Here is a 115343-nt window from a genome sequence, read left to right on the forward strand (position 1 = left end):
TTGCACCCGAACACGAAAAGGATAACGGAACAAAGCGGTGTCCAACGGAATTGTCTCGCCTCGCAGTTCCAGTGTTTCCGGAAAATCGGCATAAAACATTCCTTTTTGCACTGGCGCAGATGTGCATGCTGCCAGCAAAAGAAATAGGGACAATATTTTAATAAAGTTCTTCAAGGCTATAACCTACTACTACGTACTGAACTTTAATTTGTGTTCCGGGACAATCCACACTTCCCGTCCCGGCACATCTTATTGGGACATCACTTTCGTCATACGCCAATGCTTCTACATTCATAAGAAGCAGGTCATTCACCTTCTTTTCTGATTTAAACCCATGAAATGCAGTAAATGCACAAACTGCAAACAGACCGATTACAATAACTCTCTTTTTCATCTTCAATATTCGTATTAGATATTTCACACACAATACTTCTGTTCTGGTTTTCGACGGACAAACTTACGCATAAAATAATATACGCTCAAAATTTAATGACTGACCATTAGTGACCAAGTGTATTTTCGGGGAATGTCAGTAATGGTCAGTCTTGCTTTTCAGGCTCCGAGACGGTTTTTTCTTCGATGAAATGGGGATTTTTAGCTAATGATACCTTTAGAGCAGGCACAATAGAAAGCCAGGTTCACAATCCCATTCAGCCACTTCGGCATCTGTTTCAGCTTCTTCGTCATAGGGTTTCCTTACTTATTTTGCATTTCCACTTAACAAATTATTTCATCAATGGGCAGATTGCTAAAATAGGATTAGAATCAAACTGTATATCGGTGGACAGTTGCTTACTCAGTTCAACAAAGCTGTCTTCTGAAAATATAGACGGATAAACGGGATAAACCAGTATGGTGTCCGTGGCATACAATAAGTTTGTGGAGATGGGATATTTAGCCGGCTGCATAAAAGGATTGCTGAACACGTTTCTTTCCCCCGAGTTCAGGTCATAGTAACAGTTGTAACTGTTTGATGTGCCCAATCCTACACCGGAAAATGAGAAGAAAAGCCTATCACGATTCACAAAACATCGGTTGATGTTTCCCAAGTAATCTGTTGCGGAAAGCAGCTTGTCATAATCCTCCATATTCCTTGTCTTGACAATCCTGTCATAGGGTAATGTAGCATCTCCAAAATCGACTTGCAGAAAAGGCTCAACATCCGTACCGATAATCTCATGGATGATGTTGCTCGACGGATAGTAGAAAAATACCCTTCCGTGCCCATCGCATACAAATGTAGAAGAGAATGTTACATTTACAAATTCACTTTGTGGAAAATATTGTTTTTCTATATTCTGCAAATCAGCACTTAAGAGGGTCAGATTATAATGTTCCGGATTATCCTTGCTAAAACAACTATATACCCAAACGCCCTCTTTGCTCTTGAAGAAGGAGTTGAAGTGGACCACTGCTTTCTGACTTCTATCCAGCAAATTTCCTTCCAAATCATAAGTATAGATACAATTTTGGAATCTCTCATGCGCAAATATCAACATCTGTTCTTTGTCAAACTGAATATCATTTATAAACAGATATTCATCCGGTCCTTCATCTTTCTCGCCAATCTTCCTGATGAACTTGCCATCGGCACCAAACAGAAAAACAGCCATTGATTTCTGATCGAAAACAACGATATATCCATCCGTCAGATATATTTTGGTAAACTCGCCGATAAGTGCGTCTGTAGTGGTTTCCAATGCTACATACCTAATCTTGTCAAAATACTTTTCGGCATCCAGATCTTCACATTTGCTTATATCTATGTCTACGACATTGGCAGGAGAGACCTCTTTCTGCAAGGAAGGGGAACAGGAACAAGTGAGCAGAACAAATATTGCTATTATAAAATTAAACTTTTTCATAGTCTAAATAAATTAAGATTATCTACTTAGTAAACATAACGGCATGTTACAGTTTCTTTCCCATTTTTTCCTTGTTTTTATGGGTTAATATAAAAGTTATTCTTTCCGTGATGAAAAACATGTTGAATCAGGTATTATGATAATTTTACCCATCCACCCATTCAATACGGACTTGACAAGCCGTTCTTTATCTAACTGTTTACATGAAGCAAGACACAACAAGAAAAGAGCTAAATACAATCTATTCTTCATACACGCCAAACTTTACAAGAATAGGAACTAATTTTTCTTTATCTATATACTTCTGAACAGTAGCATAAAAAGAAGATTCCTCTGAAAGATACTCCGGATATATTATTCCCCAAAAAGAATTGCCTTCTATAGTGACAATACTTAAGCCTAACTTCATATCTGCAGGGCCGGCCCACAATGCTCCGTTTTTTTTATTACTATATATGTCATAATAAACTTGTGACGGACCAACGACTTTAGCATAAAGCCAATCTACACTCTCTTTCACATCCACTATTGATTTAAAATATTCTTCTATCCGATCAATTCTTTCAAATTGTCTACTCGTTATCGGCAGCTCTCTCTCAGGCAATTCTTCACTACCAAAATCAAGATAGTATTTAGGGGTAAGCAGCCCATCTGTAAACTCATCAATAACAAACCGACCATAATCAGGTGCAACCAAACTAGTCATTCCATAAGTACAGAAACGATTGGTTATAAGTTGATATCCTTCCCTTTTTCTTAAGCCGTGCAATTTTGTGCCATCCCAATTATAGATGGAATACTCTCCCACATCCGTGAAAAACAAATAATCATCATCCTGAAGATGAATAAATTTATAATACATAGTTATATCAGACATGCCAAGTTTGCTTTTCTTAATAAAACTACAATTTTCAGTGTCATACATAAGAATTCCTGTTACATCAAGCAGTTCTATCCTTTCATTTTGTCTACCAGAAAATATAATATCACGTAAGTCTACACATTCAAAATCTGCACCTCCTTGACGGCCTATTGTACATAAAAACTTTCCTTGGCGATTGTACACATACACACATTTCATTTTATAATCCCAAAACAAAATACGTTTATCACTTATCAAACATTTATTTGCTATAGTGAGTAAGGAGTCCTCATTCTCATCCAAACAGATCACTTCTTCCAAATGAATTAAAGATGCCCAATTCTCAAAATTAGGTTTCTCTAGATGAAGTACTTTTTCAGTATCTAATACCTTCTCACGATTAGAACAAGAGAATGTTGTGAAGAGCAATAAACTTATAACAAGATAATATTTTCCCATAATATTAAAATTTCAGCTAACTAGAGATTCAAATTATGAGTCAAAAACGAGCTCATAATTCGAATCTCACAAATTAATCATACATTAGCAATCACTAGAAGAGCAGTCATCGTATTTAAACCCATGAAATGCAGTAAATGCACAAACTGCAAACAGACCGACTACAATAACTCTCTTTTTCATCTTCAATATTCGTATTAGATATTTCACACACAATACTTCTGTGCTGATTTTCGACGGACAAACTTACGCATAAAGTAATATACGCTCAAAATTTAATGACTGACCATTAGTGACCAAAGTGTATTTTCGGGGAATATCAGTAATGGTTAGTCGCGTCTTTCAGGCTCCGAGACGGCTTTTTCCTCGATGAAATGGGGATTTTTAGTTGATAACTCCCATCACCCTCAAAAGCTACAACATAAGAAGAAATTCCTTTCAAGGTTTTCCGCAAACGGTACATCAACGTATGCAATTTTTCAGCATCCCCGGTTCCGTTCCATATTTCCCTATCTATTTCTTCCACTGTCAGACGATATCCTTCTGCATTAAGAAACAACTTCAAGAGAATAGATATTTGGGGAGCCACATTTTTCGTTATTCCGCCTTCTTCTTTGAATAAGGTCATATTCTCCGAATCAAAAAATACGCCATCTTCCAACTCATAAAGCCTCACATTCTTCGCATCCACCTCCACAGAGCGAACTTTCTTCTCCACAATGACTTCTTTTTCAACTATAATCTCCTTTTCCTTGACTACTATTTCTTTCTTCCGAAACTTACACCGCAAATAAGATAACAAACGCTCGTATATCAGAATAAAAAAGAAAAAAACACACCAAAGGAGGAACAATATAATCCACTGTCGCCAACCAAACATTTCCCACCGATTATAAGAGATGAAACCGGTTGCTTCCACTTCACAACGAGTCCCCATATAGCAGGATAATAAACTATCTGCATGTACGTGCTTTTCTTCTTTTCTTGAATAAACAGCAATGGTCTGCTCCAACAAATCGGTCACAGAATATCGGATACGAGTGTCCGCAATAATACCCTTTTCGAGCAACAAACTATCCCAATGCAGATTCAATGTATCCACTGAAATGGGATATTTTTCGAGCAATATACTAAGCAGCATTCTCTTAATTCCTTCTTTAACAAGACTATGCTCAAACTTCTCTCTCGGAATTTTGTAGATCCGTGTCCCATACTCACTGGTCAAGGTTACAGACTCAGGAACCGGTGCCTCCAACATTTGCTTATTAGGAGAATTGACAGATATCACTTGTATAGGGACATCTCCTCTTTTCTTCACTTCCAGACTCAACGCTTCCACAAACGTTTCCTTTGCCAATGCATCCCACTTTGGCCGTTTTTGAGAAAAATCATCCCACAGCAGATGTAAATACACTGCCGTAATTATCACACAAAGAGTTCCACTCCCTAATAATACCCATCTTTTCACAGTCATCGATGCCACCTATGCTTTATTTTTACAAAGATACCAAGCAAAAAACACCAATGCAAAATTATGAATACTTCAAAAACACATCAACAGCAAACCTTGTGTACTGAAATCCTGCTGAAGGTTTAATATCTATCATAAAACGTTTAAAATTCGACACAGACAGTTCCTTTGTCAGGACAATCTGTTTCATCGCCTCAAACCTGTCCAGCTGCTCAAAACCCGGTTCTGTATAAAGTTTCGCCAACAGATAATATGAATTCACTTTTTCCCCTCCCATCCTTGTAACAAAGCAGCAACTCCTTTCCTCTTGGAATCTTCACAAGAAAAAAGTATTAATGCTGAAAAAGTATTACTATAAAACTTCTCATAATCACAACTTGTTATGTAATACACGAGTGGCTTGTCGGCATGCACCGACAAGAAGTGACATACTCCCCAACACTATACCAACCAATATTCTACAATTCATACTTTACCAACACAAAATCAGGGTTCACCCCTATAGCATACAACGTGTTATCTTTGCTTTCTGCAGCAATACGCATTACGGGAATACCTAAATCAACAATCTTCACTAAATTTCCATCATAATCATACAAGAAAACTGTACGAGGACATTTGCTTGCATCTCTTCCCACTGTAGATTCATCCGTATCATCCGTTCTACGGTCTCGTTGTAATGTAATAATAAAATCCTTACTCATACAAAGTCCCCGAACGCCTTTTACCCTGCGGTCAAAAAGTATCTCATTGTTCCGAATCTCGTATTCGTCATCATCTGTTCTCCATTCCCACACCAATGAAAATTCATCTTCATCCTGCTGATACAATGCTAAATAAGGGAAATCATAACAAGAATAGACAAATACCCCACGAGATGCATTATATTCTCTCTCTCCCCCTAAATATTGTTTCACTTGCGGAATGGGATAATTGCCAAACGAAGAAGCCTGACCATGTAATAGGGCTTCAAAACAATGTTCCGCATCGTCATCTGTAATACCTATATACAAATCCTTTGCAAATTCCGGCATAGGCGGCCGGGATGCTTTTTCCTGATCGGTCAACGGCACAAATGGATCCTTCCCCTGCACCAAACTATCAATAGACAAGAATCCCCTTGTTTTACCATTTATATCCATAGCAAAATAACGATTGTCTATACATGCTCCATTAATACCTCCCGTTACAAACTCCCGAGGTCCCTCTCCTACTTTTCCCATCGCTCCTACTTGACGCCCGGTTGCTTTTTCGTGCACACGTACAAAATAATCACGCGCAAAGGGATCTTCCCAAACCAAAAAATCACCTGCAACACGCAAAGTCCCCGGCATAGTTGTCGCTATTTCATCATCCAGCAACTTATATGTTGCATCGGCATATTCTACACTCTGTTTCTTCTCTCCTGCACACCCCCACAAGAATAAGGAGATGAATAAGTAATAACATCCTTTCATATTTATCAAATTTAGTAGTTTTAAATCCTCTCTCTTTATTTCCATAATGTGTTTACTATTATAGAAGTCTCAAAGATAATAAAAAATGTATTACTCTATCCACCAGACACTATTTTGACAGAACAAAAGTTTTCCCTGATACAGGCATCCGGAATGTAAAGGAAAAACAAAGGAACAGAACGTCCTAAATACAGTTTTCCCCTATCTGTTTTGCGTCTCAGCCTTATCTGTTTCTTCGTCCTTCGGATTCGGGCCGAACGGTTCTTGTACGAGGGCTATACAGCCCACGACCGTCCCCCGAACAGCCCCAAGCTGAAGGACGAAGAAGCAGATAGGCCAAAAAGGAATTATACACAAGGCAAAAGCACAAAGCAAACGAAGCAAATGCGCATTCTCCTACCTCATTTCGGCCCAAAAGCGCAAAGAAAAGGCTGAAAAGCCCTATTTTTCGTGTTAATAGAAGTTATTTTGGCACAGTTCAGGAAGAGTTACAAAAATAGAGTATAATAGCTGTATATAAGAAAGTTACAACAACAATCAGCTAAATATTCACCTCAAAAAGCGTGACGGTAACCATTTACCGTCACGCTACCTACACGCATCCTACACGGTCTGAAACGCCGATGAATAAATGGATAGAGAGAAATCGTGCTGGAGTGCTGGTAATATCATAGAAAAACTACAGTCAGCTTTTAAAATAACAAAAAGGCACATTGCTTGCCCGACTTGAAAGTCTTGCAGACAATGTGCCTTTTGTTCACCAGTATATCTGCTTATTTCAGCAAGCCTTCCGGATCAAGATGATCTGCTTCAATATCCTTGAAGTAACGGTAAGTACCTACCTTCAATTCATAAGTAGCGGCGTCATCGCAAACGATGATACCCTTTTCGTGCATCTGCAGAGCACTGATAGTCCACATCTGCATTACGGGACCTTCTACTGCGTGATAAAGGGCACGGGCTTTGTTATGTCCGTTTACAATAATCATCACTTCTTTGGCACTGAGCACGGTGCCTACACCTACCGTCAAAGCAGTCTTGGGAACCTTGTTCACGTCGTTGTCGAAGAAGCGGGAGTTGGCAATGATCGTATCGGTAGTCAACGTCTTCTGGCGGGTACGTGATGATAAAGAAGAACCCGGTTCGTTGAAAGCGATGTGTCCGTCGGGACCGATACCGCCCATGAAGAGGTCGATGCCACCATAGGAACGGATTTTCTCTTCATAACGCGCACATTCCGCATCCAGGTCGGCAGCATTGCCGTTCAGGATATTGGTATTCTCCGGCTTGATATCGATATGGCTGAAGAAGTTGTTCCACATGAAAGAGTAGTAGCTTTCGGGATGCTCCTTAGGCAAGCCTACGTACTCGTCCATATTGAAAGTTACCACATGTTGGAAAGACACGATGCCTTTCTTGTTCAGGTCGATCAGTTCTTTGTACATGCCCAGAGGAGAAGATCCGGTGGGGCATCCCAGTACAAACGGTTTTTCAGATGTCGGATTAGCGGCCTTGATTCTTGCGGCAACATAATGTGCTGCCCACTTTGATACGGATTGATAATCCGGCTGAATGATTAGTCTCATTGTGATTGTTTTATTAGGTTAATAAATTAGGGGTAATTTCTATTTCAACTTTTAATTTTTAATTCTTAATTTTCAATTATCCTCTGTCCTTCTTCAAACGCTCCGCCATAGCACGTGCCAGGTTTTCGCATTGTTCGTAGGTGATGTCTTTCATGGCCTGTTTCATTTCAACCGGGTCGCCTACGATCTCGAACTTGCTCTTTTCAGCAAACTCTCCCATACGCTTCACGGCAGCACCTGCCCAACAGAAGGAACCGAAATAACCAAGGTAACGGCCTTTCACCTCACGCACCAGTATCTTGGAAAGCAAGGATTCCACTTCCGGGAAAATCTGGTTACTGTAAGTAGGACTACCGATAATCAGGCCGCGATACTTGAAGATATCCATCAAGATATAAGAAGGATTACTCTTGCTCACATTGTGCATCACGATATTCTTGATGCCCTGCGCAGAAAGTTCGGCAGCAATAGCTTCCGCCATCTGCTCCGTGTTGCCATACATGCTGCCATAGGCTATTACTACACCTTCATCGGCAGCATAACGGCTCAACTTATCGTATATGCCGATAACCTTGGCAATATTCTCCGTCCACACCGGTCCGTGAGTGGAGCAGATGGTAGAGATAGGCAGACCGCCCAACTTTGCCAACGCCTTCTGTACCGGAGAACCGTATTTGCCTACGATATTGGAGTAATAGCGCACCATCTCGTCCCAGCATCTGTCCAGATTGATGCGGGTATCGAGGAAACCACCGTCCAACGTACCGAAACAGCCGAAGCCGTCGCCGGAGAAAAGGACGCCTTCCGTTTCGTCGAAAGTCATCATCGTTTCGGGCCAGTGCACCATCGGCGTCATGTAGAAGCGGAGCTTATGGTGTCCCAAAGCCAGGAAGTCTTCATCTTTCACCATATATTGCTCACCCGTCACGCCGTAGAAGCCTTCGATCATGCCGAAAGTCTGCTTGTTGCCCACAATAATGATATCGGGATAATGCTGCTTGATAAGACGGATAGAGCCGGAATGATCCGGTTCCATGTGGTTGATGATAAGATATTGGATGGGGCGATCGCCTATGATACTTTTTATTTTACGAAGATACACCTCGAAATAGCAGATGTCCACCGTATCTACCAATGCTACGGTTTCATCGTCTATCAGATAGGAGTTGTAAGAAACTCCGTAAGGTAAAGGCCACATTCCTTCAAACAAATGTTTATTGCGATCATTCACTCCCACGTAGTGGATTTTTCCTTTTATCACTGTTTTTGGGTTCATTGTTATTCTTTATTTAGATTGATTCCATATTCTAACGGTGGCAAAAATAATTCTTTTTTCTCACATTTCATATTTCTTTCCTTGATATGCATCAAGTTCTTTCATTCTTTTTTGTACCCGGTGGTTAAATTCATAATTTTTTAGCCCCCAGTCGGGTGCAATGAGCAGTTCTTTGGGTGATTGGGAGACAAAGCGCTCCAATATCAGGTCGGGACGGAGATGCTCGATATAGTCTATCACAAGAGCGATGTATTCTTCCACATCAAACAAATGGAAGTCTTCCGGATGCTGCTCATATTCCAAAGCCATGCGGGTGCCGCGTATCAGTTGCAACTGATGCATTTTCAAGGTAGTAAGGGGGAGACGGGACAAGGCACCGGCTTGTGCCACAATACGTTCGTGCGTCTCGCCCGGCAGTCCGAGGATGACATGTCCGCCGGTCAGGATGCCACAAGCAGCAGTCCGCTCCACAGCATCAATGGTAGTCTGGAAGGTATGCCCGCGATTGATACGCTTGAGGGTTTCGTCGCAGGTGCTTTCTATACCGTACTCTACCAGCAGAAAAGTATGTTTATTAACCTCTTCCAGATAGCGGAGCAAATCATCGGGCATGCAGTCGGGACGGGTACCGATCACCAGCCCCACTACTTCATCTACCGACAAGGCTTCTTCGTACTTCCGCTTCAACGTTTCCAGTTCGCCGTAGGTATTGGTATATGCCTGGAAATAGGCAAGATACTTCATCTCGGGATATTTATGGGAAAAGAACTGCTTGCCTTCCTCCAATTGCCGGGTAATCGGTTTCTCCGTGCGGCAGTAATCGGGGTTGAAGGTCTGATTGTTACAGTAGGTGCAACCGCCATAACCTTTATTCCCGTCACGATTGGGACAGGTAAAGCCGGCATTCAACGATATTTTCTGTACTTTGTAAGGAAAATAACGCTTCAGAAACAAAGGAAATTCGTTGTAAAGAGGTCTTATAGCCATACATAAATCTATTTAGTGACAAATATAAGGATTTTAACTGAAACAGGTTCTGTACACATTGATAAATTACCACTAATACATCGGCAGCCCTCATCTGTTAACAAACACAAACTATCGCAAATTAAGCTGCACTAAAAAATGTTTCATTATTTGATTTTAAAGCATTTATAATACCGGTAATACACATCAGCATTATTTCATTAAATATATTTTAGTGATCGGTTACATGTTTTACACACAAATTCCCTGATCCGCATGCATGAAGATTGAAATAAATTCATAGCTTTGCATACAACCTTAGTGAATCAACCTGATAAATACTACAACACCATGGCAACAATTGCATTGGACATAGGCGGCACCAAAATAGCCAGCGCCATTTTCCTACCCGACGGGAGCATGATGTTCAACCGTAAACGGCTTCTGAAAGGAAGAACCGGGCACGAAGTAGGAAAACTCGCCGCAGATATCCTCGCCAAACTCCTCACCGTAGCACGCAGAAGCCGCATACACATCGACGGTATAGGAATCTGCATCCCCGGCATCGTCTATTCGCAGACCAACCGGGTATGGGCGCCCAATATTCCCGGATGGGAAAATTATCCTCTTTACGAAGAGCTGCGCAGCGTCACTCCTCCCGGAATAGAAATATACATCGACAGTGACCGTACCTGCTATATGTATGGAGAAATGTGGCAGGGTGCGGCAAAAGATTGCCACAGCGCAGTGTTCGTTGCCGTAGGAACCGGTATCGGTGCCGGCATCATCATTGACGGACATGTGCTGCACGGTGCCAACGACATTATCGGCGCCACCGGCTGGATGGCACTGCAACCTCCTTACAAAGAAGAATATGACACTTGCGGATGCTTTGAATACTACGCCTCGGGCAACGGAATCGGAGCCAGGGTGCGCGATGCCGTCCGCGCCAATAAAGCCTACAAAGGAAAGTTGCGCCAGAAGCCTATCTGCCGCATTTCGGCTTACGATGTGTTCAGCGCTTACAATGAAGGTGATCCGATTGCCGTCTCCGTACTGCACAAAGCGGTGGAGATGTGGGGCATGGCTTCGGCCAATTTCGTCAGCCTGCTCAACCCGCAGAAGATTATCTGGGGCGGAGGTGTATTCGGTCCCGCCTCTATCTTTATAGATGACATTTACAAAGAAGCCTGCAAATGGGCACAACCGCTCAGCATCAAGCAGGTGGAATTTGTACCTTCTCAGTTGTCCGGCAATGCCGGGCTGATAGGAGCAGCATTCCTTGCCATCAAAAACCATTTGTATGAGTAACAGTTATCACAAGAATCTCGTATTCACCGCAGCGTGCATCGGGATGTGTTTTTTCGGAGTTTCAATGATTACACTGGGAGCGGTACTACCCTCCCTTATCACAAAATTGGACCTGAGCGGGCTGCAGACGACTTCGCTCGTCACGTTCCTGCCTTTAGGCATGCTCGTCGGTTCACTGATTTTCGGACCTATCGTCGACCGTTTCGGGCATAAGGCGCTGTTGGTACCCAGCTGTATCATCGTACTGCTGGGTATGGAAGGGCTTGCTTTCTTCGAGAACATCCCGTTGCTGCAAGCCTCCATTGTCGGCATCGGTTTAGGAGGCGGTATCTTAAATGGTGAAACCAACGCATTAGTGGCCGATATATCCGGCGAAGCAGAGAAAGGCTCGAAGCTCAGTTTCCTGGGTATGTTCTACGGACTGGGAGCACTGGGCATCCCGATGCTGCTGGGAGCACTGGCCAAGTACTACACTTTCGAAACGATATTGCAAGGTATCGGCGTACTGATGCTGGCAGGAATCCTGTTCTGTATTCCCGTACGCTTCCCGGCGCCGAAGCAGGCACAAGGCTTCCCGATAAAGGAAGGATTGGGACTGCTGAAAGAAAGCAGCCTGTTACTGCTCAGTTTCATCCTCTTTTTCCAGAGCGGCATTGAAGGAGTGTGCAACAACTGGTCCACAAGCTACTTCGGCCAAATGACCGACATCCCTGCCGACCGGGCACTGATTGCACTGACCTGCATGGTGGCAGGACTGACCGTAGCCCGTATGCTGCAAGTGGTAGTCTTCAAAAAAGTAAAACCGGAAACGGTGTTGCCTTACAGTCTCACCCTGACTGCCATAGGCTTCTGCCTGCTGGCTTTCTCGCCGGACTTTATACGCGCAGCCATCGGCATGGCAATAGTAGGCGCAGGATTATCGGCCACCTATCCCGTGATACTGAGCGTGCTGGGTAATCGCTATCCCTCCTTGTCGGGCACAGCATTCAGCGTGGCACTCGCCATAGCCCTGGTGGGACAGACGACCATGAACGGACTGATGGGAGTCGTTTCTCAACGTCCCGACGGCATCGGACTTTATCCTTATCTGATGATTGCTTCGCTTGTCATCATGTTCTTCTTGTTCAAACGTTCACAAAAATAAATTATTCACCCTTTTAAAAAAGACATTATGTTAGCACTCGAATGGTTAAAGAATGCCCATGGCATCATGGAAAAGCTGGAGGATACCCAGTTGGAGAACATTAAAAAAGCAGCTACAGTTATGGCGGACTCTATCGAAGCCGGCCGCTGGGTTCACACATTTGGTTGCGGTCACGCAACGATTCCCGTAGAAGAAATGTATCCGCGTATCGGCAGTTTTGTAGGTTTCCATCCGCTCTGCGAACTTCCGCTGACGTTCTTCACTCAGATCATCGGACAGATGGGTATCCACCAGTTCCTTTTCCTGGAGAGAGCCGAAGGCTACGGACAAGAAATCATGAAGAACTACGACTTCGACCCGAAAGACTGTATGTGGATTTTCTCTCACACGGGCATCAATGCCGTCAATATAGACATGGCACTGGAAGCCAAAAAACGTGGCATGAAGGTGATTGTCTACGGTTCGGCTAGCGAAACGGGCGACAAGCCAAGCCGCCATTCCAGTGGGAAGAACCTCTTCCAGATAGCAGATATCGTGGTTGACTCTTGCGTGCCGCTGGTAGATGCTTCCGTACCCTTGAAGAATCACTTCGACAAAGTAGGCCCGCTGTCTACACTGAGCTTTGTCACAATGGTATGGATGACCATCACCACCGTTGCCGAAATCCTGGCCGACCGCGGTGTGAAACTGTACATCCATCCGTCTCACAACGTTCCGGGCGATACTACTGCCCACGAACGCCTCGATGCTGCCATTGCGGAGTATCAACGCAAGGTGAAGACATTATAAAAATATTCCCTGTAAAATCAATCACTAAAGGGTTTATCACATTTATTGAATTGCAGCAAAGTCTTTGCTGCAATTCGTTTATAATGCATACATCTTTCATATTTTCAATATAGATTAGCATAGCATTTGCAACATACTAAAAGATTAGTATCTTTGCCGTAGAAAATCAGAACAAATAATCCTATAAAATATGAAACGAATCAGCATTGCATTCCTCCTCTGCCTCTGCACCCTGGCAAGCTTTGCCCAAGGCGGACAGGCACTCGATTTGAAAGAAATCGTAACCGGAAAGTTCACACCGCAAACAATCTCCGGCGTTATCCCTATCCCGGGAGACGGCGAACACTACTCGCAGATGAACGCCGACCAGACACAGATTATCAAGTATTCTTTCAAAACGGGAAAGCAGGTGGAGGTTTTGTTTGATGCCGCCACTGCACGCGAGTGCCCGTTTAAGACATTCGACAGCTACAGTTTCGCCCCCGACGGCAGCAAATTGCTCATCGCCACGGAGAAGACCCCCATCTACCGCCATTCCTATACCGCTGTGCACTATTTGTATAGCCTGAAACGAAACCTCGACGGGAAAATAAACAACGTAGTGGAGAAGCTTTCGGACGGCGGCCCGCAACAAGTACCCGTATTCTCGCCCGACGGTAATCAGGTTGCCTTTGTACGCGACAACAATATCTTCCTCGTGAAGCTGCTCTTCGGAAACAGCGAAAGCCAGGTGACCGAAGACGGCAAGCGCAACGAAGTGCTGAACGGCATCCCCGACTGGGTATATGAGGAAGAATTTTCTTTCGACCGTGCACTCGAGTTCAGCGCCGACGGCCAGATGCTCGCCTTTATCCGCTGGGACGAAAGAGAAGTGCCCTCCTACTCTTTCCCACTCTTTGCCGGAGAAGCTCCCCACCTTGCTCCTCTTGAAAAATATCCGGGAGAGTATACCTACAAATATCCTAAGACGGGCGAACAGAATTCCAAAGTATCTGTGCATACCTTCGACATCAAGTCTAAAGTAACCCGTAAGATCAATGTGCCACTGGATGCAGACGGCTACATCCCCCGCATCCGCTTCACCAAAGACCCGAACAAACTTGCCGTAATGACGCTGAACCGCCATCAAAACCGGTTCGACCTCTACTTTGCCGACCCTCGCAGCACAGTCTGCAAACTGGCACTGCGCGATGAGAGCGATACATACATCAGCGGGCAAGTGTTCGACAATATCATCTTCTATCCCGAAAACTTCAGCTTCGTCAGCGAAAAGAGCGGTTACAGCCATCTATACTGGTACAGCATCGGCGGCAACCTGCTGAAGCAACTCACCGCAGGCAATTACGAAGTAAAAGAGTTCTTAGGCTACGACCCGGCAGAAGGCAGTTTCTACTACAGCAGCAACGAAGAAAGCCCGATGCGTAGCGCCATCTACAAGATAGACCGCAAAGGGAAAAAGACGAAACTGTCATCGCAGACAGGTACAAATACCGCCCAGTTCAGCACCGACATGAAATACTTCATGAATCGCTACTCCAACCTGGACACGCCGACCGTCATTACTCTGAACGATAATACCGGCAAAACACTTGCTACCCTGGTAGACAATGCGGAACTGAGACAACAGATAGCCGGCTACAACATGCCCCGCAAAGAATTCTTCTCCTTCCAGACCACCGACGGCACTACGCTGAACGGTTGGATGATGAAGCCGGTAGATTTCTCGGCCAGCAAGAAGTATCCCGTACTGATGTTCCAATACAGCGGTCCCGGTTCGCAGCAGGTACTCGATAAGTTCAGTGTAAGCTGGGAGACGTATATGGCATCGCAAGGCTACATCGTTGTCTGTGTAGACGGACGCGGCACAGGTGGACGCGGTGCGGAATTTGCCAAATGCACCTACCTCAACCTCGGCGTCAAGGAATCCAAAGACCAGGTAGAGACAGCTCTCTACATGGGACGCCAGCCCTATGTGGACAAAGACCGTATCGGTATTTGGGGATGGAGCTATGGCGGCTACATGACTCTTATGAGCATGAGTGAGGGAACCCCGGTATTCAAAGCCGGTGTAGCCGTAGCTGCCGTTACCGACTGGAATTACTATGATACCGTCTATGGCGAACGCTTCATGCGCACTCCGAAAGAGAATGCGGAAGGCTACAGAGCCGGTTCTACCTTCACCCGTGCCGACAAGCTACACGGCAACCTGTTGCTGGTGCACGGCATGGCCGATGACAACGTACACTTCCAGAATTGTGCCGAATATGCCGAACATTTGGTACAACTTGGCAAGCAATTCGAAATGCAAGTCTATACCAACCGCAACCACGGCATTATCGGAGGTAATACCCGCCTGCATTTGTATACACGATTAACTAATTTCTTTAACCGGGAGTTGAAAAACGGAAAATGAAAGACAGAGTCCGCAAGCCGGAATGGCTGAAAATAAGTATCGGCGCCAACGAGCGCTACACCGAGACAAAACGTATCGTCGAATCGCATTGCCTTCACACCATCTGTAGCAGCGGACGTTGCCCCAACATGGGCGAGTGTTGGGGAAAAGGCACCGCCACCTTCATGATTGGCGGTGACATCTGTACCCGTTGCTGCAAGTTTTGCAATACACAGACCGGCAAGCCTCTCCCCCTCGACCCCAACGAGCCGACGCACGTAGCAGAGTCCATCGCCCTGATGAAGCTCTCCCACGCCGTCATCACCTCCGTAGACCGTGATGATCTGCCCGACCTGGGTGCCGCACACTGGGCCCATACCATCCGCGAAATCAAGCGCCTCAACCCGGAAACTACCGTCGAGGTGCTGATTCCGGACTTCCAGGGAAGAAAAGAACTCGTAGCCCAAGTCATCGAAGCACAACCGGAAATCATTTCCCACAACATGGAAACCGTCCGCCGCATCAGCCCCCTGGTGCGCAGCGCCGCCCGTTATGAAACCAGCCTTGAAGTATTACGACAGATAGCCGAAAGCGGAACCACCGCCAAATCGGGCATCATGGTAGGTCTGGGTGAAACTCCGGCAGAAGTGGAGGAACTCATGGACGACCTGCGCCGGGCCGGCTGCCACATACTCACTATCGGCCAATACCTGCAACCTACACACAAGCACTATCCGGTGGCGGAATACGTCACCCCCGAACAATTCGCCCTCTATAAAAAGACCGGATTAGGGAAAGGATTCGAACAAGTGGAAAGTGCCCCATTGGTACGTTCTTCCTATCATGCGGAAAAACAAGTCCACCTTATACAAAAAAAGACTAAGATAGGAAACATTTGATTCTTTTATTTGTTATGATATAAACGACAAAATCATAATTTGGATAATGAATCAACAAGGAATTCTATCATCAAAATTTAATATGTCATTGGGTTTTATCCCCGTTGTAATCTCCATTCTATTATGTGAATTCATGACGCAGGACATATCCATCTACATTGGTGCAGGTGCAGGACTCTTATTTAGCATGTATTCAGTACGGCACAGGGGAGCCTATATTCCACAATTCATCCTTTATTGTACGACTGGAATGCTTGTGTTACTGTCGATAACATCTCTGTTCATGGACAATTATTGTCCTTCCTACATGTTTCCATTCACACTGGAAATCAGCGCCGTCATACCTCCACTTATCATTTTCCTCAACCGGAGGAACTTCCTGGACTATTACGTTTCCCAGACACAGAAATGCTGCAAACAACTCCACGCCCAAGGGGCAGAGGCAACCATTGTGTCCGCACGTGTCATACTTATCATCAGCGTCTTGCACTTTCTGGCCGTCTCTTGTGCCGTTCTTATCAGCCACCCATTGGGACGTACCACCTGCTATATTTTATTCAGAATATTCCCCCCTGCCGTATTCATATTAAGTATACTGTTCAACCAATTCGGCATCCGATACTTTAACACCGTGATGGAGCATACTCTTTTTATGCCGATAGTCAATACCAAAGGAGACGTGCTGGGAAAAGTGATGGCGGCAGAAGCCCTCAACCGGAAGAACGACTATATCAACCCGGTTGTACGGATTGCCGTTGCCTCGCACGGTATGCTATTCTTGTTGCCCCGCCCTCAGTGCGCAGCACTCGACAGGGGGAAAATGGACATTCTCATTGAAGGATTCCTGATATACGGGGAGACCCTGGAACAAGGCGTACACAGAATACTGCGGCAGACACTTCCTACCGCTCCTCTGGAAAACCTGCACTTCAACTTTACCTATCACTTTGAAAACGAAGCGGCAAACCGGTTGGTCTATCTGTTCATACTCGATCTGGAAGATGATTCCATCCTATGCAACAAGAACTTCAAAGGTGGGAAGCTCTGGACGTTCCAGCAAATAGAGCATAACCTGCAACAAAACTTCTTCAGCTGTTGCCTGGAATATGAATATGAGCACCTGGAGGCGATTATTTATACAAGAGAAAAATACAAGGAATCTTAGAAAGATCGGGCGTCTTGCCTTGCCACTCTTTTATGGTCTTGGTCTTGATGTATTCTCCTTCGCATGTGATGTTTGCCGCGATGCAGAGTCTGGTCTGCGGGCGACAGGTCTGAAGAATATCCTCTATCATCTTATTGTTGCGGTACGGCGTCTCGATGAATAGTTGGGTTTGAGATTCGTTGTAGACGCGCTGTTCCAGCATCTTCAACTTTTTGGCGCGCTCTGCCGGATCAATGGGAAGGTAGCCGTGAAAAGCAAAGCTTTGTCCGTTGAAGCCGGAGCCCATGACGGACATGATAATGGAAGAGGGTCCCACCAAGGGGACCACTCTTAGATTTTTCCGCTGGGCAATAGCCACTACGTCTGCTCCCGGGTCGGCCACTGCCGGACAACCTGCCTCGGAGATTACCCCCATCGACTGGCCTTCCATCAACGGCTTCAGATATCCGGAGATGTCTTCGGGCGACGTATGCTTGTTCAGCGTATAGAATGTCAGCGCATCGATATCAATTTCCCTATCCACCTTTTTCAGGAAGCGACGTGCAGAACGCACGTCTTCTACAATGAAATGACGGATGCCCAGTATCACCTCCTTATTATAAGAAGGCAGTACGGTTTCAATGGGTGTGTCGCCCAAAGTGACGGGTAAAAGATAAAGCGCTGTTTCCATTCATTCTTTATTTAACCATATATGATGTTTCCATTCTCGTCCATGTACTCATCCAAGCCTTTCTCGTAGGTGGCCATGGCGCGGAGACTCATGCCGACGCTGGAGAAACCTCCGTCGTGGAACAAGTTCTGCATGGTAACTTTGCGGGTGAGGTCGGAGAACATCACGATACAGTAGTCGGCACATTCATCGGCCGAAGCATTGCCGAGCGGGGACATGCGGTTGGCGAAGTCGAACAGCTTATCCATACCTTTCACACCGGAACCGGCCGTGGTCATTGTGGGCGACTGCGAAATGGTATTGACACGTACATGATGTTCGCGTCCGTAGATGTAACCGAAGCTGCGGGCAATAGATTCCAGCAAAGCTTTGGCATCTGCCATGTCGTTGTAACCGTAGAATGTACGCTGTGCAGCCACATAGCTCAATGCAAGGATAGAACCATATTCTGCAATGGCATCCATCTTCTTGGCAGCCTGTATCATCTTATGGAAAGAGACTGCCGAAATGTCCAGCGTCTTGCCCAGCATATCATAATCCAGATCATCGTAAGTACGTTTCTTACGTACGTTGGGGGACATGCCGATAGAGTGAAGTACGAAATCTATCTTTCCGCCCAATACTTCCATGGAACGTTTGAATACATTTTCCAAATCTTCTACACTTGTAGCATCTGCGGCGATAACCTCGCAATTCAGTTTTTCGGCAAGTGCGGACACTTCACCCATACGCACGGCAACCGGCGTGTTGGACAAGGTGATTGTCGCACCTTCTTCTACTGCTTTCTCTGCTACTTTCCAGGCAATGGACTGCTCGTTCAGAGCACCGAAAATAATGCCTCTTTTTCCTTTCAACAAATTGTAACTCATACCTATATTTAGTAAAATTCGGTTGCAAAGATAGGAAGAATCTGTATAAAATGCCCGAAAGAGAGCAAAGAAAAGGGCAAAACGACAAAAAATACACCAAAACCAACAAATAGTACACACCGTTTCGGGTAAAGCCGGGTACATTTGCAAACAGTAATACATAACTAAATTATAATATCACGAATGAACACATTTATCAAAAAGCTATTAGTGCTTACCGCCTTGTTCCTTCCGATGCTGCCTGCACAGAATGCTGTACAAGCACAATGTGGAAACCATATAGATAATAGTATCTATGAGAACCTGCCATTCGACATGCCCAAAGTGGCACAACCCGTTTTTCCCGATTACTCGGTAAACATCCTGCAATACGGGGCCAAGAACGATGGCATTACTCTCAACACCAAGGCCATCAACGACGCTATAAAAGCGGTAAATGCCAAGGGGGGCGGCAAAGTCATCATCCCCGAAGGGCTGTGGCTGACTGGCCCCATCGAATTGCTGAGTAACGTAAATCTTTATACGGAGAAGAATGCATTGGTGGTATTCACCGACGATTTCAACGCTTATCCCATCATCAAGACTTCCTTTGAAGGGCTGGAAACACGTCGTTGCCAGTCTCCCATCTCGGCACGCGAGGCCGAAAACATCGCCATCACCGGCCATGGGGTCTTCGACGGTTCGGGTGACAGCTGGCGTCCGGTGAAGAAAGGCAAACTGACTGCTTCGCAATGGGATAACCTCGTGAAATCGGGCGGCGTAGTAGATAAATCAATCTGGTATCCTACTGCCGGAGCCTTGAAAGGCGCTTTGGCATGCAAGGACTTCAACAACCCCGAAGGCATCGAGACGGATGAAGAATGGGCTGAAATCCGCCCGTGGCTGCGCCCGGTACTGCTGAATATCGTCAAGAGCAAGAAGGTGCTGCTGGAAGGCGTTACATTCAAGAACTCGCCCAGCTGGTGCCTGCACCCGCTGTCCTGCGAACATATCACCATCCACAATGTGAAAGTTTTCAACCCGTGGTATTCACAGAACGGCGATGCGCTGGACCTGGAGTCTTGCAAGAACGCCTTGATCATCAACAATATATTCGATGCCGGAGACGATGCCATCTGCATCAAGTCCGGTAAGGACGAGGATGGACGCAGACGCGGAGAGCCTTGCCAGAACGTCATCGTAAAGAACAATACGGTGCTGCACGGACACGGCGGTTTCGTAGTAGGCAGTGAAATGTCCGGCGGTGTAAAGAACATCTATGTTTCCGACTGTACTTTTCTGGGCACCGACGTCGGTCTGCGCTTCAAGAGTACCCGTGGCCGTGGCGGAGTTGTAGAGGGCATTTACATCAATAACATCCAGATGATTGATATTCCCTACGAAGCACTGCTGTTCGACTTGTTCTATGGCGGCAAAGGCGCCGGCGAAGAAACCGAAGCCGACCTGGAAGGCCGCATGCAAGCAAGCATTCCGCCGGTGACCGTCGAAACACCTGCTTTCCGCGACATACATATCTCGAATATCACCTGCAAAGGTTCCGGACGTGCCATGTTCTTCAATGGATTGCCTGAAATGCCGATTGACAACGTCAGCGTGAAGCATGTCGTTGTGAGCGATGCGAAAGAAGGAATCGTTATCAGCCAGGCAAAAGGGGTGGTTCTGGAGAATATCCGCATCGAAACCAAAGGCGATGTACTGCAGATTAAAAATGCCGAAGACGTAAAGGTCAACGGAAAGAGTTACGAGAACAAGACATCCAAGGCACAAGCCATCAAGTTGTAACTCCCGGAGATATTTGGTGAAAAGAGAGGGCAGCCTTTCGAAGAATTCCGCTACATTTGCGGATAAAAACCAGACAAGCAAAAAATATGAAGAAGAATATTCTGACTCTTTTCAGTCTCTTTTGTGCTCTTCCGTTGAGTGCATTTGCACAACAAGCCGAGACAACGCAGTTTACCGTAGAAGTAAGCAATCAATGGAACAAAGCCAAGACTGACGAACCGGTTGTGATCCGTCTCAACGAGATAAACCCTTCTTTCCGTGTACGCTCCGCCGTGGTAATGAACGGCAGCGAGGAAATACCCTCACAACTGGACGACCTGAACGGAGATTTGAAAGCCGATGAACTGGCGTTCGTCATCGACGTGCCGGCACAGGGCAAGAAGACGCTGACCGTTACGCTGTCTTCGGACAAGACAGACAAGACCTATCCCGCACGTGTGTTTGCCGAAATGCTGGTGCGCGATGCCAAGAAGCAGAAACATGCCCCGGTGCAATCCATTACCGTACCGGGTACTACCAACTTCTACAACATGGTGCAGCACCACGGACCTGCTTTCGAATCCGAACTCGTGGGCTACCGCATCTACTTCAACAATAAGCAGACCGTGGACCCATACGGCAAGTTCAACAAAGGGCTGGAAATTGAAGAAAGCCAGTTCTACCCTACGGATGAGCAGTTGGCACGTGGTTTTGGAGACGATGTGCTGATGGTAGGAAACAGTTGCGGCATCGGTGCGCTGAAGGGTTGGGACGGCAGCAAGGCTACTCACATAGAGCCGGTGGCATTCCGCACGGAGCGCATCCTGGCCTATGGACCGATACGCACCGTGACCGATGTGGAGGCAAAGGGCTGGGAATACCAGGGGAAAGAACTGACCATGACCAACCGATACATCCTTTATGCCGGACACCGCGACTTGCGGGTGGAGACGTTCTTCAGCGAGCTGTTGCAGGATGAGGTATTCTGTACGGGTGTGCAAAACATCATGGGGAATGAAACGCTTTCCCAATCCGACCACAAGGGACTGGTTGGCAGTTGGGGCAGGCACTGGCCCGTGACTGATACCGTGAAATATGCCAAGGAGACTGTAGGCATTGCGACTTATATTCCACAGAAATACGTCCGCAAGGAAGTGAAGGACAAAGATAACTTCCTCTATACGGTTTCCGCTCCGGGCAGCGATCGCTTCCACTACTACACCATGTTCACGTCGTGCAAGGAGACCTTCGGTTATCCCACTCCGGAAGCCTGGTTTGCATATATGCAGGAATGGAAGGAAGAGTTGCAGCATCCGGTGAAGATAAAGATTAAAAGATAAATGGGAATCATCCAAATAACAACATTTTATTAAAACACCATGAAAATCAAGAATGCCTTTTTAGGCCTCAGTCTGCTCCTTGCCCTCCCGTTGGCAGCGCAGCAACCGAATTACGTTTCCGAAGTATGGGTAGCCGACCAGGGAAACGGAAAATACAAGAACCCGATACTCTACGCCGACTACTCCGACCCGGATGCCTGCCGCGTAGGAGACGATTTCTACATGACCTCTTCCAGCTTCAACTGCCTGCCCGGCTTGCAGATACTGCATTCCAAGGATCTGGTGAACTGGACCATCATAGGCGCCGCCGTTCCCCATGCACTGACCCCGATAGAAACTCCCGAACGCCCCGAACACGGCAACCGCGTATGGGCCCCTGCCATCCGCCACCACAACGGAGAATTCTACATCTTCTGGGGTGACCCCGACCAAGGCGCCTTCATGGTAAAAGCCCGAGACCCGAAAGGCCCGTGGACCGAGCCCGTACTCGTGAAGCCCGGCAAAGGAATCATCGACACCTGCCCCCTTTGGGACGAAGACGGCAAAGTCTACATGGTACATGCCTACGCCGGTAGCCGTGCCGGACTGAAAAGTGTCATCGCCATCTGCGAACTCAGCGCCGATGCCTCGAAAGCCATCACCCCGTCGCGCATCGTCTTCGACGGTCACGAAGCCCATCAGACTTGCGAAGGCCCGAAGTTCTATAAAAGAGGAGATTACTACTACATCTTCCACCCCGCAGGCGGCGTACCCACGGGCTGGCAGGTAGTGCAACGCTCCAAGAACCCGTACGGTCCCTACGAATGGAAAACCGTTCTTGCCCAAGGCAACAGCCCCATCAACGGCCCTCACCAAGGTGCATGGGTGGATACCCCTACCGGAGAAGACTGGTTCCTGCACTTCCAGGACGTAGGCGCCTACGGACGCCTGGTGCATCTGCAACCCATGAAGTGGATAGACGGCTGGCCCGTCATCGGCATCGACAAAGACGGCGACGGCTGCGGCGAACCGGTATTGACCTACCAAAAGCCCGATGTAGGCAAGACTTACCCCATCTGCACCCCGCAGGAAAGCGACGAGTTCGACGGCTACGTCCTCTCCCCGCAATGGCAATGGCATGCCAACATCAACGAGAAGTGGGCTTACTATGCCGGCGACCAAAGCATCGTACGCCTCTACTCCTACCCCGTTGTCGGCGAATACAAGAATCTGTGGGATGTTGCCAACCTGCTGTTACAGAAGACTCCTTCGGACAACTTCACCGCCACCATGAAGCTGACCTTCAGACCTACGGAAAAGTACAAAGGCGAACGCACCGGACTGGTAGTGATGGGTCTTGACTACGCCGGACTGATTCTGGAAAACACGGACAACGGTCTGGTACTCTCGCAAGTTGCCTGCCCCAAAGCAGACAAAGGAACTCCCGAGGAAGTGAACGGAACGGTCGATTTGAAGGATAATACCGTCTATCTCCGTGTCAAGTTCAGCTGCGACGGAAAGAAGATTTCGAAAAGCGAAGGCGGACACGACCTCCTGGCGATGTGCAACTTCAGCTACAGCCTCGACGGAAAGAAATACCAGCCACTCGGCCGGCCGTTCCAGGCCAAAGAAGGCAAATGGATTGGCGCCAAAGTAGGTATGTTCTGCACACGTCCCGCCATTGTGACCAATGACGGCGGCTGGGCCGACGTAGACTGGTTCCGCATCACCCGGAAGTAAGGCTTCATTCTCTACGCCACCCGCTACAAAATTACCGTATGCTTGCTGCAGATTTACTGCAAAGCAGTTGCAGCGTTGCTGCAAATAAGTTGCATGGCTACTGCAAAGCAGTTGCAGGAGTACTGCACACTTGTTTGCAGTAGCCTTGCAGCATGTATGCAGTAGTTCTGCAGCAAGTATACAGCAACTCCGCAGTAAGCATGCAGCAAGTCAAAGGTCATAGAAACAGACATCAGCATTTGAACATAACCGCAAAAAGTCCTATATTTGCAGCGGACTAAAAGATAGAGAAGACAATGAAAAAGCTGATAATATTTGACCTGGACGGAACCTTACTGAACACCATCGCCGACTTGGCACAAAGTACGAACCATGCTTTGCAGACCCTGGGCTACCCTACACACCCGGAATCGGCCTACCACTTCATGGTGGGCAACGGCATCAACAAGCTGTTTGAACGTGCCCTCCCCGAAGGAGAAAAGACAGAAGAAAACGTACTGCGCGTCCGCCGCGAATTCATCCCCTACTACGACGTGCACAATGCAGACAAAAGCCGCCCCTACCCCGGCATACCGGAACTTCTGGACCAATTGCAGGAAAAGGGCATGCAACTTGCAGTAGCCTCCAACAAATACCAGTCCGCCACCACCAAGCTGATAGCCCATTATTTCCCAACCATCCGTTTTACGGCCGTATTCGGGCAACGCGAAGGCGTCAACGTGAAACCGGACCCGACCATTGTGCACGATATCCTGGACATAGCCAAAGTCTCGAAAGAAGAAGTGCTCTATGTAGGAGATTCCGGCGTAGACATGCAGACGGCTGCCAACGCAGGAGTCACCGCATGCGGAGTAACCTGGGGATTCCGCCCACGCGCCGAACTCGAAACGTTCCATCCGGACCATATCGTGGATGCTGCCAATGAGATAGCCGCCATAGCAATGGCCCACTAATCAACCCGATTCTTCCTTTTTCCATAGAAAATACTCCTTTTCTGTGAAAAAGTCCCCTCGAAAGTGCCGGAAAGCGCCTAATATTGCAACCGGAATGCCAAATATGAAAAACAATGATAAGAAAATGGACTTTAGCAATCCTTGCAATCTGCTGCCTGGCAGGTAAGGTACAAGCGCAACAACAAGAGAGCAATTTAAAGTTATGGTACAACAAGCCTGCCACCCAGTGGGTGGAAGCTTTGCCATTGGGTAACGGACGTTTAGGAGCAATGGTCTTCGGCGACCCGGAGCACGAACAGTTTCAGCTGAACGAAGAAACCGTTTGGGGCGGCTCCCCCCACAACAACACCAATCCCAAAGCGAAAGAGGCATTGCCCCGCATCCGCCAACTAATCTTTGAAGGCCGGAATGTAGAAGCGCAAGCACTCTGCGGCCCTGCCATCTGCTCGCAATCGGCCAATGGAATGCCCTATCAGACGGTAGGTTCGCTACACCTCGACTTCCACGGAATCGGCGAATACAGCAACTACTATCGCGACCTGGACATCAGGAAGGCAATAGCCACCACCCGCTTCACAGCCGGAGGCGTGACCTATACCCGCGAAGCCTACACCTCCTTCCCCGAGCAGTTGCTCGTCATCCGGCTGACAGCTTCGAAGAAGAAAAGCATCTCTTTTACAGCCCGATACACCACTCCTTATACAGAGAATATAGTACGCAGCATCTCGCCCCGCAAGGAACTGCAACTCAGCGGCAAAGCCAACGACCACGAAGGCATTGAAGGTAAAGTACACTTCACCGCCCTTACCCGCATCGAGAACAACGGAGGGCGCCTGGAAGTTTTATCCGACAGCACCCTGCAAGTCAAGGATGCCAACAGCGTCATCCTGTACGTTTCCATCGGCACCAACTTTGTGAACTACAAAGATGTATCGGGGAATGCAACTGCCACCGCACAACAATATCTGAAACAAGCCTCTCCAAACTACGCAAAGGGGAAAGCGGCACATATCGACGCATACCGAAAGTATTTCGACCGCGTATCTCTCGACCTGGGCAGCAACGCACAAGCCGACAAGCCGACCGATGTGCGTGTCAAAGAGTTCGGTTCAACCTTCGACCCGCAAATGGCCGCCCTCTATTTCCAGTTCGGGCGCTACCTGCTCATCTGCTGTTCGCAACCCGGCGGACAAGCTGCCAACCTGCAAGGCATCTGGAACTATCAGCTGCGTGCCCCCTGGGACGGCAAATACACCACCGACATCAACGTCGAAATGAACTATTGGCCGGCCGAGAGCACCGCCCTGCCCGAAATGCACGAACCTTTCCTGCAACTGGTCAAGGAGGTAGCCCTGCAAGGACGCGAAAGCGCTGCCATGTACGGTTGCCGCGGATGGACTTTGCATCACAATACCGACATCTGGCGCAGCACCGGTGCCGTAGACGGTCCGGGATATGGCATCTGGCCTACCTGCAACGCCTGGTTCTGCCAGCATCTGTGGGACCGCTACCTCTTCTCCGGCAACAAGAACTACCTGGCCGAAGTCTATCCGCTGATGCGTGGTGCCTGTGAGTTCTACCTGGATTTTCTGGTACGCGAACCCAAGAACAACTGGCTGGTAGTGGCTCCCTCCTACTCTCCCGAAAACAGACCCGTAGTAAACGGCAAGCGCGACTTTGTTGTGGTTGCAGGCACTACGATGGACAACCAGATGGTGTACGACCTGTTCCATAATACCATCCAGGCAGCCCGATTGATGAACGAAACCACCGACTTCACCGACAGCCTGCAAACGGTAGCCGCTCATCTGGCCCCTATGCAAGTGGGACGCTGGGGACAACTGCAAGAGTGGATGGAGGACTGGGATAACCCGGACGACCACCACCGCCACGTCTCCCACCTATGGGGGCTCTATCCCGGGCGACAAATCAGTGCCTACCACTCTCCCGTCTTGTTCGAAGCCGCCAAGAAATCACTGATCAGCCGCGGCGACCATTCCACCGGCTGGTCCATGGGCTGGAAAGTTTGTCTGTGGGCGCGTCTGCTCGACGGCAACCATGCCTACAAGCTGATTACCGAACAACTCTACCCCACCACCGATGAAAAGGGGCAAAATGGAGGTACCTACCCCAATCTGTTCGATGCCCACCCACCTTTCCAGATAGATGGAAATTTTGGTTGCGCCGCCGGTATTGCCGAAATGCTTGTCCAGAGTCACGACGGAGCCGTCCATCTTCTTCCCGCCCTGCCCGACGCCTGGCAGCAAGGAACCTTGAAAGGAATCCGTTGCAGAGGCGGATTTACCTTGAACGAAATGGTTTGGGAGAAAGGGAAACTGCAAAAAGCGATCCTCACCTCGAACATCGGAGGCACACTGCGTATACGCAGCGCATTCCCCCTCTACCTGGATGGGGAAAAATTGGAGCCTGCCGCAGAAAATATGTGTAAAAATCAACTTTTGCAACCGCAAGATATACGCAAACCGCTGATTGCTGCCAATGCACCCCTGACAGTTCCCCAATATGCCGCTACCTATGTGTACGACATTGAAACAACTGCCGGAAACCAGTATGTACTGACAGTACAAAACCCATAGAAAACAAAAATTACCAACCTAAAAACAAATTTTACACATTTACCTTTGCATATCCTCCTACATTTGCATCGTTTAGATTAACAGTGTGTCCGAACACACCTATGAGGAAAAATCACTATTTTAATTATAAACATGCAAAGAATGTCTAACCAAATGAAAAACATGCGCAATGCGCTACTATTTATATTAGTAGCCATGATATCGCTCAGCGTATCGGCGCAAAATGTAACCGTAAAAGGTACTGTGACAGACAAGACGGGAGAAACCGTAATCGGTGCTTCCGTAGTAGAAAAGGGGAATACCAGCAATGGTACCATTACCGACATCGACGGTAATTTCACACTCAGTGTTCCGGCCAACGCAACACTGATATTCTCGTATGTAGGTATGACTACGCAGGAAGCTGCCGTCAAAGGGCAGAAAGTTATCAACGTAGTATTGGCTGATGATGCACAAGCTCTGGAGGAGGTTGTGGTTATCGGGTATGGTGCGGTAAAGCGTAAAGATTTGACAGGTTCTGTGGCAACTGTAAACTCCGAAACACTGGCAGCTGTGCCGGTAGCTAACGCCACGGAAGCACTGACCGGTAAAATGGCAGGTGTACAGATTACGACAACCGAAGGTTCACCTGATGCTGAAATGAAAATCCGTGTACGTGGTGGAGGTTCCATCACTGGAGACAACACCCCGTTGTTCATCGTAGACGGTTTCCCCGTTGAGTCAATCTCCGATATCCCGGCTTCCGACATTGAAGATATGACTGTATTGAAAGATGCATCTTCTACAGCCATCTATGGTTCCCGTGGTGCGAACGGTGTAATTCTTGTTACAACAAAATCCGGTAAGGAAGGCAAGGTCAACGTAAACTACAATGCTTACTATAGCTGGAAGAAGATTGCAAAAACACTGGATGTTCTTTCTCCTAAAGATTATGCAAAGTGGCAATACGAGTTGGCCCTTCTGAAAGATGCCAATGATTTGAGTTCATACGAGAAATTCTTCGGCAAATACCAGGATATGGACATGTACGACAATATTCCATACAACGACTGGCAAGATTTGACATTCGGACGTACAGGCGAAACATTCAACCATAACCTAAGCATTACGGGCGGTAGCGAAAAAATCAGATATGCTTTCAGCTATAGCCACATGAATGACAAGGCCATTATGGAGAACTCTACATTCAAGCGCGACAACTTCAGCCTGAAACTGAATACGAAACCCGTAAAGAATGTGACCGTAGATTTTTCTGCACGCTATTCTGATACAGATATCATCGGTGGTGGTGCAACAGACGCAACCGGAGGTACTTACGATACAGACCGCCGTCTGAAATATTCTGTTATCTATACGCCAATACCTTTGTCCAACCTGGACTCTTCTGCCGGTAGCGATGACGATGATTTGGGTAACTTGTACCATCCGTTGACTTCTCTTTATGATAACGACCGTAAGCAAGAGCGTAAAACTCTGAACATGGCTGGTAGCTTCGGCTGGGAAATCTTTAAGAACTTCAAAATTAAAACAGAAGTGGGTTACGATGACTATCGTAATAATGACCAGCGCTTCTGGGGTCTGACTACTTATTACATCAAGAACGTGCCGTCGGCTACCAATCAAGGCAAACCGGCTATCCAGCTTGCCAATACAAGCCGCCATAAGTTCCGCAATACAAATACTATCAGCTACGATTTCAGCAAGCTGTTCAAAGGTGACAAGCATCACTTGAATGCAATGATCGGCCACGAATGGATTATCACGAAATCTTCCAAACTGACCAATATCGTACATGGTTTCCCTGAAGGATTTACTTCCGAACAAGCATGGAAGTTAACATCGATGGGTACTCCCTACTCCGTTGACAATTATCTGGACCCGGACGATAAACTGTTGTCATACTTCGGTCGTGTAAACTATGACTTCGAAAGCAAGTATCTGTTAAGTGCAACATTCCGTGCCGATGGTTCTTCCAAGTTTGCATCGGGCAACCAATGGGGCTACTTCCCCTCTGCCGCCGTGGCATGGCGTGTTTCTTCAGAACCGTTCATGGAAGGTACCAAGAACTGGCTGGATGACTTGAAACTACGTCTCAGCTATGGTACAGCAGGTAACAACAACATTCCTTCGGGACAGATGGTACAGACTTACCAGAACTCGACCACTTCCTGGATCAATGGCTTTACCAACTACTGGGCACCTTCTAAAACGATGGCCAACCCAGACTTGAAATGGGAGACAACCATCACACGTAACATCGGTTTGGATTTCACGGTTTTAGGTGGCAAATTGAACGGTACAGTCGAAGCGTATCTGAATACAACAAAAGACTTGTTGATTCAATTCCCCGTAGGAGGTACCGGTTACGACAACCAATACCGCAACATGGGTAAGACCGAGAATAAAGGTCTCGAAGCAACCATCAACTGGACTGCCATCGACAAAAAAGATTTTGGATTGAGCTTCAGTGCCAATATTGGCTTCAACAAGAATAAGATCAAAGACCTGGGTATCATGAACGACTTTGGTCAAGCTACAGAATGGGCTTCTACAGAAATCGGTTATGACTACTGGATTGCCAAGGGCGGTTCTGTAGGCAAAATGTATGGTTACCGTTCCGACGGCCGCTACGAAGTTAGTGATTTCACCGGTTATGACGAAGCAAGCAAAAGTTGGATTCTGAAAGAAGGGGTAGCCGATGCCAGTTCAGTAGTTGGCAAGCTCCGTCCGGGTTCTATGAAACTGAAAAACCTCAATGGTAGCGAAGACAATATTGTAGATGCCAACGACCGTGAGATTATCGGTGATGCCAACCCTGTACATACCGGTGGTTTCAGCATCAATGCACGTGCCTATGGTTTCGATTTAAGTGCCAATTTCAATTGGAGCGTAGGCAATGACGTTTACAATGCCAATAAGATTGAATTTACCCAAACCGGTAAGTACCAATACCGCAACATGATTTCGGATATGGCTGACGGCAAACGTTGGACTAACTTGAATGAAGACGGAACCCTCTGCAATGATCCTGCTAAATTAGCAGCCATGAATGCCAACACCACTATGTGGTCACCTATGACAGACCGCATGGTCTTCAGTGACTGGGCCGTAGAAGATGGTTCTTTCCTCCGTCTGAACACTTTGACGTTGGGTTATACCATCCCGAAAGCCATTACAAACAAAGCCAGAATACAAAACCTGCGTTTCTACGTAACAGCCTATAACGTATTCTGCCTTACCAGCTACTCCGGCTATGACCCTGAAGTATCGGCTATGCGTAAAACCAATCTGACTCCGGGTGTCGACTACTCAGCTTATCCAAAGAGCCGCCAGTTTGTAGTAGGTGTAAACTTGAATTTCTAAACCCAGTAAAAAGTAAAAGAAATGAAAAAATTAATCTATATATCCCTTTTAACCTTGTCGCTTACCGGCCTGACCACCTCTTGCGACCTGGAATCACCAAGTAAGTCCGCCCTGGATGCATCCGTCATCTTCTCTACTCCGTCTCTGGCCGAAGCTGCCGTAATGAGTATTCACCAATCATTCAGTGAAACCAACTCTTATCGCGGACGTTTCCTCCCCTTCTACGGAATAAACTCCGACGTAGAATGGATCAACGGTATGGACCTGTCTAAAATGCCGGATGGCGGCAAGTATGACCTGGCATCGTATAACACGAAAGCTAACAACAGCCAGATGAATACGGACAACAATGCATACGCTAAATTTTATGAAGGCATTGAACGTGCCAATCAAGCCATTGCCGGTTTAAATACTTATGGCAACATATCATCCAATGCGGAACTGAGACAGCTGCTGGGCGAGGCTTTGACTTTGAGAGCTGTCATCTATCTGGATTTGGTAAAAGCCTGGGGAGATGTTCCTGCACGTTTTGAGCCGATTACGTCCGAAACAATGTATTTGGGCAGATCTGACAGGGATGTCATCTACAAACAGTTACTGTCGGACCTGCAAACGGCAGAAGACTATGTGGCATGGCCCAACGCAACATCTGTAACCAGAAGTACCGAACGCGTAAATAAAGCATTCGTAAAAGGACTTCGTGCCCGTATAGCACTCTATGCCGGAGGTTATAGCCAGCGTGCAGACGGAATCCGTCTGAGCAATGATCCCGAACTGGACAGAACAGCCATGTATACCCTTGCACGTAAGGAATGTCTGGACATTATCAATCAAGGCTGCAACAAGCTCGGTGCGTTCAAAGATAACTTTACCAGACTCTGTAAGGACATTGTAACAGCCGGTGAAGAATCCATTTGGGAAATTCCATTCTCCGATGGCCGCGGACGTGTACTTTACACCTTCGGCGTACAGCACAATGCTGCCGACCAGTATACCAAACAGGCACAAGGTGGTATAAACGGCCCTCTTCCTCATTTATTCTATGATTACGATATAGACGACGTAAGACGTGACATAACTTGCGTACCCTACGAGTGGTCCAAGGAACTGGTTGACGGAAAATCCAAGCAAGAATTGCGCAGCCTGAAGAAATGGTGCTTCGGTAAGTTACGTTACGAGTGGATGGACCGCATGGTCACTTCTACGAATGACGATGGTATAAACTGGCAATATATGCGTTTGGCCGATATTTACCTGATGGCTGCCGAAGCTATCAACGAGTTGGAAGGTCCTTCTGCAGCAGCGGCTTATTTGAAACCGATCCTGGACCGCGCATTGCCCGCAGCTAAAGTTACTGCTTATATGAATAAAGCAACAGCCAGCAAAGATGCCTTCTTCAATGCTATCGTTGATCAACGTGCACTTGAATTTGCCGGTGAATCATTGAGAAAAGCCGACCTGATCCGTTGGAACTTACTGAAGACCAAACTGGATGAGGCTAAAACCAAGATGGCACAGCTGGCACGCCGTGAAGGTGCTTATGCCGACCTGCCGGAGAAATTGTATTACCAGACTGACAAAAAAGACGGTGAAACATTGATAATTTATGGTTTGAATCATGGCGATACTGACGAGATCGGTAAGTCAATGGGATATGAAAGCAATACGACTTGGATTTCTACCGAAAAACTGACGGATGATCAAATCAATACACTCTACATACAAAATCCGGATGAAAACCAGTACTGGCCCATCTGGCAGACATTCATCGATAAGAGTAACGGCACGTTGACCAACGATTAACTTAGTGATTAACACACATAACAAAAAAGATTATGAAATTAAAGAAATATGCATATCTGTTAGGGCTGGCTACAGCAGCCCTGACAACTGCTTGCAGTGATCAGAGCGATGAAATTACAAGCATCGATTACGATCGCCTTTTCGCTCCGATCAATGTGGAAGCAAGAGTTGTAAATCAAGTCAATGCCCGCTTGTCGTGGGCAGCTGTTAATGGAGCAACAAGCTATACCATCGAAATATTCGAAAATGACAGCTTGACTTTTAGCGGCAGTCCGGTTAAAACAATACCGGGAATTATAGCAGAAGATTTGCCCTATATAGTCACAGGCTTAGAAGGTGAAATGAAGTATTCAGCACGCGTTCAAGCTATTGGCGAGAATATTTCCGAGTCCAAGTGGAGTGGAGTTTACTTTAAGACTGATGCCGAACAAATCTTCAAGTCTGTCACAGAAGAAGACTTGAGTGCATTCAGTGTAACGCTCCATTGGACGGCCGGAGAGACAGCTACCGAAATAGTTCTGACCCCAGGCAACATCAAGCATACTGTTACTTCTGCCGAAATTGCTGCAGGTGTCGCAACCATCGAGGGTTTAACCTCCGAAACTGAATATACGGCAAAGCTGATGAATGGTACCAAAACACGTGGAACTGTCAAATTCACTACTTTGGTTGATTTAGGTGGTGCTATCCCTGTTACACCGGAAGATGACTTTGCAGCATTACTTGCTGCCGCAAATGATGGTGATGCTTTTGCATTCTATCCGGGCACTTACCGTATTGCCGGAAGTGACGCGACAACCCCGGGAAAAATAGCCATAAACAAGAGCGTAGAATTCAAAGCTGTACGTCCAAGTGACAAACCCGTTTTAAATGGTTGTATTACCCTAAACAACGGTGCATCACTTACTTTGAAGCAAATTATATTGGACGGTAAAGATACGGATGGCAGCCAAACCGTTGAGTTTAAAACAGCAACAGCTTATAAGAATTTGATTATTGATGATTGCGAAATCAGAAACTATACGAAGGGTCTATACTACATCAACGTAGCTGCGACCATTGATGAAATCACAATCAAGAACTCCTTGATCTATAACATTGAATGCAATGGAGGAGATATGCTTGACTGTCGTAAAGGTGCTATAAAATCCTTGAATATCACCAATTGTACTGTTTATAATAGTTGTGCAGCTCGTGATTTTGTACGCTACGATGATGCTTCAGGAGACTTTGCCGGCATTACTCCGGTTATCACAATCGACCATTGTACCCTCAATGGTGTCAGCAATAATGAGAAACGTCTCTTCTACGTACGTTTCATCGGTAACAAAATTACTTTCACCAACAATCTTGTTACAAACACCGGAGGCTATTTCTCTGACCAAGACAAGACTGGGATACCGACATTTAAGAACAACAACTATTTCAAGGCACCCAGCTTTATCTCTGATTACGAAAAAGCCAAATTCTTTGATTCCAATTCGACTTCACTTGACCCAGGCTTTAAAGATGCCGCTAACGGTGATTTTACGATTACCAATGAAACATTGATTGAAAAGAATATCGGAAACATCCGATAAACAAACAAAATATCCTCGGAGAAAATAAACATTCTCCGAGGATATATATATTTACTGAAGCTTATTACACTACTGCATTTTCTGATTATTCCTTCATCCTTTCCATCAAATACCTCACATTCTGATAATGGCAGTTCAGTGTACCTAACAATTGCTTTATGAATCCCATATTTCCTGCCAACTGCGTAATGAATTGCATGTGCCGACCTATTTCCCGATTTGTTTGCAGAAGAAGTTTCCGTTCAATATTGCTCTGTAGCATGTACGTTCCACAAGCGTTTTGTATTTCTGCAATACCACTCCCCCATTCATGAACGCTCAATTGCTGCAATGCTCCGATAAATTGCTTCAATTTGCGGCGTAATCCTTTCAGGGATATATACTCCGAGCATTTTTCAAAAGGAAGATTCGCAGCCATGGTATCGGCCATTTGCAGATAATACGCTTTCATTGCTTCTTCTGATTGGAAGCTACTGGATACCAAGTTAAGTTGTTTGTAGGAAGGCTCTTGAATTACCTCCGGCTGGTTGTTGTTTTCCATAAATCTTCAAGTTTTAAAGGTGAATAATCCGATTTACGGGAGACGGGAAAGGGTATAAGAAAAGCGATCCCCGCCTGACCCATTGTCGAACACTAAACTTACAGCCAGTATTGAGGGTGCATTAACACTCCTCATGGGGGTGCAGGAACCGCCATATAGGAGTGTCGTGAACGGGCATAAAAATGCCCGCCACGATGATTTGGCAGGTTTCCCTGCTGTAAGTTTAAATATGTTCGACATTGCAAATGTACAATAAAAAATAGATTATCTACCCTAAAAGTAGAGAAATGTTACAACTCATTTCTTTATTCACCATAAGATCACCGAATAGTACAAATCAACCTTTCCGAAACAGTATTAAAACAGCTTTCGCATTATCCCCTTATCTCCGACCACAAAATAAGTATTCCGGTCAATCAGCAAAGCACGTCCACGTTTCTTCTTACGGTTTTCCTCATTATCTACATTGACACCTATCACCTTCCCATCATAAAAAGAAGAAATATCTTTGAAGATGGTGTGACCTACGAGGATGTGTTCGGCATTGTAGCGCTTCATTATCATTTGCAAGGAATCTTGTGGCAGCGGGTTGTACTTCGGGTCTGTCCTTACCAATCCGCGATACCAGATAGGACCGGGATTGCCATAAAGAAATGCCGTAAGAGGTGACAAAGCTTTGCGCTCAGCACGGCTCATAAACAATGCACGACTCATTTCCTTATTAACAGTAGGAATACTCAGATTACGGTCATAAAATTCTTTTCCCAAACCGGCATGCACGTATAAATCGCGACCGATAGTCTGCATGGTATTACGCGTACCCAGCCATCTGCCCAGTTCCGTATTCTCACCAAATAATTGGGGATAACGCATATTCAGCCTCTTTGCCAACTCTTTGTACTTGCCTTTGGTGTAACGCAAGTCATTAGCCAAAACCATCGGTTCGTGATTGCCCAACAGGAAAGAGACACGTCCGCCTGCATCGGCAGCTTCTTTCTCCAGCTTGTAAATCAACCAAAAGATTTGCGGCACATCTTTACCCCGGTCGAATATATCTCCGATAATCACCAAATGATTCCTGCCGAAGCTCCATTGGAACTGCTTATCAATAATCCCGTTGCCTTGCAGCAGGCTGATAACGCAATCCAGCTTACCGTGAGGGTCGGACATTACAAACACTTTTTCCGGTTGGCTGTATTTCCATTCAGGACGCTTTACGGGATGCAACTTCACATCAAACGGATATCTGCCTTTGTGGTCCACTACATGCAGAGTGAAATCCTTGGGCAACGACACATACGTAGTGTCTATAATTTGCCTTTTTGTGTTCACACTCACCACGCGTGTTCTACCGTCCGGTTCGTAAATCACATAAGGACCGTCTGCCGACAGTTCTTCTTTCTTCTCTTTCTTCTTCTTGCCCTCCGAATCAAAAGTTCCGGCACTAAGGCCGGAACTGATGAATGTTAGAATAAGAGTGACAAGGAGAGATTTCGTAATGCTTGTCTTTATCATTATCTATTTAGTTATTATTTAATCACCATAAGTAGGATTCTGTACCATATTCGGGTTAGAGTTCATTTCTGCCTTAGGAATAGGCAATACTACGCGGTAGTAGTTCCAGTCGAAAGACATGCTCTCATCCACCATCTTCAAGTGTTCGGTTTCCGCTATTTCGGGGAATTTCTTGGTAGACTCCTTACGCACGATGGTCTTGTGGTTACGGATGGCATCGAAGAAGCGATGTCCTTCGCCGAAGAGTTCTTTGCGGCGTTCCAGCAATACATCGTCCAGTGTGATAGTCTTGCCTACGACTGTCTTTTCCGGGTTGGCACGGTTGACGATGGCATCCAGATATTTCACAGCTTTCGCATTATCACCCACTTTCACGGCAGCCTCGGCAGCAATCAGATAAAGTTCGGACAGACGAAGAACGGGGATGTTGGAGTCTTCGACCGCCTTACCATTCTGCGGCTGATATTTGGCTATATAGGCCCGCTTAGTCTTGGAGACTACGGTATAAGCCTGGTTACGGACGTCGTCCGGATCTTCCTGCATCAGTTCATAAAAAGAGCTGGTCAAACAATAGTCATCATATCCGGTTTGCAAGCAGAGATAGGCAAGACTTTCCTTACCTACTCCGTCTACCGTGAGGTTCACCAGTTCGAACAGTACTTCGCCCGGGTCGGAAGATGCAAAATCAGTACCCCAGATGGTGCCGTACTCGTCGTTCGTCCACAGGCGGTATTTGTTCTTCTCTGCTCCGGCAATGGCAGCTTCGGCTGTTGTCAGTGCATTCTGGTTATCTTCCATGTACAGATAAGCCCGGCTCAGCAGCAACATACCCGCCCACTTATTGATCTTTCCTTTGTTGAACTTCTCGCTCATCAGCTCACTACCCTCTTTCAGGTCTTTGATGATGGCAGTATAGCACTGCGCCACCGTGCTACGTGCCGGTTTGTTCTCCGTATTGGAAACTTCGGTAACGATAGGCACACCCAGGGAAGCACCGTTATCCTTGGCATAAGGATAGCCGAAGAAGCGGGTAAGATCGAACAAAGCAAATCCGCGGAGAGTCAGCGCCTGACCTTTCAGGTCATTGTAAATATCTCTATCGTCCTCAAGGATTTCTATTTCATCAATCTGCGACAGGATGATGTTACAGTTCTGAATAATCTTATAAGCGTATGACCAATGGCTGCTGGGACCGGAATCTTTGGTATAGTCCAGCATATAATAGCTCGTAGTACGCTTTCCGGTTTTAATGGACTGCGCATCATCACCAGTCACGTCTCCATAATAAACCATACGCCCGGAATAATAATTAGTACTGCGCATCACATCGTAGATACCGTTCAAACTATATTCCACATCATCCAGGTTCTGAATGGCAGAAGCAGTTGGAATCTTTGTGCTCGATTCTACGTCGAGCCAGTCGTTACCGCAGGAAGTGGTCAGGCTGACCAACATTCCCATTACTATATATTTTAATGCTTTCATAATGTTTCTCTTTTTAGTGGGTTAGAAGTTCAAGTTAAGACCAAATGTAACCGTTTTCAAAGGAGGAGTTCCCCAACTTGCCGTACCGGCATTTACCGATTCGGGATCGTAGAAGTCGTAGGCAGCCCAAGTCCACAAGTTGTTGGCAGAGGCGTAGAGACGCAAGCTGTTTATACCCAACGTCTTCGTCCATGCCTTAGGAGCAGTGACACCGAAGGTCAGTGTCTTCAGACGGATGAAGTCCGTGCTGTGCAGGCGGCGGGTAGTGGTAACACCTGTCATGGCTACGGCAGGCTTTTCAATAAATACCTCGTACTTGCTAATGTCTCCCGGTTTCTTCCAGTTGTCGCGATAGTAAGCAGGAATATTCAGGGTAAAGTCCTTTCCGCCATGCTCGGTCTTCTGTGCCCAGTTATCATAGCCAAAGGCACCGAACTGATAAGAGAACATAAAGCTCAGGTCGAACCACTTGTAACGCAATGTATTGGAGAGTCCGCCGGTCACATTCGGTTCGGCATGTTTCTTCAAAGGAATGGCGTGGGCATCTTTATTGTTTTCCGTAACCTCTTTCACATAGTTTCCATTAGCATCCTGAGTGTTGGTATAGAACTGCGGTGCACCGGTTTCGGGGTTGATTCCCGCAAACTCTATCATATAGAAGGTACGATAAGAACTGCCGATCTTATGAATCTGTGTACCGCTGATAATCTGTGTCTGTTCGCCGTCCAGTTTCACAATCTTGTTCTTGTTGTGGGACAGGGTGAAGGTAGTACTCCAGTCGAAGTCCTTCTTTACAATGTTCTTTGAGTTGATTTCCAGTTCCACACCCTGGTTCTTCACTTCACCGATATTCATCAGGTAGGAGCTGAAGCCGGTAGTCATGGATACAGGACAGTCCATCAAAAGGTTCTTCGTGGTACGGGTGTAGTATTCCAGTGTGAAGTTCACACGATCGAAGATGCCGAAGTCCAGACCGATGTTCAGGTTATAGTTTGTTTCCCATTGCAGGTCGCGGTTCTCTATCTGCGACTGGATAAGTGCCGGGTTCTCCATATATCCGCCACTCAGGCTGGTCAGCCCCATGTAGCCGTACAAGTCCGAAGGCAGAGTTCCGTTCACACCGTATGATGCACGAAGCTTCAGATCACTCAGCCAGTTGCTGGTAGGCTTCATGAAGTCTTCCTCGATTACGCGCCATGCGCCGGATACCGACCAGAAGCTACCCCAACGATTATCGCGGTGCAAACGTGAGCTACCATCCATACGATAGCTTCCGCCCAAATAGTACTTGTGCTTATAGTCGTAGTTCAGACGGCTGATGTAAGACACCATGCGGGTACGGCTGGAAGAACCGCCGAGGCTCTCCAAAGTCTGTCCGTTAGTAATGTCATTTTTAAGCGGGGTCAGGAAGTTGGTAGCATAGCCTGACAAGCCGTCGTTGTATTTAGAATCAATTTCATATCCCACAAGAGCGTCCAGGTGATGGTCTCTCTGAATATCCATCTTATAGCTCAATTGGTTAGACCATACCATCTTATTATATTCGCTGTATGCCTTGCTCATACCGCCGTTGTTCTTCTCACCGTCGGAAGTACGGGAATCTCTCCATTCCTTACCTTTACTGATGTTGTAGTCGTAACTCAAAGTAGACTTCAGCTTCAAGTCTTTGATAAATTCGTATTCGGCATACAGGGTATTGAATGCACGAGTCACGTATTCGCGCTGAAAGTTGTAAGCCTGAGCCAGTACGGGATTTCTTCTTGCCAGAGAAATCAAATCTTGATTGTAAGTACCGTCTTCATTATATACAGGATCGGAAGGAGTCAGCTTGCTCACGCTGGAATAGAAAGGAGCGGTATAACCGGTTCCTTCGCTGTATACATTCTGTGTAAGGCTGGTGAACATGGAGTTGACGCCCATCTTCAACTTATCCGTAGCCTGGAAGTCTACGTTCAAACGGCCGGTGACACGTTCCAAACTGGATGTCCGTACGATACCCTCTTGTTTGAGGTAAGCCAGTGAGGAGTAGTACTTGAACCGGTCAGTACCGCCGGACAGAGAAGCCTCATAATTGGAATGGCTTCCTTTGCGGAACAAGTAATCGCCCCAATCGGTATAGCCACACCAGGGCACGGGAGCATACTTATCAATATTCTTGTCGGCATAAGCTATGGCATCTTCCGCAGATTTTCCACTTCTTTCCTGACCGAGCTTCAACCCGTTATAAATGTACTCACGACGTTCTGCTCCGCTCAATGTGGGACGATAATCCATAGCGAAGTCACTGAAACCCCAGTCGGCTTTCAGGTTAACGACAGCCTTACCGGTCTTACCTTTCTTGGTAGTAATCAATACCACACCGTTGGCAGCACGCGAACCATAGAGTGAGGCAGCGGCGGCATCCTTAATAATGGTAATGTTCTCGATATCCGAAGTATTAATGGTAGACATGGCATCCAATCCGCCATCCGAATCGATAGAGTTAATGGAACCGGAAGTTACCGGCACACCGTCGATAACATACAACGGAGAGTTAGATGCATTGAACGAACCCATACCGCGGATGCGCAGAGAAGAAGAAGACCCCGGCTGACCGGATGCGGCAGTGAACTGTACCCCTGTTGCATTACCTTGCAGCAAGTCCTGGAAAGATACGGAAGGCACATCGGCTATCTTCTCGTTCTTGACACTGGAAGCAGAACCGGCATAAGCTGATTTCTTGAAAGTACCGTAACCGGTGACAATGACTTCTTCCGTCAAGTTAGCGTCGGGTACCAGTACCACTTTCACCATTTTGCCTGCTGTGGCTTTCACTTCCTGACGGGTATAGCCTACATACGACACCACGAGCGTAACGGCTGCTTGCTCCGTCTGAATGGAGAAGTGTCCGTCGAGGTCGGTTGTCTGACCGTTTGTAGTACCTTTCACCAAAACATTAGCACCGATAACAGATTCACCCGTCTCGTCTATTACCGTTCCCGAAACAGTATATTTCTGTTGTTCCACGGCAGCTACTCCGCGTACTTCGTTCACCGGACGAATGGCGATGGCACCGTCCTTTACCGTATAAGCCAGTCCGCTATTCTTCAGACATTCGTCCAGCACAGCAGCAATCTTCTCATTCTTCACGTTCAGATTATGAACCTTTACTTTCTTTACATCATTCGTGCTATAGATAAAGGTGAAATCCGTTTGCCGCTGAATTTCCCATAGCACATCGCTTAGCGTAGCGTCTTTTAAATTCACAGTAACCGTTGTCTGAGCAAACACCGTATTGGAGGCTTGCACAAAACCAATCATCATGAAACTGAAAAACAGGAATGTAATCCACATACGTTTACTACCTTCCCAAGACCTGGTGTAGTTCTGTTTCTTAGTCATACTTACTTTAATTATTAATGGTTAGTTATAGAATGTAATTGTCTTACCGTTGATTTTGAAGTGTATGTTCTCCGTAGCTTCCAGCAGCTCCAGAAAAGGAGTAATGCTTTCGTAACGGTTCACGTTGCAACCGAAGCGCTTATTCTTGAGGCTTTCATCAGCATATTTCACTTCGATATCGTACCACCGCGAAAGGGTTTTCATGATATCTTCCAGACGCTGGTCTTTGAAATTGATTTTTCCTCTCACCCACGAAGTGTAAAAGGCAGTATCTACCGTGCGTACTTGCAGGTCGCTGCTTCCGGGTGCCAATGAGGCTTGTTGCGAAGGTTTCAACACCAGACTGTTGCCCTGTCCGGCATCTACCCGTACCGAACCGCTTACGAGGGTAGCCTGGTATTCTTCATCGGGATAAGCAGAAATATTGAAGATGGTTCCCAGCACTTCTATCTGCATGCCTTTGGTCTGCACAATAAATGGCTGTCCGGTTTTGCTTACTTCAAAATAAGCTTCCCCCACCAGTTCCACTTCCCGCTTTCCGGCACCGAAAGTAACCGGGAAACGCAAACTACTCATTGAATTCAGATGTACTTTGGTTCCGTCATTCAAGACAAGGGCGTATTCTCCGCCTTGGGGTATCTCTACCTTATTATATACAGGCGCTTTTTGCTCAGCTATTTTTTGCGCCGAACGATAATTCAGGGTCGTTGAGTCTACCTGAATTTGCTTATCCACCAACTGTGCCTGTTCTCCGGTAACTTCCGCATCCAGATACACAGTTTCGCCATTATCTAATGTAAGGATGGCTTTGGCTCCACCCGGTAGGATTTGTTGTTCCGTCAATAGTCTGCTATCGCCTGCAAGTTGTGTTTCAGGAGCATTCAGGAGGGCGAACATCAGTATCAGACCGGGCAAAGCAATTGTAGCGGCATATTGCAACACCTTCAGATACCTCTTTCGGAGAGTCATTTTCCTGATACGCTTCTCCACACCTTCCCAACCTGTATTCAAATCATAATCCGTTTTACGGATTTCATGCTGCACGAAATTCTCCTCATTGCAAATCTTCTGAAAAAGCTGCTCGTGCTTCTTGTTCTCTTTTCGCCAGGTATCCAGATATAAACTTTCATCCGGAGTAATCTCGCCGGATAGAAACCTGGATATAAGATGAGCTACATGGAAATCTTTTCTTATCATATTTTGACTTGTTTTTATCTATCTTCAATAATAATACAGGTCAAAATTAAAACATGGTGAGTCTTTAAGAATATTTTTTTGAAAAAGAATAAATAAATGTCTTTTTTCAGAGAAGCAAGAGAATGCAATAATAGTAATCGGTGAGATATTTGCGCAGTTTTTTATAGGCGGTTTTCTTGAGTGTATGTACTGTTTCGGTAGAGATATTAAGATGCTCGGCTATTTCAGGATTCTTTTTTCCTTCCAATGCAAGTCGCATGATGGCCCTCATCTGCCCGGGAAGTTTTTCGATGGCGTCCGATAGTATCCGGAAAGTCTCTTCCTCTACAACAGCATCATGAAAGAAAGCATCCGCTTTCTTTGCCATAACCTTCTGTTCATACTCATAAGCCACTTTCGAGTGTTCGAGTTCATTCAAAGCCCGGTTGCGTACAGCGGTATAGAGAAAGGCCTTTACCTGGTGCAAATAGAAGAAATCGTCTTTGATTTGCCATAACTTGGCAAATACATCCTGCACAATATCTGCCGACATTTCCCTATCTGCCATGTATTGGAAGGCAAACGAACAAAGCGCCGCATAATATTTACTGAAAATATTATGGAACTCCTGCTCATCCAACCGAATACTCACGAGCGAATGGGATTCATCTTTTATCAGGCTTAGCGTCATACATTGCAATTATATGTACCAGATCTCATTGTTATTCATTTCTTCACTCCTTTATCTCTGTATTCCGTCGGCGTCATACCCATCTTCTGCTTGAAACACTTGCTGAAATAACGCGGGTCATTGATTCCTACCATATAAGAAATCTGCGTCATGGAATATTCTCCGGTTTCTATCAGTTGCACAGCACGATTTATACGCATTTCCTTGATAAATTCGATGGGTGCCAATCCAGTCAGCGTCTTCAGTTTTTTAAAGAAAACAGAACGGCTGACGGCCAGTTCGCCCACCAGATCATCGACTACCAAATCGCCGTTATCCATATTCTTCTCCATCAGTTCCACCAGTTTATCCATAAACTTACGGTCGTTTGTAGACATTTCCGGAGCCTTCGTTTCTTCCGCTTCCTCGGATGCAGCCGGAGCAACTGTTCCTGCAGACAACAGATCGGCCCGGTACAAATCCTGAAGTTTACGGCGTTGCATCAGCAGGTTCTTCACACGCGCCTTCAGATACGTGGCACTGAAAGGCTTCGTGATATAATCGTCCGCACCATACTCCAAACCTTCCAACTTGCTTTCGATGGACGATTTGGCGGTCAGCAGTACAATAGGTATGTGGCTCGTTGTCATATCTGCGCGCAACTCACGGGTCATCGAAATGCCATCTTTCTCCGGCATCATCACATCACTGATAATAACATCGGGAAGAAACTTCAATGCCTTGCTCCAGCCTTGCATACCGTCTACGGCTTCTACAATACGATATTCAGCCGCAAAGATGCTACGCAAGAACAAACGCAGTTCCGAGTTATCTTCTACCAGCAACATGGTACCCTTGGAGTTTTCCGCCTCTTCACCTTCCGGCAGAAGCTCGTCATCAGCAACCGGCAACTGAACCGCACTGCCTGCATCAGCAACACGCTCCGCCACTTCCACACCTGCAGCCGCATCATCCTGAAGGAACTCCACAGCATCGTCATAGTGCTCCCGCCCTTTCAGGAATTCGACCTTGAAACAACTCCCGGTCCCCAACTTACTGTCCACAGATATCACAGCTTTATGCATCTCCACCAGCTCCTTCACCAACGACAAGCCGATTCCGGTGCTCGGGTTGAATAAGTTCCGGTCTACCAGATTCTCAAAACGTTCAAAAATCGACTTCTTCTTATTCTCCGCAATGCCGATGCCCTGGTCCTGCACGCCTACGGACACGGACTTCTCGTCTTCACGAACAAAGACAGTTATCATCTTGTCATTCGGAGTATATTTAAAGGCATTGGAAAGCAGGTTGAAGATAATCTTCTCATATTTGTCAACGTCCACCCACAAGCAGAGTTCCTCCTTTTCCGTCTCGAACAAGAAGTCTATATGATGTTCCTCTGCCACGGCATCGAAGTTCTCCATAATCTTACGGGTGAATGCCACGACATCAATGCGCTGCACCTGCATCTTCATCTTCTTGTTCTGTATTTTGCGGAAATCCAGAATCTGGTTAATCAGGCGCAACATGCGGTTCGTATTACGCTCCACGACCTGCAGCTGCTCGCGGGCATCGTCAGGCAACGGGGTATTCTCCAGCACATATTCCACCGGACCCGAAATGAGCGTCAGCGGAGTACGCAGTTCGTGGGAAATATCTGTAAAGAAGCGCAGTTTCATATCCGTCATCTGCTGCTCCATAGACACTTTATGCTTCAAGCGGTAGATGGTGAACAGAATATAGACAGCCGTCACAATAATCAGCAGCACAAACAGGAAGTAGAGAAAATAAGCAAAAGGCGTCTCCCAAAATGAAGGGAGGACCTCTATGTCGAGTGCACGGGTATTCTCGGTCCATATCCCGTCTGCATTGGTAGAACGTACCTTGAATACGTAATTTCCTTTGGGCAAGTTGGTATACGTGGCCGTCCGCTGCTTGCCCACGTAGTTCCATGCTTTCTCAAAGCCTTCAAGGATATAGGCATATTGAATTTCGGACGGAGCCGAATAATCGAGCGCAGCATACTGAATGGTAAAGATATTCTCCCGGTGAGACAGCACCAACTTATGCGTATCGTCCAAGCTCTGCTTCAGGACAGACTTTCCATCCGGCACCACCTCTTCATTGGAAACCAGCAAGTTGGACAACACAACCGGCGGCACATAGCTACTCTTACGAATGGAATCCGGATTGAACATAAAGATGCCGTTGCTTGCCCCAAACAGGATATTGCCCAGAGACGTCCGAGCCGATGCCGCCTCACTGAAACGCACCTGGAAGGAAATACCTTTATCGTCATAGTTCTCAAACTTCTCTTCCGAAGGAATGAACTTGCTGATACCGTTCTCCGTACTTATCCAAAGATTGTCTTTGCCATCCTCGCGTATCGAAAGAAGCACATCCGAAGGCAGACCATCCTGTACGGAATAAGACTTGAACCGGGCATTTCCGGCCTCATCCAGCGAGAGCAGTTTATTCAGTCCGCCGCCAAAGGTAGCCAGATAGAGCTCCTTCTGCCGGGTGGATATTATCCAGTGTACATCGTTGTTGCTCAAGCTGTGTATATCCTTCGGAATGCGCACGAAGTGATGGAACACGGCCTCTTCCGGAGTCTTGAAGTCATCCTTCACCACCAGGGCACCGACGGTAGTTCCAATCCATACATGCCCCGCAGCGTCGCCGGTAATGAAGCGCGCCTTATAGCAATTATCGATAGGATATCCTTTCAGGTTATTGCGATGATTGACGAAGACTTCTTTACCTTCCTTATCAAGCATCATATAGTTTACACCACCTGCAAAGGTGGCCACCCAGATCCGTCCATGGGCATCTTCATACACGCAATAGACATTATCGTCACTCAGACTGTAGATGTCGTTCTTTTCATACTGATAACGGGTCAATTTATAGCGTGCATTGCCTTGCGGCTCAGCTTTCACCAGTCCGTCTCCCTTCGTGGCAATCCAAAGATTGTTCTTACTGTCCTCCAGAATGAAGTATACATTACCGCGCATCGGAGTGCCGGTATGAGATATCGTGCCGGCTTCCGTCAGATACCCCCGTTCCACGCGGTTCTTATCATACACCCGCAGTTTTCCATCTTTCAGCCCTACCCAAAGGTTATGCTCATGGTCTTCGCACAATCCCCGCACCTCGTTGCTCAACGATTCGTAATGATGGGGCATGGGGGTTATTATTTTAAATTGCGACGGACGGAAAGTCACTTTCTCCAAACCCTTGGAGTGGGTACACATCCACAAGTTGCCCTGTCGGTCAGAAAAAGCTGTATGTATTTTGTTGGAAAAGCGCCAGTCTCCACTCGCCAGACTGTTATAGAAAGGATGCAGGCTATTATGCTCCCGGTCAAAATAAGAAAAGCCGCCACCGTATGGATGCACCCACACAGTGCCGTAAATATCTTCGTGCACATGGAATGCAGGGCGCGAACGGTCTGTACTGGTAGGTTCCACCGCTATCTTTTCTGTTTTCAGCACGCGCGTCGCCGGATTGAAGTGTACCACACTACCCGATATGTGTTGCTCGAACCAGACCTCGGAATGCCTGTCTACATAGGCAGAATAAACAGGTGCATCGGGGAAACGGGATGCATCATAATGTTCCGTAGTCTTCGCCTGGTATTGATACACAAAAAAGCCATCCGTAGCAGTAACAATCAGCATTTCACGCTCATCGAGCTCCTTGATGGACACAATTTTTGAAGTGGCAGGCAATTGTAGCAGACGGAACTCACCGGTCTTCTTCTGATAGCACCACACGCGTCCGTTCTCCGAACCGAAGAAGATTTCGTCTCCATGCTCCTGGCAGGTATAGAATATCTGTCCGGCACCACTACCTTCCTTCCCGGCTGCTTCCATAAAGAAAGAGACAGGTGTTCCCTCATCGGGCGAAAGCACTCCCAGACCATTATTGGTCAGCATCCATTCATGGCCCGAAAGATCCTCGTAGACTTTGTATACATGGACTGCCGGAAACGGACCGGTCTTGGCAGAATACCATTTGGTGGTGAGCCGATATGTATCCGGTGCCGTCGCTACACGAATAGCCCCTTCGCTTTCGGTAAACAGCCATACGGAACCGCCGGGCAAGATATGAATGGAAGTGACCGCAGCCGAACTGCCTTCTTCGCCCTCAGCCGGTACTTGCTCGAACATCTCTGTGCGGGGATCGAAACGATAGACGTGGTTATCATAAGTCAGCAGCCACAAAAAGCCGAACTTGTCTTCGTACATCTGGTCCACACGATTATTGGTCAATGCAATCTGGTTATCGAGCCTTGCCTTATAAGTCTTGAAGGTATATCCGTCGAACCGATTGATACCATCCCACGTAGAGAACCACATATTTCCCTTGGTATCCTGCAGTATGCCCATGACGGTATTCTGAGACAGTCCGTCCTCGGATGAATAATGGGTAAAAAAGCAGTCCGGCTGTGCCTTTATTGCCAAAGCACATAGCAATCCTGCTATCAGATATAAGATTCTTTTCGCCATAATTAGTCCATTCTGTGCGGTAAAGATAAGTATTTCAGCGAAAATTCTTGTATATTTGCTTCTAATTTAATACTCACAGATAAACTACTGAACCATGAAACATATTATTCTTTCTTGTCTGGTTTTGCTTTTCACATGTTCCATTGTCATGGCACAGACTGACACCCTTTCCTATGGAGTTGTCAAGAATATGCCCACCTTTTACGAACAACTTAAACAACAACTGACTTATCCCATGGCATGGGGAAACTCTCCTGCCAAAGACTTCGGCGAATGGCGCATGCAGGCACGGGAAGTATTGATGGAATGTATGCAGAACCTGGCTCCCGCCCCACAAAGTTACAATATGGAAATAGTCGATACGGAACGCCGCGACGGATACGAAGCCCGCAAGATTTGGTTCAACGTTTCGGAATGGTGCCGCATTCCCGCCTATCTGCTGGTGCCCGAAGGCAAAGGGCCTTTTCCCGCCATCGTCATGCTGCACGACCACGGTGCACACTTCTCCATCGGCAAGGAGAAAATGGTACGTCCTTTCCACGTAAAACCGGAAGTGCTGGCTGATGCCGATGACTGGGCATCGCGCTGCTACGACGGCCAGTACACGGGTGATTATTTTGCCGCCCACGGCTACGTTGTTTTGTCCGTCGATGCTTTGTTCTGGGGCGAACGCGGTCGTAAAGAGGGTATCGACTACGACGGGCAGCAAGCGCTGGCCTCCAATTTCCTGCAGATGGGCAGTTCATGGGGAGCTTTCATCAATATGGACGATGCCCGCAGTGCTGAGTTCCTTGCCTCCCTTCCTTTTGTCGATAAAGAAAAAGTAGGCTGCCTGGGCTTCTCCATGGGTGCCTACCGCTCATGGATGCTTTCCGCCATTACCGATTGCATAAAAGCATCGGCATCCGTATGCTGGATGAACACCACCGAACACCTCATGACCTTGACCAACAATCAGAACAAAGGAGGTTCCGCCTACTCCATGCTCACCCCCAACCTGCGCCGCTACCTGGACTATCCGCATACTGCCAGCATCGCCTGCCCCAAACCAACCCTTTTCTTCAATGGTACGCAGGACAAGCTGTTTCCGGTAGAAGGAGTCGAAGATGCATACGCCACCATGCACACCGTCTGGGAGAGCCAGCACGCGGCAGACCGGCTTGTGACCAAGCTTTGGGAAGAAAAGCACTTCTTCAGCAAGAACATGCAGAAAGAGACATTGGAATTCTTCGACAAATGGTTGAAATAACTCGTTAAGCATCCAAAAGGCCATCATGAAAAAGGTTTGTTTCATTTTTATTTCATTCATATTGGGCATGGGTATATGCAGTGCACAGCCTCCCCATACCTTCACCCAATATACCTCAGAGAACGGATTGTCCCAAAAAACAGTGCAGAGCATTATCCAAGACCACAAAGGACTCATGTGGTTTGCCACATGGGACGGGCTTTATAAATTCGACGGATATACTTTCAAGAATTACAAAGCTCATCCGGGAGATAATATCAGCTTGAGCAACAACCGTATGGACAACATCAAAGAAGACCCATACGGATATATCTGGGTACAAAGCTACGATCACTGCATTTTCCGCTTCGACCCCAGAACCGAAAAATTCCAGCCTATCCCCTATGATAATTATTTATCGCAGGATTTCTACGTATTACCCACCGGCGATGTATGGATTACTACGGCACAAAAGGAACTGATCCACATCACCACCCATCCCGACACCCACGAAATGACCGCCGAGAGTTTCTTTAAAGTCCATCAAATCCCCTATCAGGAACAAGTTCACCAGGTTTTCCTGGATAATCAGCAGCACCAGTGGCTGTTGACCGCAAACGGACTGTACAAGTTGAGCCGCGACGAAAAGGGAGAAGAAGAACTCTCCTCCTTCTTTGTAGCCCCTCCCGGCAAAGAAAAGCAGCCTTTCTACGAAGCATTGGAAAGCGGAGCTACCCTTTACTTCACCTCCAATAAAGGATGTATTTGGGAATGTAACGACGAGCAATTCATCCTGAGAGAGCTTCCTACCCCCTCTTCCCTCAAATTTATCCGTCAGTTGAAAGAAGACAAATTATTTGTCGGTACGGCCAGCGACGGGTTCTTTGTGTACAATCCCCGGAAAGACCAATCCGTCCATTACAACACAACTGTATGCAAAGCGCTGAAAGACAACTGCATCAGGGAAGTGTATATCGACTCCCACCACGAAGCCTGGCTCAGGCATAACATTATGGGAGTAACCCACTTCAATCCGGAGAGCGGAAACATAGACCACTTTATACTACAAGATAAATATGGGAAAGACATTGTAGACTCACGCCCGGAAATGTATATCTACGAAGACGTCAACGGCTCTTTGTGGCTCCACCCCTCCGGTGGAGGACTTGCATGGTATGACCGGAAAGAAAACCGGATACATTCCTTCTATAACCCTGCGTTGCAGTCCGGATGGAGCTCCGACAACAAAGTGACCGGACTCTTCACCGACCGGCAAGGAAATCTATGGCTTTGCTCTTACGGAAATGGATTAGAGAAAATAACATTCAATACAAGCCATTTCCACCTGCTTACTGCCCACCCGGACGATTCCGAATTTCCGGGAAACAACACCCGTGCCATCTTTCAAGACCGTGACGGCTATATATGGGCAGGAAACAAGGACAAGATTATACGCATCTACAACAAAGAGATGCAATATATCGGCAACCTCACTTTCCAGGGTAAGATTGTTCCCAACAGTACGGACGAACTGGGCATAGCCTACGCCTTCACCCAAGACCATGCCGGAGCCATCTGGATAGGGACTAAAGGCAACGGCCTGATAGCTGCCCTCCCTGCAGGACAGCCGCAGACCTTCCGGTTGCAACAATACACAACGAATACCGACAATATATACAGCCTGAGCGGAAACAGCGTTTACAGCCTGCACGAAGACCCGCAACACCGGTTGTGGATTGCTACCTTTGAAGGAGGCGTCAACTATCTGGACCTGCAGGCAACAGAGCAAACACCTCTGTTCATCAACTACAGAAACCGCCTCAAAAACTATCCGATCGGCCAATGCTACCGCACACGTTTTGTCACTTCCGATGCCGAAGGCAATATCTGGATAGGAAGCACTACCGGGCTTCTGATGTGCAACGGGCACTTCAAAGAGCCGGAAAGAATCAACTTCAGGCATTTCAGCCGCATCCCCTCGGATGTGCACAGCCTCAGCAATAACGATGTACACAACATATTCTTCACCCGGAACAAGGAAATGTACGTATCGACTTTCGGAGGCGGTTTCAACAAGTTAATCTCTTTGGACGGCCGGCAAGCCAAGTTCCAATCTTACACAATGGCAGACGGGCTTTCTTCGGATATACTCCTCTCCATCGAAGAAGACAAAAAGGGAAATCTATGGTTTGCCACAGAAGAAGAGCTATGCAAATTCACCCCGTCGACCGGGAATATAGAGAACTATCCCTCCAAAGTTTTCCCCAGGCACATCAACTTCAATGAAGGTGCCGCCTTGAGCACACAAGACGGACAACTCATGTTCAACACCGTAAAAGGAATACTCTACTTCGCGCCGGACTCCATCAGCACCAACAAATATGTACCGCCCATCATCTTCACCAGTTTCCAGCAGGCAGAACAGACCGTTACTCCCGAAGAGGGCGGCATCCTGTCCACCAACATAGACGATACGCAACTCATCAAACTACCGCACAACCGGAACAGCTTCAGCATACAGTTTGCAGCCCTGGACATGAGATACCCGAACAGCATCTCGTATGCCTACCAACTGGAAGGTTTCGAAAAGAACTGGAACTACATCGGCAACCAACGGACAGCCACTTACACCAATCTGCCCAAAGGGAGCTACACGCTAAAAATTAAGTCGACCAACAGCGACGGCGTATGGGTGGAAAACACCCGCACCATGGCATTCGTCGTACTCCCTTCTTTCTGGGAGACTCCTTGGGCATATCTACTCTACGTATTATTCATAGCCCTCATCATATTTGCTGCGTCCTACATTCTGTTCACTATCTTCCGCCTGAAACACAAGGTAACCGTAGAACAACAGATATCGGACATCAAACTGCGCTTCTTTACCAATATATCACACGAGTTGCGCACTCCGCTCACCCTGATTGCCGGCCCCATAGAGCAAGTATTGCAGAACGGACACCTGAACCATGAGGAGAAAGAACAGCTGACGTTAGTAGAAAGAAACACCAACCGCATGCTCCGCCTCGTGAATCAGATACTGGACTTCCGCAAAATACAGAACAATAAAATGAAGATGCGGGTACAGCAAATAGATCTGATACCCTTCACCCGGCATATCATGGAAAACTTCAACTGCCTTGCCGACGAGCATCAGATAGACTTCGGGCTGGAAACAGAGCTTTCTTCGCTCAACATCTGGGCAGACGCGGACAAGTTGGAAAAGATACTGTTCAACCTGCTGTCCAACGCCTTCAAATATACTCCGCAAGGGAAGCAGATAAAGGTAGTGATTACAGATAACGGGCAAGAGATAGCCGTCTCCGTAGAAGACCAGGGCATCGGCATCTCAGAGCACAAGCAGAAGTCACTGTTCATCCGCTTTGAAAACCTTGTAGACAAAAACCTGTTCAACCAGTCCAGCACCGGTATCGGGCTTTCCTTAGTCAAAGAGCTGGTTGAGATGCATCACGGCAACATCAGCATCCATAGCAAATCGGGTGAAGGAAGCCGGTTCACCATCCAGCTACCAAAGGGAAAAGAACACTTCGATGCAACCACCGAGTTTATTCTCTCGGACCATGCAGTGACCGACATCGGTCAGGTGTTCCAGACTTCACAGCTCGCTTCCCTCACCGAAAGCGGAAAAGAGGAGATAGATAAAGAGAAAGAAAGCATCCTGATTGTAGAAGACAACCGGGAACTGCGCTTCTTCCTGAGAACTATCTTCGCCCAATACTTCAACGTTATAGAGGCAGAGAACGGGAAGGCCGGTTTGGAAAAGAGCAAGAGCTACCAGCCCGACATCATAGTCAGCGACGTAATGATGCCCGAGATGGACGGCATCGAGATGGTGCGTGCACTGCGCGAGGAAATGACCACCAGCCACATCCCCATTGTATTGCTGACTGCCAAGTCGAATATTGAGAGCAAGATAGAAGGTATGGAACTGGGAGCGGACGACTACATCACCAAGCCTTTCAGCGCCGCCTATCTGAAAGCCCGTATCTTCAATCTGCTTGAACAGAGGAAGAAGTTGCAGGCACTGTATTGTGCCAGCCTGTTGACAACTTCTTCCGAACAGCAGGCAGCAGAACAACCGGAAAGTCCATCCGTTCCCGTCTTCTCCCCCAACGACCGTAAGTTCATGGATAAGGTGCTGGAAACGATTGAAAAGAATTTGGATAACGGTGATCTTATGGTGGAAGATATCGCCACGGAAGTAAATATGAGCCGTTCCGTCTTCTTCAAGAAACTAAAGACCTTGACCGGCTTGTCACCCATTGAGTTTTTAAAGGAGATACGCATAAAACGTGCCGCACAACTGATTGAAGCCGAGGAGCATAGTATGGCACAGATAGCATATATGGTGGGGTTCAACGACTCGCATTATTTCAGCAAGTGCTTCAAACAGCAATATGGAATGACGCCGACCGAATATAAAGAAAACAGCAAGTCCAACAAGACTTAAGTGCATCGTCTTATACACTTAACTGCGTCAGCCTGCACAGATAAGTGTGTAAGCCGACGCAGCTATCTGTAGTTTACAACCATTTATTCAAGAACTGAAGTACCGATTCCTGCACCTTTATTCCGCAATCATGCGGCATATCCCAGATTTCAGTCTTTAGTCTGTCATCGGCATTCTGACTCTTCCAAACCTCATGCATGATTGAAAAAGCATCGTTCACTCCTTCGGGAGGAAAGAGTTTATCATGTTCACCATTCAAGAAAAACATCGGTTTGGGGCAAGCTATGGATGCAATATGCGGATAATCCATATACCGGCGAAGCCCGGGCAAGGTATTGGCAAAGCCTCCATGCTCCTTGCCGTATTTCCAGGACAACTGGCAATCGGTAGTCACCATCCAGCATACCGCCGCACCTGCCTTTATCTTATCGGACAGCGAAGCCAGCATCCAGGCACGGTAAGCCCCCATAGAAAAGCCCATGCAACCGATGCGGCCGGCATCCACTTCGGGCAGAGTGGCCAGATAGTCCGTTGTATACATATCCTCGTAATTTATGAAAGCACTCCAACAGCGTCCCAACATCTGGAAGTGCCCCGCCACCAACATGTGTTTATCACCATCGATGCCTTCCTTCCGTCCGCGTTCTCCCCAAAAGATGGCGTCGATGGAGATTACCACATAGCCGTGGGCAGCCAGATAATCGCCTACGTACTGACCACCATAGCATTGCTTGGCCCACGCATCGACATCTTCGAGCACAGCAGGCTCCACACCGAAGGGACGAATCATCTTCTCCTTGCCGATGGAATAGTGCCCTCCATGATCGTGAAGCAACACCACCGCCGGAAAAGGTCCTTCGCCGTCGGGCACCAGCATATAAGCATTCACCCGTGAATATCCCGTCAGGTTGAACTGAATCTTCCGCGCACGATATCCCTCCCGTTGCTCTTCCGCCAGCACTTCGGTTTGATAATCGGAGGTATAAGGAGGGGGCGCCAGCATGGCGTCGAGTACTGTGGCACGCGCCTGGGTGCGCCATTCATCAAACTCCCGAACGGGACTGTTACCCCAAGCCATCGGATAGGTAAGTTCCTTTTTCAGCTGATCCAGAAAGACCGGCATTTCCCGTTCCAGTTCATAGCCTTTTACAGACTGAGAAAGGGCGGCCACCGAAGTGACCAACCCTAACACGCAAAGAATGATATTTCTCATCATATTGAAAACTGATTTCTATTCTTAATAATTCGGATTTTGTTTCAGGTTCGGATTATTGTTCAGCTGAATGCCGGGGATGGGATAAATGCCTCGCCACTCTTCCGTCGCGGTAGTCTTATAGAACCAGGTGTCCGTGAAGTAAGAACCGAAACGAATCATATCGCGGCGGCGCTGGTTCTCCCAGATAAACTCACGAGCGCGTTCTTCTTCAATCTTCTTTAAAGAAAGTTCGTCCCAGTCGGCAAGATTGCTGCGCCGACGAACCTGGTTAACCAGTTCTATCGCCTCGTTCATTTGCACTCCCTGGCGGAACAACGCTTCGGCTTTCATCAAAAGCACATTGGAATAACGTTCCAGGATATAATCGTTATCTGCCTTGCTTCCCGACCATGCCACACCTATCGGAGAATACTTCAGCACCCGGTAGCCTTCGTTCTCCTGGGCGGCAACCATATCCTTGATGGTAGTCAGTACCAGTTGATTGCCGGCATCGTCACACAAAGGAGTCACTCCGTCCTGGTAGTACTGGGGGCCATATTCCAGAAGTTCCAGACGTTCGTCACCCTCCTCGTAGCGGTTCAGGGCTTCGTCCGTGAAGCAATAGCCATTGGCAGGGGCAAAAGAAAGATTGTACTTCTTCTGGTCCAGTGCATGCTGGGTATAAAGTATAAACTCATTCCCATCCACACCTTTCGACGGGTCTACGGAGAAGGAAGAGATGACTTCGGTTGAATTGGCCTCATTGGTGGCAAGGAAGCAGTCACCAACCTTATCTTCCAAAGAATAAGCATTTGTTTCGATGACATGGTTGCACATCGTCACTACATCGCCCCAATGCTCTTCACCCGCATACACTTCGGCATTCAGATAGACAGATGCCAAGGCGGTGTAAACAGCCTCCCGCGTCAGACGGGGATAATAAGATGCACGGTTCACCTCTTTGACAGACGGCAGGTCGGCAGCAGCCTCCGTAAATTCCTTGACTACAAAGTCGTATACCTCCTTTCTCGATGCCGTCTTCGGCAAATCATTCGCATCGACTTTAGCTCCGGTGAAGAGGGGAACATTTCCGAAGTAATCCATCGCATAATAGTAGCCATAAGCACGCAGGGCACGGGTTTCGGCAATCAGCGATTTCAACTCATCCTTCATCGGAGAAGACTCCATACTTGCCAGCACCGCATTGGCGGCACCGATTCCCGGAAACAGGTAAGTTCCCCAGCAGGTTTCGAGGCGGGCGTTATCCGGCGTAATCTTATGTGCCATAATCTGCATATTGGCCTCGTCGTACCAGCCACCACTGGCACGCCCCGGACAGAAGAACTCGTCCGTACCGAACTCGCCGATACGCCAGCCGTCGCCACCTGCCCTCGACATATACGCCAGATACTGATATACACCCACTACAGAAGAGAGCGCTTCTTCCTCCGTCTGATAATAAGTCTCCGGAGAGAGCCTTCCATACAACTCCTCGTCCAAATTGAGACAACCGGACAGCATGCTCATGCCTACGCCGCATGCTACTATACTCTTAAATATATTTGTTGCTTTCATCTTTGTTATATTGATTAAGGTTTAAAATGAAACGTTGATACCCATTGTGAAAGTACGTGATTTCGGATAGCTCAGATAGTCGATGCCCAGCGGAGCTACGCCGGTTCTCGATACTTCGGAGTTAACCTCCGGGTCCAGGCCGGAATATCCGGTAATGGTAAACAGATTCTGTGCAGACACATACACACGGGCGTGAGTAATGCGCAACGGCTTATAACTGAAATCGTAACCCAAAGAGATATTGTCCATGCGCAGGAACGAACCGTCCTCAATAAAGCGGGAGGAGAACACTTTGGCTTCTTCACGGTTTACACCCGCCGTCACTGCTTCTTTCAGTACATTTCTACCGGGCAGGTTGTTCAGGTAAGCCAGGTTGTTGGCAGTAGCGTTGTATACATCGTTGCCTACACTGCCGCGCAGATTCATACTCAGACTCCAGTTCTTGTAATGCAGGGAAGTGGCGATGCCGTACGTAAAGTCGGGCTGTGCGCAACCTATGATTTCCGATTCGCCGTCATTGGCAAACTGTTCCTTACCGTCTACAATACCGGTAAACTTCTTTCCGTAGAAAGTGCCCAACGGCTGTCCCGGCATAACCAACTGTGCATAAGAACCCGAAAGCCCCTGCCCCTGACAAGGAGCCACTTTCATATTCTCTCCATTCCACTTATCGTTCGACAAACTGATCAGTTCATTCCTGTTGCGGCTGAAGTTCAGGTTTACATCCCAGGCGAAGTCTTTGGTACGCAGCACATCGAAACCCAAGTCTATTTCAACACCCTGGTTCTTCACCGAACCTACATTGGCAACCTGCGAGGTGATCAGAGACGGGGAAGGTACAGCCACGGATAGCAGCAGATCGGTTGTCTTCTTATAATAATAGTCAACACTACCACGGATTCTGCCGTTGAAGAAGCCGAAGTCCAGCCCGATGTCAGTCTGTGCCGTCTGTTCCCACTTGATGTCGGGATTGGAGTATTGCTGCGGCAATACGATGGTTACCTTTTCGCCGCCTACCAGATAGCCGTTGGTACTGGCACCCAGTGTATTCAGAGAGTTATAGTTACCTATTTCCTGATTACCGGTGATACCGTAGCTGACGCGCAACTTCAAGTCCGTAAGTACATCACTGTGATAGAACTCTTCCTGAGAGATTCTCCAGGAGGCAGCGGCCGAAGGGAAGATACCCCACTTATGGTCGGCACCGAAACGGCTGGAACCGTCGCGACGTACAGTAGCGGTAAACAGGTATTTGTCTGCATAGTTATAGTTGACGCGGCCGTACATGGATATCAATGTATTGCTTTCGGCAAAACTGCTTACGCTTTCCACCGTCTTGGCAGCGGCAAGGCTATACCACTTGAAGGTGTCGGACAGGAAGCCGTAGGCACGGGTATGGTTGCCGTCGTCGTAGAAGTATTGGTAAGAATAACCCAACATGGCATCTACCGTATGCTTGCCGAACTTCTGGTTGTACTTCAGAATGGTTTCCAGCAGTTTGGAGTAATCCGACAGTTTCTGTACACTTACATATCCGTTATTGCCGTTCCCCAGCAAGTTGCTCTTGGAGATATACGAGTTGCGTTCGGTCTGATTATAAGTATAGCCGGCGTTCACCTGCAAAGTAAATGGCTTGTAGAAGTTCCAGTCCGCCGTCAGGTTACCCAGGAACTTCCTGTTCTTGCGTTCGTCCAGGATTTCGGAAGCAAAAGATACGGGATTGACGCGATAAGGGGGAACATCGTAGAAGTCGCCTGCATCATTATAGATGGGGTAAGTGGGGTTAAAGACATACGCCTCGTACAGCATGCTGCTACCCATTTCACTACCAACGGTATTGGAAACCGGTGCCTGGTCGGCATGTGTTTCGCCGTAACTCAGGTTCAAGGTCAGTTTCAGCCTCCCATCCAGAGCAGAGTGGGTGACGTTCATACGGGCATTGGCACTGGTCATGCCCGAACCCATCATGATGCCGTCCTGATTGCTATATCCTAAAGAAGCGCGATAGTTGGTATCCTCACTGCCGCTCATAAAAGAGAGGTAATGGTTCTGTGAGATGGCTGTGCGGAAGATGCGGTCCTGCCAATCGGCATTGTCACCTTTATCGTCCAATGTCAGTCCCAGGTCATTGACTGCTTTGCGGTATTCGTCCCCCGTCAGCACGTCGAGCTTATTGGCTGCGTTGGAGATGCCCAGGTTAAAGCTGTAGTCCAACTGCTTCATACCTTTCTTTCCTTTCTTTGTGGTAATCATGATAACGCCGTTCGCACCACGTGAACCGTAGATGGCCGTTGCCGAAGCATCCTTCAGGATATTGATGGACTCGATATCACCGGGGTTCAGAGAAGAGAGCGGATTGACGGATTCCTGGTCGAAGAAGTCCGTATTACTGCCAATGGAAGCAATATGGCTGGAACTTACACCTGCCGAGGCATTGATGGGCACACCGTCTATCACATACAGCGGATCGTTGGAAGCGGTGATTGACGTACCTCCACGCACACGGATCGTATTGGAACCGCCGGGCTTACCGCTGTTCTGACTGATATTGACACCGGAAAAAGCTCCCTGCATCAGTTGCTGAGGGCTGAGGTCGGTACCGACTTTAAACTTGTCACTGCTGATGGAAGACACGGAGCCGGTCAGGTCGGACTTCTTCATCGTACCGTAACCCACCACTACCACTTCTTCCAAAGCCTGGGCATCGTCCACCAACACCACATTGACGGTGCTTCGCGAACCGACTGCGACTTCCTGCGTCACATAACCTACATAAGAAAATACAAGGGTGGCTTTTTCGGCGGGAACGGACAGCGTGTATTTTCCGTCCACATCCGTAATGGTTCCTAAAGTAGTGGCTCCCTTTACAGTTACATTCACACCTATCAGGGGTTCCTGCTTACTGTCGGTCACCGTTCCGGTAACGGTCTTGTTCTGTGCATACGTACATTGTACTATCAGCAGCACGAGAGCAAAACATAACTTTCTGACATTGAAATCTAAAATGCTTTTCATATCATTACATTTGGGTTAATAAATAAAGATTCAAAGTTTCTCGATGCGAAGCCGGATTGCCCCGACCCGCAGTGCAAAGGAGGGGATTATCTGATTCTTTGTGGTGAAAAATATGCTCAAAGAGGTGTAAAAATAGCCTTACCCGCCCCATGAGGTATTCTGCAGAGGATTTGCAACAATTATTCCACTTATTCCGATACATATTCCCCACCGCGGACCGCACTATTCCCCGTCGGATGCCACATTACTCCTTCTCAGCCGCATCATTATTCCCTATCAGCAACAAGGCTACGGGAAGTGCTGCACAAGATGGCATCTTATACAACACAAGATGGCATCTTGTGCTGCTTAAGATGGCATCTTGTGCATGTAAAGGTTATGTGTTCAAGAAGAGAAGGATAAGTCTTCTACTTGCTAAGGTGCTTTAGCAGCCACGTCATGTGCCCGTATTCAGTATCTTCCGAAGTCCAATGCTCGTTGATAGGAGTAATCAGGGCTTCTTTGGGACACTGTAATAAGTTGTACACCGTATAGCTTGTGGTGGGGGGGCAGACGTCGTCATTATATCCCCAAGTCATATAAGTGGCGGCTTTTATTTGGGAGGCGAAGTTCACTACATCGTAGTAGGCCATTGTTTTCAACTTGTCCGGCGTGTCCATGCCCGGCACGCGGAAGAAGTGGGGATAACCTCCCGCACGTCCTGCCATATAGCCCGCCATATCGCTGAGAGCAGGATGATTGGCAACGCAAAGGGTGACGCGTGGATCGAGTCCTGCCGTTATCAGGGCTAAGGCACCGCCCTGGCTGCCGCCTTGCACGGCTACGTTCTTGCCGTCCCACTCGGGAAGCGAGGTAAGCAGGTCGATGCTGCGGACGCATGCCAGGTAGACGCGTTTCATGTAGTAGTTGTCGCGGTTGTCAAGGCCATTGTTCAGGTAACCGTTCTCCCGGCCGTTGAAGGCGGTAGAGATTTCTTTGAACTCTTCGGCAGTCATTTCGGGGTTCAGGCCGTGGATTTCGATTTCGAAACGGATGAAACCTTGTTCGGCGTAGTATTTATGGCGCAAGGGCTCTTTGATGGTCTTGATGCCGGCACCCGGAGGACAGAGTACTACGGGGCAGGAGCCTTTTCCGGCATTCTTCGGGTAGAAGAGGTAGCCATAAATGGCTTGGCCACGGTCGTTTATGGGAAGTTTCACCAGGTAGCAGTCTACTTTATCGGTGCAGTACTCTTCGGCAAGCTTCTTGGTGTACTTCAGGGGGAGTTTGGAGAGTTCGACTTTGTTGGTGTCCCAGAATTCCTTGAAGTCGGCGGGCTTCTTGGTGTAGGGCTGAAGCTTTTCGGGAGAGAAACCGACTTTGACGTGGTGCTTGTAGGTTTTATCGCCGACGGTGGCGGTCAGGCGGCAGTCGCGGAAGCCGGGCTGCTTCATGGTGCCGATGGGTATAACGGCCTTTCCGTTCTTTAAAACGACGGAACCTTTGGAATCGGCGGGCATCATGTCGCCGCCCAGTTCGTAGTTTACCGTCACTCCGTCTTGGGGGATGCCGTATTTATAGAATTGAACTTCGACGGTTGCTTTCTCACCCGTCTTGTAGAGCCAGTCGGCATGATTGGGGACGGTGACCCAGAGTACATCGCTACGGTACGGGTAGTTCTCGGCAAAGGCGGTGAGCGAAAATAAAAGGGCGAGCAGGATGCTCATCGTTCCCGCAAAGGAGAACGAAGATAGTTTTGTGGAATACTTTTTGAACATGTTATTATTAAATTAGGTGGGGTATTTCCGATCCCCTTCAAGGGGACCGGGGGATTAACGTTTTATATCCAGCAGGGCATTGCCATCCTTCACCGGATTCCAGCCATCGGTTCCGGCAAGTACGGTTTCTATCTCGTAGCCCTTCAAGGTCTTCAACTGGTGGGAGAAGGAGGCACGCGCTCCAGGATTGGCTCCCGGACCCTTGCTTTCATATTCGGCATAGAATACGGTCTTTTCATTCTCTTTATTACCCCAGTTGTTCCAACCGGCAGGAACAATGTGCTTGCCTAAATCGCAACGGATAAAGACAGCTTGGGCATAAGGACGCCAGGGACGGGAAAGATAGACGTTATCCACACCGGCATCTGCCGTCAGCCGACAATCATAAAAGACGTAGCCATGCTTCCGGCCTTCATCGGTAGAAGGAGCAGCAACATAGCCGTTGCCCTTGCTATGAACGTGGCAACGATTGAATACGGCGGTAGACCAGCCGAAGATAAAATCGACCGTACCTTCTATATAGCAGTCTTCGTAATACTGGCGGCAACTCTTGCCATAGGTATAAAGCGTATCCTGGAAACCAAGGAAACGGCAGTTCTTGAAGTACACGCGGTCGGCACTGATGAAGCATGCCACTGCCTGGCCCACAGGACCGGAAGTATTCTCGAACGTGATATTCTCTGCATAAAAATCGGGGGCGTAGATATAACAGGAAGAGGAACCGGAAGTACCTTTCGTTTCTCCGAAGCGGTTCAGTTTATCGGCGTAATCGTCATAAGACAGTATGGCACCCTCCTCGCCTATCAGGGAGATATTGATTTTGCTTGCAGGAATGACAATCTTTTCCTTATATACACCTTCGCGTACCAAGATCGTGGTACGCATGCTTTTGCGGAAATCGGGCACGGCATCAATAGCCTCCTGCACGGTAAAGAAATCTCCGCTACCATCTTTAGCCACCACAAAATCGTAGTGACGCACGTACCGCGCCAGTTCCGGAACGGCCCGGGCAATAGCATCTACCGTCAACCCGGCTATCACCCGACCGCCGTATACATTGAGGTGCGTATTGTCTTCACGGCCTTTGGGCATGGCAGGAACGGTATTGGGAGCCACCCACATAAACAACTTCTTCGACTCGTCAGGTCCCAGGCCTTCCACCAAATCGTGGGTAATCTTGTTCATATCTACAAACGGAACGTTCAGTTCACGGGCAACATTGCGCGGAGAATCGAGATAAGCTCCGTGTGTATCTATCAGTTTATCGCCTTCCTTGGGTCCCGGCTCGGCAGAAGCCTCACGCTTGGCATCGGGATTGGCGTCATTGCGGAAATCATCTTGATTGACGGCGGCTTTCACTGCCTGTACATCGGCTGCCACACCGAAGTTACGACGCACAATCGAGTTGAATAATACCGGAATGCCTCCTTTGGCACGCGTCTCGTTGACAAACTTGCGCAGATTGGCATCGAACGTCGTTCCGGGGTCGGTGTGGCGGTCTTCTTTCGGCTTCTCGTCGTTGTGGCCGAACTGGATAAAGACGTAATCGCCCTTTTTGATTAAAGAGAGCACCTTGTCCCAGCGTCCTTCGTTGATGAAGCTTTTGGAACTGCGACCGTTTACCGCATGGTTATCCACCCGTATCTCTTCCGAGAAATAGCCGGGGAGCATCTGCCCCCACCCTCTTTCGGGATTTCCTCCGGTGAGGTTCTTATCGGCCATGGTGGAGTCTCCGATCATAAAAACAGTAATAACCGGTTTATCGGATTTGAAAGCCGAAAACAGAAAAAACAAGCCTAAGAGCAAAATCAGTTTATGTTTCATGGTGTTATCAATAAAATGTATTTTAGTTTCAGGCTGCAATATTAGGCAAAACCAAGTAGTTTTCGGTGTAAAAAAAGTCGCAATCGGTAGAAAAATTAGTTTTTAGTCCACTCGCTGCACATTCCAAAGACATACTTCATATCATCGTACTTTGCGGCTTCCTTCTTCGTCAACTGCTTCGCCCATTTTACGCGGCCTTCCGTTGATGCGCCCTCTCCTGTACTACCATATTCAGCATAGCGTGCGGTTTTCTCATTTTCCGGATTACGCCAATTCTCCCAACCTGCCGGGCAGATGTGCTTACCCAGTTCGCAATTTATGAAAACCGTAGCAGCATACGGGCGCCACGGACGTCCCAAATACACCTTTTCTACGCTGGCATCGGCCGTCAATTTGCAGTTCTTGAATACATAACCCACTTCGATATTCGCCGGAGTAGAAGCAGCCGTCACATACGAATTGCTTTTACTGTGGATGGCACAACCCTCGAACAAAGCTGTAGAAGGACCGAAGATAAAATCCGTAGTACCTTCTATATAGCAATTCTGGAAATGGAGGCGGGTGCCTGCCGCACCGGTATAGATAGTATCTTGATTTCCCAGGAAACGGCAGTTAATGAACATCAGCCGGTCTCCCTCCGTATGCAACGCAACGGCTTGTCCCAAATGGGCGGCGTTATTCTCTATCGTCAGATTCTTAAAGGTAATGCCACTACCTTCCACTTTCACCGTATAAGTACGGAATGTTCCCATCTTATTGATATTGGCGTGGTCATCATAAGTAATGACGGTGTTCTCCACACTCTCACCCACAAAATCTACATTCTCAATCCAGGAAGGCACTATCACCTTTTCTTTATACGTACCGTTCTTTATGAAAACCGTTACTTTATAGTCCATAAAGGCACGAATTCCCTCCATCGCTTCCGTCAAGGTACGATAATCGCCGGAACCATCACGCGCAACAACTATGTTGCGTTTCCATTGCGTTTGTGGGTGGGGAAGACGCTCCCACTCTAAAGAAGCCAGAATAAACGGTCCTACTGCTTTGGGGTCGTTGCTGCGGATGGTTTCATGAATATAGTAATCATAATCACCGGAGCGATAGTTTTTTCCGCCCAATCCTGCAACGGCACAAGCCTGCGTAATGGAAACAACGCCGTCCTTATCTACTTCAATGAAGTTATCAAGAATACCCTTATACCCTTTGATTGCCACTTCCAAATACGATTTGTCGATATACCCTTTGCGTACAGCCTTGAACAGAGTATATACAAACATTGTAGAACATGAAGATTCCAAGTAATTTCCTTCGGCACCGCTCTTATCCAAAACCTGATACCACAATCCGGTCTTCGGGTCCTGCTCACGTTTCACCATTGCAGCCAGATGATTGAGAGTCACCAGCATGGAGTCGCGTCCCGGCTCATGCTGCGGAATGAAATCGAGTGCATCGACAAATGCCATAGCATACCATCCCATAGCACGTCCCCAACTGTGCTGCGACTGTCCCGTCTCAGGGTCCGCCCAACGTTCCTTGCGGCTTACGTCACAAGCATGGCGATACAAATCCGTCTTTGGATCGTAGGTATGACGGGCTGCCATCAGAAATTGGTTAATGACATCCGCATAATCTTCCACCTGATTGTTACGGTAAGCATATTCGGCATAGAAAGGCGCTCCCATATAGACGCCGTCCAGCCATACCTGATGTGGATAGATCTTCTTATGCCAGAAGCCACCGTCCTCATTACGTGGATGATCGTCGAGCTGGCTGCGCATCAAAGCCAATGCTTTTTTATACTTCTCGTCTTTGGTTTGCTCGTAAATACGGAAGATAAACTTGCCGGAGTTGATGCGGTCCAGACTGAACTCTTCGCGTTTGTACATCTTGATGGTTCCGTCGGCATTTACCATCGTATCGGCATAAGCCAAAGCATAATCATAGATTTTCTTGTTTCCGTAGCGGTCGTACACATCCAGCATAGACTGAAGTTCCAGTCCGTGGCAATAATCCCACTTCAGCCTTGGTTGGAAATCCAGTTGCCAGGACTCCGGGCAACGAATCATTTCCGATTCAACCATACGTACAGACCAGGGTTGTTCACTACTTACACGCTGCGCCGACATCCCCAGCGGGAAAGCCAACAACAATCCAGATACAATAAATTTACAAATTGAATTCTTTTTCATGAAGTCACTCATTTTTTGGTATTAGACCTACTTTATTTCATGAAACAAAAGTAGCGCTTTCTTTTTAAACCGGTGTGTATTTTTCAACGCAGAGGGTGTATTATTTGGTTTTCGTGTACGGAAACGAGCAATTTTGTGCACGCTAACGACAATTTATGTACAAAATCGTCCTTTTTACTAAGAATTATGCTTTTCCAGTTTGATTAATTGAGAAAAGGTCTTATTTTTGACCCGGTTTTTATTCGTACTATTGCAAAAACATTATCAATTACCAAATTAAATCACAAGAGAATGGAACAAGTTTTCGGTTATATCATCGGCTTAGGAGCAGCAGTGATGATGCCTATAATCTTTACAATTTTGGGCGTTTGCATCGGCATTAAATTCAGCAAGGCATTAAAGAGCGGTTTGCTGGTGGGCGTCGGTTTCGTAGGTTTATCAGTAGTAACTGCTTTGTTGACCAGCAGCCTCGGCCCTGCCCTGAGCCAAGTGGTTGAAATCTACGGTCTTCAGTTGAAGGTCTTCGATATGGGATGGCCTGCTGCAGCAGCTGTAGCCTATAACACATCGGTGGGTGCATTCATCATTCCGGTATGTTTGGGAGTAAACCTGCTGATGTTATTGACGAAAACGACACGTACAGTCAATATCGACCTCTGGAACTACTGGCATTTTGCATTTATCGGTGCAGTGGTTTACTTCGCCAGCGACAGCATTCTGTGGGGTTTCTTCGCTGCCATCATCTGCTACATCATTACCTTGATTATGGCCGACTATACAGCGGACAAGTTCCAGGGATTCTACGATAAGATGGAAGGTATCTCCATTCCGCAGCCTTTCTGCGCCGGTTTTGTACCTTTCGCTGTGATTATCAATAAGGCATTGGATAAAATCCCCGGCTTCGACAAGTTGAACATCGATGCAGAAGGCATGAAGAAGAAATTCGGTTTGCTGGGCGAGCCGCTGTTCCTGGGTATCCTGGTAGGTTGCGGCATCGGTGCGCTGTCTTGCAAGAACGGACAGGAACTGGTGGACAAGATACCTTATATATTAGGATTGGGTATCAAGATGGGTGCAGTGATGGAATTGATTCCGCGTATCACAGCCTTATTCATCGAAGGTTTGAAACCGATTTCCGATGCTACCCGCGAACTGATAGCCAAGAAATTCAAGGGTGCCGTAGGTCTGAATATCGGTATGAGTCCGGCATTGGTCATCGGCCATCCGGCAACGCTGGTTGTTTCACTGCTGCTGATTCCCGTTACCATTCTGCTGGCTGTTATTCTGCCCGGAAACCAATTCCTTCCGCTGGCTTCTCTTGCCGGAATGTTCTACCTCTTCCCACTGGTACTGCCCATCACAAAGGGTAATGTAGTGAAGACTTTCATCATCGGATTGGTAGTGCTGACTATGGGTCTGTATTTTGTAACCGACCTGGCTCCTTACTTTACGCAAGCTGCCCACGACGTGTACGAAAAGACGCAAGATGCAGCCGTAAATATCCCTGCCGGATTTGAAGGCGGTGCTCTCGACTTTGCATCCAGCCCGTTTGCATGGATTATCTTCCACCTGACATATTCATTCAAATATATCGGCTCCGGCATTCTGGTGCTGTGCACACTGTTCCTGATGATCTTGAACCGTCGTGCCATCATCAAATACCAGAAGTCAGTAAAAGAAGCCGCTAAATGATAAAATTATAAACTCAAATATTCATAAATTATGAAGAAATTAGCAATTGCCATGATGTTGGGTATCGCCGCAGTATCGGCTTCCGCCCAAGTGAATTACAAGATGCAGGTTGCTTGCAACCCGCAAGATGTTAAGACGTACGACACCAACCGTCTGCGTAGCAGCTTTCTGATGGAGAAAGTAATGGCTCCGGATGAAATCAACCTGACCTACTCTATGTACGACCGCCTCATCTTCGGTGGTGCAGTGCCCGCAACCAAAGAATTGGTACTCGAAACCATCGACCCGCTGAAGGCTTCCTACTTCCTGGAAAGAAGAGAGCTCGGTGTTATTAATATAGGTGGCGAAGGTATCGTTACCGTAGACGGCAAAGAATACACACTGAAGTTTAAAGAAGCTCTGTACGTAGGAAGAGGTAACCAGAAAGTTACTTTCAAAAGCAAAGATGCTTCTCAACCTGCCAAATTCTACATCAACTCGGCAACCGCCCACAAGGCATACAAAACTCAGTTGATAACCATCGACGGCCGCAAGGGTTCTCTGAAAGCCAACTCCTTCCCCGCCGGTAAGATGGAAGAAAGCAACGACCGCGTCATCAACCAGCTGATTGTAAACAACGTACTGGAAGAAGGACCTTGCCAATTGCAGATGGGCTTGACAGAATTGAAACCGGGTAGCGTATGGAACACTATGCCGGCCCACACTCACAGCCGTCGTGTTGAAGCTTACTTCTACTTCAATGTTCCCGAAGGCAACTCCATCAGCCACTTCATGGGCGAACCTCAGGAAGAGCGCATCGTATGGATGCAGAACGAACAGGCTATCATGTCACCCGAATGGTCCATCCACGCAGCAGCCGGAACCAGCAACTACATGTTTATCTGGGGTATGGCAGGCGAAAACCTTGACTATGGCGATATGGACAAAATCAAATACACAGAGATGCGATAACCCCCATCAACACAAAACAGGCATGGATTGTTCAAATCCATGCCTGTTTTTGTCATTTTCTACATGATTTCTACCAATTATTACACCTTTATCAGCACACAAAGCCTTACATTTGCAACAAAATACTAAATCTATTATCATGAGTACATTTCAAAATGCAATGGGTAAAATGACCAATTACCGTTGGACCATTTGCGCCATGTTATTTTTCGCTACAACAGTAAATTACCTCGACCGCCAGGTCCTTTCCCTTACGTGGAAAGACTTTATCGCTCCCGAATTCCACTGGACTGATAATGATTACGGTACAATCACTTCCATCTTCTCTATTATTTATGCATTCAGCATGTTGTTTGCCGGACGCTTCATCGACTGGATGGGAACAAAGAAAGGGTATTTGTGGGCTATCGGCATCTGGTCGCTGGGCGCCTGCCTCCATGCATTCTGCGGATATGCCACAGAGTTATGGGTAGGATTGGACAGTTCCGACGCTTTGATTGCCGTAGAAACCGGTTCGGCCATGGCACTTACCATCGCCACGGTCAGTGTTTATTTCTTCATCGCCGCCCGTTTTGTACTGGCACTGGGTGAAGCCGGTAACTTCCCGGCAGCCATCAAGGTTACTGCCGAGTACTTTCCGAAGAAAGACCGTGCCTATGCAACCAGTATCTTCAATGCCGGTGCTACGGTAGGTGCACTTGCTGCTCCGATCACCATTCCTTTGCTTGCCAGATACTTCAAGGAGATCGGCGTTGGCAACGGTTGGGAAATGGCATTCATCGTTATCGGTGCACTCGGCTTCATCTGGATGGGATTATGGATTTTCCTGTATACCGAACCCAGCAAGAGCAAACATGTGAACAAGGCCGAACTGGAATATATAGAACAAGATAAGAACGAAGAAGGCACAACCATCATCGAAGAAGGCAAGGAAGAAAAGAAAATGAGCTTCTTGCAAAGCTTCTGCTACAAACAGACATGGGCTTTTGTATGCGGCAAGTTTATGACGGACGGTGTATGGTGGTTCTTCCTCTTCTGGACTCCGGCTTATATCAGTGACGTATACGGATTCTCTTCCGACAGTCCGACAGCCATGCTGCTTATCTTCGTGCTTTACGCCATCACCATGCTGTCTATATACGGTGGTAAATTGCCGACTATCATTATCAATAAAACCGGTATGAACCCGTACGCAGCACGTATGCGCGCCATGTTGATATTCGCTTTCTTCCCGTTGCTGGCACTGTTTGCACAGCCTTTGGGCAATTACTCTTATTGGTTCCCGGTTATCATCATCGGTATTGCCGGTGCCGCACACCAAGCCTGGTCGGCCAACATCTTCTCTACGGTAGGCGATATGTTCCCGAAGACGGCAATTGCAACAATTACGGGTATCGGCGGTATGGCAGGCGGTGTAGGTTCTTTCCTTATTAATAAGGGTTCCGGTATGCTGTTTACTTATGCAGCAGGTACTACCATGGCCGACGGGACAGAGGTGGAAATGACCAAAGACCTGTTGCAACAAGGAGCACAATACGTGCGTCCGGCTATGGAATTCATGGGATTCACCGGTAAACCTGCCGGTTACTTCATCATCTTCTGTATCTGTGCAGTAGCTTATCTGCTCGGCTGGATTATAATGAAGGCATTGGTTCCGAAATACAAGCCTATTGTTTTGGATTGATAAAAAGAAAAGAGATAGCTTCCGGCTATCTCCTTTCATTCAGCATTCTCCCCGCCGGGCATTAGCGCCCCGGCGGGGAGTTTGTTTTATATTATTGCTTAGTCCTCAAAAGGATAGTGCACTCCCCACTCCCGACGCAGACCGTCCATGATGCGCATAATGCGCAATGTTTCGGCATGCGGCATATAAGGAGATTCCAGCCATCCGTTTCTCAGTGCCTCGATAGAAGCATACACCTGATATTCATATCCGGTAATCTGCGGCGGACAATTGTAGACGGCAATGGTTTTATAATCTTCCGTCACCACCGTAACCCGCTGCGGATTATTGATGTTTTCTACAATCAGATGCCCTTTGTCACCGGAGATAATGCCTTGCCGGTCGGTCACGCTCAACATGGTACTATGAAGCACAGCCATTTTTCCGTCATCAAATACCAGGGTGATGCTGTTCTGTGCATCCACGCCGGTATCGGTCTTTACACAAGTTGAAGCAATTCGTTCTACACCCGTACCGAAGACCATAGAGGCAAAGTTAAGGGTATAGACTCCCAAATCGAGGAGCGCACCACCGGCCAATGCCGGCTGAATGAGCCGCTCGCGATCACTGATAGAATAACCCAAGTTGGCAGACAGCGTCATAGGACGCCCGATGACACCGTCGGCAATAAGTTTGTTGATGGTTTGGGATAGCGGCATATAGCGTGTCCAGATGGCTTCGGTGATGAAGACTTTCTTTTCTTTGGCAAGGTTCAGCAATTCTTCTGCCTGGCGGGCGTTGGCAGTGAATGCCTTTTCGCACAGCACCGGCTTCCCTTTGAGCAGACACATACGAGCATGTTCAAGGTGATGCGAATGAGGAGTAGCGATGTAAACCAACTGTACCTGCTCATCATCGAGCATTTCTTCATACGAACCGTAAGCGCGGGTAAAGCCCCAACGGTCGGCAAAATCACGGGCAGACTGCAGACTGCGGGAAGCAATGGCATAGGCTTCTACGCCCGTCATACCCTTGAGGGTAAGCGCCATTTGTCCGGCAATCCCTCCGGCACCGATAATACCAATTCTGATTTTTTCCATTTTGTTTATTCTTTTCTGTTTATTATGAGGAATGTCTGTCGATAGTATAACAAAAAAGCTCTTTCTCACGAAAAAGCTTTTCTTTGTTCTATTGCGGTCAAAAACAAAAAGCCGCAAAGCACTCAATTTAAGATGAAAAAAAGGGAAGTCTCACGACTTCCACAATTCTTCTAACCTTAAATCTAAATCTCTATGAAAAAAACGTGCCACAAAGATAGCGCTTTATCGCATACGACGTTATTAATAAATTCTATAAAGACGTAGAAAAGACTTAAGATTTGCTAAATACAGAGAGAAGAGATTCTACGCCACTACCGTTCCTCTGAATGACAGTTACTCCGTAGCTCTCAACAGTTCGGCATAGATAGGATTCAGTTTCAGCAGTTGCGGCACACCTATCAGGAACATCTGCTTGCGGGCACGTGTAAGGGCCACATTCAGCTTCCGGTCTATCTGCACACCGTTTTCCTCCGTCAGATTGGCAAGAAACCTCAACTGATAGGCACGGTTCACACAGAAGGAGTAGATAATAACATCCCGTTCGCTACCCTGAAAGCGCTCTACCGTATCTACCAGAATATCATTCAGGACAGCAATGCCCAAAGCTGCTATTTCTTTTTTAATCAAAGCTATCTGGCTGCGATAAGGAGTGATGATACCCAAAGTCAATAACGGATCGAATCCCGAAACAGCCGAATACTGCCGATAAACAACCTCTGCCAGCCGGGCGGCAAGCAATGCTTCCGAATGATTCATCTTTGCAGACTGCACCGGAGGTTCGGGAACAGAAGGCAGGAAGGCGACACGACGCGTCAGCAGATGGGCAAACTCGCAATCGGTCAATTCCGAAGAAAGAGAAAGCTCCCCTTGCTGGTGAGGCAATCCTACAGGTTCCAAAAGCCCGCCATAAAAAGCACGGTTGGGAAACAACGCCACCTCTACATTCATACGACCTTGACGGCACAACATATCAGAACAATGACTCGCAATTAATGAAGCCTGACCGGTTGATGAAGCAGAGATATTGCGGTAAAGGCGCTCGAAAAGCGAGTCTTTCAAATTGTATAAACCGATGGCATGCAATGCTTCATCGCATACCGCCGACTGCTCGGAAGATTGCAAAACAACCGCAGGCAACTGTTTGTGGTCGCCTATCAGAATGAACTTGCCGATGGCGTCTCCGCCGGCAGGATTGCGGGTGCATAGCAATCCAAGCAATTGAGGTTCAAGTATCTGGGTAGCTTCGTCCACAATGGCAACATCGAATGTCTTCAGGCGGAAAAGCTCTGTTTTGGAAGAAAGCGTAGCCACTGTTCCTACAAACACGCGGCAGCGGGCAATACGCTCCTGCACCTCACGCCGGGTGGAACAGGGCTCCAACACATTCTCTATCAGATGGGAACGATAAGCCTCATCGCAAGCCAATTCACTGCCGATACGGATGAAATCTACTTCCGGCACAATGGCAGAAAGTGCTTTGCTGATTTCATCTACAGCACGATTGGTATAAGAAAGCAGTAAGATCTGCTTGCCTTCCTGATAAAAGGCTTCCACCATGCCACGCAGGGCACGGGAAGTCTTGCCGGTACCCGGAGGACCGATAAGCAGGAAATAGTCACGGGCGGCACGGGCTTTCAGAGTGATTCGGGAGAAATCATCCGTGGCAGCGGCAATAGAAGCATCAAAGGAAGCATCGAATTCGGGAGTACGCTGCCCCAACAACAAGTCGCGCCGGCTCTTCGTGGCCGACAAGAAAGCGGCAAGCCCCAGATACATCCCCCGGAAGGAAGTATCCATATAGTCGTGCTCGATGGCATAACGGCTATCAGCAGGCAAGACACCGGCATTCTGCTGGGTGGCACGCAGTCGGAGGCAGACTTCATCATCGGAAATACGTTCTATATTCCCCTTGAACACCATCTTGTTGGTGACATTATCGGCATCTGAATTCCGTTCGTATAGTACAACAGCATCGCCCTGGCGGAAATTAGGAGGAACAGACTCCTGCCCGGAGAGAGAAGAGGCTTTACGCGAAGTTGCCAACGACAGATAGGGCTTGTGCGCATCTGCCGCATGATTCTCTTGTATCACCAGATCGAACAGTATCTCCCCCGCCTCACATTTCTCCGCCAGCGTGGAGAGCCACAATGCAGCAGCACCGGCACGTCCCTCATATTCAATATCGCCCGACTTGGAGGTATAGAGCTCTTTGGTTATAAAGTTGTAGAGCGTATAGAAGTAGCTTTGCTCCAAAGGAGACAACGAACCGATCCGTTGCGCCACCGCATCTATGGACGGATAGAGATAACGCTTCCACAACGTATTATCCAGGCAACGTTCGTTCAGCGTATCAGGATTAATATCTTTCAAGCGTTCAGCGGTATACTGCGGACTGTTCCGCAACTGGATGCCATATTCGGTAGCTACAATCCGGTTGCGCACATCCATCACCCGCCGCACCATGGCCCACGAAGGACGGGCGGGATAAAGCAACGGATAGCGGGTATAGAGCAAATAGGCTTTTACACGCCGATGGTCCATACCCATGGAATACTCCAGCACGGCCTGATAAAGCAACATCTGCACCTTATTATTCTCTTTAGGCTCCACCTTGCCACGGATAGAGTACTCGTCCGCCTTGCCGGATTTCATCTCTATAAACGAGGACATATCCCGCTGCATATAATCCAGACGCCCCTGCAAGCCCAATGCCTCACAGATATAAGTAGGTTCCAGCACGGCATCCGTCCTGTCCAGTTCGTAGCCCGATGCGCGGAAAGTTTCCGTCACCGTCCGGCGGATGTTCTCGAAGTGCCGCTTACAATCGGAAAAGAATTCCATTTCTTTTTCCCGGTCGCGCAAATCAGAGCAGGCAGCCAGTTCGATGGGGTAAGAGCGGAACGCTTTCTTCATGCACGCCACGTAGTCGGGCGCTTCTTTGGCATGAATCCATTCGTCCAGAAAGAGGTTGGCGATATTACCCAGCAACAGCGGGCGGGTATTGTCGGGAGATTGCAGGCGTGCCAGCATATAGTTGGCCGGATGATGCCCGTAATCCTTGAAGCACTCCGCCAGCGAACTGATATCTATCAGATAATCAGGTTCCAGTATTATAAAAGAAGGGGTAAGGATTCCGGCTTCATCAACGGCAACATCCAGCAGATTGACCTGCGCATGCCGCCACAAAAGCTGACAGGTTTCTGTAAACTCTTCATTTATCTGCGGCACATTATACCGGACCCGCAGCGGTTCATCCGCCACCGTATCTACAGGCAATACATACAGATAAGTTTCATCGGCATACTGAAAGCAGACACGCATGCGCCGTACACGCTCCCTGGCAGGAGGCGCCACAATGTAAGTAGCATCCGCACGGGGCAGCAGGCGGTAAAGTTCGTCAGGTATATCTTCCCCCATCAGCCGTTTGACGAAGAAAGCCAGCGTCTTGGCATCGCGCAACAACTGTTCGCGTTGCGGTTCCGACTGGCGGTTCAGAATGGCATTGGAAGTCAACCGGAAGGTATGCAAGCGGTTCTGCTCTACAATAGAAAGGCCCACTTTGGATGCCACGAAGTTAATCCGTGCGGAAAGGTCGGTCATCTGCAAACTGCTGTCCGAGATTTGTGTACGGCACAATCGCTCCAACAACTCACGCAGCTGCCGGTATGCAATCTCCAGAGGGATGTCTGCTCCGCGACAAGCCCCCAGCAATATGTCAAAGTATTCTTTTACTTCACGATTCATCATTCTTCCGTCTCCGCTTCTTCCGCATCATCATCAGTCTTTTTATCCTTTATCATAAGGATACTCAACTCATAGAGCATGTAAAGCGGGACAGCCACTACCGTCAGCGTGAACGGGTCGCCGGTAGGCGTAATAACAGCAGCTGCAATCACAATGATAACAATGGCATGACGACGGTATTTTCGCAAGAAAGTCTTGTGCACCAATCCCAGCAGGGAAAGCAGCCACGTCACCAGTGGCAACTCGAATGCCAGTCCCATGCAGAGTACCAGCATCATAAAGTTATCTATATAGGAATTCAAGGAAATCTGGTTCTCGACCGCTGCGCTTAATTCATAAGTAGAGAGGAAGCGCAACGTCAGCGGATAGACCATAAAGTAACCCAACAATACGCCGATGAAAAACATCACCGTACCGATCCCCAGCGCTTTCTTCACTCCCTTGCGCTCATTGGGATAGAGCGCGGGGCTGATGAACCGCCAAACTTCATAGAAGATGTAAGGTGCAGCCGTCACCACAGACATCCAGAAAGCAGTGGACATGTGTACAAAGAACGGTGCGGCCAGATTGATATTGATAAGCTTTACATGAAACTCCTGGGTGAAGAATTCATCGTGCAAGTCGAACGTCTGTCCGATATAACGCAACACATCATAAAAGATAAAGTCATTATGGCAAGGAGCCAATATCACCCGATCGAACAGATAGGGCATGGCAATAAAATAACCTACAGCCAACACAAACCACACGCCGATAATGCGAAACAGCACCCGGCGCAATTCATCCAGATGATCCCAGAAAGTTAATTCTTTTTCAGCCACTTTATTTCACTTCGCTTTCTGCCGGTTTATCCAGGTCTTCTTTGGCTTTGTTGATTTCTTCTTTGGCTTCGTTTACTCCATCTTTGAAGCTCTTCACTCCTTTACCCAAACCTTTCATCAGTTCAGGAATTTTCTTACCACCAAACAACAGTAAAATAACCAACGCGATGATAATCCATTCGGAACCGCTGGGCAGGAAACCTAATAAAAGTAAGTTTGTCATAGTCATATCGGATTAATTTGATGCAAATATAGAAATTTTTAATGATTGGTGATGAGTGATTAGTCATTTATTCACCAATCACTCATTTTCAATCTTGATAATACACCCTCTTCACTCGCGTGGAAACACTGGTCAGCACTTCGTAAGGAATGGTTCCGAGTACATCGGACAAAACCGTTATAGGCAGATGATCGCCGAAGATTTCAACGGTATCCCCTTCCTTGCAGTCGATGTCGGTAACGTCGATCATGCAGACATCCATGCAGATATTGCCCACATAAGGAGCTTTCTGCCCGTTTACCAGACAATAGGCATGCCCGTTGCCCAGGTGGCGGTTCAAACCGTCGGCATAACCGATAGGTATGGCGGCAATGCGCGAAGGACGCACCAGATGCCCCTTACGGCTATATCCCACCGTATCTTCTTCGGGCACATCGCGTATCTGAAGAATGGTAGTCCGCAACGTACTGACGTTGTTCATAATGGAATTGTCAATCGGGCTGACCCCATACAGGCCGATACCCAGACGAACCATATCGAACTGAGCCCCGGGGAAGCGTTCGATTCCGGCAGAGTTGCAGATATGGCGGAGTATCTTATGCGGGAAAGCTTCCTGCAACTCCCCGGATGCTTTTTCAAACGTCTCTATCTGCCGACGGGTAAAGGCATCGAACTGCGCCGCGTCACTTCCCACAAAATGAGAAAACACGGAACGGGCTATGACGGCATTCTGTCCTTTCAGCCGTTCTATCAGCTGCGGCATGTCTTCTGCCGCAAATCCCAGACGGTGCATGCCCGTATCCAGTTTTATGTGTATCGGGAAGTTTGTGATGCCTTCTTTTTCGGCTTCCTTGATAAGGGCATCGAGCAGATGGAAACTGTAGACTTCAGGTTCCAGTTTGTAGTCGAACATCGTCTTGAACGCCGTCATTTCGGGGTTCATGATGACGATGCTTGCGGTAATTCCCGCCTTGCGAAGCTCCGAACCTTCGTCGGCAACGGCAACAGCGAGGTAATCGACATGATGCTCCTGAAGGGTTTTGGCAATCTCGTAAGAGCCGGCACCGTAAGCAGAGGCTTTCACCATACACATCATCTTGGTTTCGGGTTTCAGCTTGCTGCGATAGTAGTTCAGATTGGCTATCATCGCTCCAAGATTGACTTCCAGTATGGTTTCATGCACTTTCTTTTCCAATACTTCCGTCAAGGCATCGAAACCAAACTTACGGGCACCCTTAATCAGGATTATTTCATTTTCAAGGCGAAGTTCTCCCCGCTCGATGGCATGTATCAAAGCATCGGTATTGGGGTAGAATGACTTTTCGATGTTGAAGCGGGCAGCGCAAGAAGAGATCTCGTTTCCTACTCCGATGATGCGTTCGATGCCGCGGCTGTTCACCAACTGCGCCACCTGGCGGTAAAGGGCGGGTGTATTCTGTCCCGTTTCCAGGATATCGGAGAGTATCAGCGTCCGCTTCAGACCATTAGAAAGAGAACGGCGATACAGGAAGTTGAGCGCTATATCCAGCGAACCGAGGTCGGAATTATAGCTGTCGTTTATCAGCAGGCAGTTATTCTTTCCTTCTTTCACTTCCAGACGCATGGCTACGGGTTCCAGTTTTGCCATGCGTTCCGTTATCACTTCGGCAGGAAGCATCAGATAGAGGCAGGCAGCCAGGCAGTTCAGCGAGTTTTCGATAGAAGCATCGTCGATGAAAGGCAACGTGAATGTATTGTCCATATCCAGATAGCGGTAAGAGATGACGGTGCATTCGTCTTTCTTCTCCACCTTACTTATAAATAGCGGACGTTCCATATCCTTCCGGCTCCACGCAATCTCACGTGCAGAAAGCATAGACTTCGACACGCAGTGGCTGATAAATTCATCGTCGCCGTTGTAAATCACCACATCGCAGTTCTTGAACAACATAAGCTTCTCCATACACTTCTCTTGCAACGAGAAGAAATTCTCCTGATGGGCACCACCAATGTTGGTCAGGATGCCGATGGTGGGCTGGATGATATTTTGCAAGGCACGCATCTCTCCTGGTTCCGAGATGCCGGCTTCGAAGATGGCGAGCTCGGACTGCTCGCTCATCTGCCACACCGACAGAGGTACGCCTATCTGTGAATTATAGCTGCGCGGCGAGCGTACAATGGCACGTTCGGGACTGAGCAACTGGTGCAGCCATTCCTTTACGATGGTTTTTCCATTACTACCCGTGATGCCGATGACGGGAATCTGAAACTGGCTCCGATGTTGTTCGGCAAGCTTCTGCAAGGCCTTCAACGGATTGGGAACTATGAGTAAGTTGATAGTTGATAGTTGGTAATTGATAATGGACTGTGCGGCGTCTTTGCTCACTACGAAGTTGCGTACACCGCGAGCATAGAGGTCGGCAATATAGTGTGCACCGTCGTTCCGCTTGGTAGTCAGAGCGAAGAACAATGTTTCTTCGGGGAAACTCAGGGAACGGCTGTCGGTGAGCAGCCAGTCGATGGTAGCCGGCGTGTCCCCTACACGTCGTGCGCCAATGGTTTCGGTTATGGTTTCAATCGAGTATGGCATATTTCTCTTTCTTTTTGGAAGTCTAAGGTCGGGTATTTTCCGTTAAGTTGGTCTATTTTTAACACAATTTGTTCTAAAAAACGCTTATACTCCTCAGAGTCCGGATGAAAAGGCTTATGAGATAGTGCTTTACGGATATTTTCACTTTCCTCCATAATCTGTAACGCCTCCTTGGAGATGCAAGTCTGCACAAATCGCTCCCACACATAGCGGACGGCTACCTCGGAAGGGTGAACCATATCTTCGGCATAAAAACGATAATCGCGCAGTTCGTCCATCAGCAGTTCATAGGCGGGGAAATAGAAAACATGTCCTGGGAAGGCTGCTTTCAGTTGCTCGATGGCCAGCAGTAAAGTGGCTTTGCTCAGGCTGTTAGCATGCATTCCATCGCGTACATGGCGGATGGGGCTGACGGTAAATATCACTTTCAACTGCGGATTCAGCGCCAGCAAGCCGGATAGCAGGGAGGTGTAATCAAGTATTACCTCGTTCACGGAAAGCATTCGGCGGGTAAAGCAGGATTCGGGCTGTTTATGACAGTTGGCAACGATTCGTCCCGTCGCTTTGCTTTCATAAACCCATGCTGTGCCGAAGGTTAGCAACAGGTAGTCCAGCCGGGAAATATCTTTGTGTGCCTCCTGCAATCGTCTGTTGATATGTTCCAGAGATTCTTCCATATCAGAAGAAGAAAAATCGCCATGATGCATCGGACTGTGCCAAAGCTCCCGGAAGAAGAAAAGACTGTCTGCATCGTATCTCTTCCCGACGACGATTTCGCGCAAAGCGGCGGAAATGGAAAGCGGATTATAAAGTACACCATAAGGATTGAGATTACAACGAAACTTGGCGTCGGTCAGTCTTGCCCCGATATTATTGGCAAAGCAAGAGCCGAGAAGCATCAGTTTATCCGCATGCGACAGACGAGGCAAGTCAGCAGGCAGTTCAACAGGGGTATAGAAGTTCATAAATGTTTGTATTATTATACCATAAAAACAATAAAGTAGCCATCCATCGCACTTAACTCAAATAAAAGTTGAACACGTTTTTACCCTCATACCCTCATAAAATCGCTGCATCCCTTTATTCATCGGCATTTGGAGTATGAGAGTAACCCTGGTAGTAACTATGAGAGTAAGCTGTTGCTCTCATAGTCTAAGCAGTTGCCCTCATAGTTATAGACAGTTTCCATAGGTAGGGAACGCTCGTTTCCTACCTATGGAAACTCCGGTTTCTTCTAATGGGAACGCCCGTTTCTTCTAATGGGAACGCCCGTTTCTTCTAATGGGAACGCTCGTTTCCTCTTATGGGAACGGTCGTTTCTGCTTATGGAAACGGTATTTGCATATTGTCTCTTATATTTTTCATCATTGTTCTTGTTCTTTTGCGTTCATACTTCCACGAGGTGAAACAAAAGTAGTCTATTCTGACGAAAAGAACAAAAGAAGGGAAAGCTTTCTTGCCAATCTTATAATGGGAATAAAAAAAATAGAGGCTGACGATAACCGCCAGCCCCTACTACAACTGTATCAATTCTATTAATTTAACCAATCAACGGCAGTATTTCCTACCCACTCTCTGAACTTCGGATACTTTTCATCAATAGCTTGACGCTCTTCTGTCCACTCATAGGTTGTCGGTACACAAATCATTTGCGGAGCTTCTCCACAATTAGCTTTCAAATAGTATTCTCCGGCAGCAGTGTTTTCTACTAAAATACGAACATCACTTATAGCGTTGCACTTCGGAAGTCTGAATATCACAACTTCCTTTTTCTCTGTATCAAGACCGGTATTTACCATTGTTGATGTAGGAACACCAAAAAGCTTATGAACCTCATGTTCATGATTACCAATGTACAAAGGCAATGTGCCACCAGCAGCTCGCAGAGTAATGACCGTTGCATCAGATAACAATGCAACATCGAATACGACATCGTTAAAGTCGAAGTCATCGCTCGCTCCAAGGTCTTCTGCAATAATTCTTTGAGCGTTTTTATAGGTAGCAGGACATATCTTAACGATCCAGTCATTATAATAGCCGTCAGCAGCTTCTTGCTGATTAGAGTTTCCTCCAGTGGCTTCAAAGTCGAATCCTACATAATAGCTTCCATTAATATATTGAACAGTATACTTATAATGATTCTTACTATCCAAACTATTAAGATAACCAAATGAAGATGTTCCACTATTTTGCATCAACATTATACTACCATCACTGGCATTAAAATTATAGATATGATCATCAGTACCATTCTCAAGCACTGCAATCAAATGATCCATATTAGAATGCGCACTGCTTACATGCTGAACAAAAAAGTCCGACCAGTTAACGCTGGTAGTAGACTCAGGATTCTGATGTGTATTAAACCACTCAGTTACCGCATCTTTTTCTGCAGCCGTAATATCGCCGGGAACAACCACATAGTTACTCCATTCATTACTATTAGGGTTAGTTCCACGCGTAGTCGGCTTTTCACCAAAGCCCCAATCCTGATCCGCTGCAATTTCTCCATATTGCTTCACAAAAGCTACGGTGTATTGAGCTTCTTTACGCAATGCAGCCTTTTCAGGATCGAACAGATCATCATTCGAGCTACAAGATGCAAATATCACTGCACCAATAGCCAAGATTCCCAAATTAAACTTCCATCTCATAATCTTTATTATAAAGGTTAATAATCACAATAAAATTCCGCATAAAATACACGAGTACAACAATGTTCCATATTTCATATTGCAAAGATAGACAACTCTATGCAAATAACAAGCAAAATAGAAGAAAAGTTGCAATATATATCATATAAAAGTTGTATTTATTACGCAATCATTAAACAGATATTCACTTTATACAAACAATTAATATCTAATTATCAATACATTAAGAATAATCATATTATTTACATCAAGTAATAAACGATTTCACCTAAAGCCTTAGACAAAAATAGTACATTTTTCATATTCACCCATAAACCATTCGAGCACAAAATCCCTGCAAACAGCTTACACAAATACCCGTCGCCCACACCTATGCCGAAGAACACAGATATTTATTTAAAATAGCAACTAAAATATTGTATTTTTTAAAATAAATCCAGTATCTTTGTTGCATATAATATTCATAAAAACTTGTTATATCATCATATAACGCAACATTTTACTAAAAAGTAAGAGAGAACATGAAAAGTAAGAGAATGAGTTTTTCCAACATTTTCCCGATGTTGGCATTGGGAGTAATTTTTATTCTTTCGGGATGTGAGGAAAACAAGGATCTTTACAATCCTGATCGAGTACAGGAGGAAGCCAGAAAGAATTTCCCCGTAAAAGACATTGATCCCAATCAGACTTGGGAAACAAGCACTGTTTGTAACGCCACAGTATCAGTTAATGAGACTGCAGGAGAAGTTTATACGATTAAGGTTTATACATCAAATCCTTACAATAAGGATGAAGAAGCATTTTTGCTTGCCAAAACGACTGTGGCAGATGGAGAGACTGTGAATTTTAAATTTGATATTCCAACAGCATTGCAATATGTACATGTGATGAGGGTGAACAGTAGAGGATATAGTTCAGCGAAACCGGTAGCAGTGGAAAACAAAACTATAAAAGCTACATTCGGAGGACAAAATATAACAACAAGAAGTAACACAACAACCCTTAGTTCTTCTGTCGTAAATTTCAAAGCACCAGACACAAATGATACAAAAATCTTTCCGACAGAAGAATCTATTAAATCATTAGGTCTCACAAAGAGCGACGGACAAATTGGCGCAGCCGGCAATTATGAAATCACCTCCACAGTAAATAAGATAAATAACTGGGGAAGTGGTGCAAATATATATATTACAGAGAACGTTACTTTGACTCTTGAGTACATTGCGCCTAATTCTCATTTATACATACTTCCTGGAGTAAATGTGACTATAACAGGAGGCTATGCCTTAACACAGTCAGGAAACCTTATTAGTATAGGCCCCAAGGCAACACTTACCAGTACAGGAAAAATACAAATTCAGGCAACTCTTTATAATTTAGGCACTCTTGACTTAGCAAATAATGAATTAGAGACTTCAACAAACGGCTATCTTTACAGTTTAGGTTCTATTAAAGCAGGTAATATAAATATAACAAATTCAACCTTCATTAATGAAGGAGAATTATCAGCTGCTTATTTCGAGGAACAAGGAGGAGGAATCTTCTATAATAGTGGAAATGTGAACATTTCAGGAGAAGCTCTTTTAGGCGCAGAATATCAAGAATGGGAAAACCAAAATTACTTTGAAACCGCCGGCAATATGACAATCCTGGCAAAGAGCAATAAGATCCTTAACAGCTGCAAACTAATCATTGGTGGCGAATTTAAAATTACAATCGCCCAAGATAATGAGCAGAACTATTTCGCAATGAATGGTGGTTCTTATGTAGAATGTCAAGACTTGTACTTAAATCAAGCCAGAATATATATGGGAGAAAAATCATACTTCAAAGTCAAAGGCACAGCTACATACGAGCATAACCCTGGAGGTTTCTATAATAATAATGGGGATTATGCATTAATACAGATTGACAGAGCCGTTGCTAAATATCCCGGAAATGCCAATGCAATAGGTTACCATGGGAAATTATACCTTGCATCCGATCATCATTTTTTAGACTCTGTGGATGGTACCGCCGGACATTGCATAAATAAGGATACAAGTGTAATGGACGCTGGTTTCAACAATGCCGACATCACAATCCCCTCTTCCGAATGTAACCCCGGCTACAACTCAAAGCCTGACGGCGGTGGTAGCGACAAAGTTCAAACTTACGCCTACGCTTTCGAAGACATGGAGAAAAACGCAGGAGACTATGACTTCAATGATGTTGTATTATATGTTACCGTACCTTATGATAAAAATGGAGAAAAAGTAATAGATGTAACTTTAAAAGCAGCCGGAGCAAGCAAACAATTATCTGTATCTTTCAATGACGGAACAAAAGAACGACTTATATTTGAAGACGTGCATGCAGCTTTGGGAGTACCAACAGGTACAATTGCAAACACAGGTGAAGCAACAGGAACTCCCAAAACAGAGACTGTTACCGTTAGCAGTAATTTCAATTTAACAGATAATGGCGACTTCTACATTTCCGATGGAAAGGAAAGAAAAGTACACATTCCAAAATTCACAAGCGATTTCCAACCGGGAAATGTTCCTTATGCCATCCGTATAGCAAGTGGAGCTTGGAAATGGCCGGAAGAAAGGATCAGCATTGAACAAGCATATTCAGGCTTTGCAGAATGGGCAAAAGATGCTACTGCTGAACCTGATTGGTACAATAATCCTACAAGTGAGAGTGTAATGAGTAATTAAGCATCCAGCAGCCTCAAACATATCACCTATCATTAGCTTCATTCAAAACATATTTTGACTTCAAGCTAACGTATAATCAAGAGAAGAGCGAAAAATCTACTTTCCCCTATATATTTAGAAAGTAGATTTTTCGCTCTTCTCCTTTAGACAAATGCCATCATCCTCTCCTTAACCTCCTTCTTCTGTGTTTTTTTCTACTAAAACCTCCCGCCATCCGTTTTCTTTTACTATTTTTGCATTTTGTAATCTTCAGATTAGAGATGAAAACAGAACCAACAACATATAACTTGCTGAGCACCATTTCATTCCCCGAAGACCTGCGCAAACTCAGCGTAGACCAGCTTCCGGAAGTTTGTAATGAATTGAGGCAAGACATTATCAAGGAAGTTTCGTGCAACCCCGGACATTTTGCCGCCAGCCTGGGAACCGTAGAGCTGACCGTTGCCCTGCATTACGTATTCAATACCCCTTACGACCGCATCGTGTGGGATGTAGGACACCAAGCCTATGGCCATAAGATACTGACCGGCCGACGCGAAGCCTTTTCCACCAACCGTAAACTCAAAGGCATCCGCCCCTTCCCATCTCCTGCTGAAAGCGATTACGACACTTTCACCTGCGGGCATGCCTCCAATTCTATTTCTGCCGCACTGGGCATGGCTGTAGCCGCTGCCGAAAAAGGAGAGCAAAACCGCCATGTCGTTGCCGTCATCGGAGACGGAAGCATGAGCGGCGGACTGGCTTTCGAAGGACTGAACAACGCTTCATCCACCCCGAACAACCTGCTCATTATCCTCAACGACAATGACATGGCCATAGACCGTAGCGTAGGCGGCATGAAACAATACCTCTTTAATCTGACCACCAGCAACCGTTATAACCAGCTACGCTTCAAGACTTCCAAGTTGCTGTTCAAGGTAGGCATCCTGAACGAAGACCGGCGCAAAGCCCTGATCCGCTTCGCCAACAGTCTGAAATCCATGGCAGCCCAGCAACAAAACATATTCGAGGGAATGAATATCCGTTACTTCGGTCCCGTCGACGGACACGATGTGAAGAATATAGCGCGTATTCTCCGCGATATCAAAGATATGCAAGGCCCCAAAATCCTGCATCTGCACACCATCAAAGGCAAAGGCTTCGAACCCGCGGAGAAGAATCCCGGCATCTGGCATGCACCGGGTAAGTTCAATCCCGAAACCGGCAAGCGTATCAAAGCAGATACCAGCAACCTGCCGCCCCTTTTCCAGGATGTGTTCGGAGAAACCTTAGTAGAACTGGCCGAGCAAAACCCGAGAATCGTCGGCGTCACTCCCGCCATGCCCACCGGTTGCTCCATGAATAAGTTGATGGACCTTATGCCCGACCGCGCTTTCGACGTCGGCATTGCCGAAGGACATGCTGCCACTTTCTCCGGCGGCATGGCAAAGGAAGGCATGCAACCCTTCTGCAACATCTATTCTTCCTTCATGCAACGGGCCTATGATAACGTCATCCACGACATTGCCATTCTCCGGTTACCCGTCGTGCTTTGCCTGGATCGTGCAGGTCTGGTAGGCGAAGACGGTCCGACACACCACGGCGTATTCGACCTGGCATACTTCCGTCCCATCCCCAACCTGACCATATCTTCCCCGATGAACGAACATGAACTGCGTCGCCTGATGTACACGGCACAGCTTCCGGACAAAGGTCCGTTCGTCATCCGCTACCCCCGCGGTCGCGGTGTTTTGCTGGACTGGAAATGCCCGCTGGAAGAAATTCCCGTAGGTAAAGGCCGAAAGTTGAAAGAGGGTAAAGACCTCGCGGTCATCACCCTCGGCCCGATAGGAAATATCGCGGCAAAAGCCATAGAACAGGCCGAAAAAGAAAAAGGTATTTCCATTGCCCACTACGACCTGCGCTTCCTCAAACCACTGGATGAAGAAATGCTACACGAGATAGGACGGTTGTTTTCCCGCATCATCACCATCGAAGATGGCACACGGCAGGGAGGCATGGGCAGCGCCATACTGGAATTCATGGCTGATAACGGCTATACCCCGCAGGTACAACGCATCGGCGTGCCCGATACTTTCATAGAGCATGGCACGGTTCAGGAACTATATCACCTTTGCGGAATGGATCAGGAAGGTATTTTAGCGATGATTAATAACATATAATCATGACAAAGAAAGAGGCCATCAAGGTATTTGAAGAAAAGAAAGTGCGCACACTCTGGGATGACGAAACAGAGGAATGGTACTTTTCAGTGATTGATGTAATAGAGATTTTGACTGATAGTCCTAATCCCAGAAGATATTGGAGCGATTTAAAATCAAAATTACAAAAAGAAGGAAGTCAACTGTACGCTAATATCGTACAGTTAAAAATGTTGTCAACTGACAATAAAATGCGTTTCACAGATGTAATGACTACCGAGCAAATGTTCCGCCTCATCCAATCCATTCCTTCTCCCAAAGCCGAACCTTTCAAACTTTGGATGGCCCAAATAGCCAAAGAGCGACTGGACGAGATGCAAGACCCGGAGCTGACCATCAAACGATCCATGATGGAGTATAAAGCACTGGGCTATTCAGATAACTGGATAAATCAACGCCTGAAGAGCATTGAAATACGAAAAGAACTGACCGACGAATGGAAACGCCACGGTCTGGAAGAAGGTGTGCAGTTCGCAACCCTGACAGACATCATTTATCAGACTTGGGCGGACAAAACAACCAAGGAATATAAACGTTTTAAAGGTTTGAAGAAGGAAAACCTTCGGGACAATATGACTAATAAAGAGTTAGTGTTGAACATGCTGGCTGAGTTATCAACAAAAGAAATCTCGGAAACCAACAACCCGGAGAGTTTTGACGAACATATTGACGTTGCCCGGCGCGGCGGAGGTATTGCCCGCGAAGCCAGAATAAGACTGGAACAAGAAACCAGACAAGCCGTCATTTCTCCCCTAAATGCCAAACAGGTACTGGGAATGGAACAGAAAAACGATAAGAGCAATAAAGAGCAATGAAAATTATTATTGCTGGTGCCGGCGCAGTAGGCACACATCTGGCCAAATTGCTGTCCCGTGAAAAACAGGACATCATTTTAATGGACGACAACGAAGAAAGGTTGAGTACACTCAGTTCCAACTTTGATTTGATGACGGTTACGGCATCCCCTACCTCCATAAAAGGACTGAAAGAGGTAGGAGTAAGAGAAGCCGAATTGTTCATCGCCGTCACCCCCGACGAAAGCCGGAACATGACCGCATGTATGCTGGCCAATAACCTTGGTGCACAAAAGACCGTAGCCCGCATCGACAATTACGAGTATCTGCTTCCCAAGAACAAAGAGTTCTTCCAAAAATTAGGTGTAGACTCACTGATCTATCCGGAAATGCTTGCAGCGAAGGAGATTGTATCTTCTATCCGCATGAGTTGGGTACGCCAGTGGTGGGAATTCTGCGGCGGAGCATTGATACTGATAGGCACCAAGATGCGCGAAAAAGCAGAAATACTGGATATCCCCCTCTACGAATTGGGAGGACCGGAGTTACCTTACCATGTGGTAGCCATCAAACGCGGCAGCGAAACACTGATTCCCCGAGGAGATGATACCATCAAGCTGCATGACATCGTTTATTTCACCACCACCCGAAAATACGTTCCCTACATCCGTAAGATAGCCGGCAAAGAGGACTATGCCGACGTGCGCAACGTAATGATTATGGGCGGAAGCCGCATTGCCGTACGTACCGCACAATACGTCCCCGACTATATGCAGGTGAAGATTGTAGACAACGACCTGAACCGCTGCAACCGCCTGACCGAACTGCTCGACGACCGCACCATGATAATCAACGGTGACGGACGCGACATGGACCTGCTTGTAGAAGAAGGTCTGAAGAATACCGAAGCCTTTGTCGCCCTGACCGGTAATTCGGAAACCAACATTCTGGCCTGTCTGGCCGCCAAGCGCATGGGAGTCAGCAAAACAGTGGCAGAAGTAGAGAATATCGACTATATAGGCATGGCCGAAAGCCTTGACATCGGTACCGTCATCAACAAAAAGATGATTGCTGCCAGCCACATCTATCAAATGATGCTGGATGCAGACGTCAGCAACGTGAAATGCCTGACATTTGCCAATGCCGATGTGGCCGAATTCACCGTAAAAGCCGGCTCAAAGATTACCAAACACCCGGTAAAGGACCTCGGATTGCCGAAAGGAACCACCATCGGCGGATTGATACGTCATGGAGAAGGTGTGGTGGTAATGGGTAATACACTGATACAACCCGGTGACCACGTGGTGGTATTCTGCCTGAATATGATGATAAAGAAAATCGAAAAATACTTTAGTTAGCAACAAGTAATCAGCGGAGATGATTAATTTCAAGACAATTACACGGATTATCGGCGTTCTGCTATTGCTGGAAACAATAATGTTTTTCATCTGTTCCGGTGTATCCTTCTATTATGGAGAGGGCGATTTATCGGCTTTCTGGAAAGCAGGAGGCATTACGGCAGGGGTAGGCTTGCTGCTGGCTATCCTCGGCAAAGGAGGCGACAAATTGCTGACACGCCGCGACGGATATGTATTGGTCAGCCTGGCTTGGGTCGCTTTTTCGCTCTTCGGCATGCTGCCTTTTTATATCGGCGGATACATTCCCAACATCACCGATGCTTTCTTTGAAACCATGTCCGGCTTCAGCAGTACGGGAGCCACTATTCTGAACGACATCGAGTCATTACCCCACGGCATACTCTTCTGGCGCAGCATGACGCAATGGATTGGCGGTTTGGGAATTATCATGTTCACCATTGCCGTACTTCCCATCTTCGGCGTCAGTGGCTTACAGGTATTTGCCGCCGAAGCCAGTGGGCCTACGCACGACAAAGTACATCCCCGTATCGGTATCACCGCCAAATGGATTTGGAGCATCTATGCAGGTATCACCGGCATCCTCGTAGCTTTACTGATGCTGGGAGGTATGAATTGGTTCGACAGCGTATGCCATGCCTTTGCAACAACCGGCACGGGAGGTTTCTCTACCAAACAGGCCAGTGTAGCCTACTATCATTCGCCCTATATAGAATATGTAATCTCTGCTTTCATGTTCATTTCGGGCATCAACTTCACCTTATTATTATTGTTCGTCAACCGTAAGTTCAAGAAGTTCATCAGCAATGCGGAATTGAAATGGTACTTCGGTTCGGTGGTATTCTTCACCACGCTTATTGCCGTTATACTTTATTATACCAGTTCCATGGGTGTAGAAGAGTCTTTCCGCAAGTCTTTGTTCCAGGTTATCTCCCTGCATACCTCTACCGGTTTTGCTACGGACGACTATATGACTTGGACACCTGTTCTATGGGGATTGCTCACCATCATCATGCTGATGGGAGCCTGCGCCGGCAGTACCACGGGCGGATTGAAATGTATCCGTATGGTCATCCTGACCAAAGTCTCGCGAAATGAGTTCAAACACATCCTGCATCCCAATGCCGTATTGCCGGTAAGAGTTAACAAACAAGTTATTTCTCCCTCCATTGTCTCTACGGTTTTAGCCTTCTGCTTCCTTTATATAATCATTATCACCATCAGTGTATTGCTGATGATGGCCATGGGAGTCGGCTCCGAAGAGTCCATTGGCTGTGTCATCTCCAGTATAGGAAACATGGGTCCCGGCTTAGGGGAAACCGGACCGGCATATTCATGGAGCGCCTTGCCCTATGCAGCCAAGTGGCTGCTGGCATTCCTGATGCTTTTAGGACGTCTGGAACTCTTCACGGTACTGCTGCTCTTCACCCCCGATTTCTGGAAACGGAATTGATTTAGGATAAAAAGTGTAAAATAAATCATTTTTTGTTATGCCGAGATAGCAAACTGAAGGATAGTTATTATATCTTTGCAGCCTCAAAGAGAGATTTGTGGTATGAAGCAGTGTATTAAATATGGAATAATCATCATATTAGCAGCCTTATTGCATGACGGTGCAATGGAAGCCGCGAGCGCTGTATACACTCCTACCGGCAGCAATACTACATGCAGCATTTCATCGCAAAACCACACGGCACAACAAGCCATCCATAACTTTTACGACCTGCTGGCATCGGTTTCTATCTGCCTGGAGCATGTGGACCATACGCAAGTGCCCACCGATAAAAGCCTCTTCCGGCGCATGTACATCTACAAGATGCAGCAGCATGCCTATGCCCCCGAGTGCGACCGCTTATTGTACCTGTCTCCCCACCCCGTGCCCGATATGAACTATTACGTATTCGGGTTGAGAAAGATTATTATTTAACGAAGGACTGCAAGCCCTGCCGCTTGCCTCCATCTCCTCCGCCGGACAACGATTCAGAGGTATTGTCCTCCGGTGTGACGTATCTATATTATATATCTAAAATCTTATCAGATTTATGAACTTTACTTTGTTAGTGGTCGTCCTATTGACGGCAATCGCTTTCGTGGGTATCGTCATCGCGCTTTCCAACGCGATAGCTCCCCGTTCGTACAATCCGCAGAAGATGGAGCCGTATGAGTGCGGTATTCCTACCCGCGGTAAATCGTGGATGCAATTCCGAGTAGGTTACTATCTGTTTGCCATCTTGTTCCTGATGTTCGAGGTGGAGACGGTGTTCCTGTTTCCCTGGGCAGTCATCACCCGCGAACTGGGCGTAGCGGGACTTTTCAGTATTTTATTCTTCCTGATTATATTAGTTCTGGGCCTTGCTTATGCCTGGAGGAAAGGAGCGTTGGAATGGAAATAACGAAGAAACCGAAAATAAAGTCTATCCCTTATGAGGAGTTTACTGACAACGAAACGTTGGAGAAACTGGTTCGGGAACTCAACGCAGGAGGCGCCAACGTGGCACTCGGCGTACTTGACGATTTCGTCAACTGGGGACGCAGTAATTCATTGTGGCCTCTTACGTTTGCAACCAGCTGTTGCGGTATCGAATTTATGGCCCTCGGTGCAGCCCGCTACGACATGGCGCGCTTTGGGTTCGAAGTAGCCCGCGCCAGTCCGCGCCAGGCAGATATGATTATGGTTTGCGGAACGATTACCAACAAGATGGCCCCCGTGCTGAAACGTCTTTACGACCAGATGCCCGACCCAAAGTATGTGGTTGCCGTGGGCGGTTGTGCCGTCAGCGGAGGCCCGTTCAAGAAGTCCTACCATGTGCTGAACGGGGTGGATAAGATATTGCCGGTAGACGTATATATCCCCGGTTGCCCTCCACGTCCCGAAGCATTCTACTACGGTATGATGCAACTGCAACGCAAAGTGAAAATTGAGAAATACTTCGGCGGAGTGAACCGACAGGAAGAAAAACCGAAAGAAGAGTAATGATAGATATGGAAATAAGATATATAGAGCCCGCAGCCTTGCACGACGAGATGCTGCGCCTGCGGCAAGAAGAACAGATGGACTTCCTGGAATGCCTGAGCGGTATGGACTGGGGAGAACCGGATGCAGAAAAAGATACGCCTGATACCCCCAGAGGACTGGGTGTTGTCTATCTGCTGGAATCGACCAGCACGGGGAAACGGACAGCAGTACGCACCGCCACCCTGAACCGGGAACGCCCCGAACTCCCCTCCGTCAGTGACATCTGGAAAGCTGCCGACTTCAACGAACGCGAAGTGTACGATTTCTACGGTATTGTCTTTATCGGCCACCCCGATATGCGTCGCCTCTATCTGCGCAACGACTGGGTAGGCTATCCGTTGCGCAAGGACGATGACCCCGAAGCGCAGAACCCGCTACGCATGGACAATGAAGAGACCGTCGATACCACCACCGAGTTGGAGCTGAACCCCGACGGCACCGTCAAGAATAAAGAACTGAAACTCTTCGGTGACGATGAGTACGTAGTCAACATCGGCCCCCAGCACCCTGCTACTCACGGTGTAATGCGTTTCCGCGTATCTCTGGAGGGTGAAAACATCGACAAGATTGATGCCAACTGCGGTTACATCCACCGGGGCATCGAGAAGATGTGCGAAAGCCTCACTTACCCGCAGACACTGGCACTGACCGACCGTCTGGACTACTTGGGAGCACACCAGAACCGTCACGCCTTGTGCATGTGTATCGAAAAAGCCATGGGCGTAGAAGTAAGCGAACGCGTGCAGTACATCCGTACCATCATGGACGAGCTGCAACGAATTGATTCGCATTTGCTGTTCTACTCCTGTCTTGCCATGGACCTGGGTGCTCTGACCGCCTTCTTCTACGGCTTCCGCGACCGCGAAAAGATACTCGACATCTTCGAGGAAACTTGCGGCGGACGCCTCATCATGAACTACAACACCATAGGCGGTGTGCAGGCCGATATAGCTCCCGGTTTTGTAAAGAAGGTGAAAGAGTTCATCCCCTACCTGCGGGGCATTCTGCACGAGTACCACGAAGTATTCACCGGAAACATCATCGCGCAGCAACGTCTGAAGGGTGTAGGCGTACTGTCCCTGGAAGATGCCATTGCCTTCGGCGCTACCGGAGGCACGGGACGCGCCAGCGGTTGGGCATGCGACGTTCGCAAACGCATGCCGTACGGCGTATACAATAAGGTGGACTTCAAAGAAATTGTCCGCACCGAAGGCGACTCCTGGGCACGTTACCTCGTCCGTATGGACGAAATACTGGAGAGCCTGAAGATTATCGAGCAACTGATAGACAACATTCCCGAAGGCGCTTACCAGGAAAAGATGAAACCGATTATCCGCGTACCGGAAGGTAGCTACTACGCCGCCGTTGAAGGCAGCCGCGGCGAATTCGGCGTCTTCCTCGAAAGCCACGGCGACAAGATGCCCTACCGTCTGCACTTCCGCTCCACCGGATTGCCGCTGGTATCGGTAGTAGATACCATATCGCGCGGTGCGAAGATTGCCGACCTGATTGCCATTGGCGGAACATTGGATTATGTAGTACCAGATATTGATAGATAATATGTTTGACTTTAGTATAGTAACCAACTGGATTCACCAGACGCTGACTTCCCTCATGCCGGAAGGTCTGGCAATATTCCTTGAATGCGTGGTGATAGGCGTATGCATCATCCTGATGTACGCCGTACTTGCCATTATCCTGATTTATATGGAGCGCAAGATATGCGCCTTTTTCCAATGCCGCCTCGGTCCGATGCGTGTAGGGAAATGGGGATTGCTCCAAGTGCCCTGCGACGTCATCAAGATGCTGACGAAGGAAATCATCGACCTGCGGTTCTCCGACCGATTCCTTTATAACCTGGCGCCATTCATGGTGATTATCGCTTCGTTCCTTACATTCGCCTGCCTGCCCGTCAGCAAAGGGTTGGAGGTGCTTGACTTCAATGTAGGTGTGTTCTTCCTGCTGGCTGCATCGAGCATCGGTGTGGTAGGTATTCTGCTGGCAGGATGGAGTTCCAACAATAAGTTCTCGTTGATCGGAGCCATGCGAAGCGGTGCACAAATCATCAGTTACGAACTGTCCTGCGGACTGAGCATACTGACGATGGTAGTGCTGATGGGAACCATGCAGTTCTCCGAGATTGTAGAGGGACAGGCCGACGGCTGGTTCATCTTCAAAGGGCACATCCCCGCACTGATTGCTTTCATCATCTACCTCATCGCCGGAAATGCGGAAACCAACCGCGGGCCTTTCGACCTGCCGGAAGCTGAAAGCGAGTTGACTGCCGGATATCATACGGAATACTCCGGTATGGGTTTCGGCTTCTTCTACCTGGCGGAGTATCTGAACCTGTTCATTGTAGCCAGTGTGGCTGCCACCATCTTCCTGGGAGGCTGGATGCCGCTGCACATCATGGGGCTGGATGGTTTCAATGCGGTGATGGATTACATTCCCGGTTTCGTCTGGTTCTTCGGCAAGGCATTCTTTGTAGTATTCCTGCTGATGTGGATCAAGTGGACATTCCCCCGCCTGCGTATCGACCAGATTCTGAACCTGGAATGGAAGTACCTGGTGCCTATCAGCATGGTGAACTTGATATTAATGGTATTAATCGTAGTCTTCGGGCTACACTTTTAAAGGATGAACAAGATGGAAAAAGAACATAACTCCTATTTCGGCGGCCTCATCCACGGCATCAGTTCCTTGCTGACGGGTATGAAAACCACCATGACCGTATTCTGCCGCAAGAAGACTACCGAACAATATCCCGAGAACCGCGCGACACTGAAATTGTCCGACCGCTTCCGTGGCACGCTGACCATGCCTCATAACGAGCAAAACGAGCATCACTGCATTGCCTGCGGTCTGTGCCAGATGGCTTGTCCCAACGACACCATCCGCGTAACCAGCGAAATGATAGAGACCGAAGACGGCAAGAAAAAGAAGATATTGGCAAAGTACGAATACGACCTCGGTTCGTGCATGTTCTGCCAGCTTTGTGTGAATGCCTGCCCGCACGATGCCATCACATTCGATCAGGACTTTGAGCATGCAGTCTTCGACCGGACACGACTGGTAATGACGCTGAACCGACCGGGTAGTCGAGTAATTGAGAAGAAGAAAACAGAGTAACTTAATTCCCCTCCTCCCGGGAGGAGGGGTGCCCAAAGGGCGGGGTGGTAGGTGAACACATAAACAGAATCATTCTTTCAAAGGAATCTTTTCCTTCCTACCACCTCCCCCTTCGGGTACTCCTCCTCCCAGGAGGAGGAGAATAAAGATAGATTTAAATAGTAACAAAATAAACATCATGGAAATAAATCTTGAAACAGTAGTATTCTACTTCCTTGCGGCTTTCATCACCGTATTTTCCATTCTGACGGTGACCACCAGCCGTATGGTGCGTTCGGCTACATACCTGCTGTTCGTACTCTTCGGTACGGCAGGCATCTACTTCCTGCTGGGGTATACCTTCCTCGGTTCCGTACAGATCATGGTTTATGCCGGCGGCATTGTCGTGCTCTACGTCTTCTCCATCCTGCTGACCAGTGGTGAAGGCGACGTTGTAGACAAGCTGAAACGCAGCCGATTCCTTGCCGGATTGGGAGCCACTGTAGGTGGAGCTATCATCGTATTGTTCATCACCCTGAAACATCGGTTCATCGCAACCACGGATGTAGAGCCTTTGGAGGTCAACATCAAGACCATCGGCTATCACATGCTGAGCGGTGAAAAGTATGGCTACCTGCTCCCGTTCGAAGCGGTCAGCATCCTGTTGCTGGCCTGCATCGTGGGCGGTTTGCTCATTGCCCGAAAGAGATAAAGAAGTAGTTACTACCAACTACTAACTACTAACTACTAAAAAACATGTCATGATGATCCACATGGAATATTATCTGATAGTCTCGGCTATCATGTTTTTCGCCGGTATCTACGGGTTCTTTACCCGCCGTAACACATTGGCGATATTGATTTCGATCGAGTTGATACTGAATGCAACGGATATCAACTTCGCCGTGTTCAACCGTTTTCTGTTCCCCGGAGGACTGGAAGGCTATTTCTTCTCGCTGTTCTCCATCGCCATCTCAGCAGCAGAAACAGCAGTGGCCATCGCCATTATGATTAACATCTACCGCAACATCCGCAGCATCCAAGTAGGGAAGCTGGACGAGATGAAATGGTAGCGCTACTGAGACGGGTATCGTATACGGTCAGAGACGGATGCCGTATACGACCGAAGACGGGTGCCGCATAAGTACTGTTGCGGGTGCCGTATAAGTACTGTTACGGATGCCGCAACAGTATAACATGAATAATAACTGATAAACATAGTATATATGGAATATACAATTCTGATTCTTCTCCTTCCTTTCCTCTCCTTCCTGACCTTGGGACTGGGAGGCAAATGGATGTCGCACCGCACGGCCGGACTTATCGGCACCGTGGTGCTGGGCGCGGTTGCAGTACTCTCCTATCTCACTGCAGGACTGTACTTCAGCGCTCCCCGACTGGCGGACGGAACGTATGCCACACTGATGCCCTACAACTTCACGTGGCTGCCCTTCACCCCGTCACTCAGCATCGACATGGGCATTCTGCTCGATCCCATTTCGGTGATGATGCTAATTGTGATAAGTACCGTTTCGTTCATGGTACACATCTACTCCTTCGGCTACATGAAGGGTGAACGGGGGTTCCAGCGCTATTATGCATTCCTGAGCCTCTTCACCATGTCCATGCTGGGACTGGTGGTAGCAACCAATATCTTCCAGATGTATCTGTTCTGGGAGCTGGTGGGTGTGTCTTCCTATCTGCTGATAGGCTTCTACTATACGAAACCGGCCGCCATAGCCGCCTCAAAGAAGGCATTCATCGTGACCCGCTTTGCCGACCTGGGTTTCCTGATTGGTATTCTGATCTATGGTTACTATGCCGGAACTTACACGTTCCACCCCAATGAAATGGCGCTGCTGAAAGGCGGTGCCGCTATGATTCCGTTGGCATTGGGACTGATGTTCATCGGTGGTGCCGGAAAGAGTGCCATGTTCCCGCTGCACATCTGGTTGCCCGATGCAATGGAAGGCCCTACACCGGTCAGTGCGCTGATTCATGCCGCTACGATGGTGGTGGCAGGTGTCTACCTGGTGGCACGCATGTTCCCGCTGTTTATAGAATATGCTCCGGATGTGCTGCACATCGTAGCTTATGTAGGGGCGTTCACGGCGTTCTATGCTGCCAGTGTGGCTTGTGTACAAAGCGATATCAAGCGCGTGCTGGCATTCTCCACCATTTCGCAGATCGGCTTTATGATGGTAGCGCTCGGTGTATGCACATCGACCGACCCGCATCATGGCGGACTGGGCTATATGGCGGGCATGTATCACCTGTTTACACATGCCATGTTCAAGGCGTTGCTCTTCCTGGGGGCAGGTAGCATTATCCATGCGGTACACAGCAATGAAATGTCTGCCATGGGCGGGCTGCGGAAATATATGCCCATCACGCATATCACATTCCTGATTGCCTGTCTTGCCATTGCAGGTATTCCTCCGTTCTCCGGTTTCTTCTCCAAAGACGAGATACTGACGGCGTGCTTCCAGTTCAGCCCGGCAATGGGATGGATTATGACAGTGATTGCAGCAATGACAGCCTTCTATATGTTCCGACTCTATTATGGTATCTTTTGGGGGGGCGTAGCGCCCCGGCAGAAGTCGACAAGCGATGGAAGCCATGAGCATACGCCCCACGAAAGTCCGCTTGCCATGACCTTCCCGCTAATGTTCCTCGCAGCCATTACCGTAGTAGGCGGCTGGCAGTTCGTACTTCCTTTCGGACACTTCATCAGTGCCAACGGCGAGGCATACGATATTCATCTCGATTGGGCAGTAGCAGGCACAAGTATTGTTGTAGCTGCTGCCTCCATCGCGATTGCCACTTATATATATGCAGGCAGCAAGCAGCCTGTGGCCAATGCGCTGGCCCGCCGCTTCCGCGGTTTGTGGACGGCGGCCTATCACCGCTTCTACATCGACGAGGTGTATCAGTTCATCACGCACAAGATTATCTTCGGCTGCATCTGCCGTCCCATTGCCTGGTGGGACCGCCACGTAGTAGACGGCTTCTTCAACTTCCTTGCCTGGAGCGCCAATACTACCAGCGACGAGATTCGCGGCTTGCAAAGCGGACAAGTCCAGCAATATACACTTGTATTCCTGCTGGGTACGCTTGCACTGATATTGCTGCTGTTATTATAACTCATAACTTATAACTCATAACTCATTATGAACTTCTTATCAATCTTCGTACTCATCCCCCTCCTGATGCTGCTGGGACTCTGGCTCAGCCGTAACATCGCGCAGATACGCGCGGTGATGGTCATCGGAGCATCGGCATTGGTGCTGGCAGCGGTGGGGCTGACTATTGCTTATCTCAATGCACGCTCTGCGGGCGCTACGGACGAAATGCTGTTTCGTGCCGATGTAGCCTGGTATCCGGCGCTCCATATTCACTACTCCGTAGGGGTGGACGGCATCTCGGTAGCCATGCTGCTGCTCTCTGCCATCATCGTCTTTACCGGAACATTCGCTTCCTGGCGGTTGCAGCCGCTGACGAAGGAATATTTCCTGTGGTTTGTATTCCTCTCCATGGGTGTATTCGGTTTCTTCATCTCCACGGACTTGTTCACCATGTTCATGTTCTACGAGGTGGCCCTTATCCCGATGTATCTGCTTATCGGTGTATGGGGTTCGGGACGCAAGGAGTACTCTGCCATGAAGCTGACTCTGATGCTGATGGGCGGTTCCGCATTCCTGCTTATCGGCATCCTGGGCATCTATTACGGTTCGGGCGGAACGACCATGAACCTGCTGGAGATAGCACAACTTCACAACATTCCCATTGAGCAACAACGTATCTGGTTTCCGCTTACCTTCCTCGGCTTCGGCGTGCTGGGTGCCTTGTTTCCGTTCCACACATGGAGCCCCGATGGTCATGCTTCGGCACCGACGGCAGTATCCATGCTGCATGCCGGCGTACTGATGAAGCTGGGAGGTTACGGATGTTTCCGCATCGCCATGTATCTGATGCCCGAAGCTGCGCAGGAACTGGGTTGGATATTTCTGATCCTTACCGGTATCTCCGTGGTGTACGGTGCCTTCTCGGCTTGCGTACAGACGGACTTGAAGTATATCAATGCCTACTCTTCCGTGTCACACTGCGGCCTGGTACTTTTCGCCATCCTGATGATGAACCAGACGGCGGCAACGGGTGCTGTATTGCAAATGCTCTCGCACGGATTGATGACGGCTCTCTTCTTCGCCCTTATCGGTATGATATACGGACGTACCCATACACGCGATGTACGCGAACTCAGCGGCCTGATGAAGATTATGCCTTTCCTGGCAGTCTGCTATGTAATAGCCGGTTTGGCAAACCTGGGCTTGCCGGGACTTAGCGGTTTCGTGGCCGAGATGACTATCTTCACCGGTTCGTTCCAGCATCCTGATACCTTCCACCGGGTGTGGACGGTGATTGCCTGTGCCTCGATTGTGATTACGGCGGTATATATCCTCCGCCTCGTAGGCCGCATCATCTACGGAACGTGCACCAACAAGCATCATCTTACTCTGACCGATGCCACTTGGGATGAGCGTACAGCCGTCATCATCCTCATTGCCTGCGTGGCCGCCCTCGGTATGGCGCCGTGGTGGATAAGCGGAATGATTGGAGACAGTGTTTTACCGATAGTAAATGTATTTAATTAAGAATTAACGATATGGATTATTCTCAATTCCTACTACTCAAAGAAGAGTTGTCGCTGATAGTAGTCATCCTCATCCTCTTCGTGGCAGACCTCTTCATGAGTCCCGACGCACACAAGAATGACGGCAAGCCGGTGCTGAACACCATGCTGCCGATCGTACTGCTTGCCATACATACACTGATAACGATAGTCCCCGGTCCGGTGGCCGACGCCTTCGGCGGGATGTATCACAATACGCCGATACAAAGCATCGTAAAGTCTATCCTCAGTGTAGGTACGCTGATTGTGTTCCTGATGGCACACGAATGGATGCGCCGTCCCGACACGGCGGTAAAACAGGGTGAGTTCTACGTACTGACGCTCTCTACGTTGCTGGGCATGTACTTCATGATTTCGGCAGGACACTTCCTGATGTTCTTCATCGGACTGGAAACGGCCAGTATTCCGATGGCTGCACTGGTAGCCTTCGACAAGTATCGCCACCACTCGGCCGAAGCTGGTGCCAAGTATATCCTGACGGCACTCTTTTCGAGCGGGTTGCTGCTGTACGGTATATCTCTGATTTACGGTTCGGTAGGTACACTCTATTTTGCCGATATTGCAACACGTCTGGAAGGCAATCCGTTGCAGATAATGGCATTTGTATTCTTCTTTGCCGGCATGGGCTTCAAGATTTCGCTGGTACCGTTCCACCTTTGGACGGCAGATGTGTACGAAGGAGCACCAAGTACGGTGACGGCCTACCTGAGCGTTATCTCCAAAGGTTCCGCCGCTTTCGTACTGATGACGGTACTTATCAAGGTATTCGCTCCGATGGTGGATCAATGGCAGGAAGTGCTTTACTGGGTTATCATTGCTTCTATCACATTGGCCAATCTTTTCGCCTTACGTCAGGAGAACCTGAAGCGATTGATGGCTTTCTCAAGTATCTCACAGGCAGGTTACATCATGCTGGGTGTTATCAGCGGAACGTCTCAGGGTATGACGTCACTGGTTTATTATGTATTGATTTACTTGTTCGCCAACCTCAGTGTATTTACCGTCATTACGATTGTAGCACTGCGGGCGCATAAATTCACGCTCGAAGAGTACAACGGACTGTACAGCACTAATCCTAAGCTGGCTTTCCTGATGACATTGGCACTATTCTCCCTGGCCGGCATTCCGCCGTTTGCAGGCTTCTTCTCGAAGTTCTTTATCTTTGCAGCGGCTTTCCACAGCGGGTTCCATCTGTTGGTGTTCATCGCATTGGTCAACACGGTACTCTCACTCTACTATTACCTGAAAATAGTAAAGGCCATGTATATCAACAAGAGCGACGAGCCGATTGCCGCCTTCCGTAGCGACAATTACACGCGTGCCAGCCTTGCTATATGTACTTTGGGAATTATCGTATTGAGTATCGCCAGTGTGGTTTATCAATCCATTGACAAGTTCTCGTTCGGATTATAAAACAATCCCTCGTTCTCCTTCTGGGGAGCGAGGGATAATTATCCCCCTACCGGCAACACAAACCAGAAGCAAGACCCCTTCCCTACCTCACTATCCACTCCGATGGTACCTCCCAACTGTTCTACAATGCTCTTGCTGATAGAAAGCCCCAATCCTGTGCCATGCACAAAGGTATTCAGCTTCACGAAACGGTCGAAAATCTCCTCCTGTCTTTCCGGCTCAATACCGATGCCCGTATCGGCAACATAAAAGCGCAAATGATTTTCATCGATCCGGTCATATCCCACACGGATACTACCAGTGGTGGTAAACTTGATGGCGTTATTCACAAAATTGGAAATGACCTGGTTCAAGCGGTTACGGTCGCTCACCATCCGGCACTCCGGCAGATGGCGGTCGAAGATAACCTCAACCCCCGGCTTCGCTTTCATCTGCATGGCGCGTACAATATCCTCGCATAGCAGATTCGCATCCAACTCTTTCTCCACAAAGTCAAAAGTACCCGCTTCAATCTTCGACAAGTCCAGAATATCGGAAATCAGTTGCAGCAGCAAGTCATTATTCTCCTCTACAATAGCCATGTATTGCTTCTTTTCCTCCACATCCTCCGTCTCGGCCATCATACTGGAAAAGCCGACTATCGCATTCAGCGGAGTACGTATCTCATGGCTCATATTGGCAAGGAAAGCACTCTTCAGGCGGTCTGCCATTTCTGCCTTCTCCTTGGCCTCAATCAACATAGTTTCCGTTTCTTTCAACTCCGTAATGTCATAGTTGACACCGATCAACTCTATCTGCCCGTTCTCCGGGTCATACAGATTGACGACGACATTCGTACGTATCCAGTTCCAGGCATGCTTCTCGCCCGGACGCTTGACACGCATTTCTCCCTTGAAGTGCTTAGCTTCACCGGCATGCGCCTTCCGGAAGAAGTCCAGCATGCGCTTCCTGTCATCGGGATGCATTTTCCCATAAACGCCCACAACGTCGGCCAATGGCGTGTTCTCATCCTCGCCCATATTCTTATACCATTGCTTGATGGCATAGCCTTTCCGATCCAGCAGATTCAGCTTGGCATAGCCCACTTTGGCGTAATCGGAGATGAGCAAGAAGAAGTTCTCGAAGTCGCAGATACGGCTCAATGCATCGATCCGCTCCGTATTATCTATATTAATCAGGGCATAACCGGTAAAGTTCCCCTTACTGTCATAAATCTTACTAACTTTGGTATAGAGGTTGATTATACCACTTCTGGCAGCAGGATAATAGCCGGAGGTACGTTCAAACGCATAGTCCAAGCGAAAATCAATACTATCTTCCGTCCGTATCCGCTCTACCAACTGGAGAGGGAGATTGGGATTCATAAACAGATTGACTCCGATCACATCCGATTTATCCCGAACACCGAAAATCTCCATATCCTCGTTGTTGATATCTACCATATAGCCGTCTTTGTCGTAAATCTCCACCCCGGCAGGTATATTGGTGAAGATATTGCGGAATAACTTCTCGCTACGGTCCAGCGCCTGATGTGCCTGTATAGTCTCCGTAGTGTCCAGGAACAAAGCAACCACCTCATTCTTTTCGGGCGAGTACATCACGACATGGCATACTCTACCGGTACGTTCAAAGGAGAGATCAAGTTCTTTATGCACCCCACTCTCCAAGATTTCAATCAATAGCTCCAGTCTGGACGTTGCATCACTATAGATGGTAGAAGCCACTCTCCCCACATATTCCGACACCTCTGTTCCTAAGAAATCAGAGAGTATCTGGTTAGCATCCGTTATACGATAATCACAAGGCTTATCCTCCTTATCGCGCACAATGGACATACGTACATATCCCAAAGGCATATAACGGAATAGATTGCCGAGGAAACTCCGTTCGCGAATCGCCTCATCTTTTGCCTTGCGCAGTTCAATGCAGATGCTGATTATATTGGACAGAGAGTTCAACCATTGATAGTCTTCATTGGACCACAATACATGGCGGTCCACCAAATCCACCCCCATATATCCCCACACCTGATCGTCTGTAACCAGCGGGACAACCATAAGAGACTTGATGTTCTGCCTGGACAACACTTCATATTCGCCAAATGCATCTTTGGGCAACTGGCTCAGCGATTCCAGCAGAATAGGTTTTTGTGCCAGAATCTGCGACGTCCACCATGGGATAGACTCAGTAGATAGTTTCTGTAAATCATTAATCTCCGGAGGAACACCTGCAGCTACCACCTCATAAGTGCAATCCTGATACTGATAGGACTCATCGTACTCGAATATATATACGCGGCCACCGTGAAAGAAATCGAGAATATCTCTCAATATCTCATAAATGCCCGATCCCATCTCTTCATCCTTCAAGAAACGGAATAAAGAACGGGAAATGGAGTTTTGACGATACAACAAATCATTGACACGCTGTGCTGCTGTCTTTTCCCGTTCATCTTCAGGTACTTCCACACGCTGCAACACGCCGAAAGTTTTTATTGGTGTTCCATCCGGCAAGCGTTCTTTATATCCTACACGCGAATGTACCCACACAACGCCCTCGGCAGAATTAATAGGAAAAGTCTGTTCGTAAACCTCCAGATTCTGTGCAAATGCAAATTCACGGGCGATGCGAACCCGGTAGTCCTCACGTATCATCTGATAGAAGTCCTCAAAAGTCAATGTATCTCCTTCTATTCCGAACAAATCACGCACATATTCGGAACAGAGATATTGTTTTGAGGAAAAATCAGCTTCCCACCATCCTATTCTCCCTAAAGTGGAGAGCCGGCGAAAGCGCTCACTATCATCGTAAGTAGAAGTTGCCATGTCTTTACAATTGAATTTAGATACAAATGTAGCCATAAAACTCCAATAAGCAATTCTTAGTATTTCTTTTTTATGATATCATTGCAAAGTCGCCGCAATACACTTGTTAAATCAAGTAACAAATTCGTAACGCTTATGAAAAAGAAACGTATGCCAGACGTATTGCCTCCGTAACATGATTGCCTCATCTTTGCAGCGAATTAAGAAACGTATATAAAAGATGAGCATGAAATTAGATTTAGGAAAGATTCTATTCCTTATTTTATTACTTACCCTCTCTACGATGGCTGCCTTTGCCGGAAACATCAAAGGAACCATTACAGACAAGCAAACCCGAGAGCCACTGACGGGAGCTACTGTACAAATCGTCGGTACAACCCAAGGCGCCGTGGCAGACATGGACGGAAATTATTCGCTGGACCTCAATAACGGCACCTATACGCTGGCCGTGAAATATATAGGATATAAAGATATAACAATGCCGGGCGTGAAAGTAACCCAAGCAGGCATCACGCTGAACTTCGAAATGGAAAGCGACGCACAGTCGCTGGGAGAGGTCTCCGTCACCGCCGTTGCCAAGAAGAACAATGAAATAGCCCTGATGCAGGAACAACGCCGCAGCCTCGTGGTGCAGAGCGGTGTATCCGCCCAGCAGATAGCCAAAACGCAGGATAAGGATGCATCCGAAGTCATCAAGCGTGTGCCGGGCGTCTCCATTATCGACGAGAAGTTCGTGATGGTGCGCGGATTATCTCAGCGATATAACAACGTATGGATGAACGGTAGCGCCGTGCCCAGTTCCGAAGCCGACTCACGCGCCTTCTCGTTCGACATCATCCCCTCCTCGCAACTCGACAACATGGTCATCATCAAGAGTCCCGCACCGGAATATCCGGCCGACTTCACCGGAGGATTTATCCTGATAAACACCAAGGATATGCCCGGCAGCAATAGCTTCAACATCTCCGTAGGAACCAGCATCAATGACCAGACGCACTTCAAGGACTTCCTTCACAGTCGGGGCAGTAGCATGGATTGGCTGGGCTTCGGTGACGGATTCCGTAACCTGAACGCCGGGATGAAGGGAAAGTTAAATCCCTATCCAAACCAAGAAAGTGCCAAAAACCCTCCCATGGACATCCTGAACAACGGACTGAACAACGACTGGACAGTGAAAAACAAGAAACCCATTGGAGACTTGAAGTTGAACCTCAGCTACAATCGGCGCTGGGAAATGGAAAGCGGACGCATCCTCGGCATGCTGGCTGCCGTGAACTACAGCAATACCTACAAAACTTATCTCGACATGGAGAACTCGCTCTACGGCCCATACGACACCACCAACGACAAGCAAGTCTTCATGCGTAAGGCCACAGATAATCAGTATAGCAATGATGTCCGTCTGGGTGCCCTGCTCAACTTCACCTTCCAACCCCGGAGCACCAACCACCGCTACGAGTGGAAAAACATCTTCAACCAGATAGCCAAAGACCGCTACTCGGAACGTGTCGGCTTCAACGCACAGCCGGATGAGATTAACACCATGGAATATTACTACTCCACCCGGACCACTTACAATACACAGTTCACCGGTAAGCATACCTTTGCCAACAACGACAGTTTCGATTGGAGCGTGGGCTATGCGTATGCCAACCGTAATCTGCCCGACCGCCGCCTCATCGAACGCGATGACCGGAACGGCGCAATGGCTCTCAGCGACGTCAGCCGCGAGTTCATCAAGTTGGACGAACACATCGCTTCGGCCAACGCCAACTATCGCCACGACTTCCAGTTGGGCGAGATAGCCCCCAGCCTCAAGGCCGGTTTCTACGGCGAATACCGCACACGTACCTACAATACACGTGTCCTCAGGTATTTCTGGAACCCTACCAACACACTGCCCAAAGACTTTGAGTACGATGAGGATGTGGTCCACAATATCCTAATTGACTCTAACTACGGTGTCGACAAGATATATATGAAAGAGGACATCAACTACATGAATAACTACGAAGGTAAGAATACGCAACTCTCCGGCTACGTCGGCATCAATGTTCCCATCAGTGCTTTCAGCATCTATGCCGGTGTCCGCTACGAGTACGACCGTCAGGAACTGATAATGAACACCAAGCAAGGCGAAGAGAGTAAACGCAGTACCTTCTACGATTACAAGGATCTGTTTCCCTCCGTAAATGCCACCTACAAGCTGAACGAGAAGCACCAACTCCGCCTGGCCTACGGCAAGTCGGTAAACCGTCCCGAGTTCCGCGAACTCTCCACTTCGGTCTATTATGACTTCGACCTGGGCAGTGGCGTGCTGGGCAATGCAGACTTGAAAGCAGCCTACATACAGAACGTTGATTTACGCTATGAATGGTATCCCAGCAACGGCGAACAAATATCAGTGGCCCTGTTCTACAAGCATTTCGAAAACCCCATCGAATGGACCTACACCATGACGGGCGGCACCAATCCCCTTTACTCTTATCTCAATGCCAAAGGCGCTAATAACTATGGCGTAGAAGTGGATATCCGCAAGAACCTCGACTTCATCGGCATGAGAAACTTCAGCCTCAGCTTCAACGGCGCCTGGATCAAGAGCAAGGTACAGTTCAATGAAGGTACCAACAACATCGACCGTCCCATGCAGGGACAGTCCCCCTACCTCATCAACCTCGGCCTTTTCTACAACAATACGGAGAGTGGCTGGAATGCCGCCGTGCTCTACAACCGCATCGGCAAGCGCATCATCGGCGTGGGCAACCGCTACGGAAGCTCCTCCGAGGGCGATGCACGAAACATCCCCAACTCGTACGAAATGCCGCGCAACTCCATCGACCTCTCACTAAGCAAGAAGTGGGGAAAGTTGGAAATCAAGGCTGCCATACGCGACCTGCTTGCCGAGCGCTACTACTTCAAGCAATTTGAAGATGTGAAGGTGAACGGGCAGGCACGCACCATCGAGGAAGTGACCCGCAGCTACAAACCGGGACGCAACTACAACTTGACAATAGGTTATAGCTTTTAATATATATCGAGACTAACAGTTTAAGAAAACAAGTTCCAAAAACTAAGAAGTATGAAAATTGAAATTAGAAAGTTTGGTTGGACACTCATGATGTGTGCAGCCATTGCAATGGGAGGTCTGATGACCGCATGTTCCAGCGACGACGATAACAACAACGGCGGCGGAGACGGAGGAGATGATCTCAAAGATCCTGAAGTAACCTACAAAGGAACAACAGCCTCCAGTACCGGCATCTTGTTCAATAAAGGAACCGAGTTGGGTAACGGTGACCAGAATTTTGAATTCACCGGTGACGTGACACTGACCAAAGGCACTTACCTGCTGAAAGGCTGGGTATATGTAAGCGCAGGTGCCAAATTGCGCATTCCGGCAGGGACCATCATCAAAGGTGACCGCGACACCAAAGCAGCCCTCATCATCGAACCGGGTGGATATGCCGAAATCATAGGAACCAAGAACGAACCGGTAGTGATGACTTCCGAACAAGAACCGGGCAAACGCAAGCCAGGTGACTGGGGTGGATTGATTATCTGCGGTAAAGCAAAGAATAACGAAGGAAACAAAGCCATCGAAGGTGGCCCGAGAACTACTCACGGCGGTAATGACGATGCAGACAATTCGGGTATATACCAATACATACGCGTAGAGTTTGCCGGCTATCCGTTCGAGAAAGACCAGGAGATCAATGGTATCACCTTCGGTTCCGTAGGTAGTGGCACTACAATCGACCACTTGCAGGTATCTTATTCTTGCGACGATTCTTACGAATGGTTTGGCGGATCTGCAAACTACAAATACCTGGTAGCTTACAAAGGTTGGGATGACGAATTTGATACAGACAACGGCTTCAGCGGCAACGTAGAATACTGTCTGTCTATCCGCGACCCACGTATCGCAGATACATCACAGAGCAACGGTTTCGAAAGTGACAATAATGCAAGCGGTGCGGAAACAGAACCGTTTACTACTGCTACCTTCAAGCACGTGACCTTCATTGGACCGGCAACGGCTAAGAATGCAGATTTCCAAAATACAGCAGATTACATCAACGGTGGCGGTCTTGCTCCGACCGACCTTGACAAGTCTAACCCAACACTGGGTAAATTCCAATCGGCCATGCAGATACGCCGCAGCAGCAAGCTGAATGTAGAGAATGTTTTGGCAGTAGGTTATCCTATCGGCCTGATTGTAGACGGTGAGAAGGGTAGTACTCCCAAGTATGCCAAAGATGGTCTGTTTACGCTGAAGAACATCGTCTTTGCAGGTATGGGTGTAGTTGGCTCTGACGGTAACAAAATCTATGAAGACCATCTGTCTACCGATGGCAAGACCATCGCAGATGCCAGCCGCGTATCCTTCTCTCACGAGTTCTTTGTAAACGACGGCACGTTCGGTACTACCTACAGCAACTCCATCAACAACCAAATAATGGAAGAAGCAGCCCTCGGCCTGACCGACCCGATGAAGACCGGTCAGAACTACTGCCCGAGCGCAATTATCTCCGACGGCAACGGCGGTTACATCGGTGCCTTCAAGGATGCCAGCGACAACTGGCTGGAAGGCTGGACGAACTTCGATCCGCAGAATACAGTATATTAATTACCTGAAGCTTCTATTAAAGCAAGAGCAGCCTGCACGACTTCGGTCATGATGCAGGCTGCTTTTCTATTTCCGTAAGCAAACAGCCCTCACTTTCCTTCCACACCTTCCTGCAACTTTCCCCTCTGTTCTTTTGTTCTTTCAACAGGAAAGAGTTACTTTTGTCACATCCTCTCTTCTACAGAAGGTAAATAAAAAGAAAAGCGATGATGGAAAATGTAAAAGAAATCCCCTACGGTGTCTCCAACTTTGTAGAGGTAGTGGAGCAGAACCAGTATTACGTAGACAAAACCATGTACCTCCCCCTGCTGGAGCAGCAACCCAACAATCTGTTCTTTATCCGTCCGCGCCGCTTCGGCAAGAGCATCTTCCTGAGCATGCTCCGCCCCTACTACGACATCGCTCAGAAAGAGGAGTTCGAGAGCCGCTTCGGCAACTTATGGATAGGAAGCTGCCCCACACCCTTGCAAGGGAAGTTCCAGATCGTATATATGGATTTCTCCCGCATCGGCGGCATGGACAACGACCTTTCCAAGAACTTCGATGATTACTGCTGCCTGGTGATGAACAACTTCGCCTTCATCTACGAACCCTACTACTATCCCGGCTTTGCCGCCGACATGAAGCAGCAGACCGGCTCCAACAACAAACTGAACTTCCTGAACATGCAGGCGCTGAATTACCATGCAAGGCTCTACCTCATCATCGACGAATACGACAACTTCACCAACATCTTCCTCAACGAACAGGGAGAAGAAGTCTACCATGCCCTGACCCATGCCAGCGGTTTCTACCGCGAAGTGTTCAAAAAGTTCAAAGGCATGTTCGAGCATATCTTCATGACCGGCGTCAGCCCCGTCACATTGGACGACTTGACCAGCGGATTCAACATCGGCTGGAACATCAGTACCGAGCCTCAATTCAACATGATGCTGGGATTCAGTGAGACGGATGTACGTGAGATGTTCCAATATTACAAAGATGCAGAGCAGTTACCGGCTGATGCAGACATCGAGGCGATGATTCGGGAAATGAAACCATGGTATGACAACTACTGCTTCGCAGAAGAGAGTCTGGATTGCGATCCTAAGATGTTCAACTGTGACATGGTGCTCTATTACCTGCGCAACTACATAAACTTGGGCAGGCCTCCCAAAGAAATGATCGACCCCAACACCCGCACGGACTACAACAAGATGAAGAAGCTCATCCAACTGGACAAACTGGATGGTGACCGCAAGGGCGTGTTGCGCAAAATCGCCGAAGAAGGGGAGATCGTTACAACCTTATTCAACACCTTCCCCGCCGCCGAGATTGCCAATCCCGAGATATTCCCCAGCCTGCTCTTCTACTATGGCATGCTGACCATCACCGCACGCCGCGGAAGTTATCTGGTATTGAGCATTCCCAACAACAACGTGCGCAAGCAGTATTATGAATACATGTTGGAAGAATACCAAACCAACCGCTACATCAGCCTCAATAATTTAGGTCTGATGTTCTACGACATGGCCTACGACGGCCATTGGCGCGAATCCCTGGAAGCCATCGCCCACGCCTATAAAGAGAACTCCTCCGTGCGTAGTGCCATCGAGGGCGAACGCAACATCCAAGGCTTCTTCACCGCCTACCTCAGCATAAACGCCTACTACCTGCTGGCACCGGAAGTGGAACTGAATCATGGTTTCTGCGACCTCTTCCTGATGCCCGACCTGCAACACTACGAAGTGGCACACAGCTACATCATAGAACTGAAATACCTTTCTACCAAAGATACGGAGGCAAAAGCCGAAGCACAATGGCAGGAAGCAGTGACGCAAATCAAAGGATATGCCGAAGGCCCGCGCGTAAAACAGCTGATACAGCACACCACCCTGCACTGCATCGTGATGCAATTTCGCGGACACGAATTGAAGAGGATGGAAGAAGTCGGTTAAGCCTTCTTTTGTTTCTTCAGTTCCTTCTTCAAGTCGTGCACCTGCATGCTGAATAAATCCAGATAGCGGTAGATGCGCGCCATGAACTCCTTGGATGCCCGGAAGCAGATGCGTGTGATGCGCACCTTGTCTGCGGTGCAATCTTCTATCCGCTCCACCGGTTCGCTGGTCATGGCAGGAAAGAAGTTACCCAAACCTTTGATATTCACGGTGCGGCCGCTTGCCAGGAAATCGGCTATCACGTCCGGTAGCTGTACCAGCACAGAGTAAGCATCGCCCGCCTGCAAGGAACTTACTTCGGCCAGACGTCTGGCTATCTCTTCGTTGCTCACCGGTTCGGGTTGAACCACTTTGGATGCGGCATAGTAGCGCACCACTTCCTTGTCTCCACTCTTGTCCACCTTCTTGCGGACCACATAATTCATTGCCATAGTTGTTCTTTCATTTTATTGTTCTGCACGGCAAACATAAGGACCTAGCCCCCAACAGTCCATACCTTTACCCCTCACACATTACGATCGAGAGGCTAAAAGACCCGGATGTTTTACCCCAAAAGATGGGGATCTTTTCAGGTAAAAGATGGGGATGTTTTACCCCAAAACATCCGGGTGTTTTCTGGGAAAAGGCGGGGATGTTCTGCCCTCACAGTATACGACTCAAAGGTACTAAGTCCTGGGGAGAAATGCAATAAGTATAGGACTTTAATGGGCAAGAAAAGGAATGGGGTGAACGCCGGAAACCGTTTCAAGACAGCGCCCGCTGGAAATCCCTGCCCGACGGTGACTGGAACACCTGCAAGTCGAACTCCGGAATAATGGCCAGCACATGGTCGAAAACATCGGCCTGCACACCTTCGTATGGCACCCACTCCTTGATGGCAGAGAAGAAGTAAAGTTCCATCGGGATGCCGTGATCGGTAGGTTGCAATTGGCGCACCATGCAGGTCAGCCCCTGGTTGATGTCGGGGCGGCTCTTCAAGTAGGCGGTAAGATATGCGCGGAATACGCCCAGGTTGGTCTGGCGGCGACCGTTGACGAGGATGGAGTTGTCGATGTCGTGTTCCTCATTATAGTCTTTTATCACTTGCTCCGTCTTTTCAACGTAGTCCTTCAGCAGGAGTATCTTGCGATATTTAGCCAGCATCTCCGGAGTGCAGAACTTAACGCTGGTCATGTCGATATTGATGCTGCGCTTCACACGACGCCCGCCACTCTCCTGCATACCGCGCCAGTTCTGGAAGGAATCGCTGACGAGCAGGTAAGGGGGAATGGTGGTGATGGTGTTGTCCCAGTTGCGCACCTTGACGGTGTTCAGGGTTACTTCTATCACTGTACCGTCGGCGCCATACTTGGGCATGGCAATCCAGTCTCCCACCTTCAGCATGTCGTTGGCGGAGAGCTGTACGCCGGAGACAAAGCCCATGATGCTGTCCTTGAAGACCAGCATCAGGATGGCTGCGGAAGCACCCAAGCCTGCCAACAGAGAGACAGGCGACTTATTGATAAGAATGCTGACTACGATGATAGCGCCCACAAACCAAAGAACGACTTGCACAGTTTGCAGCATTCCCTTCAACGGGCGGTTGCGGAATTGCTCTTTCTCGCTATACACCGTATAGATGGCTTTCAGAAAGGAGTTGATGAAACTCAGAAAAGTGATGATGAGATAAATGAGACACATGCGCTGTATGAAGCCCACAGTGGTCTGGCTTGTTTCCGCAAATGCAATGGGAATAAAGATATAAATAATAATGGGAGCCACCATGCGGCTGAGGTGTACCATCACTTTGCGGTCGAAGACGATATCGTCCCAGGTTGCCTTCGTCTGCTTCACCAAGTGGGCTACTGCTTTCAGCAGGATGTTGCGGCATACGGCATCGGCTATAAAAGTTACGATAAGGATTAGTGCAAAAGCAATGAACTGGTCGAGCCTATCTGCCCAAGAAGGAGATACTCCCAAAGAAATCAAAAACTCATCAATGTTCTTCAATATTTCCATAAGTCTAATTTATCATTTAACTACAACTTCTCTCTCCCCAGGAATTCCTCAATATCCTCTCTCAACCACTGATACAGATAAAGGTTCTTGTAACCGCTGTTTTTCTTCAGCATCAGGGAAACATTGACCTGACTGTTTTCATAACCCGTCAGCTCATTGCGGAACTGCTCGTTATGTTCGGCCAGACGCTTGATTTCCTCTTCCCGCTCACGACGCAGCACCGTACAGACGGGAGTAAGCACCTTCAAGACCACACAATCCATGATGTGATGGCCTTGTATATAAAGGTAAGTGGTATCGGGCGTCAGCCCCAACCGTTCCAACTCCTTGCCCAGGCGCTCCACCCGGTCTATATATTGCGGAAAGCGGGCCCGCAGTTCGGAGAGTTTGGCCGATACCGTCTGCTGCATCTCGTCCAGGCTGTGGTAGGGATGGCGGACATTGACCTCCCGCAAACGCACGCAGGCATTGAAGTCGTACATCGGGAAAGTATGCGTATCGCGCTGGCGGTAGAACCATACGTTCCACAGGAACAGCGGGTAGGCTATCTGCGAGTAGCGTTTCAAGAAGGCTGGGAAGTCCAGTATGGAACGGTCGTTCAGCGTAGCCTGCACACAAACCTCGTGAAGACTGTCGGCAAAGCAGTGGAAGTTCTCGATGGCATAGCCATAAGTCTGGAAGATATAGGGATTCCGATTTATCTTACGGGATACATTGGTGGCACCTTGCAGCAAGAGGTCGTAGTCGCTGTCTACACAAGCTATCAGGCTACGCCCTAACTCGGCTGTGTTCAGCGTATTCATCAGCACCATTTTCTTGCCTTTGGCCAGGGAGGTGGAGGAAGGAAGCATCACCTGGAAGTAACGCTCCTCGTTCTCGAACTCCGACAGCAGCGTCCGCCAGAAAGCAATGTCATCATAACTTTCCACATACGCCACAATGCGCCGGCGAGCCCTCTTCGGCGAAAGCTTGCGGGCAGCATCCAGATAGGCTGAAGTGAGATTATGTTTTAAAGAGGTTGCCATAGTTATCACCTCATCACTCTATTTTATATTGGTAGAAATCTCTTCCACTTCCGTCACTGCATCCAGCCAGCCTTCCATGATGACGGCGGGCGAGTGGGTGGTGAGGATGAGTTGAAGATTGGGATTCAATTCGCGTATCATGCCGATGAGCTTCTGTTGCCACTCGATGTGCAGGGAGGCTTCCGGCTCGTCCATGAAGAGGACGCAATGGTCGCCGTCGCGCACCAGCACGGTGAGCAGGATTACCAGCATCTGCTTCTCACCGGAAGAGAGTTTATAGGGCGGCAACCGTTCGCCGTCCTGGTAGAAGACGATTTCGTTGCTCTTGCGGTCTATCTTTTTGCGGGTATAGCTGAAGAGTTCGTCCATCATGTCCTGAAACTTACGCTTGGGAATGGACAGTGAGGATGCCAGGCTGCGCTGCTCTTCGTCTCCGTTGAGCAATTCTATCATCTTGTTGCCGATGTTCACCTGGTAGTCCAGATAGTGGCGTTGCAGGAGGTAGAGCTGCCAGTCCAGTTCGGACTTCACTTCGGGGTCGGCCATGCGGGCGGTGAAGTCGCCCATGATGAGAGGACGGTCGTAGCTGCGGATTACATCGTAAGGGATGAAGGTGGCCGCCGGATTGTCGAAGAAGACGTGCACGCCGTTCTTCTCGTCGCTCTTCACTTGGCCGGAGGTCTGTTCCAGGTAGTTGACCGAGCGGTTCAGGATAGTGGTCTTCCCCACTCCGTTGATGCCGGAAAGTATATTGACGTCGGGACGCAAATCCCAGGCAATATCGTACCGATGCCACAATCCGTGTATTTCGATACGTTTGATGTAATTGGCTTGTACTTCCATAGTTTCTCACTTTAAAAATCAAAAGCAAATATACGCGATAATATCAGATATCCCGCCCGCCGGATGGAAAAATCATGCTTCGCCCGGCAAATCGATGCAGAAACATGCACCGTCGTGATAAGAGGTATCAAGATAAATGGAGCCACCCAGACGGGTGATAATGAGACGGCAGGAGTAGAGCCCCAATCCGGTGCCCGGCATGAAATCATCCAACTTGGTGAAACGGTCGAAGATATATTCGGCCTTCTCCGCCGGGATACCGATGCCTGTATCGCTCACGGCAATACGGACTTTTCCCTCGACAACTGCCAGGCTTATGCGGATGATGCCGGTAGTGGTAAACTTCGCCGCATTGCTCAAGAGGTGCTCTACAACACGTTGCAGATATTGAACATTCGTCGTTACGGGGCATTTATCCAATGCGGATTCAAAAACGTAAGCGATGGCAGGGTTCTTTGATCTATCCCTGCATGCATCGAGAATCTCTACGCAAACCGGCAATACATCTACCCGCTCCATAGGGAACAATTCCAATGAACTGCTCAAATCCGACACTTGCAGGATATCCTCAAACAGTTCGGTCAGCTGGTTGGAGTTCTTTTCAATGATGGCCGGAAATTCTTCTTTGTCTTCCCGGCTCAGGTCTTCATTCAGCAGTAAGGTACTGAAACCGCAAATGGCATTCAGCGGGGTGCGTATCTCGTGGCACATGGACTGGAGGAATTCCGTCTTCATACGGTCGCTTGCCTTGGCACGCTCACTTTCCTCGGCCACTTTCTTGTTCGACAGGATCAATGCCTCTTTAGTTGCCTTCAGCCGTTTCGTCAACCGATATTGGTAGAGGCCATAGCAGGAAAATCAGCAGCAAGACAATAAGTACAACAAGAGCTATGCGGTGATAGCGTGTCTGGAGCTCGGCTTGTTCTATCTTTAGTTTGTCTACTTCGAACAATGAGCGCATTTCTGCCAGTTGCTTGTTGGTTTCTTCCACATGACTGTCTTCCATCAGGCTCGTATATTCCCAAAAGGCATCGAAGCCTTCTTTGTAGTGCTGTTTCCACTGGGTGATCAGATTGATTTTCTTTGCCAACAGTTCAGTCCTCCTGTTCCTGTCGGTCGTGTCTGTCTGCGCCAGCAACTTATCGACTGTCTGCATGGCAAGGTCGTACTGCCGGGTATAAAAGTAGTAGCGGAACGAAGAAGGCAGAAGCATGTCTTTGGTGCTTTCCGGGGCCTCGTCTTGATAGTATGCCTTCATTCGGGCGTAGACTTCGTCCATTCTTTCTCTGCCGATAACGTCTCCGAAGTAAAGCAGCTCACTGTAGACGCCCATACGCAGTGCTTCGCGACTGCGGTTACGGAGGTAAACGCGACGCTTATAAAAAGGTAATTCGAACTGATTGTCGTACAGTTGCTCCAACTGCTCGAGAGCCTCCACAGCTTTTACTGTTTCATCGGTCTTTCCTTCGGCACGGAGCAGGTACTCAATGCGGGTCAGGTAATACCAGTCGAACTTATAGCTGACTTCAAAAGGCAAGTCACGAACCAGTTGATGAATATTTTGCAGATGAGTGATACGGTCTTCCGCACTGGTCACAGACGGTGCAAAGTAACTGACGCACTCCATTGCCGAACAAAGAATCATCTCCCACTGCACTTCCTGCGACTTGTCCGAAAGATTTGCTTCATGTTGCTTATACCGTGCAATCTCCTCGTTTGCTTCGTCAGCTTCGTCGGCCTCGTCCATCTTGCAAACAGAGGGAAAAGCCTTGAGCCATGCCATATAGAAGTCCTTATAGGGTCCCTTCAGATGCTCTTCTCCCATCCGCCAATAGTAGCGCAAGGAATCGGCATCGTCTTTGTAATCACGGCAAAGGATGTCAAGTGTTTCAAAAATGTAGGTCTGATCTTTTTGCCGGACGGCAAGTTCCAAGGCTTTCTTGATATAGGCAAGCTTGCCGGTCTCATCGTCGGACAAGTCATAGAGGTCGACATACAGTTCCATCTGCCGCCGCTTATCAACGGCACCATTTTGCAGTGTCTCCAGCAGATCCTTTTTAGTTTGATCGACATTGATTTCCCGGGCATCACCGCTTTGCAGGCAGAGAAGTATCAACCACGCAGTTGCTATGCTTCTTATCAAATAGTATTTCATATCCGGACGGTTTGTAAAGCTTGCCACTTTGTTGCAAATATAGAATAAATTGAAGGTAAGAGCAAGTTTATTTGCAAATTAGTTACCTTTGCCGCCGTTTCAAACAAAAAAGACTGTAATGAACAAAAACGTACAAGGGCATCTCTTCGCCCTTACTGCAAACATTTTATGGGGCTTGATGGCCCCTATCGGCAAGTCGGCTTTGGCCGAGTTCTCTGCGTTATCAGTTACCACTTTCCGCATGGTGGGAGCGGCAGCATGCTTCTGGTTGCTTTCCCTGTTCTGCAAGCGCGAACAGGTGGACCACCGGGATATGCTGAAGATATTCTTCGCTTCGCTCTTCGCACTGGTGTTCAATCAAGGGGTTTATATCTTCGGAC

Annotated in this window: 77 protein-coding genes (2 of these 77 running past the window's edge); 39 read left to right on the forward strand and 38 right to left on the reverse strand. The window is 47.9% G+C overall.

Going from position 1 to position 115343, the window contains the following annotated elements; all coding sequences use genetic code 11:
• The 9 genes from AAE250_RS09775 to AAE250_RS09815 form a co-directional block, all read right to left on the reverse strand.
• On the reverse strand, positions 1 to 99 hold the start of the coding sequence (locus AAE250_RS09775) for a BF3164 family lipoprotein (RefSeq protein ID WP_342288883.1). 885 nt of this gene lie to the left of the window's left edge; the window shows 99 of its 984 coding nt (coding positions 1-99); the start codon lies at positions 97 to 99; the stop codon falls past the left edge of the window.
• Positions 100 to 157: 58 nt separating this feature from the next.
• Positions 158 to 394 (reverse strand): NVEALA domain-containing protein, encoded by a 237-nt coding sequence (locus AAE250_RS09780; RefSeq protein WP_342288884.1) that lies wholly within the window; start codon positions 392 to 394, stop codon positions 158 to 160.
• 331 nt (positions 395 to 725) lie between these two features.
• On the reverse strand, positions 726 to 1865 hold the full coding sequence (locus tag AAE250_RS09785) for a 6-bladed beta-propeller (protein WP_294597934.1): 1140 nt from the start codon (positions 1863 to 1865) through the stop codon (positions 726 to 728).
• A 241-nt stretch (positions 1866 to 2106) separates the two neighbouring features.
• Positions 2107 to 3186: a 6-bladed beta-propeller gene (locus tag AAE250_RS09790; protein WP_294597935.1), complete on the reverse strand. Its 1080-nt coding sequence runs from the start codon at positions 3184 to 3186 to the stop codon at positions 2107 to 2109.
• A 319-nt stretch (positions 3187 to 3505) separates the two neighbouring features.
• Entirely contained in the window at positions 3506 to 4669 is a 1164-nt protein-coding gene (locus tag AAE250_RS09795) for a hypothetical protein (protein WP_446715747.1), read from the reverse strand.
• 446 nt (positions 4670 to 5115) lie between these two features.
• Positions 5116 to 6159, reverse strand: coding sequence for a hypothetical protein (locus AAE250_RS09800; RefSeq protein WP_294597939.1), 1044 nt, complete (start codon positions 6157 to 6159; stop codon positions 5116 to 5118).
• 728 nt (positions 6160 to 6887) lie between these two features.
• Positions 6888 to 7700, reverse strand: a complete 813-nt coding sequence (gene nagB, locus AAE250_RS09805; RefSeq protein WP_294597941.1) for a glucosamine-6-phosphate deaminase — start codon at positions 7698 to 7700, stop codon at positions 6888 to 6890.
• Positions 7701 to 7776: 76 nt separating this feature from the next.
• Positions 7777 to 8976: an FprA family A-type flavoprotein gene (locus AAE250_RS09810; protein WP_294597944.1), complete on the reverse strand. Its 1200-nt coding sequence runs from the start codon at positions 8974 to 8976 to the stop codon at positions 7777 to 7779.
• 60 nt (positions 8977 to 9036) lie between these two features.
• The gene (locus tag AAE250_RS09815) at positions 9037 to 9963 is read right to left on the reverse strand and encodes a TIGR01212 family radical SAM protein (protein ID WP_294597945.1); all 927 of its coding nucleotides are present in this window, start codon (positions 9961 to 9963) and stop codon (positions 9037 to 9039) included.
• A 330-nt stretch (positions 9964 to 10293) separates the two neighbouring features.
• Between AAE250_RS09815 and AAE250_RS09820 the strand changes: the two genes are divergently transcribed.
• The 6 genes from AAE250_RS09820 to AAE250_RS09845 all read left to right on the forward strand — a co-directional run bounded on the left by AAE250_RS09820 (position 10294) and on the right by AAE250_RS09845 (position 17642).
• The gene (locus AAE250_RS09820; protein ID WP_294597946.1) at positions 10294 to 11253 is read left to right on the forward strand and encodes an ROK family protein; all 960 of its coding nucleotides are present in this window, start codon (positions 10294 to 10296) and stop codon (positions 11251 to 11253) included.
• Positions 11246 to 12397 carry an MFS transporter gene (locus AAE250_RS09825; RefSeq protein ID WP_294597947.1) on the forward strand — a complete coding sequence of 384 codons (1152 nt, stop codon included), beginning with the start codon at positions 11246 to 11248 and terminating at the stop codon, positions 12395 to 12397. The genes AAE250_RS09820 and AAE250_RS09825 overlap by 8 nt, the downstream gene beginning before the upstream one ends.
• Before the next feature lie 27 nt (positions 12398 to 12424).
• A complete protein-coding gene (locus AAE250_RS09830; protein ID WP_294597956.1) occupies positions 12425 to 13186 on the forward strand; it encodes a sugar isomerase domain-containing protein in 762 nt (253 codons plus the stop codon).
• Positions 13187 to 13376: 190 nt separating this feature from the next.
• Positions 13377 to 15599 carry a S9 family peptidase gene (locus AAE250_RS09835; protein WP_294597958.1) on the forward strand — a complete coding sequence of 741 codons (2223 nt, stop codon included), beginning with the start codon at positions 13377 to 13379 and terminating at the stop codon, positions 15597 to 15599.
• Positions 15596 to 16477 carry a lipoyl synthase gene (gene lipA / locus AAE250_RS09840; protein ID WP_294597959.1) on the forward strand — a complete coding sequence of 294 codons (882 nt, stop codon included), beginning with the start codon at positions 15596 to 15598 and terminating at the stop codon, positions 16475 to 16477. Before AAE250_RS09835 ends, lipA begins: the two co-directional genes overlap by 4 nt.
• Positions 16478 to 16523: 46 nt before the next feature.
• Positions 16524 to 17642 carry a hypothetical protein gene (locus AAE250_RS09845; RefSeq protein ID WP_294597960.1) on the forward strand — a complete coding sequence of 373 codons (1119 nt, stop codon included), beginning with the start codon at positions 16524 to 16526 and terminating at the stop codon, positions 17640 to 17642.
• Here AAE250_RS09845 and AAE250_RS09850 read toward each other — a convergent pair.
• Both AAE250_RS09850 and AAE250_RS09855 read right to left on the reverse strand, forming a co-directional pair.
• Positions 17608 to 18312, reverse strand: coding sequence for an SAM-dependent methyltransferase (locus tag AAE250_RS09850; RefSeq protein ID WP_294597969.1), 705 nt, complete (start codon positions 18310 to 18312; stop codon positions 17608 to 17610). The genes AAE250_RS09845 and AAE250_RS09850 overlap by 35 nt on opposite strands.
• 11 nt (positions 18313 to 18323) lie before the next feature.
• Complete coding sequence (locus AAE250_RS09855; RefSeq protein ID WP_294597971.1) at positions 18324 to 19181, reverse strand: enoyl-ACP reductase FabI; 858 nt, start codon at positions 19179 to 19181, stop codon at positions 18324 to 18326.
• 183 nt (positions 19182 to 19364) lie between these two features.
• Between AAE250_RS09855 and AAE250_RS09860 the strand changes: the two genes are divergently transcribed.
• The 8 genes from AAE250_RS09860 (at position 19365) to AAE250_RS09895 (ending at position 34297) form a co-directional block, all read left to right on the forward strand.
• Positions 19365 to 20963 (forward strand): glycoside hydrolase family 28 protein, encoded by a 1599-nt coding sequence (locus AAE250_RS09860; protein WP_294597974.1) that lies wholly within the window; start codon positions 19365 to 19367, stop codon positions 20961 to 20963.
• Between the two features lie 86 nt (positions 20964 to 21049).
• Positions 21050 to 22282 carry a DUF4861 domain-containing protein gene (locus AAE250_RS09865; RefSeq protein WP_294597976.1) on the forward strand — a complete coding sequence of 411 codons (1233 nt, stop codon included), beginning with the start codon at positions 21050 to 21052 and terminating at the stop codon, positions 22280 to 22282.
• A 39-nt stretch (positions 22283 to 22321) separates the two neighbouring features.
• Positions 22322 to 24001: a glycoside hydrolase family 43 protein gene (locus AAE250_RS09870; RefSeq protein ID WP_294597992.1), complete on the forward strand. Its 1680-nt coding sequence runs from the start codon at positions 22322 to 22324 to the stop codon at positions 23999 to 24001.
• A 296-nt stretch (positions 24002 to 24297) separates the two neighbouring features.
• Positions 24298 to 24954, forward strand: coding sequence for an HAD family hydrolase (locus AAE250_RS09875; protein WP_294597994.1), 657 nt, complete (start codon positions 24298 to 24300; stop codon positions 24952 to 24954).
• A 113-nt stretch (positions 24955 to 25067) separates the two neighbouring features.
• A complete protein-coding gene (locus tag AAE250_RS09880) occupies positions 25068 to 27551 on the forward strand; it encodes a glycoside hydrolase family 95 protein (RefSeq protein WP_294597996.1) in 2484 nt (827 codons plus the stop codon).
• 141 nt (positions 27552 to 27692) lie between these two features.
• Positions 27693 to 30914, forward strand: coding sequence for a SusC/RagA family TonB-linked outer membrane protein (locus tag AAE250_RS09885; RefSeq protein WP_294597998.1), 3222 nt, complete (start codon positions 27693 to 27695; stop codon positions 30912 to 30914).
• 21 nt (positions 30915 to 30935) lie between these two features.
• Positions 30936 to 32717 (forward strand): RagB/SusD family nutrient uptake outer membrane protein, encoded by a 1782-nt coding sequence (locus tag AAE250_RS09890; RefSeq protein ID WP_294598001.1) that lies wholly within the window; start codon positions 30936 to 30938, stop codon positions 32715 to 32717.
• A 32-nt stretch (positions 32718 to 32749) separates the two neighbouring features.
• On the forward strand, positions 32750 to 34297 hold the full coding sequence (locus tag AAE250_RS09895; protein ID WP_294598004.1) for a fibronectin type III domain-containing protein: 1548 nt from the start codon (positions 32750 to 32752) through the stop codon (positions 34295 to 34297).
• Positions 34298 to 34382: 85 nt separating this feature from the next.
• Here the strand turns inward: AAE250_RS09895 and AAE250_RS09900 are convergent, their stop codons facing one another.
• The 7 genes from AAE250_RS09900 to AAE250_RS09930 form a co-directional block, all read right to left on the reverse strand.
• Complete coding sequence (locus tag AAE250_RS09900; RefSeq protein ID WP_294598006.1) at positions 34383 to 34838, reverse strand: hypothetical protein; 456 nt, start codon at positions 34836 to 34838, stop codon at positions 34383 to 34385.
• A 357-nt stretch (positions 34839 to 35195) separates the two neighbouring features.
• The gene (locus AAE250_RS09905; RefSeq protein WP_294598007.1) at positions 35196 to 36353 is read right to left on the reverse strand and encodes a metallophosphoesterase; all 1158 of its coding nucleotides are present in this window, start codon (positions 36351 to 36353) and stop codon (positions 35196 to 35198) included.
• Between the two features lie 18 nt (positions 36354 to 36371).
• Positions 36372 to 37838, reverse strand: coding sequence for a RagB/SusD family nutrient uptake outer membrane protein (locus AAE250_RS09910; protein WP_294598010.1), 1467 nt, complete (start codon positions 37836 to 37838; stop codon positions 36372 to 36374).
• Positions 37839 to 37859: 21 nt separating this feature from the next.
• The gene (locus AAE250_RS09915) at positions 37860 to 41219 is read right to left on the reverse strand and encodes a TonB-dependent receptor (RefSeq protein ID WP_294598012.1); all 3360 of its coding nucleotides are present in this window, start codon (positions 41217 to 41219) and stop codon (positions 37860 to 37862) included.
• A 21-nt stretch (positions 41220 to 41240) separates the two neighbouring features.
• The gene (locus tag AAE250_RS09920) at positions 41241 to 42416 is read right to left on the reverse strand and encodes a FecR family protein (protein ID WP_294598014.1); all 1176 of its coding nucleotides are present in this window, start codon (positions 42414 to 42416) and stop codon (positions 41241 to 41243) included.
• 106 nt (positions 42417 to 42522) lie between these two features.
• On the reverse strand, positions 42523 to 43086 hold the full coding sequence (locus tag AAE250_RS09925) for an RNA polymerase sigma-70 factor (protein WP_294598016.1): 564 nt from the start codon (positions 43084 to 43086) through the stop codon (positions 42523 to 42525).
• 35 nt (positions 43087 to 43121) lie between these two features.
• The gene (locus AAE250_RS09930) at positions 43122 to 47576 is read right to left on the reverse strand and encodes a hybrid sensor histidine kinase/response regulator transcription factor (protein ID WP_294598018.1); all 4455 of its coding nucleotides are present in this window, start codon (positions 47574 to 47576) and stop codon (positions 43122 to 43124) included.
• A 94-nt stretch (positions 47577 to 47670) separates the two neighbouring features.
• On the opposite strand from AAE250_RS09930, the gene AAE250_RS09935 reads away from it, so the two are divergent.
• Complete coding sequence (locus AAE250_RS09935) at positions 47671 to 48825, forward strand: dienelactone hydrolase family protein (protein WP_294598022.1); 1155 nt, start codon at positions 47671 to 47673, stop codon at positions 48823 to 48825.
• A gap of 25 nt (positions 48826 to 48850) precedes the next feature.
• Positions 48851 to 53275: a hybrid sensor histidine kinase/response regulator transcription factor gene (locus AAE250_RS09940; RefSeq protein ID WP_294598027.1), complete on the forward strand. Its 4425-nt coding sequence runs from the start codon at positions 48851 to 48853 to the stop codon at positions 53273 to 53275.
• A 73-nt stretch (positions 53276 to 53348) separates the two neighbouring features.
• Here AAE250_RS09940 and AAE250_RS09945 read toward each other — a convergent pair whose 3' ends face one another.
• The 6 genes from AAE250_RS09945 to AAE250_RS09970 form a co-directional block, all read right to left on the reverse strand.
• A complete protein-coding gene (locus AAE250_RS09945) occupies positions 53349 to 54491 on the reverse strand; it encodes a dienelactone hydrolase family protein (protein WP_294598030.1) in 1143 nt (380 codons plus the stop codon).
• A 21-nt stretch (positions 54492 to 54512) separates the two neighbouring features.
• Positions 54513 to 56045 carry a RagB/SusD family nutrient uptake outer membrane protein gene (locus AAE250_RS09950; RefSeq protein WP_294598033.1) on the reverse strand — a complete coding sequence of 511 codons (1533 nt, stop codon included), beginning with the start codon at positions 56043 to 56045 and terminating at the stop codon, positions 54513 to 54515.
• A gap of 21 nt (positions 56046 to 56066) precedes the next feature.
• Positions 56067 to 59060 (reverse strand): SusC/RagA family TonB-linked outer membrane protein, encoded by a 2994-nt coding sequence (locus tag AAE250_RS09955; RefSeq protein ID WP_294598035.1) that lies wholly within the window; start codon positions 59058 to 59060, stop codon positions 56067 to 56069.
• Positions 59061 to 59467: 407 nt separating this feature from the next.
• On the reverse strand, positions 59468 to 60766 hold the full coding sequence (locus tag AAE250_RS09960) for an acetylxylan esterase (protein WP_294598135.1): 1299 nt from the start codon (positions 60764 to 60766) through the stop codon (positions 59468 to 59470).
• A gap of 105 nt (positions 60767 to 60871) precedes the next feature.
• Positions 60872 to 62641 carry a pectinesterase family protein gene (locus AAE250_RS09965; RefSeq protein ID WP_294598037.1) on the reverse strand — a complete coding sequence of 590 codons (1770 nt, stop codon included), beginning with the start codon at positions 62639 to 62641 and terminating at the stop codon, positions 60872 to 60874.
• Positions 62642 to 62736: 95 nt separating this feature from the next.
• Positions 62737 to 64833, reverse strand: coding sequence for a pectinesterase family protein (locus tag AAE250_RS09970; RefSeq protein ID WP_294598039.1), 2097 nt, complete (start codon positions 64831 to 64833; stop codon positions 62737 to 62739).
• Between the two features lie 291 nt (positions 64834 to 65124).
• Here AAE250_RS09970 and AAE250_RS09975 point away from each other — a divergent pair, with 291 nt between their 5' ends.
• From AAE250_RS09975 to AAE250_RS09985, 3 genes are all read left to right on the forward strand, one after another.
• Positions 65125 to 66525, forward strand: a complete 1401-nt coding sequence (locus tag AAE250_RS09975) for a PTS galactitol transporter subunit IIC (RefSeq protein WP_294598042.1) — start codon at positions 65125 to 65127, stop codon at positions 66523 to 66525.
• Between the two features lie 30 nt (positions 66526 to 66555).
• Positions 66556 to 67476: a 5-dehydro-4-deoxy-D-glucuronate isomerase gene (kduI, locus tag AAE250_RS09980; RefSeq protein WP_294598044.1), complete on the forward strand. Its 921-nt coding sequence runs from the start codon at positions 66556 to 66558 to the stop codon at positions 67474 to 67476.
• Positions 67477 to 67615: 139 nt separating this feature from the next.
• The gene (locus AAE250_RS09985; RefSeq protein ID WP_294598046.1) at positions 67616 to 69160 is read left to right on the forward strand and encodes an MFS transporter; all 1545 of its coding nucleotides are present in this window, start codon (positions 67616 to 67618) and stop codon (positions 69158 to 69160) included.
• Positions 69161 to 69258: 98 nt separating this feature from the next.
• On the opposite strand, the gene AAE250_RS09990 is transcribed toward AAE250_RS09985, so the two are convergent.
• From AAE250_RS09990 to AAE250_RS10020, 7 genes are all read right to left on the reverse strand, one after another.
• The gene (locus AAE250_RS09990) at positions 69259 to 70239 is read right to left on the reverse strand and encodes a Gfo/Idh/MocA family protein (protein ID WP_294598048.1); all 981 of its coding nucleotides are present in this window, start codon (positions 70237 to 70239) and stop codon (positions 69259 to 69261) included.
• Positions 70240 to 70572: 333 nt separating this feature from the next.
• On the reverse strand, positions 70573 to 73983 hold the full coding sequence (locus tag AAE250_RS09995) for a DEAD/DEAH box helicase (RefSeq protein WP_294598137.1): 3411 nt from the start codon (positions 73981 to 73983) through the stop codon (positions 70573 to 70575).
• Positions 73983 to 74804: a twin-arginine translocase subunit TatC gene (gene tatC, locus AAE250_RS10000; protein ID WP_294598051.1), complete on the reverse strand. Its 822-nt coding sequence runs from the start codon at positions 74802 to 74804 to the stop codon at positions 73983 to 73985. The genes AAE250_RS09995 and tatC overlap by 1 nt, the downstream gene beginning before the upstream one ends.
• A 1-nt stretch (position 74805) precedes the next feature.
• The gene (locus AAE250_RS10005) at positions 74806 to 75027 is read right to left on the reverse strand and encodes a Sec-independent protein translocase subunit TatA/TatB (protein WP_294598054.1); all 222 of its coding nucleotides are present in this window, start codon (positions 75025 to 75027) and stop codon (positions 74806 to 74808) included.
• Between the two features lie 88 nt (positions 75028 to 75115).
• Entirely contained in the window at positions 75116 to 77596 is a 2481-nt protein-coding gene (locus AAE250_RS10010; RefSeq protein WP_294598058.1) for a bifunctional UDP-N-acetylmuramoyl-tripeptide:D-alanyl-D-alanine ligase/alanine racemase, read from the reverse strand.
• A complete protein-coding gene (locus AAE250_RS10015; protein ID WP_294598061.1) occupies positions 77572 to 78561 on the reverse strand; it encodes a GSCFA domain-containing protein in 990 nt (329 codons plus the stop codon). Before AAE250_RS10015 ends, AAE250_RS10010 begins: the two co-directional genes overlap by 25 nt.
• Before the next feature lie 570 nt (positions 78562 to 79131).
• Positions 79132 to 80250: a hypothetical protein gene (locus tag AAE250_RS10020; RefSeq protein ID WP_294598063.1), complete on the reverse strand. Its 1119-nt coding sequence runs from the start codon at positions 80248 to 80250 to the stop codon at positions 79132 to 79134.
• 521 nt (positions 80251 to 80771) lie between these two features.
• On the opposite strand from AAE250_RS10020, the gene AAE250_RS10025 reads away from it, so the two are divergent.
• From AAE250_RS10025 to AAE250_RS10100, 16 genes are all read left to right on the forward strand, one after another.
• Positions 80772 to 82952 (forward strand): DUF4842 domain-containing protein, encoded by a 2181-nt coding sequence (locus AAE250_RS10025; RefSeq protein WP_294598066.1) that lies wholly within the window; start codon positions 80772 to 80774, stop codon positions 82950 to 82952.
• A gap of 260 nt (positions 82953 to 83212) precedes the next feature.
• Positions 83213 to 85114 (forward strand): 1-deoxy-D-xylulose-5-phosphate synthase, encoded by a 1902-nt coding sequence (dxs, locus tag AAE250_RS10030; RefSeq protein WP_294598069.1) that lies wholly within the window; start codon positions 83213 to 83215, stop codon positions 85112 to 85114.
• A gap of 2 nt (positions 85115 to 85116) precedes the next feature.
• Complete coding sequence (locus AAE250_RS10035) at positions 85117 to 85968, forward strand: BRO-N domain-containing protein (RefSeq protein WP_294598072.1); 852 nt, start codon at positions 85117 to 85119, stop codon at positions 85966 to 85968.
• Positions 85965 to 87305 (forward strand): Trk system potassium transporter TrkA, encoded by a 1341-nt coding sequence (gene trkA / locus AAE250_RS10040; RefSeq protein ID WP_294598075.1) that lies wholly within the window; start codon positions 85965 to 85967, stop codon positions 87303 to 87305. The genes AAE250_RS10035 and trkA overlap by 4 nt, the downstream gene beginning before the upstream one ends.
• Positions 87306 to 87324: 19 nt before the next feature.
• Complete coding sequence (locus tag AAE250_RS10045) at positions 87325 to 88776, forward strand: TrkH family potassium uptake protein (protein ID WP_294598078.1); 1452 nt, start codon at positions 87325 to 87327, stop codon at positions 88774 to 88776.
• 102 nt (positions 88777 to 88878) lie between these two features.
• Positions 88879 to 89250 carry a hypothetical protein gene (locus tag AAE250_RS10050; protein ID WP_294598080.1) on the forward strand — a complete coding sequence of 124 codons (372 nt, stop codon included), beginning with the start codon at positions 88879 to 88881 and terminating at the stop codon, positions 89248 to 89250.
• Between the two features lie 115 nt (positions 89251 to 89365).
• Positions 89366 to 89716, forward strand: coding sequence for an NADH-quinone oxidoreductase subunit A (locus AAE250_RS10055; protein ID WP_294598084.1), 351 nt, complete (start codon positions 89366 to 89368; stop codon positions 89714 to 89716).
• Positions 89707 to 90297: an NADH-quinone oxidoreductase subunit B gene (locus tag AAE250_RS10060; protein WP_294598087.1), complete on the forward strand. Its 591-nt coding sequence runs from the start codon at positions 89707 to 89709 to the stop codon at positions 90295 to 90297. Before AAE250_RS10055 ends, AAE250_RS10060 begins: the two co-directional genes overlap by 10 nt.
• 8 nt (positions 90298 to 90305) lie before the next feature.
• Positions 90306 to 91898 (forward strand): NADH-quinone oxidoreductase subunit D, encoded by a 1593-nt coding sequence (locus tag AAE250_RS10065; RefSeq protein ID WP_294598090.1) that lies wholly within the window; start codon positions 90306 to 90308, stop codon positions 91896 to 91898.
• A 1-nt stretch (position 91899) separates the two neighbouring features.
• Positions 91900 to 92976, forward strand: a complete 1077-nt coding sequence (gene nuoH, locus AAE250_RS10070; RefSeq protein ID WP_294598093.1) for an NADH-quinone oxidoreductase subunit NuoH — start codon at positions 91900 to 91902, stop codon at positions 92974 to 92976.
• Between the two features lie 12 nt (positions 92977 to 92988).
• Positions 92989 to 93471, forward strand: coding sequence for a 4Fe-4S binding protein (locus AAE250_RS10075; protein WP_294598096.1), 483 nt, complete (start codon positions 92989 to 92991; stop codon positions 93469 to 93471).
• Between the two features lie 178 nt (positions 93472 to 93649).
• Positions 93650 to 94162, forward strand: a complete 513-nt coding sequence (locus AAE250_RS10080) for an NADH-quinone oxidoreductase subunit J family protein (RefSeq protein ID WP_294598098.1) — start codon at positions 93650 to 93652, stop codon at positions 94160 to 94162.
• Between the two features lie 52 nt (positions 94163 to 94214).
• Positions 94215 to 94523 carry an NADH-quinone oxidoreductase subunit NuoK gene (gene nuoK, locus AAE250_RS10085; protein ID WP_294598140.1) on the forward strand — a complete coding sequence of 103 codons (309 nt, stop codon included), beginning with the start codon at positions 94215 to 94217 and terminating at the stop codon, positions 94521 to 94523.
• Between the two features lie 153 nt (positions 94524 to 94676).
• The gene (nuoL, locus tag AAE250_RS10090; RefSeq protein ID WP_294598101.1) at positions 94677 to 96593 is read left to right on the forward strand and encodes an NADH-quinone oxidoreductase subunit L; all 1917 of its coding nucleotides are present in this window, start codon (positions 94677 to 94679) and stop codon (positions 96591 to 96593) included.
• Between the two features lie 27 nt (positions 96594 to 96620).
• Positions 96621 to 98102, forward strand: a complete 1482-nt coding sequence (locus tag AAE250_RS10095; RefSeq protein ID WP_294598103.1) for a complex I subunit 4 family protein — start codon at positions 96621 to 96623, stop codon at positions 98100 to 98102.
• 11 nt (positions 98103 to 98113) lie between these two features.
• Entirely contained in the window at positions 98114 to 99553 is a 1440-nt protein-coding gene (locus AAE250_RS10100; RefSeq protein ID WP_294598106.1) for an NADH-quinone oxidoreductase subunit N, read from the forward strand.
• Between the two features lie 38 nt (positions 99554 to 99591).
• Here the strand turns inward: AAE250_RS10100 and AAE250_RS10105 are convergent, their stop codons facing one another.
• Positions 99592 to 102378, reverse strand: coding sequence for a sensor histidine kinase (locus AAE250_RS10105; protein ID WP_294598142.1), 2787 nt, complete (start codon positions 102376 to 102378; stop codon positions 99592 to 99594).
• 220 nt (positions 102379 to 102598) lie between these two features.
• Here AAE250_RS10105 and AAE250_RS10110 point away from each other — a divergent pair, with 220 nt between their 5' ends.
• The 3 genes from AAE250_RS10110 to AAE250_RS10120 all read left to right on the forward strand — a co-directional run bounded on the left by AAE250_RS10110 (position 102599) and on the right by AAE250_RS10120 (position 108942).
• A complete protein-coding gene (locus AAE250_RS10110; protein WP_294598109.1) occupies positions 102599 to 105406 on the forward strand; it encodes a TonB-dependent receptor in 2808 nt (935 codons plus the stop codon).
• A 51-nt stretch (positions 105407 to 105457) separates the two neighbouring features.
• Entirely contained in the window at positions 105458 to 107005 is a 1548-nt protein-coding gene (locus AAE250_RS10115) for a hypothetical protein (RefSeq protein WP_294598111.1), read from the forward strand.
• A gap of 209 nt (positions 107006 to 107214) precedes the next feature.
• Complete coding sequence (locus AAE250_RS10120) at positions 107215 to 108942, forward strand: ATP-binding protein (RefSeq protein ID WP_294598145.1); 1728 nt, start codon at positions 107215 to 107217, stop codon at positions 108940 to 108942.
• On the opposite strand, the gene AAE250_RS10125 is transcribed toward AAE250_RS10120, so the two are convergent.
• The 6 genes from AAE250_RS10125 to AAE250_RS10150 form a co-directional block, all read right to left on the reverse strand.
• Complete coding sequence (locus AAE250_RS10125) at positions 108939 to 109373, reverse strand: HU family DNA-binding protein (protein WP_294598113.1); 435 nt, start codon at positions 109371 to 109373, stop codon at positions 108939 to 108941. The genes AAE250_RS10120 and AAE250_RS10125 overlap by 4 nt on opposite strands.
• A 313-nt stretch (positions 109374 to 109686) precedes the next feature.
• Positions 109687 to 110940: a mechanosensitive ion channel family protein gene (locus tag AAE250_RS10130; protein ID WP_294598116.1), complete on the reverse strand. Its 1254-nt coding sequence runs from the start codon at positions 110938 to 110940 to the stop codon at positions 109687 to 109689.
• A 20-nt stretch (positions 110941 to 110960) separates the two neighbouring features.
• Positions 110961 to 111965, reverse strand: coding sequence for a DUF4435 domain-containing protein (locus AAE250_RS10135; RefSeq protein WP_294598118.1), 1005 nt, complete (start codon positions 111963 to 111965; stop codon positions 110961 to 110963).
• 18 nt (positions 111966 to 111983) lie between these two features.
• Positions 111984 to 112808: an AAA family ATPase gene (locus AAE250_RS10140; protein WP_294598120.1), complete on the reverse strand. Its 825-nt coding sequence runs from the start codon at positions 112806 to 112808 to the stop codon at positions 111984 to 111986.
• 72 nt (positions 112809 to 112880) lie between these two features.
• Positions 112881 to 113636 carry a sensor histidine kinase gene (locus tag AAE250_RS10145; protein WP_294598122.1) on the reverse strand — a complete coding sequence of 252 codons (756 nt, stop codon included), beginning with the start codon at positions 113634 to 113636 and terminating at the stop codon, positions 112881 to 112883.
• Positions 113611 to 114963: a hypothetical protein gene (locus AAE250_RS10150; protein ID WP_294598124.1), complete on the reverse strand. Its 1353-nt coding sequence runs from the start codon at positions 114961 to 114963 to the stop codon at positions 113611 to 113613. Before AAE250_RS10150 ends, AAE250_RS10145 begins: the two co-directional genes overlap by 26 nt.
• Positions 114964 to 115081: 118 nt before the next feature.
• On the opposite strand from AAE250_RS10150, the gene AAE250_RS10155 reads away from it, so the two are divergent.
• Positions 115082 to 115343 carry the beginning of a DMT family transporter gene (locus AAE250_RS10155; protein ID WP_294598126.1) on the forward strand. The gene runs 650 nt beyond the window's last position, so 262 of the gene's 912 nt are visible here — the first part of the coding sequence; its start codon is at positions 115082 to 115084; the stop codon falls past the right edge of the window.

The sequence above is a fragment of the Bacteroides sp. GD17 genome (assembly GCF_038448625.1).
Classification (GTDB): Bacteria; Bacteroidota; Bacteroidia; order Bacteroidales; family Bacteroidaceae; genus Bacteroides.

Coding starts and splice junctions, on each gene's coding strand:
- AAE250_RS09780 (WP_342288884.1), bottom strand. CDS start 394: ATGAAAAAGAGAGTTATTGTAATCGGTCTGTTTGCAGTTTGTGCATTT.
- AAE250_RS09785 (WP_294597934.1), bottom strand. CDS start 1,865: ATGAAAAAGTTTAATTTTATAATAGCAATATTTGTTCTGCTCACTTGT.
- AAE250_RS09790 (WP_294597935.1), bottom strand. CDS start 3,186: ATGGGAAAATATTATCTTGTTATAAGTTTATTGCTCTTCACAACATTC.
- AAE250_RS09800 (WP_294597939.1), bottom strand. CDS start 6,159: ATGGAAATAAAGAGAGAGGATTTAAAACTACTAAATTTGATAAATATG.
- nagB (WP_294597941.1), bottom strand. CDS start 7,700: ATGAGACTAATCATTCAGCCGGATTATCAATCCGTATCAAAGTGGGCA.
- AAE250_RS09810 (WP_294597944.1), bottom strand. CDS start 8,976: ATGAACCCAAAAACAGTGATAAAAGGAAAAATCCACTACGTGGGAGTG.
- AAE250_RS09815 (WP_294597945.1), bottom strand. CDS start 9,963: ATGGCTATAAGACCTCTTTACAACGAATTTCCTTTGTTTCTGAAGCGT.
- AAE250_RS09820 (WP_294597946.1), top strand. CDS start 10,294: ATGGCAACAATTGCATTGGACATAGGCGGCACCAAAATAGCCAGCGCC.
- AAE250_RS09825 (WP_294597947.1), top strand. CDS start 11,246: ATGAGTAACAGTTATCACAAGAATCTCGTATTCACCGCAGCGTGCATC.
- AAE250_RS09830 (WP_294597956.1), top strand. CDS start 12,425: ATGTTAGCACTCGAATGGTTAAAGAATGCCCATGGCATCATGGAAAAG.
- AAE250_RS09835 (WP_294597958.1), top strand. CDS start 13,377: ATGAAACGAATCAGCATTGCATTCCTCCTCTGCCTCTGCACCCTGGCA.
- lipA (WP_294597959.1), top strand. CDS start 15,596: ATGAAAGACAGAGTCCGCAAGCCGGAATGGCTGAAAATAAGTATCGGC.
- AAE250_RS09845 (WP_294597960.1), top strand. CDS start 16,524: ATGAATCAACAAGGAATTCTATCATCAAAATTTAATATGTCATTGGGT.
- AAE250_RS09850 (WP_294597969.1), bottom strand. CDS start 18,312: ATGGAAACAGCGCTTTATCTTTTACCCGTCACTTTGGGCGACACACCC.
- AAE250_RS09855 (WP_294597971.1), bottom strand. CDS start 19,181: ATGAGTTACAATTTGTTGAAAGGAAAAAGAGGCATTATTTTCGGTGCT.
- AAE250_RS09860 (WP_294597974.1), top strand. CDS start 19,365: ATGAACACATTTATCAAAAAGCTATTAGTGCTTACCGCCTTGTTCCTT.
- AAE250_RS09865 (WP_294597976.1), top strand. CDS start 21,050: ATGAAGAAGAATATTCTGACTCTTTTCAGTCTCTTTTGTGCTCTTCCG.
- AAE250_RS09870 (WP_294597992.1), top strand. CDS start 22,322: ATGAAAATCAAGAATGCCTTTTTAGGCCTCAGTCTGCTCCTTGCCCTC.
- AAE250_RS09875 (WP_294597994.1), top strand. CDS start 24,298: ATGAAAAAGCTGATAATATTTGACCTGGACGGAACCTTACTGAACACC.
- AAE250_RS09880 (WP_294597996.1), top strand. CDS start 25,068: ATGATAAGAAAATGGACTTTAGCAATCCTTGCAATCTGCTGCCTGGCA.
- AAE250_RS09885 (WP_294597998.1), top strand. CDS start 27,693: ATGTCTAACCAAATGAAAAACATGCGCAATGCGCTACTATTTATATTA.
- AAE250_RS09890 (WP_294598001.1), top strand. CDS start 30,936: ATGAAAAAATTAATCTATATATCCCTTTTAACCTTGTCGCTTACCGGC.
- AAE250_RS09895 (WP_294598004.1), top strand. CDS start 32,750: ATGAAATTAAAGAAATATGCATATCTGTTAGGGCTGGCTACAGCAGCC.
- AAE250_RS09900 (WP_294598006.1), bottom strand. CDS start 34,838: ATGGAAAACAACAACCAGCCGGAGGTAATTCAAGAGCCTTCCTACAAA.
- AAE250_RS09905 (WP_294598007.1), bottom strand. CDS start 36,353: ATGATAAAGACAAGCATTACGAAATCTCTCCTTGTCACTCTTATTCTA.
- AAE250_RS09910 (WP_294598010.1), bottom strand. CDS start 37,838: ATGAAAGCATTAAAATATATAGTAATGGGAATGTTGGTCAGCCTGACC.
- AAE250_RS09915 (WP_294598012.1), bottom strand. CDS start 41,219: ATGACTAAGAAACAGAACTACACCAGGTCTTGGGAAGGTAGTAAACGT.
- AAE250_RS09920 (WP_294598014.1), bottom strand. CDS start 42,416: ATGATAAGAAAAGATTTCCATGTAGCTCATCTTATATCCAGGTTTCTA.
- AAE250_RS09925 (WP_294598016.1), bottom strand. CDS start 43,086: ATGACGCTAAGCCTGATAAAAGATGAATCCCATTCGCTCGTGAGTATT.
- AAE250_RS09930 (WP_294598018.1), bottom strand. CDS start 47,576: ATGGCGAAAAGAATCTTATATCTGATAGCAGGATTGCTATGTGCTTTG.
- AAE250_RS09935 (WP_294598022.1), top strand. CDS start 47,671: ATGAAACATATTATTCTTTCTTGTCTGGTTTTGCTTTTCACATGTTCC.
- AAE250_RS09940 (WP_294598027.1), top strand. CDS start 48,851: ATGAAAAAGGTTTGTTTCATTTTTATTTCATTCATATTGGGCATGGGT.
- AAE250_RS09945 (WP_294598030.1), bottom strand. CDS start 54,491: ATGATGAGAAATATCATTCTTTGCGTGTTAGGGTTGGTCACTTCGGTG.
- AAE250_RS09950 (WP_294598033.1), bottom strand. CDS start 56,045: ATGAAAGCAACAAATATATTTAAGAGTATAGTAGCATGCGGCGTAGGC.
- AAE250_RS09955 (WP_294598035.1), bottom strand. CDS start 59,060: ATGAAAAGCATTTTAGATTTCAATGTCAGAAAGTTATGTTTTGCTCTC.
- AAE250_RS09960 (WP_294598135.1), bottom strand. CDS start 60,766: ATGAGCATCCTGCTCGCCCTTTTATTTTCGCTCACCGCCTTTGCCGAG.
- AAE250_RS09965 (WP_294598037.1), bottom strand. CDS start 62,641: ATGAAACATAAACTGATTTTGCTCTTAGGCTTGTTTTTTCTGTTTTCG.
- AAE250_RS09970 (WP_294598039.1), bottom strand. CDS start 64,833: ATGAAAAAGAATTCAATTTGTAAATTTATTGTATCTGGATTGTTGTTG.
- AAE250_RS09975 (WP_294598042.1), top strand. CDS start 65,125: ATGGAACAAGTTTTCGGTTATATCATCGGCTTAGGAGCAGCAGTGATG.
- kduI (WP_294598044.1), top strand. CDS start 66,556: ATGAAGAAATTAGCAATTGCCATGATGTTGGGTATCGCCGCAGTATCG.
- AAE250_RS09985 (WP_294598046.1), top strand. CDS start 67,616: ATGAGTACATTTCAAAATGCAATGGGTAAAATGACCAATTACCGTTGG.
- AAE250_RS09990 (WP_294598048.1), bottom strand. CDS start 70,239: ATGGAAAAAATCAGAATTGGTATTATCGGTGCCGGAGGGATTGCCGGA.
- AAE250_RS09995 (WP_294598137.1), bottom strand. CDS start 73,983: ATGAATCGTGAAGTAAAAGAATACTTTGACATATTGCTGGGGGCTTGT.
- AAE250_RS10005 (WP_294598054.1), bottom strand. CDS start 75,027: ATGACAAACTTACTTTTATTAGGTTTCCTGCCCAGCGGTTCCGAATGG.
- AAE250_RS10010 (WP_294598058.1), bottom strand. CDS start 77,596: ATGCCATACTCGATTGAAACCATAACCGAAACCATTGGCGCACGACGT.
- AAE250_RS10015 (WP_294598061.1), bottom strand. CDS start 78,561: ATGAACTTCTATACCCCTGTTGAACTGCCTGCTGACTTGCCTCGTCTG.
- AAE250_RS10020 (WP_294598063.1), bottom strand. CDS start 80,250: ATGAGATGGAAGTTTAATTTGGGAATCTTGGCTATTGGTGCAGTGATA.
- AAE250_RS10025 (WP_294598066.1), top strand. CDS start 80,772: ATGAAAAGTAAGAGAATGAGTTTTTCCAACATTTTCCCGATGTTGGCA.
- dxs (WP_294598069.1), top strand. CDS start 83,213: ATGAAAACAGAACCAACAACATATAACTTGCTGAGCACCATTTCATTC.
- AAE250_RS10035 (WP_294598072.1), top strand. CDS start 85,117: ATGACAAAGAAAGAGGCCATCAAGGTATTTGAAGAAAAGAAAGTGCGC.
- trkA (WP_294598075.1), top strand. CDS start 85,965: ATGAAAATTATTATTGCTGGTGCCGGCGCAGTAGGCACACATCTGGCC.
- AAE250_RS10045 (WP_294598078.1), top strand. CDS start 87,325: ATGATTAATTTCAAGACAATTACACGGATTATCGGCGTTCTGCTATTG.
- AAE250_RS10050 (WP_294598080.1), top strand. CDS start 88,879: ATGAAGCAGTGTATTAAATATGGAATAATCATCATATTAGCAGCCTTA.
- AAE250_RS10055 (WP_294598084.1), top strand. CDS start 89,366: ATGAACTTTACTTTGTTAGTGGTCGTCCTATTGACGGCAATCGCTTTC.
- AAE250_RS10060 (WP_294598087.1), top strand. CDS start 89,707: ATGGAAATAACGAAGAAACCGAAAATAAAGTCTATCCCTTATGAGGAG.
- AAE250_RS10065 (WP_294598090.1), top strand. CDS start 90,306: ATGGAAATAAGATATATAGAGCCCGCAGCCTTGCACGACGAGATGCTG.
- nuoH (WP_294598093.1), top strand. CDS start 91,900: ATGTTTGACTTTAGTATAGTAACCAACTGGATTCACCAGACGCTGACT.
- AAE250_RS10075 (WP_294598096.1), top strand. CDS start 92,989: ATGGAAAAAGAACATAACTCCTATTTCGGCGGCCTCATCCACGGCATC.
- AAE250_RS10080 (WP_294598098.1), top strand. CDS start 93,650: ATGGAAATAAATCTTGAAACAGTAGTATTCTACTTCCTTGCGGCTTTC.
- nuoK (WP_294598140.1), top strand. CDS start 94,215: ATGATCCACATGGAATATTATCTGATAGTCTCGGCTATCATGTTTTTC.
- nuoL (WP_294598101.1), top strand. CDS start 94,677: ATGGAATATACAATTCTGATTCTTCTCCTTCCTTTCCTCTCCTTCCTG.
- AAE250_RS10095 (WP_294598103.1), top strand. CDS start 96,621: ATGAACTTCTTATCAATCTTCGTACTCATCCCCCTCCTGATGCTGCTG.
- AAE250_RS10100 (WP_294598106.1), top strand. CDS start 98,114: ATGGATTATTCTCAATTCCTACTACTCAAAGAAGAGTTGTCGCTGATA.
- AAE250_RS10105 (WP_294598142.1), bottom strand. CDS start 102,378: ATGGCAACTTCTACTTACGATGATAGTGAGCGCTTTCGCCGGCTCTCC.
- AAE250_RS10110 (WP_294598109.1), top strand. CDS start 102,599: ATGAGCATGAAATTAGATTTAGGAAAGATTCTATTCCTTATTTTATTA.
- AAE250_RS10115 (WP_294598111.1), top strand. CDS start 105,458: ATGAAAATTGAAATTAGAAAGTTTGGTTGGACACTCATGATGTGTGCA.
- AAE250_RS10120 (WP_294598145.1), top strand. CDS start 107,215: ATGGAAAATGTAAAAGAAATCCCCTACGGTGTCTCCAACTTTGTAGAG.
- AAE250_RS10125 (WP_294598113.1), bottom strand. CDS start 109,373: ATGGCAATGAATTATGTGGTCCGCAAGAAGGTGGACAAGAGTGGAGAC.
- AAE250_RS10130 (WP_294598116.1), bottom strand. CDS start 110,940: ATGGAAATATTGAAGAACATTGATGAGTTTTTGATTTCTTTGGGAGTA.
- AAE250_RS10135 (WP_294598118.1), bottom strand. CDS start 111,965: ATGGCAACCTCTTTAAAACATAATCTCACTTCAGCCTATCTGGATGCT.
- AAE250_RS10140 (WP_294598120.1), bottom strand. CDS start 112,808: ATGGAAGTACAAGCCAATTACATCAAACGTATCGAAATACACGGATTG.
- AAE250_RS10150 (WP_294598124.1), bottom strand. CDS start 114,963: ATGAAATACTATTTGATAAGAAGCATAGCAACTGCGTGGTTGATACTT.